This is a genomic window from Nonomuraea rosea, from assembly GCF_039539705.1.
In the GTDB taxonomy this organism is placed as follows: domain Bacteria; phylum Actinomycetota; class Actinomycetes; order Streptosporangiales; family Streptosporangiaceae; genus Nonomuraea; species Nonomuraea rosea.
Genome location: NZ_BAABDQ010000037.1, coordinates 1 through 115,343, shown reverse-complemented (window position 1 = coordinate 115,343; position 115,343 = coordinate 1). Strand labels below are relative to the sequence as shown.

The following is a 115,343-nucleotide window of genomic DNA, read 5'->3' as shown; positions in this document are numbered from 1 at the left end:
CCGAGGCACAGGCGCTGACCGAGGTGTTCGGCGGGCGGAAGGTCCCGGTCACGGTCCCCAAGACCATGACCGGCCGGCTGAACTCCGGCGCCGCCGCACTCGACGTGGCCTGGGCAGCGCTCGCGCTGCACCACGGCGTGCTGCCGCCCACGATCAACGCCGGAGATCTCGCCCACGACCTCGACCTGGTCACCCAGGCCAGGGAGCTGCCCGGGCTGCGCACCGTGCTCGTCGTGGCGCGGGGGACCGGCGGGTTCAACGCGGCGGCGGTGCTGCGCGCCCCTGACAGATGACGACCGGCCGCGGTCACAGGAATAAGTCAGCCAGACGTCAGCGCGGTGGCAGGTAGCGGCCCGACTGTGGCACTACACGCCATGTCAGGGAGGCCGCATTGTCGACCAAGGGCCGCGAGGGCGGCATCGTGTACACGTACTATCCCGGAAGGGGATCGTGGCAGGTGGAACCGCCGGAACCACCGGAACCGCCGCCTCCGCCGCCCCGCCGCGGCCGTCTCACCGCCGCGGTCGCTGGGATCGTCGCGGGCTCGCTGCTGGCCTGGCTGCTCGGCGGCCTGCTGCCGGGACGCCACAGGGAGCGGGAACGCGCCTCGGCCGTGATCGCGCCGGCTCCCGTCCCCGGCACCACCACGCCCGCTCCCCGGCATGGTGACGAGCCTGCCGACATCGCCGGCGCCGTGCTGCCCAGCGTCGTCTTGGTGACCGCGCCGGGCGGCACGGGCTCGGGAGTGGTGTACGACGCCGAGGGCACCGTGCTGACCGACGCGCACGTGGTCGCGGCGACGACGGGCGAGGTCACGCTGCGCCTGACGGATGGTGCCGCGCTCCAGGCCGCCGTCGTGGGCGCCGACCCCGTCTCCGGCCTCGCGGTGCTCAAGGCCGTGGACGCGGCGGGCCTGCGGCCGGCCAGGCTGGGCGACAGCGACGAGACCAGGGTCGGTGAGGAGGTGCTGGCCATCGGCAGCCCCTTCGGCCTGGAGGGCACGGTCACCGCCGGGATCGTCAGCGCACTGAACCGCACGCCGGCCGGCGAGGCCGGCCCGCTGGCGCTCGCCGACGCCATCCAGACCGACGCCGCCATCAATCCGGGCAACTCAGGCGGCGCGCTCGTCGACATGGACGGGGAAGTGATCGGCATCAACACGGCCCTCGCGGGCACCGGGACCGGCAGCGCCGGCATCGGCTTCGCCATCCCGGTGAACGAGGCCAAGCGGGTCGCCGACCGGCTGCTGGCAACGGGCCGGGTCGAGCACGCCCGCCTCGGCGTCTCGGCCCTCGACTCCCCGAGCCGGCCGGGCGCCCTGGTCGGCGACCTGACCGGGGGCGGCCCCGCGGACGAGGCGGGACTGCGCCAGAACGACGTGATCACGGCCCTCGCCGGCACGGCCGTCACCTCGGCTGCCGGCCTCATCGCCGCCGTACGTGCCCACCGCCCCGGCGAGCGCGTCAGCGTGACGTACGAACGCCAGGGCACGCAGCGTACGACGGAGGTGGTCCTCACCGGACCCTGAAGCCTCGCGTCCCGTCAGGAGCGGCGGCGACCCTGAAACGGACCTCGTCCCCCGGCCGCAGTTGGGCAGCGATCGGCAGGTCGGCGGTGCGGACCACGGCGACGACCGGATAACCCCCGGTGGGCGGATGGTCGGCGAGGAAGACGATCGGCTGCCCGCTCGGCGGCACCTGCACCGCACCGACGACCACGCCCTCGCTCGGCAGCTCGCCCTCCTTGGCCCTGGCCAGCTCGGGCCCGCTCAGGCGGACGCCCACGCGGTTGCTGTCCTGGCTCACCGTGTACGGGCGCGCGCACAGCTCGGCCAGCGCGTCCGCCGTGAACCAGTCGTCGCGCGGCCCCGGCAGCACCCTCAGGACCGGCGGGCGCGGCCCCGGCAGCGGCGCCTGATCGACCGAGATGACGCCTTCCGGCCGGCCGACGGGCAGCAGCGTGCCCGCCCGCAGCGGCTCGGGCCCGAGCCCGGACAGCGAGTCGGTGGAGCGGCTGCCGAGCACCGGCTCGACCGCGATCCCGCCGCGTACGGCCAGATAGGTCCGCAACCCGCGCACCGGCGCGCCGAGCCGTAGCTCGCCGCCCGGCGGCACCCAGAAGGGCACCGCCATCCCCGCGCCGCGCACGTCCCCGGCCGGCACGGGCGCGCCCGCCAGCGCCACCCACGCCCCGTCCGCGAACCGCAGCCGCGCCAGCCCGAACGTCAGCTCGACCCCCGCCAGCCCCTCCGCGTTGCCCACCAGCCGGTTGGCCAGCCGCAGGCTCGCCGTGTCCGCCGCGCCCGACCTGGGCACCCCCAGGTGGGCGTAACCGGGCCGGCCGAGATCCTGGACGGTCGCGTAAGGACCGGGCGCCAGCACCTCGATCATGCGGGCTCGAAACGGACGCGCACGCCCGGCCTGAACAGCGAGGGCGGATCGGCCGCCACGTCCCACACCTGGAGCGACGTGCGCCCGAGCAACCGCCAGCCGCCGGGCGAGGCGGTCGGGTAGACGGCGGAGTAGGGGCCCGCGATCGCCACGGAACCGGCGGGCACCGAGGTGCGCGGCGTGTCCAGCCTGGGCAGCTCCAGCACCGGATCGAGCCCCGTGAGGTAGGCGAAACCGGGAGCGAACCCCAGCCACCCCACCACCAGCTCGCGCCCCGAGTGCCGGGAGATCACCTCGTCCACCGAGATCCCGGCCGATTCGGCCACGGAATCGAGATCGGCCCCGTCATAGACCACCGGAATCGTCACGACCGGCTCCTCGGCCGCTCCCGCGCCGGTCCTGCCGCGCTCCTGCTCGACGACCGCCGTCAGCCGCGCCCGCAGCCGGTCCTGATCCGCCTCGGGAGCCACGACGAGCACGCTCTCCGGCCCCGGCACGATCTCGACGACCTCGGCGGGCCGGTCGGCCCGCAGCGCCGCGTCCAGCCGGTGCGACAGCGCCAGCGAGCCCGTCTCCACGAGCAGCCCGTGCTCCCCGGCGGCCCTGATCACGTGAACGCCTGAAGGACCACGCCGGCCCCCAGCAACTCGTCGCGCACCGCCTGCGCCAGCCGGACGGCGTCAGGCGTGTCTCCGTGGACGCAGATGGAACGGGCAGAAATCGGTACGGAACTGCCGTCAGCGGCCGTCACAGAGCCTTCCACGGCCATCTGGAGGGCACGGGCGGACACCACGGCGGCGTCGTGGACCACCGCGCCGGGCTCCCGCCGCGGGACCAGCGTCCCGGCCACGGTGTAGGCCCGGTCGGCGAACGCCTCGCAGACCGTCGGAACGCCCTCCGCCGCGGCCACCGCGTGCACCGCGGAGCCGGGCAGCGTGAGCACCGGCAGCGAGGGGTCGTAGTCGGACACGGCGTCGATCACCGCCGCCGCCTGGACCGCGTCGCGGCAGATCCGGTTGTAGAGGGCGCCGTGGGGCTTGACGTAGGACACCCGGCCGCCCATCGCCCTGGCGATGCCGTCCACGGCCGCGAGCTGGTAGAGCACCTCGGCGCACAGCTCCTCCGGCTCGACGTCCATGTCCCTGCGGCCGAAGTGCGCCAGGTCGCGATAGGACACCTGCGCCCCGATCGCCACGCCCCGGTCGACGGCCGCCGCGCAGGTGCGCCTGATGGTCACGGGGTCGCCGGCGTGGAAGCCGCAGGCCACGTTGGCGCTCGTGACGATGTCGAGCAGCGCGAGGTCGTCGCCGAGCCGCCAGATGCCGAAGCCCTCACCCAGGTCAGCGTTGAGGTCGATCACCATGACCCCATCATGGCGGTAGCGGCTACCTCGGCGCGACGAACAACGTCTGCGTCGCCGTGCCGACCTCGCCGCCTTCGTCGTACAGGGTCGAGCGGGTCAGCCCTCTGCCCGACGGGCCGAGGACCGTGCGCGCGTCCATGCAGATCCACTCGCTGGCCGGGGCGCGGAACAGGGAGATGGTCAGGTCCACGTTCACGAACACGTGGGTGTCGAAGCCGACGGCGAAGCTGATGCCGTTGCCGCTGTCGGCGAACGCCGCCAGGCGCTCCAGCGGAGTGATCTCCTCGCCCTCGACCAGCGGCACGGTGAGCCTGCCCCAGACCGTGGCCGGGCCCACCTCCATGGGGCCGCCGGTGACGAAACGCCAGTCGAGCGCCCTGCCGTACCCGAAGCCTGAGCCCAGCCACGAGCGGGCGTGCTCCTCCGAAGGCGGCGGCACGGGCGCCGGCGGCCCTGAGACCGGCGTCGGCGGCGTCTCGGCCGTGCGGACGCGCCACGCGCTCGCCCTGACGTGCTCGCGGCCGCCGGAGGCGACGCTCGCCGTCAGGCACTGCACGCGCTTGCCGTCGCGGGCCACGTCGGTCGTGATCTCCAGCTCGCCCACGGGCACCGGCCCGAACACGTCCACCACCAGCCGGGACAGCTCCAGCCCCGGCCGCGGCGCGGTCTGGGCGAGCTCGTGAACGATCAGGGCGGTGACGGGTCCCATGTGCTGAGCGGCCGGATCCCATGGGCCCTGCGTGTGCTCCGACGCCAGGTAGGCGCCCCTGGCAAGGCGGGTGTACATCGCCATAGAACAAGATTCTACGGGCGGCTCGCGCCTAGATCTCGTCGGGGATGTCGGCGATGTCGTCGAGCGCCGCCGCCAGCTCGTCGGGGTCGCCCCCGATCCGCTCGGCGATCTCGATCAGTACGTGGAGCACGTCGTGCCGGTCGTGGCCGAGGTCGAGCAGGCGCTGCGCGGCCTCCCAGAGCTGCGGCGGGTCACCCTCCCACAGCCGGGTGGCGATCTCCTCGTGCCAGGCCAGATGCTCCTGGTCGATCGTGCCGCCGTGGTCGATCTCGAGTAACGTCCGGCGGTCGGCCTCGTCGGCCGGGTTGAGCAGGTCGAGCTCGACCCCGTCGTGCGAGCCCTGCAGGAAAGGGAAGGCGAAGATCCGCCGCGGCAGCGCCGACAGGTCGCCGTCGGGCAGCAGCCGCTCCAGCAGCGCCCGGTCCAGCCCCAGCGACGTCGGGTCGCGATAGGCCTCGGGGAACTTGCCCGTCGCCTCCCACACCGCGTCGAGCGTGGCCTTGAGCCCCTGCTCGGGCAGCCCCGTGCGGTGGGCGGCGAAGCGCACCCAGGCCGACAGCGCGTGCGGCATCGCCTCCTGCTCGGCCACGCTCAGCATCACCTTGCGCGGCAGCCAGCCCAGCAGGAACGTCTCGCACTTGGTCGGGCTGACCCGCAGCGGCCGGTTGAAGTCCTGCTCACAGCCGTAGTCGATGATGTGGTCGGCGCAGCGCGAGGCCGCGGAGGGGTCGGACAGGTGCTCGGCCGCGTCCGAGGCCAGGAACTCCGCCGCCAGCATGGCCCGCCGCTCACGGCTGTAGGGGGCCTCGATGTTCAGCGGCGCGGGCCGCTTGCGCCCGGGCGGCAGCGCCTTGAGCCGGGCGCGGGCGAAGGCGTGGTAGGCGCTGTAGCTGTCGCTCACCGGGGGCGGCGTCTTGGGCTCCCTGGTGGCCTTCATCGCCGACTCCAGCAGCGCCCTGGCCTGCTCGGGCTGGATCTCCTCGAACAGCAGCATCGGATTGCCCGCCGCCTCGGCCCTGGCCTGCTCCAGCAGCTTGTCGACGTGCGAGGACACCCAGGCGTCGCGGGCCATGCCGCTCATGTTGTAGTCGACGACCATGACCAGCGCGTGCCGGTCCATCGGCAGCGCGCCCTCGTTCCAGCGGTAGGCGAACGTGCAGATCACCGTGTCCTGGTCGCCGTAGGCGTCGCGGGAGACGTAGCAGCCGGCCGGCTTGACCGCGCCCACCCGCTCGGCCCAGCCGGGAGTGGCCACGCCCGACTCCATCATCGCCAGCGCCGCGCCCTCGGCCTTGGCGCCCTGACGGGCCGTGCCGAGATAGGCCAGGCAGATCAGCAGGGTCAGCGAGGCTGGCGTGCCCGCCTTGGCGGCGTAGTCGACCAGGCCCTCACCGAGCACCTGCTCCACGTCACCGCCCCTGACCCGCTTGCCCCACCAGGCGCCGATCATGTCGGAGACCATCAGCTCGGCGTCCAGAGGAGTGCGTACGGCGAGCAGCTCTCGGGCCGCCTGCACCATCTCCTTGAACACGTCGTCTGGCGGGGTGCTCTCCCGGGGATCTCGTCGGTGTCGGCGCACGCCCTCACTCTCTCGTATTCCAGGCGCAAACGGTGCGTAGAACTCGGCCTGGTGACCCCGATGTTATCGGGCGCTTCGGGGCGGCGGCGCGGAGTTGACGATCGCGAGCAAGTGCTCGCGAGCGATGCGTTCCACGATCTCGGGCGTCGCCGAGATGCCCAGATGATGCGCACACGCACACACGTCGGCGACACAGCGATCGATCGTGTCCACGGGTACGGTCAGGAACTCTTCGGCCAGCCTGAGACTGACCGGTTCCCGTAGGAACCGTGTGGCCAGAGCGAGCATAGATGTGAGATTCCTCTGGAGACCCGGGGGCAAACCCCCAGGAATGTCTACAGGGCGACTTGCGCTCTCATTTCATCTTTTCAGCGGCGTGTGTCAAGCCTCTACGACGCCTGTGTTCACTTCACAGCGTGCCCTTTCGTGCAAAGCTGTCTCCATGCGCATCCAGCTCGCCCAGCGGAGCGAGGCAGACGAGCTCCTCGGCCGCAGCCCGCTCGCCCTGCTCGTCGGCATGCTGCTCGACCAGCAGGTCCCCATGGAGTGGGCGTTCACGGGGCCCTTCACCATCTCCGAACGGCTGGGGCACGACCTCACCGCGGCGGAGATCGCCTCCTATGATCCTGAGGCGTTCGCCGCGCTGCTGGCCGAGAAGCCGGCCGTGCACCGCTATCCCAAGTCTATGGCGGCCCGGGTGCAGCAGCTCGCCGCCTACCTGGTCGAGGAGTACGACGGGCGGCCCGAGAGGATCTGGGCCGAGGCGGCGGACGGCAAAGACTTGCTGAAACGACTGATGGCCCTGCCGGGATACGGAAAGCAGAAGGCCCAGATTTTTTTGGCATTGCTGGGGAAGCAGCTGGGGGTCCAGCATTCAGGCTGGCGTGAGGCAGCCGGACTCTACGGCGAGGAGGGGTCACACCGATCGGTCGCCGACGTGGTCGACGCCGACAGCCTGGCCCGCGTGCGCGCCACGAAGCAGGAGGCCAAGCGCGCGGCCACGACCTGATCGCCATGGGAGAAATCCCTCCGGCAATCGGGCGCTGTAACCTGATCTTGCTGCGCAACGTGGAGCGACTTTGACAGGATGCGTAGACCCTAAAGGCGACCGGGCCACGGCGGGGGCTTCCGTCCACGCATGCCCATCGCCGATGATGTACTGCAGAATCCGGTCGCCCGGAGCTGCGCTACGCCGATACACAGTTATGGAGATGTGCCGCGTGGGAGACCCTGGCACGCGACGGAGGTGCCGACCATGAGCGCCGAGACCTCCGTTCCCCGTCCCCGGGAGTCGGATGTGGACATCTCAGACTCCGCCCTCTTCAAGGGCATGCTGTCGGAGGCCGAGTTCGCCTTCGCGTTCTTCGACGGCGATGGCCGCGTTCAGCGGGTCAACGACGTGTTCAGCGATGTCGTCAACGTGCCCGCCGACCGCATGATCGGCCGGCCGCCCGTCGAGGTGCTCGCCGCCGACCTCAGCCAGATCATCACCCACGCCGTGCAGGCCGTCATCGAGAGCGACGGGCCGGTCACCGAGGGGCGCGTACGCGTGCGCTCCGCCGAGGGCGACACCAGGCACTGGTCGCTGTCCTTCTCGCCGGTCCACGACGATCAGGGCGAGCTGCGGGCGATCGCCCTGGTCGGGCTCGACGTGACCGAGAGCCGCCAGACCGAGGAGGCGCTGCGCCGCAGCGAGGAGCGCTACCGCTCGCTGGTCGAGGCGCAGTCGCAGCTCGTCTGGATCACCTCGCCCACCGGCGCCGTCGTCGAGGACGCGCCGCAGTGGCGCGCCATCACCGGCCAGGGCCTGGAGGAATACCTCGCCAGCGGCTGGCTCGACGTCGTGCATCCCGAGGAGCGCCAGCAGACCGAGGAGGCGTGGCGCGAGGCGCTGCGCGGCCGCACCATGTTCGAGTGGAACTACCGGGTGCGCACCCGGGCCAGCGGCTTCCGCCACTTCGAGGTCCGCGCGGTGCCGATCATCCGCCACGGCAGAGTGGTGGAGTGGGTCGGCGCCAACACCGACGTGACCCCGCAGCGCGAGGCCGAGGAGATGCGCGGCAGGCTGACCGACCAGCTCGGCGCCGCCGCCCTGCGCACCGCGCGGCTCCAGGGCGCCACCGCCATGCTCGCCGAGGCCCTGACGGTCGAGCAGGTCGTGCAGGTCATCATCGACGTGGGCCGCACCGCCCTGGCCGCCGACCGCTCGGCGGTCGCGCTGCTCGACCCCGATCGCGCCGCGCTCAAGCTGATCAACGGCGAGGGCATCCTCGAGGCGTCCGGCGTGACCGGCGACGAGATCCCGCTGTCCCACTCCAACGTCATGACCATGGCGGTCAACAGCCGCAGGCCGGTCTTCGCCGAGTCCCCGGAGTCGCTGCGGGCCCAGCTGCTGGAGGCCGGCGGCGACGAGGAGGTCCTGGCCGGGTTCCTCGCCCACGGCGACGAGCGGGCCTGGGTGGGCCTGCCGCTGCTCGCGGCGGGACGTGCGCTGGGAGCGCTCCGATTCTCCTTCACCCGGCCGCAGAAGATCTCTCAGGAGGACGGCGTCTTCCTGGAGGCGCTGGCCGGCCAGTGCGCGCTGGCGGTCGAGCGGGCCACGCTGTTCGAGCGCGAGCACCGCACCGCCGAGACGCTGCAGCGCAGCCTGCTGCCCGATCGCCTGCCGGTGATCAAGGGCCTGGAGCTGGCCCAGCGCTTCCGCTCGGGCAGCCGCCACGTCCAGGTGGGCGGCGACTGGTACGACGCCTTCGTGCTGCAGGACGGGCGCGTGGCGGCCGTGGTGGGCGACGTCATGGGCAAGGGCGTCAAGGCCGCGGCCGGAATGGGCCGCATCCGCAACGCCATGCGGGCGCTCGCGCTGACCAACCCGCCGCCCGCGGCCGTGCTCACCGGCCTCGACCGGGTCTTCGAGGCCACGGAAGAGGAAGAGCAGGTCACGACCCTGGCCTACATGGTCGTCGAGCCCGGGACGGGCGAGGGCACGCTGGCTCTGGCCGGCCACCCGCCACCCGTGCTGGTCTCGCCGCAGGGCACCGCGATTCTGTGCGATGCCGAGCCGGGCACTCCGCTAGGCTGGCCGACCAGCCGCAGGCAGTTCCGGTTCGTGGTGCCGCCCGGCCATACCGCTGTGCTCTACTCCGACGGGCTCGTGGAGAACAGGAAACGCGGGTTGGACGCCGGACTCGCAGAGATTTGCAGTGTTGTGACCGAAGCGCCGCCTGAGGTCGTCAGTAGTCCGCACATGTTGCTGGACTTCCTGGTTGACCGGATGTTGTCTGGATATGAACAGGATGATGACGTTACCGCCCTGGCAATTCACGTGCCGCCCGCCACGAAGAGTGACTGAATGAAACAGTCATAACGGTTGCTTTCGGGTATCAGTGCCTCGCTTACGTACGCACTACTGTCTGGGTCGGCCTAGGGTGGAGGTCAACCGCCGGGAGGTGGCCGTATGGAGTGCGGGGTCGTGCCAGAATGCTGTGCAGGTCCGTCGCAGTCCAGACGGCCTCACCGATCTCCGAGAGAGGCAACAGCCCCCCAGCGGGCATCTGGGTCCATTGTCGCCACGCGTTCGTTCGAGAGGTGTTCGTGTCGCCTGCAAGTTCGACTCGCTCGAAGCCACAAGAGCTGAACGAGCCCGTCATTCAGCGACTGCTCGAGCGTGGGCGCTCGCAGGGTTTCCTCGAGTCTGAGGATGTCCGTCAGGCCTTCGAGGAGGCGGACATCCCCATGTCGCACGCCGCCGCATTCTTGCGGAACCTCAGTAAAGAGGGCGTGACCGTGGTGGTGACCGCCGCGGATTCGGCTGCGCCGAAAAAGTCTCGTGGTCCAGCAAAGCGCCGCACCGCCGCCCCCGTCAAGACCAAGACGGCGGCGGCCGCCAAAGAGCAGCAGCCCGAGACCGTGACAGCGGTCGTGGGCACGACTGAAGCCGAGCCGGCCGCCAAGAAGGCGGCCCCTGCAAAGAAGGCCGCTCCGGCGGCGAAGAAGGCCGCGGCTCCCGCCGCCGCCAAGAAGGCCGAGCAGAAGAGCGCTGGGCCTGCCGAGAGCAAGCAGAAGGCGTCCGACGCCCCCAAGGCCGGCTCGGACGACGACGAGGACATCGAGCTCGACGGCGACGTGGAGCTGGAGGACCTCGAAGACATCGAAGTCGACGACGAGGAGATCGTCGCCGAGGCCGATACCGAGTCCGAGGGCGACTCCGAGGAGACCGAGGAGGAGCCCAAGGCCGCCGTCGAGGTCGTGGTGGAGAAGACCGAGGACGAGGTCCTCATCCTCTCCGACGACGACGATGACGCCCCGGTCGCGCAGGTCGCCGCCGCCGGCGCCACCGCCGACCCGGTCAAGGACTACCTCAAGCAGATCGGCAAGGTCCCCCTGCTCAACGCCGAGCAGGAGGTCGAGCTCGCCAAGCGCATCGAGGCGGGCCTGTTCGCCGAGGAGCAGCTGGGCGGGGGAGAGACCGACGGGCTGCCCGTGGACGTCCGGGCCGAGCTGGAGTGGATCGCCGAAGACGGCCGCCGCGCCAAGAACCACCTGCTGGAGGCCAACCTCCGGCTCGTGGTCTCGCTGGCCAAGCGCTACACCGGGCGCGGCATGCTGTTCCTCGACCTGATCCAGGAAGGCAACCTGGGCCTGATCAGGGCCGTCGAGAAGTTCGACTACACCAAGGGCTACAAGTTCTCCACCTACGCCACGTGGTGGATCCGGCAGGCGATCACGCGTGCCATGGCCGACCAGGCGCGGACCATCCGCATCCCGGTCCACATGGTCGAAGTGATCAACAAGCTGGCCCGCGTCCAGCGGCAGATGCTGCAGGACCTGGGCCGCGAGCCCACGCCGGAAGAGCTCGCCCGTGAGCTGGACATGACGCCTGAGAAGGTCGTCGAGGTCCAGAAGTACGGGCGCGAGCCCATCTCTCTCCACACCCCGCTGGGTGAGGAGGGCGACAGCGAGTTCGGCGACCTCATCGAGGACTCCGAGGCCATCGTCCCGGCCGACGCCGTCAGCTTCACGCTGCTGCAGGAGCAGCTGCACTCCGTTCTCGACACATTGTCGGAGCGAGAGGCGGGCGTCGTCTCGATGCGCTTCGGGCTCACCGACGGTCAGCCGAAGACGCTGGACGAGATCGGCAAGGTCTACGGGGTGACGCGCGAGCGCATCCGGCAGATCGAGTCCAAGACCATGTCCAAGCTGCGTCACCCGTCGCGCTCCCAGGTGCTGCGCGACTACTTGGACTGACCTGCTCCGAACGCCGCCGCCCCGACCGGGTCTCTTCCGGTCGGGGCGGCGGCGTTTCTGGCCTTGGCTTCCGGTCAGCGTCTCCCGCCCGAGTATCCGGCCGTTGCCGCTTCCTGCCCGGCTCGATGCTTCCTGCTCCAGCTCAGGGACGGGCTGCTCGTTGCATTTGTGTGGGCCCGCTCCTGCAGCTTCCGGGCCGACCCGCTCCTGCAGCTTCCGGGCGGGACACGGTCGTGGCCCGTCTTCCGGGTGCCCGCTCTTCCGTTCGGTCCGTTCGCGGCTGGTTTCGGCCGGCCCTTTTGGCTCAGGTCGTCTGGTGGGACGCGTCGGTGACGTGCACGTCCAGGGTCCATGGGCGGTTGGCGCGTGCGGGCTCGGCCAGCTCGACGGTGTAGCCCAGGGCGTCGAGGGTCTTGGCCAGCTCGCCGGGGGTCGTCGGGGCGGTGTCCTGGTGCAGCAGCGCCCGGGCGATCTCGCCGCGAGTCGCCTTGGCCATGTGGCTGACGACCTTGCCATCCCTGAACACCCGGACCGTGACCGAGCGGTCGCCGGGCTGCCACGCGCCCGCGTACGTGGCCGATCGGAGATCCACCACCAGCCCGGGGATCCGGTCCAGCTCCTTCGTGATCTTGGGCCGCCAGAACGCGGCCAGCCCGCCGAGGGGCGGCAGGTTGACGCCCATCGAGAGGCGGTAGGGCGGGATGTGATCTGTGATCTTCACCACACCCCAGAGGCCGGAGAAGATCAACACCGACTCCTCAGCCCGGCTCCTGGCCTCGTCCGTCAAGGTGCTCAGGCCGAGGTTGTCGTAGAGGACGCCGGTGTAGAGATCGGCGGCGGGGAGGGTGGCGGCGGTGCCGAGCACGGCGTTCTTGGCCAGCTCGCCTGCCAGCCCGGGCGTCAGGCCGAGCACGTCGAGGGCGTCGCGGCGCTTGGAGGCCCGGACGAGCGCGGTGAGCACTCGTTTGCGGGCTCTGCCGAGGGTGGGGAAGGACAGCTCGCCGACGGGCGGACCGCCGCACTCGGACGCCTTGCCTTCTGACGGCGGCAACAGGATCAGCACAACGCCCTACCCTATTAGTCCTGGCCAGCGGGTCATTTCCGCGGCCGCCGGTTTCCGCGGCCGCCGGTTGCGGTTGCTGTCCTCTTCAGGCCCAAGTCTCTTTTACGGCGGGCCAAGTGGGCGCCGGCCGCCGCCCGGGCCGGGCCCCGTCCAGGGGGACGCTTACCGAGCCCCCCGGCCGGCCGCCGATACGCCGTCTTGTGGGACGAGGGATCGGCGTGCATACCCAATCGGTATCGATCCAAAATCGGCATGCTTCTCCGCGGAGTGGGCCCGTAAGCGCTGAGTGACCGGGGCGGGCGCTCGCCGTCCTGGGGGGTTGCGACACGCCCGGGCGGTCCGCAGTCGCCGGTTAATGGGGGCGGCGCTGTGGGCTGTCGCAGGTCAGCTAGGCTGCGCGGGTGAATTTCGACCTACTTGTCCACGAAGCCTGGCCCGCCTATGAGCAGCGTTCCCATGAGGGATGGGTTCTTCGTTACGCGGGTGGCGTGACCAAGCGGGCGAACTCGGTGCTGCCCCTGGGTGGTCCCGCCGACCTCGGCGGGGCGATCGAGGTGGCGGAGGCGTTCTACGGGGAACGGGGGGAGCGCTGTGTCTTCTCGATGGGCCCGAACGCCACGCCGGGGTTGGATGAGGAGCTGGCGCGACGAGGGTATGAGGTGGTCGATCCCACTCTCATCATGGCCGGGTCGCCCGATTTTCCGCCCGCTCACGAGATCAGGGTCGAAGATCGGCCCTGGCAGGGCTGGCTCGAAACGTGGTGGGCCGTGGACGGCCGCTACGGCATCGGGTTCGAGGAGGCTGAGCGCATCTGCACCGGGGTGCCGGCTTGGTACGGGGCGTATGAGGAGGACGGGGTGGCGCTCGCGGTGGGGCGGGGCGTGCCCCAGGGCGACACGCTGGGGATCTTCTGCATGGCCACCTTGCCCGAGGCGCGCCGTCGCGGGCTCGCCCGTACGGTGCTGCGGGCTCTCGTCCGGCATTCGGGCGCGAAGTCCGCCTATCTGGTGACGACTGCTCCCAACCAGGCGGCGCAGGGTTTGTATCGGAGCGAGGGCTTCGAGATCGCGGGCCGCTACCACTACCGGGTCCGCTGATCGCTCGCCATCCGGTCCGCCGGCTGTTCACCGTTGTCCCGTGAGGTCCCGGCTTGTGGTGGGCGCGAGGTTCACGAGCGTGCTGTCTGGGCTCTTGTTCCGGCTGTTCCGGGCTGGTTCGGGGCGCGACACGCCCGGCCGGTGTTCGTTCCGTACTCGGTGAGTCCTAGGGTTTTGGCGGTCTGTGGCGGGGGCGGAAGCGCAGAACGGCGGCCCCGGGAGTGCCGGGGTCGCCGTTCTGGTTACGCAATATGTGGTTATCTCATCACGACGAGTGCCAGAATCAGCGCTCGCCGTTGGGGGCAATAGAAGTGGTTTCGCTGAGGCGAGCCGACTCGTCCAGGATGTCGGCGCCCTTTTCGCGCAGCACTGCCACGTGCTGACGCCCGTGGTGGGCGCAGAACAGCAGTTCCCCACCTATCGGCAGGGTTGCGCGAATGTAGGCCTGGGCACCGCAGCGGTCGCAGCGGTCGAGGGCCGTCAGCGGCTTAACGGGGGCGAGAGCTCCAGTCACGTATCGCCTTTCGGGTCACCCCCGCCGAAGCGAGGATCTGGCGTCAGTCACTTGGAACAACATCTAACCGGACGTGGACGTTCCCAACCGCCCCCTCTCTACGCCCAGAGCAGAATGTGTCCGAAAGTAATGATGATCAGCCGGTTGGTAACGGCAAACGTCCCGCCATGGCAAGCTTGTACGCGCGCGTGTGGGAAGAACGGTAAGCTGCGCACACGTGTTCGATGCCTAAACCAGGGGAGCTGGAGTGACGCTAGTGGAGGCGGGTTACACGGCTCGTCACCTGTCGGTGCTTGAGGGCCTCGAGGCCGTTCGCAAGCGGCCAGGCATGTACATCGGGTCCACCGACAGTCGCGGGCTCATGCACTGCCTCTGGGAGATCGTGGACAACGGCGTCGACGAGGCGCTGGCAGGGCACTGTGACCGTATCGAGGTCGAGCTCTACGCCGACGGCTCCATCGAGGTCCGTGACAACGGCCGGGGCATCCCCGTGGACATCGAGCCCAAGTCCGGCTTGCCCGGGGTCGAGCTCGTCTACACGAAGCTGCACGCGGGCGGCAAGTTCGGCGGTGGCTCCTACGGCGCCTCCGGCGGCCTGCACGGCGTGGGCGCCTCGGTGGTCAACGCCCTGTCATCACGCCTGGACGTCGAGGTCGACCGCGACGGAATCGTGCACGAGATCAGCTTCCGGCGCGGTGTCCCCGGCATCTTCGACGGCGACGGGCCGACGGCCAAGTTCAAGAAGAAGTCCGGCCTGCGCGACGGCGGCAAGGTGCTGAAGAAGGTCACGGGCACCCGTGTGCGCTTCTGGGCCGACACGCAGATCTTCCTGCCCGACGCCGAGGTCTCGCTCGACGAGATCCACGTGCGCCTGCGGCAGACCGCGTTCCTGGTGCCGGGGCTGACCCTGGCCGTCTGCGACAGCCGGCACGAGGAGCGCATCGAGGAGGAGTTCCGCTTCGACGGCGGCATCTCCGAGTTCACCGAGTTCCTGGCCCGCGACGAGCCGGTCTGCGACGTGCTGCGCCTGCAGGGCGTGGGTCACTTCCACGAGACCGTGCCCGTGCTCGACGACCAGGGCCACATGACGGCCACCGAGGTGCAGCGCGAGCTCACCGTCGACGTGGCGGTCCGGTGGGGCAAGGGTTACGAGTCGACCGTGCGCTCGTTCGTCAACGTGATCGCCACGCCCAAGGGCGGCACTCACCTGACCGGGTTCGAGCGCGGCCTGGCCCGCACGATCAACGAGCTGCTGCGCGAGACCCGGCTGCTGAAGAACGGCGACGACCCGGTCAACAAGGAGGACATCTCCGAGGGCCTGACCGGGGTCGTCACGGTCAGGGTGCCCGAGCCGCAGTTCGAGGGCCAGACCAAGGAGGTCCTCGGCACCTCCGCGGCCACCCGCATCGTCTCCCACGTGGTCTCGCGCGAGCTCAAGGAGCTGTTCACCAACCCGCCGCGCGGCTACAAGCAGCCGCTGCGGGCCGTGCTGGAGAAGATCGTGGCCGCGGCCAAGGCGCGCATCGCGGCCCGGGAGCATCGCGACAACCAGCGGCGCAAGAGCGCGCTCGAGAGCTCCGCGCTGCCCGCCAAGCTGGTCGACTGCCGCAGCGACGGAGTCGATCGCAGCGAGCTGTTCATCGTCGAGGGAGACTCGGCGCTGGGCACGGCCAAGCTGGCCCGCGACTCGGAGTTCCAGGCTCTGCTGCCCATTCGAGGCAAGATCCTCAACGTGCAGAAGGCGTCCGTGAGCGACATGCTCAAAAACGCCGAGTGCGCCAGCATCATCCAGGTCGTGGGAGCGGGCTCCGGGCGCTCGTTCGACATCGAGGCCGCCCGCTACGGCAAGGTCATCCTCATGGCCGACGCCGACGTGGACGGCGCCCACATCCGCTGCCTGCTCCTGACGCTCTTCCACCGCTACATGCGGCCGATGGTGGAGGCGGGCCGCGTGTTCGCCGCCGTGCCGCCGCTGCACCGCATCGAGCTGACCAACCCCGGCCGGGGCAAGGACAAGTACATCTACTGCTACTCCGACGCCGAGCTGCAGAAGGTGCTCCGGGATCTGGAGCGGCGCGGCAAGCGGTGGAAGGACCCGGTGCAGCGCTACAAGGGTCTGGGCGAGATGGACGCCGACCAGCTGGCCGAGACGACGATGGATCCGCGGCACCGGATCCTGCGGCGGGTCAGGATCGAGGACGCCGAGGGGGCTGAGAAGATCTTCAGCCTGCTGATGGGCAGCGACGTGGCGCCGCGGCGGGAGTTCATCGTCAGCAGCGCCGCCGAGGTCGATCGCGACCACATCGACGCCTGACGCTCGCTTCGGCGCATTCAGGGTCTTCTCCAGATTCCTACGGAGAGGGCCCTGTAGGCGTTTCTGGGGCTAGGAAGGGGTGTGCCTGACACCCTGGGGTTTCTGAGGCCTTTCGTGGCTCAGCGGTCTATGTGGGGCTTCTGGTGCCGCCCCGGATCGCCGCCGCCCCGTTGGGCGATTGCCCAGGCCGGCGGCGCTTCCCGGCGTCGGGCGAGTTTGCCCGCCCGACGGTGCCAGGGATGTCTCGTAGGCGCCTGCCCGACCTGCGGGTTCGGAGGTGTCTCCTGCCCCCGCGCTGCGGGTCCGGAGGCGTCTCCAATCCCGCCCTGCGGATTCGGAGGCGTCTCCAATCCCGCCCTGCGGATTCGGAGGCGTCTTGGAACCTGCCTGCCGGGGCACGCGTGGCGTCCAGCGCTTTCATGCGCGCCTGACCGTCCTGCGGTGCCTGGAGCCGTTTCGTCACGGGCCTGCCTGGCCTCGCGGCGTCCGGAAGCGCCGCCGTTGGAAAGGCTCGTGCGTGCTCAGTGCGGGCTGGAGGACAGGCGGCCTGTACGGACGTCGTAGATGGCCCCGGCCACCGGCATGCCCTCCGGCAGGAACGGGCTCGTCCTGATGCGCACCAGATCGTGGCGGAGGGCCTCGTTCTGATCCGGCACCGTGCGGAACTCCAGGCTGCGCGTGTCCACCCCGCGTTCCTGCGTGAGCGCGTGCACGTCCGAGTCCGTCACCTTGGTCATGCCGCAGTCCGTGTGCGGCATGACGAACACCCGCTCCACCCCCAGCAGGTAGACGGCGAGCACCAGAGTGCGCAGCACGTCGTCCGTCACGCGTGCCCCGGCGTTACGGAGGATCTTGGCGTCGCCCGCCTTGAGGCCCAGCAGGCCCAGCGGGTCGATGCGGGAGTCCATGCAGGTCACAACGGCCAACCCGCGGGCGGCCCGGCCGGTCAGCCCCGAATTGCCAAACTTCTTGGCGAACTTCGCGTTACCGGCGTAGAGGTCGTCGAACGCACTCATGCCACAAATGATTCACCACGTCCCAAAGCTGGTGGCTGCCGGGGTGGCGACAGGCTGGAGTTGGCAAACGTCCCACAGAAACCCATCACCTTGCGTGATGATGTCGTAGCCGTTCGTACGTATCGAAGAAGGTTAGCCGTGAGTAGGTCGGAATCGCTCGCCGCATATCTCCGCGCTCAAGCCCGGGGCCGGCTGGACCGTGTGGAGTCCAACGACGACGGGCGCAACGCGCGATGTGCGCTGGCCCTGCTTGACACGGCGGCCTACGCGGCCAGCCTGCCCGACGACGATCCGCTCATCCTCCTGCTGGATCAGGCGGGCTGCTACGGGCCGCTGGGGTGTGAGAGCTTCGATCCCGGCGAGGCGGGGACCCGGCTGATCCGGCTCTGGCAGGGCGGCGAGCCGCACGAACTGCTGCTCGCCCTGCCCTCCGCCATCGCCGCCGCGAACTCGTAGCGCCCGTGCCGAGGGCGCGGTCCCGGCGCGTCGTTCAGGGCTTGTGGCCGACGCCGACATACCACCACTCGCTGCCCGCCAGCTCGGTCTCCCAAGCCTCGTCGGGCCGCCAGTCCGCCACGTGGGTCACCCCGGGATCCAGCAGGTCGAAGCCGTCGAACATGTGCTCCACCTGCGACTGGCTGCGGTGGATCAGCGGCGCGTCCGCGTCCTCGTACACCTCGCGGGCCGCCACCCCCACCTCCGGGTGGGCGTCGTCGGTGAGGTGCGAGATGACCAGCGCGCTCCCGGACGCCATGCGCTCGCGGAACGCGGCCACCACGCCCCACGGGTCGTCCCGGTCGGTCAGGCAGTGCAGCACGCCCAGGAACACCACCCCGACCGGCTTGCTGAAGTCGATCAGCCGCTGGGTCTCCGGATCGTCCAGGATCGCCGCGGGCTCGCGCACGTCCGCGTGCACGATCGTGATGTTCGAGTCGGTCCCGGCCAGCAGGGCGCGGGCGTGGACGATCACCACGGGGTCGTAGTCCACGTAGACCACGTTCGCGGCGGGGTGCACCTGGCGGGCGACCTCGTGGATGTTGTTCTGGTTGGGGAGCCCGGTGCCCAGGTCGAGGAACTGATCGATGCCCTGCTTGGCGACATACCGTACGGCTCTGCCCAGGAAACGCCGGTTGGCCAGGCAGATCTCCCTGCTGGGACCCAGCGCCATGATCTTTTTCGCGGCCTCGCGATCCGCCGCGAAATTGTCCTTGCCGCCGAGGTAGTAGTCGTACATGCGCGCCGAGTTGGGAATGCTGGGATTGATCCCCTTCGGGACGCGCGAGGGGTTGGTCATCTCGGCCTTTCAGATCCGCACCGCTGACTGACTACAGCAGATCGTAACGCTCATGTGACACAGTTTGGATCTTTCCGGTCAATCCCTGTGATGTCTGAGCGCGTAGTCGATGCTCACGGCGGTCAGGATGAGCAGGCCCTCCACGATCGGGCGGTAGGTGGAGTTCCAGCCGAGCAGGTTGAAGCCGTTGCCGATGAGCGTGAGGATCAGCACGCCGACCATGCCCCGCCAGACGGCGCCCTGGCCGCCCAGGATGCTGGTCCCGCCGATCACGGCCGCCGCGATGGCCGTGAGCTCCAGCAGTGTGCCCATGTCCGGCTGGGCCGAGCCGCCGCGCGCGGCCAGCACCAGCCCGGCCAGCGCCGCGCAGGTCCCGCTGACGGCGAACACCGCGACCTTGATCGAGCGCACCCCGATCCCGGCCAGCCAGGCGGCCGTGGGATTGCCGCCGACCGCGTAGACCCGCCGCCCGAACGTGGTCCGCGCCAGCAGCACCGACGTGAGCACGGCGGCGGCGACCAGCAGCCAGGACGATCCCGTGACGCCTCCGAGCACCGTGGGCCAGCTCAGCGACTGGAAGCCGGCCAGGTGGGCGGCCCCCGGGTAGACGATCGCGCCGCCGGTGATGACCAGGGCCAGCCCGCGGTGCACGATGCTGAGCGCCAGCGTGGCGATGAACGAGTTGACCCTGGTGAGCACCACGACCAGCCCGTTGAACGTGCCGAGCAGGGCGCCGGTCGCCACGCCCGCCGCGTACCCGGCGGGGACCCCGGCCCGGTCGGTGACGAGCACCGCCACGATGGCGCTCACGGCCAGCACCGCGCTCGCCGACAGGTCGAACACCCCGCAGATCACGCACAGCGTCATGCCGCACGTGAGCAGCCCGACGACGACCGCCTGGTCCAGCAGGTTGACCAGGTTGGGGGCGGTCAGGAACGTGTCCGTGGACAGCGACAGCGCCACCACGAGCGCGGCCACCACCAGGACGATCCCGTAGTCACGCAGCGCCGGGTAGCGAAGCGTCATTCGTCGTATTCGCCGGTCACCTGGGCGAGCGCGTCCTTGGTCCCCATGCTCTTGCCGGGGTCGACGTCGGTCATGATGTTCGTGGCGGGCACCTGCTTGCCGAGCGCCTTGCTCAGGCCCAGCTCCGCGGCCTTGGCGCCGAGGGTCTTGACCGGCAGGTAGTACGCGGCGTACCAGCGGCCCGCCCGTACGGCCTCGACCGTCTGGCGGGAGGCGCCGTTGGCGACGTACAGGATGTCCTTGTCCTTGGCGACCGCCTCCGCGCCCAGGATGGCCTGGGACGCCCCGATGACCACGTCGATGCCCGGATCCTTCTGCAGCACGTCCTGCATGGCCTTGCGGCCGCTCTCCTGCGTGTATCCGCCTTCGAGCTGGGCCTTCAGCTCCACGCCCGGCGCGGACTTCAGCACGCCGACGGCCGCCTGGGTGCGGGCGTTGTCCAGCGGCAGCGCCTTCAGGCCCTCCAGATAGCCGACCTGGCAGGGGTTCAGCTTCTTGCTCTCGCACGCCTGGACGGCCAGTTTGCCGAGCCCCTCGCCGTTGAGCGTGGGCACGTCCACGAGGGTGATCGTGCCATCCACCTGCGGGTCGGCGGTGTCGTACCGGGTGCCGACGGGCGTGAAGTGGACCACGACCGAGATCCCGGCCTGTACGGCGGAGCGGATCGCGGGCACCACGGCCGCGCCGTCGTTGGCCTGGACCACGAACACGTCGAACCGCTTGGCCGTCACCGCGTCCTGGAGCTGCTGGACTTGGGCTTGGGCGTCGAAGTTCGGGTCGAGGAACTCGGCCGTGGCGTTGTTGGCCTTGGCGTACTCCTCGACCCCGGCGAACGTCGCCGCCGCGAAGGAGTTGGCCTTGGCGAAGCCGAAGAACCCGATGCGTTTGGCGCCGCCAGAGCCGGTGGATGGTGCCGCGGTGGTGGTGCCGCCCGTGCCCGGATTGACGCAGGCGGTGGCGAGCAGGGCCACCGCGGCCAGGGCGGGTAACGCGGTCCAACGTGGGACCATCTGCGGTCTCCTTCGCATCGTCGGCGGCGAACGCAGGTCAACGCGCAAATGACCCGCTATGTGGGGGCATGCCGGGACTTCGTGCCTGTGATCATAGAGAAGCCGGAGGGGCCGCGGAGGCTTCTCCGACCGACGAGGCGAAGGAGACGCGCGTTTCTCAGGCGCCTGGGCCAGAGGGGGCGTTGCCGGGCTTCCACTTGATGCCGCAGCCGAGCGCCGGGTTCTGCTCCTCGGGCACCGGGTCGCCTGCGAGCAGGGCCTCGATGGCCGCCCGCAGGGACGATCCGGTCACCGGCACGGAGTTGCCCGGCCTGGCGCCGTCGAACTCGCCCCGGTAGACGAGCCGGAGCTGGGCGTCGTACAGGAAGAAGTCGGGTGTGCACGCGGCCTGGTAGGCCTTGGCCACCTCCTGGGTGTCGTCGAGAAGGTACGGGAAGGTGAATCGGGCGCGAGCGGCCTGCTCCGCGAGGTGTGTGGGGTCGTCGTCGGGGTAGTTCACGCTGTCGTTGCTGCAGATGGCCACGATCGACAGCCTGGCTCCGTAGCCGGCGGCCAGGGCCCCGAGACCGTTTTCGATGTGCCGCGCGTACGGGCAGTGGTTGGACAGGAAGACCACGAGAGTGGCGGGCGAGCCCTTGAGATCCGCGAGGGAGACGCTGCCGCCGTTGATGGCGGTCAGGTCGAAGGCGGGCGCGGGGGTGCCGAGAGGGACCATGAACGAGTTGGCAGCCATGGCATTCATTCTTGTCTGCGGGCGAGCCGGCAAAACGAGACTGAAAGGTGAATTGATGGGCGGCATCGCGGAGTTCAGGACCGTCGTCTTCGACTGCCCCGACCCCAGGAAGCTGGCGGAGTTCTACTCGAACCTGCTCGGGTGGCCCGTCACGTCCGTCGAGGACGACTGGGTGGTCGTCTCCGACGGCGGGTCGCCCAGACGGCTGGCCTTCCAGCTCGCCCCCGACCACCAGCCGCCGCAGTGGCCCGACCCCGGGCACCCGCAGCAGATCCACCTCGACCTCACGGCAAATGACCTGGACGAGGCCGAGGCGCAGGCGATCAAGATCGGCGCGGTCAAGCACGAGCACCAGCCGAGCGAGGAGGACAGCTTCAGGGTCTTCCTCGACCCGGCCGGGCACACGTTCTGCCTCTGCCGCGACTGAACCGCCTGAGAAGACTCCCGGCCGGCGGCCCGGGCCCGGGCAAAGGGGACTGCTCCCGGGCCCGCCGTTCACGGCCGGGATGGGGACTGGCCTCGCCCACGCGAGGTCAGTCCCCGAAGCTTCCTAAAGCGAGGTCCCGGAAGGCTTAGCGGACGGACCGGGCCAGGAGGTCCACCGCCTTCCTGAGGTTGCCCGCCGCCAGCTCGTGATCGGCCGACGCCTGCAGGTCGAGCCGCTTGCCGCCGCGCTGCGCGACGTCCCTGGCCACCGAGACGACGGCGTCGTCCAGGGCGTACGTGTCGGACTTCGAGCGTTCGAGCAGCGCCGCCGCCGCGCCCAGCGCGCCCAGGACGGCGCGGGAGTCGCGCACGGAGCCGTCGGCGGTCCAGTTGCGGCCGGACAGGGCGAGCGTCAGCGTCGCGGCGGCGGCCCTGGACAGGCCGTCTCCGGCGGCGAGCCGGTCCCGTGCGGCCTTGAGCCGGTCACGGCCCCGGTCGGTACGCAGCCCCCACCCATACGGGAACAGCGGGTCGTACGCCGCGTCGCCCACGTTGATCGGGACCTGGTCGGCCGAGCGGAACCAGGTGAACGGCAGCCGCCCGGTGTACGGGAGCGCGCCGAACAGCGGATCGGCCACCCCGTCGCCCTCGGTGCCGGGCAGCCAGGCGGCCACCACGGCCTCGGCCTGCGACAGGTCGCCGAGCACGAGGGGACGCCCGGAGACGACCAGCACGACGCACTTCATCGCCCCGCAGACCTTGTCGATCGCGGCCCGGTCGGCGGCGGACAGGTCGAGCGTGCGGCCCGCGCGGCCGACGTCGCCCTGGCCCTCGGCGTACGGCGTCTCGCCCACCACCACGACGCCCACGTCGTGCCCGGCCAGGCCGGCCGAGGCGTCACGGGAGTAGGTCACGGAGGCGGCGCGGGAGCGGACGGCCTGGAGGATCGTGGTCCCCGGAGTGATCGGGCCGGACGAGCCCTGCCAGCTGATCGTCCAGCCGCCGGTCTGGTTGCCGATGTCGTCGGCGTTCGACCCGGCCACGTAGACCTTGGCGTCGCGGCGCAGGGGGAGCAGGCCGCCGTCGTTCTTCAGCAGCACCTGGGACTTGGCCGCCGCCGTGCGGGCGACCGCGCGATGCGCCGCCGAGCCGACGTCGCCGAGGTGGGTGCGGTCGGCGTACGGGCGTTCGAACAGCCCGAGCCCGAACTTCTGCGTCAGGATCCTGGAGACCGCGTCGTCCACTCGCGACATCGGCACCCGGCCGGCCTCGACCTCGGCCTTGAGCGTGCCGGTGAACGCCGGGTACGCGTACGGCACCATGATCATGTCGAGTCCGGCGTTGATCGACGTGCGCACGTCGCTCGGGTAGTCGCCGGGGATCTGGTCGATGGCCTGCCAGTCGCTGATCACGAAGCCCTTGAAGCCGAGCCGGCCCTTGAGCGTGCCGGTGATCAGCTCCTTGTGCGCGTGCATCTTGAGCGGTCCGTCGCCGAAGTCCACGCTGGAGAACGACGGCATGACGGTGGCCACGCCGCGCTCGACCGCCTCGGCGAACGGCGCGAGGTGGACCGCCTCCAGCTCCTGCCGGCTGACCTTGGTGACGCCCTGGTCGATCGTGTAGTCGCCGCTCGTGGAGGAGCCGTACTCGGTGCCGCCGTCGCCGATGTAGTGCTTGGCCGTCGCCAGCACCCCGTTGTCCTGCAGGCCGTCGACGATCGTCGCCATCCTGGACACCAGCGCCGGATCCTCGCCGAACGACTCGTACGTCCGGCCCCACCGGTCGTCGCGCGACACGCACAGGCACGGCGCGAAGTCCCAGGGGATGCCGGTGGCCTTGACCTCGCGGGCCGTGATCTTGCCTTCCTGCTCGACCAGCGCGGGGTCGCGGGTGGCGCCCATGCCGATGTTGTGGGGGAAGATCGTCGCGCCGACCAGGTTGTTGTGCCCGTGCACCGCGTCCACGCCGTAGATCAGCGGCACCTGGAGGCGCGTCTGCCGGGAGCGGAGCTGGTAGGCGTCGACCATGTCGGCCCACGCCTGCGGGGTGTTCTGGGCGGGGGCTGAGCCGCCGCCGGACAGCAGGGAGCCGAGCAGGTAGGTGGCGATGTCGCTCTGCTTGGCCAGCGCGCCGCGTTCGGCCTGCGTCATCTGGCCGATCTTCTCGTCGAGGGTCATCCGGCCCAGCAGGTCGGCGACCCGCTCCTTGACGGGCTTCCTGGCGTTCAGATAGGGGAGGCCGTGCGCGTTGACGACGATGACCGGCTGCTCGGCCGGAGGCCTGGTGCCGGCGCCGGACAGTTCGATCGGGATGGTCTCGGCGACCTCGTTCTGGGCGTCGCGCGCGATCTTGACGGTGAACGACCTGGCCGAGCCGGACGCGGTGCCCGCCGGGAAGGCCAGGGTGCCCTGGGCGGCGGTGTAGTCGGCGCCGGGGGTCGCGGTGCCGGCGCCCGTCCGGTAGTCCACGCTCAGGCCGGCGGGGAGCGGCGTGCCGGCGGCCGTGGTGACCGTGACGCTGACGCGCACCTGGCCCTGCTCATTCACGGGCTCATTCACGGGCTCATTCACGGGCTCATTCACGGGCTCATTCACGGGCTCATTCACGGGCTCATTCACGGGCCCGTTCACGGGCTCGTTCACGGGGTAGACCGGGCGGTCGGTGGAGAGCCGCACGGGGCGCGGGGGCCCGGTGCCGTAGACCTGGACGTCGTCCCAGGTCAGCGTGCCCGCGGCGGTGGGCAGGCGCATCGAGTAGCCCCACATGGCGAGCAGGTCGAGCTCACCGTCCGTGGGGGCGCCGCCCGGCTGGTAGTCGGTGCGGCGGGTGAAGCTCGCGAACGGCACCTGTACCTGCCGCCAGCCCGCCGTGTCGTCGGTGAAGGAGGACTCGAACAGCTCGGCGTTGCCCGCCCCGCCGCCGCCGTCCTTGACCTCGAAGAAGATCTTCTGCCCTGAGGCGGCGCCGTTCACCCAGAAGGAGAAGCCCTCGTAGGCGGACCAGTCCTGGGTGGCGGGCAGGTCGTGGGACCAGCCGCCCCATTGGCTCACGTTGTAGACGGACTTGAGCGCCCGGTTCGCCGCCGGCGCGCCTGGGCGGTCGGTGGCGGGCTCGGTGGTGAGTGCGGGGGTCGAGGCCGCGTCGTTGCCCCAGGCGTACACGCCTGCGGGGACGCCGTCCGACTGGAAGTCGGTGATCGTGAGCGGCTCGGCGGCCGCGGCGGCGGGCGTCGAGGGTGCGGCGACGACGAACGATGCGATCAGGGCGAGTGCCGCCCATAACGGGGGTCTGGATCGGGACACGGTACCTCCAGCTGGGAGAGAGCGCTCTCTCAGATGAGATCGGCCCGAGTCCGCATTTCATAACAGCCGCGCGGGCCCTCATGTGCGCGGCCGTGCCCGTTCAGGCTTTCTATCTCGTACGGCAAGCCACGGTGGGCCGCCACCCACCGCACCTCGGCCGAGGACCTCCAGGAAAACGGCCGCTGACCCGCACCCACGTCCCGCCGTCACGTGCGCCCCCAGACCCGGGAGAGCGCTATCACGACGACGATGGCCGGCCCACCCCCGCAGGGCGGACCGGCCAGGACGTCAGAGCGACTGATCCTCGTCAGGCGCCTCGGCAGTCGTCTCCGCAGGCAGCAGGGCCTCGGGGGTGGCGGCGAGGGCGCCGCCGACCGCGCCGATGGTGTGCGTCAGGCGGACGCCCGACCCGTCCCTGCGCCCGACCTCCTCCGGCAGCGGCACCGGCTTGCCCACCGCCGAGACCGCCTTGGCCGGCGAAGGCCCCGCCCAGGCCAGGAGCAGCTCGTCCTCGCCCTTCAGGAACCGCTGGGCCCGCACGCCGCCCGTGGCCCGCCCCTTGGCGGGGAACTCGGCGTAGTCGGAGACCTTGCCGCCCCCGACCTGCGTGCCGGGCAGCGCCGTCGAGGACCCGGCGACCGTGACGACCTGCCCGGGCTGCTCGGGATCGACGACGCCGAACCAGATCACCCTGGCGCCCTCCTCCAGGCGGATGCCCGCCATGCCGCCCGCCGGACGGCCCTGGGGCCGCACCAGCGCGGCGGAGAAGCGCAGAAGCTGGGCGTCGGAGGAGATGAACACCAGGTCGTGCGCCTCGGACACCAGCTCGGTGGCGCCCACCACGCTGTCGCCGTCCTTCAACGTGATCACTTCGAAGTCGTCGCGGTTGGCCGGATAGTCGGGCACCACCCGTTTGACCACGCCCTGCGCCGTGCCCAGCGCCAGGCCGGGGCCGTCGGGATCGAGCGAGCCCAGGCCGACCACCTTCTCGTCGGGCTGCAGCGACACGTATTCGGCGACCGGGTGGCCGCCGGAAAGGGACGGCGGGTTCGCCGAGGGCGGCAGCGTCGGCAGATCCACGACCTGGACGCGGATGAGCCGGCCCAGCGAGGTCACCACGCCGACCTCACCGCGTACGGAGGTGCGGGCGACCGAGACCAGCACGTCGTGCGCCGTGCGGTCGCCGTCGCCGGCCAGCGGCGTGGCGTCGGAGGTGCGGGCCAGCAGGCCGGTCGAGGACAGCAGCGCCAGGCACGGGTCGTCGGCCACCTGCAGGTCCACCACGGCGGTGCGGGTCACGCCGGGCGCCTCCAGCAGGATCGTGCGGCGCGGCGTGGCGTACTTCTTGGCCACCTCGGCCAGCTCGCCCGAGACGACCTGGCGCAGCTTGGTCTCCGAGGAGAGGATCTCGGTGAGCGCGGCGATCTCCTCGCTCAGCGTCTCCTTCTCGCGGTCGAGCTCCAGCTTGTCGTACCTGGTCAGGCGGCGCAGCGGGGTGTCGAGGATGTACGCGGCCTGGATGTCGGTCAGCTCGAACACGTCCATCAACCGCGCCCGCGCCTGCGACGAGTCGTCGGAGGAGCGGATGACCTGGATGACCTCGTCGATGTTCAGCAGCGCGATGATCAGGCCGTCGACCAGGTGCAGGCGCTCCTCGCGCTTGCGGCGCCGGTATTCGGACCTGCGGCGGACGACCTCGATGCGGTGGCCGACGTAGACCTGGAGCAGCTCGCGCAGCCCGAGCGTGCGCGGCTCGCCCTCGACCAGGGCCACGTTGTTGATGCCGAAGGTCTCCTCCATCGGCGTCAGCCGGTAGAGCTCCTCCAGGACGGCCTCGGGGATGAACCCGTTCTTGATCTCGATGACCAGGCGCAGGCCCTTGTGCCGGTCGGTGAGGTCCTTGAGGTCGGCGATGCCCTGGAGCTTCTTGCTGTTGACCAGCTCTTTGATCTTGGCGACCACGCGCTCGGCGCCGACGTTGTAGGGCAGCTCGGTGACGACGATGCCCTTGCGCCGCGGCGTGATCTGCTCGACCGCGCACTTGGCCCGCATGCGGAACGTGCCACGCCCGGTCTCGTACGCGTCGCGCACGCCCTGCAGGCCGATGATCGAGCCGCCCGTCGGCAGGTCGGGGCCCGGCACGTAGCGCATCAGCTCGTCGAGCGTCGCGTCCGGCTTCTTGATCAGGTGGCGGGCGGCGGCCACGACCTCGGCGAGGTTGTGCGGGGCCATGTTGGTGGCCATGCCGACCGCGATGCCGCTCGTGCCGTTGACCAGCAGATTGGGGAACGCCGACGGCATGACCGTGGGCTCGGTCTCCTGGCCGTCGTAGTTGGGCTTGAAGTTGACGGTGTCCTCGTCGAGCGACTCGACCAGGAGCATCGCCGCCGGGGCCAGCCTGGCCTCGGTGTATCGCATGGCGGCCGGCAGGTCGTCGGGGGAGCCGAAGTTGCCGTGGCCGTCGGCGAGTGGCAGACGCATGGAGAACGGCTGCGCCAGGCGTACGAGGGCGTCGTAGATGGCGGTGTCGCCATGAGGATGCAGCTTGCCCATGACGTCACCGACCACACGCGAGCACTTGACGTGGCCGCGGTCGGGGCGCAGGCCCATCTCGCTCATCGAGTAGAGGATGCGCCGCTGCACCGGCTTGAGGCCGTCACGGGCATCGGGCAGGGCGCGCTGATAGATCACCGAGTAGGCGTACTCGAGATAGCTCGTGCGCATCTCGGAGGAGACGTCGATGTCGACGATCCGCTCCTCGAAATCCTCGGGCGGGGGTGCAGTCGTGCGTCGGGCCATGTCGAACATTGTGCCGAAGGTAATTGGGTGCCCGCGACTCGTTGCCCTGACGAGTCCCGCCTGAGGCCCGTTTGAGCCCCGTTCGCGGCGACATGGGATGCTTGACCAAGCAATTGCTTGGGAGCTACGTTCGGAGCATCGTTCACCCCGTCTCCGGAGGCGTCATGATCGAGTTTCATCCCGTGACCAAGCACATCGGCGCCGAGGTCACCGGGGTCGATCTGCGCAAGCCGCTGTCGCAGGAAGAGGTCGAGACCCTGCGGGCGGGCTGGCTCAAGCACCTCGTGCTGTTCTTCCGTGACACGCAGCTCGACGACGAGACGCACCTGCAGTTCGCCCTGAACTTCGGCTCCCTCAACCATCCCGCTTTCAAGAAGGACTCCGACAGCCCCATCCACGTGCTCGACCAGACCTCGCCGAAGGGTGAGGGCGGGGACGAGTGGCACAGCGACAACACCTTCGAGCCCACGCCGCCGATGGGCTCGCTGCTGCGCTGCGTCCAGCTGCCCAGCGTGGGCGGGGACACGTGCTGGGCGAACACGTACCTGGCGTACGAGACGCTCTCGCCGTGGCTGCAGCGGCTGTGCGACGACCTGACGGCCACGCACGACATCACGATGTCGATGCGGAAGGCGATCTCGAAGGGGCACCCGTTCGACCTGGCCGAGGTCCAGGCGAAGTGGCCGCCGATCGAGCGTCCCGTGGTGCGCGTGCACGCCGAGACCGGGCGTAAGGCCCTCTTCGTCAACCGCTCGTCCACGACCCGCCTCGTGGGGCTCACCGACCGGGAGAACGAGGCGCTGCTGCCCATGCTGATCGACCACATCAGATCCCCGGAGTACCAGCTCAGGCTGCGGTGGCGGCCCGGCACGCTGGCCTTCTGGGACAACCGCCCGACGCAGCACTACGCGGTCGCCGACTACACCGAACGCCGCCGCATGCACCGCGTCACCATCAACGCCTTCCCCGAGCACGCGGACCACTGACGCACCTCTGCTCGCCGTACCGGATGGGTGTTTGACGGGCTTTGACGGCGGTCGCGCGCGCATGCGTGCGTTTTTCGTCGGAGAAAGCTGATAACAAGGAGGGCATGATTGAAGCCCCCGATGTGGCGATGCTGCGCGAAGAGGCCGAGAAGCGGTTGCGGGCGCTGGCGGGCGACCACGCCAAGCTCCGTGACGACCAGTGGGCCGCCATTGAGGCGCTCGTCGTCGACCGCCGCCGAGTGCTCGTCGTGCAGCGCACCGGCTGGGGCAAGTCGGCCGTCTACTTCGTGGCCACCGCCCTGCTCCGCGAGCTGGGCGAGGGCCCCACGGTCATCGTCTCGCCGCTGCTGGCGCTCATGCGCAACCAGATCGCCGCCGCCGAGCGCGCGGGCATCAGGGCCGTCACGATCAACTCCGCCAACCCCGAGGCGTGGGAAGAGGTCTACGGCCAGGTCGCCGACGGCATGGTCGACGTGCTGCTCGTCAGCCCCGAGCGCCTGAACAACCCCGACTTCCGCGACAACGTGCTGCCCGAGCTGGCCGAGAGCGCCGGGCTCGTCGTGGTGGACGAGGCCCACTGCATCTCCGACTGGGGTCACGACTTCAGGCCCGACTACCGCAGGCTGGCCACGCTGTTCGAGGACCTGCCCCCGGGCATCCCGGTCCTCGCCACCACCGCCACCGCCAACGCCCGCGTCACCCGCGACGTGGCCGAGCAGATGCGCCTGCCCGGCCAGGCCGCCCCGGTCGGGGGCGAGCCAGCCCCCGGTGACACGCTCGTCCTGCGCGGGCCGCTGGAGCGCGAGAGCCTGCACCTCAGCGTCGTCCGCCTGCCGTCGGCCGAGGAGCGGCTGGCCTGGCTGGCCCAGACGCTGCGCGAGCTGCCCGGCTCCGGCATCGTCTACACCCTCACCGTGGCCGCCGCCCACGAGATCGCCGGCTACCTGCGCGAGCAGGGGCTGGAAGTGGCCGCCTACTCCGGTCAGACCGACCCGGCCGAGCGGCTGGCGGCCGAGGAGGCGCTGCTCAACAACAAGATCAAGGCGCTGGTGGCGACGAGCGCGCTGGGGATGGGGTTCGACAAGCCCGACCTGGGGTTCGTGGTCCACGTGGGGGCGCCGCAGTCGCCCGTGGCCTACTACCAGCAGGTCGGCCGGGCCGGGCGCGGGGTCGAACGGGCCGAGGTGATCCTGTTGCCCGGCACCGAGGATCGCGATATCTGGGCTTATTTCGCTTCGCTGGCGTTCCCGCCGGAGGCCGTCGTACGCACCACGCTCCAGACCCTCGAGGAGCGCGGCCTGATGTCCACCCCCGCGCTGGAGACCGCCGTCGACCTCAGCCGCAGCCGCCTGGAGATGATGCTCAAGGTCCTCGACGTGGACGGCGCGGTCAGGCGGGTCAAGGGCGGCTGGGAGGCCACCGGCGAGCCCTGGGCCTACGACACCGACCGCTACACCCGCATCGCGGCCGAGCGCAGGTCCGAGCAGGAGGCCATGCTCGGCTACCTGACGACCTCCGAGTGCAGGGAGCAATACCTGCGCCGGCATCTCGACGACGACACCGCCACGCCGTGCGGCCGCTGCGACAACTGCACCGGCCGGCACCGCTCCGCGGACATCGGCGCCCAGGCGGTCGAGACCGCCCGCGAGCGGCTGAGCAGGCCCGGCGTCGAGATCGAGGCCCGCAAGCAGTGGCCGACCGGGCTGTCCGACCTGTCCGGGCGGATCAAGGCCGAGCTGGGCGCCGAGCCGGGCAAGGCGCTCGGCCGGCTGACCGACATCGGGTGGGGCAACCGGCTGCGCGAGCTGTTCGGCGCGGCCGACGGGCCGATGGCCGACGACATGTTCAAGGCCGTGGTGCAGGTGCTGTCGGCCTGGGACTGGCGCGAGCGGCCGGTCGCCGTGGTCAACGTGCCGTCGGCGACGCGGCCACAGCTCGTACGCGGGTTCGCGGAGCGGCTCGCCCAGGTCGGGCGGCTGACCTACCTGGGCGAGCTGGGCTATCGGGCGGGGCCGCCCGGGCAGCAGTTCAACAGCGCCAAGCGGGTGCAGGCGATCAGGGGCACGCTGGCCATGCCCAAGGACCTGGGCGTCGCGATCGCCGAGTGCGGCGGGCCCGTCCTGCTCATCGACGACCGCGTCGACACGGGGTGGACGATGACGCTGGCGGCGGCGCTGGTGCGCCACGCGGGCGCCCCGGCCGTGCTGCCCCTGGCCCTGGCCACCACCTCGTGACGCCCGCTACGGTGTGACGCCCATCGTGAGCAGGTCGTAGGTGCCGAAGATCGGGCTCACGTGGACGTTCGTGACCCTCTGGCCGCGGAGCAGGAGGGGGCTCTGCCAGGCCAGCGGGACCAGCACGGCCTCCTCCGCCACCATCGACTCCACCTCCGACCACTTGCCGGCCCGCCGGGTAGGGTCGAGCTCAGCCTTGGCCTGGTCGATGAGCGCGTCGATCCGCGGGTCGCGCACGCTCACGTTGATCGAATATTCCTTCTCGTTGATCTGCCTGCTGTCCACGAGCGACGACAGGAACGACTCAGGATCGGGCCAGTCCGGCGCCCAGCTCTTGGCGATCAAGCCCACCTTGTGCTCTTTGAGGTAGTCCGGGCTGCCGCCGTAGCTCCGGTGGAACTCGACGATCGGGACGCGTTCGAGCTTGATCTCGATGCCCACCTTGTGGAGAGAGTCCTGCACGATCTCGGCCGCGCGGGTCTCGGCCGCCAGGTCACGATAGACGTAGGTGGCGGCGAACCCGTTCGGGTGCCCGCACGCCTGCAGCGACTTCCTGGCGAGCGCCGGGTCGCCGCCGGGCTTGAGGTTCGGGTCGGGCTCGTGCCGGCCGGTGATCGTGGGCGGCAGGAGCGACGTGGGGGCCTGCTGCCGGTCGGTCCCGTAGGCTGCGCGCAGGGCGTTCAGGTCGAGGGCCTGGACGACGGCGCGGCGGCAGTCGGCGTTGTCGAACGGCGGCACCTCGGGGTTGATCGCCAGCATCCGCACGGTGGTGGTCAGCGGCTCGTCCGCCCGCTTCCTGAGCGCCGGGTCGCCGAGCACCGAGGGGGTCTCCTCCGGCAGGAGGCTGGGGCCGACGTCGGCCGTGCTGCCCGTGAGCCGCTTGGTGGCCTCGGCCGCGGGCACCCCGTACTCGACCTCGTAGCGGTCGGGGAGCGGCTTGCGGTTGGGGTCGGTCGCGACGTCCCACTGGTCGTTGCGCACGAGCATGACCTTCGTGTCGGTCACGCTCTCCAACTTGTACGGGCCGGAGGAGACGACGTCGCCGCCGTACTTGTCGCCGGTGTCCTTCGCCGCCGGCACCGGGACGGTCTCGGGGAGCTGGACGACCTGGTCGAACGCGGCGTAGGGCGCCTTCAGGTGGAACACGATCGTGCGGTCGTCGGGCGTCGTGATGGCCGAGTCGGTGTTCGCGTTCGGGGACTTGTGGGCGCCCTTGTAGCCGGTGGGCAGGTCGAGCAGGAGGTCGAAGTAGCTGGAGCCGTTGGCGAGGCCTTCGTCCATGCTGCGGAGGACGGCGTGCTTGACGTCCTTGGAGCTGATCGACGTCCCATCCTGATATTTCACGCCTTGTCGCAGTTTGTAGGTCCAGGTCTTGCCGCCGTCGCCCGGGACCCCCAGTGCCTCGGCCAGATCCGGTACGACCTTCGTGCCTTCGGCTCCCGGAGCCGGCTTGAACATCGTCAGCGAACGTCCGTACAGCCTGACGAGGTTCACGGAGACGGGCAGGTACATGTTCCCCGGGTCGGTGGACTCCAGGGAGGCCGTGGAGACCATGCGCAGGGTCCCACCCCGCTTCGCGGACGGGTTCGCGACGGCGGCCACCGCCGCGCCGAACCCGCCCGCCGCCTGGGTTGCGGTGGAGGTCGGCTTCGGGGACGGGACGAACGGCGGATCGGCCTGGAGGACCAGCCAGATCGCGGCCCCCACGGTCAGGGCGGTGACCGCCGCGCCGACCGGGACCAATGCCTTCCGCAGCCGCTTGACCGGCGGAACGGTGGCCACCCCGACCGGCCCAGGCGTCCCCATCCCAGCGGGCGCCCATGGGCGGGAGCCGGCGCCCGCATGCGGACTGGGGCCGTTGCCCGCCTGTGGGCTGGGCGCGCTGCCCGGCCACGGTGTCCGGGCGCGGTCGTGCGTGCGCGGGTGCGCCCCGGCCCGCTCGGCGGAGTGGCCTTGGGCGCCGCCTCCCGCCGGATGCGGACCACTCCCGGAGCCGCTTCTCGCTGGATGCGGGCCGCTCCCGGCACCGTCTCCCGCCGGGTGCGGGCCGCTCCCAGCACCGCTTCTCGCTGGGTGCGCGCCGCTCCCGCCAGCCGGTCCCGGAGCGGGCGGTGGTGGGGCGGTGCCGGCTCGGATCAGGTCCCGGATCAGCTGCTCAGCCGTGGGCCGATAGCGATGATCCTTGGCCAGCGAGGCCCACAGCAGCGGCGCCAGCTCCCCGGGCACGCCCGACAAATCGGGATCGAGGTTGAGGATCCGATGCATCACCACAGGAAGCGCCCCCTGCCCGAACGCCCCCCGTCCCGTGGCCGCGAACACCATGGTCCCCGCCCAGGCGAACACATCGCTGGCCGGCGACGCCTCCCCGAGAAACTGCTCGGGAGCCATGAACGCCGGCGTCCCCACGATCCCGGTCGTCATGCTCTGGCTGAGATCGAGCGCCCGCGCGATCCCGAAGTCGATCACCCTGGGCCCGTCCGGCCCCAGCAGCACGTTGTTGGGCTTGAAGTCCCGATGCACCACCCCGGCCCCGTGGATGGCGACCAGTGCCGTCGCCGTGGTGATCGCCAGCCGCATCAACGACGCGCCACGCACCGGACCGTCCTTGGCGACGTGGTCCTGCAAGGAGGGCCCGTCCACGTACTCGCCCACGATGTAGGGCTGATCGTGCACGGTCCCGACTTCGAGCACCCGCGCCGTACAGAACTCCGCCACCCGCCGCGCCGCCTCGGCCTCGCGGCGGAAGCGGCGTACGGCCTGCTCGTCCTCGGCGAACCGGGCGTGCAGCAGCTTGATCGCGACCTGCTCGCCGGAGGGGGAGACGCCCAGATAGACGCTGCCCTGACCGCCCTCGCCGAGAAAGCCGACGACCTCGTAGGGGCCAACCGACGCAGGGTCGCCTGGCCTCAAGGGACGCACGCCCTGCATCCGGCTCCTCATTCAGGCTTATCCGGCGCGCCATTTCATGACATGTCCCACGATAGCGCCGCACGTTCCGCTCGGAAGGTCACTAGCCGAGGAGAGCGGCGGCTTCGGCGCCGGCCGCCGCCGCATCGTCGAGGCGGCCGGCCTGTCGCAGGCAGGCGCTCAGGGCGAGCAGGGCGTCGTACAGGTCCTGCTCGGCTCGACGCACCTCCTTCCGCGAGGATCTCAGCTCCTCGCGCCGCCGCTTGAGCAGGTACGCCTCGGAGTAGCGGTGATCGTCGTCCCAGTCGTCCTCCGCCCGCAGCTCCCGGTGCCGCTCCCGATGGGCGCACGCCCTGTCGCGATAGAGCCGCACCGCCTCCTCCCCGGCGGTCAGCGCCGCCTCCGCCGCCCCCAGCGCGAGCAGGCGGACGCCGAGGTTGTGCCAGACCCTGGCGTGGGACGTGTCACGCTCGCGGCGAAGCAGCTTTGTCATCGCTTCGACGATGCACGCGCGCGCCTGTTCGGGCCGGCCGCTCCGGACGAGCCGTTCGCTGCACAGGTCCAGCGCATGGAGGAACTGAATCGTCGAGCCGGCCTGTTTCCACCAAGCCGCCATGACCTCGGCGCTCATTTCGGCGGCTTCGGCGACGCGGCCCACCTGGTCCAGCCGATCCGCGTGGGCGGTCAGCGCGTGGATGAGCTCGAAGCCCACCGACGTGGCCCCGGCGCGCCGCAGCCGTTCGCGGAGCTCTGCCACCGCCTCGGCCGCGGACTCCACCGCCTCCTGGTCGCGGCCGAGTCTCGCGAGGAGCAGCGTCCGCCAGTAGCGCGCGTCCGGGGCCTCCGCCTGCGCGGCCCGGCCGGTTTCCGTCAGCCGTAGGAGCTCCTCGACCACTTCGAGTGCTTCCTCATGCCGCCCGCACTCCATGAGGCTGCCGCGTAACGCGATCAAGGCGCGGACGATCCGGCCGGTGAACGGGCCAGGCCCCGGCAACGTCCGATAGACCGCCAGCTCTTCCCTGCGCGCCAGACAGGCGAGATCGTCCCAGCCCAGCTCGGTCAGCCACCCGGCGAGCCGGTCCAGCGACTCGGGCAGGGCGGCCGACGTCGGCCACGCGTCCGGAGGTCGCCCACGCAGCTGTCTGACCTGATCGAGCTCGTCCGCCGCCCACCGCACGGTCTTGTCCGGCCGGACCACGCCCCCGTAACGGGCAGGATCCACGGGACGCCGGAGCATCGCAGGCTGAACCACGTCAGCGGCCGGCTCGTTCATCACCCGTATCTACCACCTGAGCACGTTCAGGGGTCGCCAGATCATCGCGAAAGCGGATCACCCGAGTGATCCACTTTCGCGGCGGTCCTTAGAACGGAGGACGGGCACCCAGGTGCATGATCGCCTTCGCGGCCAGCCGGCAACCGGAGGCCAGCGCCTCGGCCGGCGGCTTGCCTTCGAGCCACGGCGGCAGGAACCCGGCGGAGAACGCGTCACCCGCGCCCGTCCCGTCCACGATCTTGTCAACCGGCTCGGCGGCCACGTGCACAGGCTCGGGCCGGCCGTTGCTGAACCACAGCGCGCCCTCGGCGGTCATCTTGATCACGACCTGCGGGAACCACGCCGTCAGCACCTTCGCGGCGGCCTCGGCGTCATCGCGCCCGGTCAGCACCTTCGCCTGATCGATGTTGGCGAACAGCAGCTTGACCCCGTTGGTCCACTCCAGGAACGGCTCCGCTCCCGTGCGGTCCAGCGGCGCGGACGACGCGCAGTCGACGGAGATCGACATCCCGTTGTGGCGTGCCATCTCCAGTGCCGCGAGACCCGCGTCACGCGAGCCCTCGTTGATCAGTGTGTAACCCGACAGGTGCAGATGCGTGCCGGACGTGAACAGGTCACGCGGCAGGTCCTCCGGCGACAGCGCCGCGTTGGCGCCCGGGTCGGAGAGCATCGTGCGCTCACCCTTGTGCGTGACGAGCACCACGCAGGTGCCGGTCGGCCGCTCGGGATCCATGACGAGCCGGGCGTCCACGCCGTAGCCCATCAGCTCCATGTCGCGGTTGCGCCCCGTGATGTCGGCGCCTCTGCGGCCGATGAAGGCCACCTCGGCACCCTCGACGGCGAGCCACGAGGCGATGTTCGCCCCGGAACCGCCGCCGTGCATGGTCACGATCGCCGGGGTGTCGCTCGCCCTGGCGAGTGCATAACGGGCGCGAGCGACCGCGTCGGTCATGAGATCGCCCACCACGACGACCCGCGTCATGATGTCACCACCTTGCTGCCTTCAGAACGAGCCTGGCCACGGCAAAACTAACAGCTTCCGGGCTGCCCGTGGGGCGGACCCATCACACCGGGCAGCAGTCGATGCACAAGCGTTGCCCAACAGGCCCCCTGGGTCTTGGCATTTGGGATGCGGGTTTACGCTCAACACTGTGGAGGCACAATATCCGGCCCACTGGGAGGCCGATGTCGTCCTGGCCGACGGTGGCACCGCGCACGTCCGCCCGATCAGGCCCGCCGACGCGGATCGCCTCCGTTCGTTCTACTCGCGCCTGTCCGACGAGTCGATCTATTTCCGGTTCTTCGGGCCGCGGCCCCGGCTGTCCGACAAGGAAGTCACGCGGTTCACGAACGTCGACTACGTCAACAGGGTCGCGCTGATCGCCACCCTCGGCACCGAGATGGTGGCGGTGATCCGCTACGACCGCACCGGGCCCGGCGAGGCCGAGGTGGCCTTCCTCGTCGAGGACGCGCACCAGGGCAGGGGAGTGGCCTCCGTGCTCCTGGAGCACCTGGCGGCCACGGCCCGCGAGCGCGGCATCGAACGCTTCATCGCCGACGTCCTGCCCGCCAACATGCGGATGACGGGCCTGCTGCGCCAGGCCGGTTACACGGCCCAGAGCCAGTTCGAGGACGGCGTCGTACGCATGACGCTCGACCTCACCCCCACCGACACCTCCGCCGAGGTGACGGCCGCCCGCGAGCACCGGGCCGAGTCCAGATCCATCGCCAGGCTGCTCGCCCCCGGCTCGGTCGCGGTCGTCGGCGCCTCGCGCGAGCCGGGCGGCGTCGGCCAGACCGTCCTCCGCAACCTGCTGGCCGCCGACTTCACCGGCCCCGTCTACCCGGTGCACCGCGAGGTGCGGGCGGTGGCGGGCGTGCGGGCCTACCCGAGCGTGACCGCGATCGACGGTGACGTGGACCTGGCCGTGGTCGCCGTGCCCGCCGAGAGCGTGATCGACGTGGTCAAGGAATGCGCGGAGAAGGGCGTCCACGGGCTGATCGTGGTCTCCTCCGGGTTCCGCGAGACCGGCGCGCAGGGCCGGGCCAGGCAGGACGAGCTGGCCCGCCTCGCCCGCTCCTACGGCCTGCGCGTCGTGGGCCCCAACTGCCTCGGCATCGCCAACACCGATCCGGCCGTCAAGCTCAACGCCACCCTCGCCGCCACCGTGCCGGGCAGGGGCAAGGTGGGCTTCTTCAGCCAGTCGGGCGCGCTCGGCACCGCGCTGCTGCAGCGGGTCGCCCAGCGCGGCATGGGCATCTCGTCGTTCGTCTCCGCGGGCAACAGGGCCGACGTGTCGGGCAACGACCTGCTCCAATACTGGGAGGAGGACGACTCGACCGAGGTGATCCTGCTCTACCTGGAGTCCTTGGGCAATCCGCGCAAGTTCACCCGGCTGGCCAGGCGCACCGCGCGCAGCAAGCCCATCGTGGTGGTCAAGAGCGGCGGCACCCCGGCCGGGCACTCGGCGGAGGAGCTCGGGCTGCCCGACTCGGCGATCAGCTCGCTCTTCGCGCAGGCGGGCCTGATCAGGGTCGACGACCTCATCCAGCTCTTCGACGTGGGCCAGCTCCTGGCCTACCAGCCGCTGCCGGCCGGCCCCCGGGTCGCGGTCGTGACGAACTCCGACGCGCTCGGCCTGCTCGCCGCCGACGCCTGCCTCGCCGCGGGGCTGGAGCCCCGGCCGCCCGTCAACCTGGGCGCGGCCGCCGGGCCCGCCGAATACGGTACGGCGCTGGCCGGCGAGCTGTCCTCCGCCGACGTGGACGCCGCCGTCGTGATCTACATGCCGCCGATCCCCGGCAAGACGGACGAGGTGGCCGCCGAGCTGCTGCGCGCCTCGATGGACGCCGACAAGCCGGTGCTCACGACGTTCCGCGGGCATCTGGGCATGCACCCGGCCCTGCGCGTCCGATCGACGTCCACCGCCACCTCGGGCGCGACGCCGTCGCGCGGCTCCATCCCGTCGTACGCGGCGCCGGAGGAAGCGGTACGAGCCCTCGCCCACGTGGTCCGCTACGCGACGTGGCGCGCACACCCGGCGGTGCCGCCGCCCGAGCTCGACGACCTCGACACCGACCGCGCCCGGGCCCTGGTCCACACCACCTTGTCCAGTGCCCCCGCCGCCCAGGCAACGACGCCCGCCGACCCCCAGGACACCTCCGCACACCCGTCACCCGGCCCTGCGGACCCCTCACCCGCGCCCGCCGCCTCCACACCCGACCCCAGCAACCCGCCGACCGCCTCTGCGCCGACCTCAGCCTCCGCCCAGGCGCCCGCCTCGACCCCAGCCTCCGGTCCAGCGGCTGCCTCCGACCCCGCCACCAACGGGGTGTCGAGTGTGTTCGCGGAGCCGGGGCCGCCGGTCGAGATCGACGCCACCGAGCTCCTGTCCTGCTACGGCCTGACCGTCTGGCCGTCCGAGGTGGTGCGCTCACCCGACGAGGCCGTCGCCGCCGCCGAACGGCTCGGCTGGCCCGTGGTGCTCAAGGTGGCCGGCCCGGGAGCCTCGCGCCGCGCGGGCACCGTCCGGCTGGGGCTGACCGGCCCGGAGATGGTGTGCCACGCGTACGCCGGGTTCGCCGACCAGCTCGGGGAGGAGGTCGAGCTGGCGGTCCAGCGCATGGCGCCGCAGCCGGCCGTGCCGACCGTGGTGGGCGTGATCGAGGACCCGGCGTTCGGTCCGGTGGTCTCGTTCGGGCTCGGCGAGGTGACCGCGCGCCTCCTGCTCGACCAGGGTTTCCGCCTCGCGCCGCTGACCGGGGAGGACGCCGCCGCCCTGGTGCGTTCCGTACGGGCGGCTCCGCTGCTCTTCGGCGAGTACGGCTACCCGCCCGTGGCGGTGGACGCGTTGGAAGACCTCCTCGTACGCGTCGGCCGCCTCGCGAACGACCTGCCGGAGCTGGCCCGCCTCGACCTGGACCAGGTCCTCGTGGGCGAGTCGAGCGTCATCGTCCTCGGCGCCAGGGCCACCCTGCGCACTCCGGCGGGACCCCGGCTGGACGGCGGACCACGCAGGCTTTCCTGATTCGCTCTCAGCGAATGAAGTGAACCTATGTGCACCGTGATGAGCGAATAAAAGACGTTATAGAGCGTTATATCCGGCGGGTGAGTGCACTGCCCGGTCCTGGCAGGATGGAGCCATGAGGGAAACCCGAATCTCAGCCGCGGGCCTGCGTGAAGCGATCGAGCGCAGCGGCTACTACCCCGACCTCGTCACCGATGCGGTCGAATCCGCGCTGGGTAAGGAGGCTGTGACCGCGTTCGTGGTCCATCACGAGGCCACCTTCGATCCTGCCATGGAGGTCCGCAGGCACGTCACAGTCCTGGTGCTGTCGACGACGCGGCTGCTGGTCTGCCACACCGACGAGCATCCCGCGGTGGAGGGCGTCTCGACGTCTCACGCCTCCACGACCACGGAGGCCGTGCGCCTGAGCCGTGTCCAGTCGGTCGCCGTCACCCGCGTGGTGCCCGATCCCGCCTCCTACGTCCCCGGCGTCCCTCCCACGGAGGCGACGCTCACGATCGGCTGGGGCGCCATCTCCCACGTGGACCTGGAGCCGGCCACGTGCGGCGACGAAAACTGCGAGGCCGACCACGGCTACACCGGCGCGATCACCGCCGACGACCTGTCACTCAGGGTCAGCGAGGCGGCCGACGGTCCTGAGGCGGTCACCCACGTCCTGTCCTTCGCCAAGGCCCTCTCCGAAGCCACGGCCCGCGCCACCTCCTGACCTCAGCCGGCAGCCCTCCCGCACGTGCCACCAGGAGACCGACCCCGGCCGCCACGATCAGCACGTCGCCGCCCTCCGCATCCCTCCCACGCGGCCGCCCGGGGCCGCCAAGGCGCGTCACGAAGCCCTCCAGGGTCCAACGCCCTGAGCCGCTGAAGCACGCGGCGAAGGCGAGAAGGCCTGCTCCCAGGACACAACCCCCACACCGACACCCCCTCTGCGCAGGTGCGGGTTCGGGTGCGAAGCCGATGGTCCACAAGTCGGCGAAGAACCCGCTCAACTGTGCGCTCGTAACGGCGCGCACCCCGTGAGCCTTCACGACCGGCCATGACAGAGGGAGACCAGCGACGGCGAGTGCGGGTAACCGGGCGCAGCCGTAACGGAAGAAAGGGGTAACCAGGCGCGGAAGAAGGGGGGTGAACAGGCGCGGGAGGATGGGGTAAACAGGCGGCCGTGACGCAAGGATGGGGCGGTTGATCGGCGGCTAGGATGAGGGCATGCTGGTGCCTGGGTATGGCGGCGGGACGCTGGCGGATCTCCCCGGTTCGCTGCTGGCGGCGCTGGGCCTGCGCGAGCCCAACCCGCTCGCCCTGCGACCCGCCGAGCGCGTCTGCCTGTTCCTGGTCGACGGCCTCGGCGCCGAGCTGCTGCGCGCCCATGCCGATGCCGCCCCCTTCCTGGCCGGGCTGGCCGGCCGGACGCTCACCGCCGGGTTCCCCTCCACCACCGTCACGAGCCTGTGCTCGCTGGGCACGGGCCTGACGCCGGGCGAGCACGGCATGGTGGGGCTGATGCTGGCCGTGCCGGGCACCGGGCACCTGTTCAACTGCCTGCGCTGGCGGCTCCCCGACGGCCTGGCGGCGATGGACCCCGACGAGTGGCAGCCCGCCACCACCGTCTACCAGCGCGCCGCCCAGGCCGGGATCGACTCCGTCTACGTCGCCCCCGCCGAGTTCGAGGGCAGCGGGCTGACCAGGGCCGTCTACCGGGGCGTGCGCTACGCGGCCGCGGAGACCGTGGACGAGCGCGTCGCCCGGGTTCACGAGTCGATGCGGGCGCCCCGTGCGCACGTCACCGTCTACTACGGGGACCTGGACGCGGCCGGCCACATGGTCGGCTGGGGCAGCGACGAGTGGCTGCGGCACCTCGGCATCGTGGACGACATGGCGCAGCGGCTCGCCGAGGGGCTGCCTCCGGGCGCCGCCCTCTACGTCACCGCCGATCACGGCATGGTCAACGCCACCGAGAAGATCGACGCCGAGAGCGTTCCCGAGCTGGTCGAAGGGGTGGCGCTGCTCGGCGGTGAGGCCCGGGCCAGGCACGTCTACACCCAGCCGGGAGCCGCGAAGCAGGTCCTTGAGGCGTGGCGCGCGACCCTGCACGGGAAGGCCTGGGTAGTGTCCAGGCAGGAGGCGGTCGAGTCGGGCTGGTTCGGGCCCCGGGTGCACGACGCCTGGCTCGAACGCATCGGCGACGTCGTCGCCGTCCCCTACGCCGACCTTGCCATCACCGCGCCCAAGGCCCATCGGATCGAGGCTCTGTTCACCGGATATCACGGTTCGCTGACGGAGGCCGAGCAGAACGTCCCGCTCCTGGAGGTACACACGTGACGAGCCCGCTGATCACCCCGGCCGAGCTGGCCGCCCTGGAGGACGTGCGGGTGCTCGACATCCGTCAGCGGCTCGGCGGGCCGCCTGGGGTGGAGCTCTATCGCGAGGGGCACATCGAGGGCGCCGTCTACTGCGACGTGGACGCCGACCTCGCGGCCCCGCCCGGCGCGGGCGGGCGGCATCCGCTGCCGGCGGCGGACGCGTTCGAGAGCGCGATGCGGCGGCTGGGGGTGTCGGACGGGCAGCCCGTGGTGGTCTATGACGACACCGGGTCCACGATCGCCGCCCGGGCCTGGTGGGCGCTGCGCTACTTCGGCCACCAGGACGTACGCGTGCTCGACGGCGGGCTGGCCGCGTGGACGGAGGCGGGGCTGCCGACGACGAAGGGCTCACCCGACGCGCCCCCGCAGGAGGGCGACTTCACCGCGCGACCGGGCGGGATGCCGGTGCTCACGGCCGACGAGGCGGCGGCGCTGCCGTCCCACGGCGTGCTGCTCGACGCCAGGGCCGCCGCGCGCTACCGGGGCGAGGTGGAGCCGATCGATCCGGTCGCCGGGCACGTTCCCGGGGCCGTCAGCGCACCGACGACGGAGAACGTCGGCCCCGACGGCCGGTTCCTCGACCCGGCCGCGCTCCGGGCCCGGTTCGCGGCGCTGGGCGTCGGCGAAGGGGTCCGGACCGGCGCCTACTGCGGCTCCGGCGTGACGGCCGCCCACCAGGTGCTGGCGCTGGAGCTGGCGGGCCGGCCCGCCGCACTCTACGTGGGCTCCTGGTCCCACTGGGTCGCCGACCCCACAAGACCCGTCGCCACCGGCTGAGCACCGGCCCCGCACCACACAAGCGCCGGTACGACATCAGCCCGCATCACGCGAGCACCCGTACAACATCAGCCCCGCATCAAGCGAGCGCCGGTACGACCACGCCGTCTAGTAGAGGGGCAGGTTGCCGGCGCCGAAGCAGGTGAACTCGATCACGCCCGTCTTGGCCGCGGCGCACGCCAGCGCCGCGTCCGGCGGCTGACCCGCCGCGATGAGCTCGTGGAACATGCCCATCACCACCCGGGCCGCCTCATCCCGCACCGGCACCATGCCCGCGACCACGCACGACGTCCCCTTGGACAGGAACGTCCCCGGCAGCCCCAGCGGCGCCCCCTCCATCGGTGTCCTGGACATCCCGGAGTTGCACGCGGACAGCACCACCAGCCCGGCCGAGCGCGACACGTTCAGCAGGTCGTACGCCATCAGAGACCGGTCCTCCAGCGTGATCCCGGACACCAGCGGGCTACGGGCGTGGAACACCCCGTGCGCCGCCAGATGCAGCACGTCGGCCACCTCCAGCGCCTCCAGCACCGCCTCCGTCCGCCCGGGCGCCTCCCGCCCGCCCGGATGGCAGGCCAGCACGTGCGCGACCTCCGCGTGCGCGTGCGACAGCCCGGGACCGGCGGCGGCCACCACCAGGGGCGTCCGCCGCCCGCGGCCCCCGCGTTCCCTGGCCCGCACCCAGGCGGCCGCGCTGGCGGTCACGCTCACCGGGCGTTCGCGCAGGCACGGCAGCGCCCCCCACGGCAGCGTGTGGAGCGCTCCCACGGGCACCACGACGAGCGGCCGGTCACCGAGATGGGACAGCAGCGGGCGCAACAGCAGGCGTTCGAGCTCGGCGGCCGCCGCCTCGATCCCCGCCGCGTCGCCCTGCCTGCGCAGCGAGTAACGCAGCCGGATGATCGCCTCCTTGACCGGGACCAGGTCGCCGAGGTGCCGTACCAGGAGCCGTTCCGCCGTGATCAGCACGGCCAGCAGCGTGCCCTCGCCCGCCACGAACTCCACCAGAGCCCCCCGCCCCAGCTCGGCCCGCATCCGTTCGGGCTCAACGGGCGCGCAGGCGTGCGCGGGCGCCGCGACCGCACGCCACCGCTCAGCCCACTCGAACACCTCTCCCGCGCACCCGTCCCGCACCGCCAGCCCCAGCCCGAACGCCGCCAGCCGCTCGCCGGCCCTGGCCGCATGGGCGCGCAACGACGGGTCGTCGAACGTCTCCACCCGCTTGCCCACGTCCGCCAGCCCGTCGTTGACCGCGCGGAACGCGCCTGTGACGTCCTCCTGGAGCGCCGCCTCCAGCGCCAGCGCGTGCTGCCGCACCGGCACGGGGATCTGCGTGGTCCGCGCCAGCTTCCTGGCCTGCAGCTCCGAGGCCAGGGAGGTGAGCCGGGTACCGGCCGGCATCCACCGCTCCGACCGCTGCGCGTGCCGGGTCAGCCTGGCGAGCTGCGCGGAGGCCGTCGGGTGGTCGTCCACGGCGAGCGCCGCCTCGGCCGCCGCCAGCCGCAGGGCCGCCGCCCCCGCCAGGTTCGCGACGCCGTCCTCCAGCTCGTCGGCGCACGCGATCAGCTCGGTGATCAGCGCCGGCGTCGTCGGTTCGAGCGCCAGGCGGGAGCGCAGCAGCACCTCCCTGGCCAGCGGCAGCCACGACGCACGGTCCTGCGCGGCCAGTTCGGCCGCCGCCTGCTCGGCCACCTGGCGGGCCCGGTGCGGGTCGCCGGTGAGCAGCTCCACCTGGGCCAGCTTCAGGCGCGCCTCCGCCAGCGCCACGTGCGCGCCCGACGCCTCCAGATCGGGTACGGCCAGGCTCAACATGACCCTGGCCTCGCCGGGGAGGTGGGCGGCCAGCAGCGCGCCGGCGAAGTCGGCCCGCATCGTGGCCATCCGCTCCGGGTAGCCGAACAGCGTGTCCTCGGCCTCCCGGTAGTGCTTGAACGCTCCCGCGATGTCGCCGCGCCGGACCGCGAGGAAGGGCAGGTTGGCGGCGGCCAGGCGGGCCAGGTGCCGCAGCCCGGCGTGCCCGGCGATCTGCAGGCAGGCCGTCAGGTCGCGCATGGCGGCGTCCCAGTCGCCGCGGTAGGAGTGGACGAGCCCGCGGTTGAGCAGCCCGCCCGCCAGGAACCTGCGGTCGTCGATGGTGCCGGGCGCGGACACCAGGGCCCGCAGCGCCCGGTCGCAGGAGGCGATGGCCTCCTGGTGGCGGCCGAGATGGGCCAGGGCGACGGCGCGCTGGGTGTCGAGCTTGGCGCGGTCGAGCGGGGGCAGGTAGGCCCAGGCCAGGGCGGCCACGCGCAGGGCCTGCAGGGGATGGCCGCGCTCGGTGCGTACGGTGACGAGGGAGAGCCGCGCCTGGGCCAGCCGGTGCGGGGGCGCGCCCACGGTGCCGATGGCCTCGCGGAGCAGGCGTTCCGCGCCGTGCAGATCGCCCAGCTCGCGGGCGGCCAGCGCCATCGCTCTGAGCGACATGACCTCGGCTTCCGGGGCGCGGGCGCGGCGGGCCGCCGCGAGCACGACGCGGCCGGCGTGCAGGGCCTGGTCGGGGTCGACCAAGGCGCGGATCATGGCGGCCTCGGCTGCTGCGATGAGCGGGTCGAGGTCCCAGGACGATGACGATGTTGCGCTCATGGAGGGCCTTGGTGGAGACGGCAGGGGGGAGGGCGCGGCTCCCCCAGCCGGTCGGTGACAGAGTCGGGGCCGGATGCGCGCCCACCGGTCCGGGAGGGCGCACGAGGTGGAAGCTGAACCGGTGCGCGCGGTCAGGGCCGGATGCGTACCCATCTGGTCTGTACGGGCGCGTGACCCGGGCGGTGGCACACGACGCTGAGCCAGCCAGGAGGCAGGCCGGTCGCGGCGAAGTGGCCGGTGTGGGCGATGCGCCTGGTGAGGGTCAGATGAGGGGTGCGCACATCGACGAGGGCGCCTTCTCCCGGGTAGGGGAAGACCTGTCCCGCGACGTCGATGAGCCCGTCGCCCACCGTCACCTCCAGGTCGAAGGTGAGGCCGGCGGCGATGAACCGCACCAGGTGGGACCCGTCGTCGTCACGCACGCCGCGGATCGCGGCGCACTCGGCCGGGTTGGCCGTGACCGCCCGTGGAACCCGGAGCCCGTAGACGTCACGTGCGGCGGCGGACACGTGACTGGGCATCGGATCGTTCCCCGCGGCGAGCCGGAGGGCCGCCAGGAAGTATTCGTCGTTGATCATTGCGCCGTCTCCTGTATTGAGATCAGAGTGCGCAGTTTTTCCAGACAGCGTGCCCGGGTCGGGCCGACGCTGCCGATGGGCAATCCGAGCCGCGTCGCCATCTGCTGACTCCCGAGATCGATCGCGACCAGCTGAAGGAGTGTGCGGCACGGCTCGTGCAGGGTGGAGACCGTCTTCCAGAGCAGGCGCCGGTCGTCGGCCTCCAGGACGGCAGACGCGGGGTCGGGCTCCTCGACGACCTCGGACGAGACGATTCCGCCGCGCTCCTTGCGCAGGAGCAGAAGAGCCTCGTGGCGCACGGTGGTCGCGAGCCAGCCGCCCACTCTCGCCGGCTCCCTGATGCTGCGGAGATGCTGGAGCAGGCGCAGCCAGGAGCCCTGGACGGCGTCGGCCGCGTCGGAGTGGCTCAGGCCGCACGCGCGGGCCACGGCCCACATGCGCGGCCCGAACCTGGCCTCGAGTGTCTCCCAGGCCGATCGGTCGCCGTCGGCCGCGGCTACGAGCAGCTCCGCTGGATCACGTGGATCGAGCAATGCGGCCTCCCTTCGTCCGGCACGGGAAGGCGATCATGCCTCCTCGTGATTGCCTGAGGACTGAGCGTAAACTCTACAGACTCGCCGGGACGAGAACTCCCAGATCGGGAATTTGCCGGGTCTCCTCCGAGTCAAGGAGCCGCTTGGCCGCCTCCTTGGCCGGCTCGTGCCTGGCCGCGTCGGCGATGGTCCCGGCCACCAGCGCGGTGGCGAACGACGTGCCGCTCCACGTCGCGTAGCCGGCGAACTCGCCTGAGTCCAGGAAGCTGCTGGCCAGCCAGTCGCCGCGGGCGCAGGCGTCCACCCAGGTGCCGTATCCGGAGAAGGGCGCCCTGCGCCGCTCGGTGGAGTCGACGGCCGCCACGCCCACGGCGCAGGGGAGGGCCGCGGGCCAGAACGGGCGGTCGGAGGCGGTGTTGCCGGCGCAGGCCACCGCCACCGTGCCGGTCAGCCCGGCGATGGCGTCGGACAGCAGCGGGGGCGGCCGGTCGTCGAAGGAGTGGCCGCCGAAGGACAGGTTGAGCACGTCCGGGGGACGTTCGCGCATGCGGTGGAGCGCGCGCACCACGGTCGCCTCGTCGGTCAGCCCGTCGCCGTCGAGCACCCGGCTCACGCGCAGCGTCGCGCCGGGCGCCCGGCGCGCCAGCAGGCCCGCGATGAACGTCCCGTGGCCCGCCTGGGCCCCCTCCTGCGCGTCGGCCTGCTCGGGGCCGAGGCGGGCGTACCAGTCGGTGCCCGACCACCACGGGTGCTTGGCGACGCCCGTGTCGAGGAGCCCCACGACCACGTCCGTGCGGGACCTGCCCGGTTTGAAGCCGACGGGCGGCGTGGGGAAGGGCCTGGACGCCGGCCCGCCGAAGAACAGCGGCTGGCCGCGGAGCACGTGGTTGGGCGACGCCCTGAGACCTTGCTCACGCAGCTCCGCCGTGACCGCGCAGGGGTCGGCGTCGGCCGACAGGTGGACGACGCAGACGCCGTCCGCCTCCGAGACCGCCTGGGTCCAGCGTGACACGGCGGAGAGCGCCGACCGGTCGGTCAGGACCTGACCTGGCCGGATGAAGGCGTCGCCGACTGATTGGAGTTCCATGAGCGGGTATCTTTCCCCGCTCGCCGAACTGTCACGTGCCACTTCCGCACCAACTTGGTATGGGCCCCCTCTGGTGCCGGGTGGCGACCGACGGTAGTCTCTCCCTAGTCACTTGTGATCATCCCAGGACGAGGCCGTTGGGGAAGGCGCACCTCGTACCGAAACGGGAGGTCCGGTGTCTGCTCGTGGCGTCCTTTACGTCCACTCGGCTCAGCCCGCGCTGTGCCCTCACATCGAATGGGCAGTCGCGGGTGTCCTTGGCGTGCCCGTAGATCTGACGTGGACTCCGCAACCCGCCGCGCCCAACGTTGTGCGCGCACAGGCGGAGTGGGAGGGCCGGGCGGGCATCGCCGCGGCCATCGCCTCGTCACTCATGGGCTGGCAGCGCCTCAGGTTCGAGATCACCGAGGACGCATCGCCGGGCGTCGACGGCTCCCGGCACGCCTATACACCGACGCTCGGCGCCTACACCGCGGTCATCGGCGTCGCCGGCGACATCATGATCCCGGAAGACCGGCTGCGCACCTCCATGATGATGGCCGCCCAAGGGCGCTGTGTGCTGGAGGACGAGCTGGACAAGCTGCTCGGCAGACCGTGGGACGAGGAGCTGGAGCCGTTCAGGTACGCGGGCGACGGCGCGCCCGTCCGCTGGCTGCACGCGGCCGTCTGAGCCTCCCGGAAAGCCGTCCAGGGCCGCCTGAGGCTCCCGCAGGCCCCAAGACGTCCAGAGGGCATGGAAAGGCGTGGAAACGCCCAGAGGCCCCGCACCGGTGCAGGTGCGGGGCCTCTGGGCATTAGGCAGAGTTACAGCGGGATGTTGCCGTGCGCGCCCCTGGCCGGGGTGGCCTGGGCGAGGACCTTGGCGATCGCGCCGCGGGTCTCCTCCGGCTTGATCACCTCGTCGATGACGCCCAGCTCCTGCGCCCTGGACAGGCCGCCGGCGAGCTTCTCGTGCTCATCGGCCAGGCGCTGCTCCAGCTCGGCGCGCTCCTCCTCGGGCGCGGCCGCCAGCTCGCGCCGCTTGAGAATGCGCACCGCGGCCACCGGGCCCATGACCGCGACCTCGGTCGTCGGCCAGGCGAACACCTTGGTGGCGCCCAGCGCGCGGGAGTTCATGGCGATGTAGGCCCCGCCGTACGCCTTGCGCGTGACCAGCGTGATCCGCGGCACCGACGCCTCGGCGAAGGCGTGCAGCAGCTTGGCCCCGCGCCGGACCACGCCGTCGTGCTCCTGCCCGACGCCCGGCAGATAACCGGGAACGTCCACGAGGACAACCAATGGCACTCCGAAAGCGTCACACATACGTACGAAGCGGGCAGCTTTCTCGGCGGACGTGGCGTCGAGGCAGCCGCCCAGCCGCATCGGGTTGTTGGCGATCACACCGACCGTCCGGCCACCGAGGCGGCCGAGCGACGTGACGATGTTCGGTGCCCACTTGGGGTGCAGCTCGATGCCAGGCTCGTCGAGCAGGCCGTTGACCAGCGGCTTGACGTCGTATGCGCGGCGCGCGGACTCGGGCAGCAGCGTGGAGAAGTCGACTTCCTCGATCTCTCCTGTGCGCACCCTGCCCTGGTGGCCGAGCAGCGTGGCGAGCTGGCGCGCCTTGACGTAGGCGTCCGTCTCGGACTTGGTGATGACGTGCACGACGCCGCTGCGCTTGCTGTGCGGCTCGGGGCCGCCCAGGGCGGCGCTGTCGACGTTCTCGCCGGTGACGCTGCGGACCACGTCGGGGCCCGTGACGAAGATGCGGCCGGTGTCGGCCAGGATGACCAGGTCGGTGAGCGCGGGACCGTACGCGGCGCCGCCGGCGGCGGGGCCGACGACCACGGAGATCTGCGGCACGACGCCGGACGCCTTCGTCATGGCGGCGAACACCCGGCCGACGGCGTGCAGCGACTCGACGCCTTCGGCGAGTCGCGCACCGCCGGAGTGCCAGATTCCGATCACCGGCACCCGTTCGCGGACGGCCACGTCGTAGGCGTGCACGATGTGCTCGCAGCCCTCGCTGCCCATCGCGCCGCCCTGGAAGCGGGCGTCACTGCAGAAGGCGACGACGGGAACACCCTCGACGCGGCCCATGGCGGCGAGTACGCCGCTCTTGTCTTCGGAGGTGAGGAACCGCAGCGAGCCCTCGTCGAGCAGCGCGTTCAGACGGACGACTGGATCACGGGGATCCGCGGGCTCCTCATCGGAGCCCTCGGTCACCACCCTGTTGTCCAGTACGGTCATTTAAGCCCCCTTGAACACGACGGTCACGTTGTGTCCGCCGAACCCGAACGAGTTGTTGACGGCGGCGATGTCACCTTGCGGCAGGGCGCGGTTGCCGCCGTAGACGACGTCCACCTCGATGCCGTCGTCAAGGTTGTCGAGGTTGATCGTGGCGGGGACGATCCGCTCCTGCAGCGCCTTGATCACGAAGACGGACTCGATGCCGCCGGCGCCGCCGAGCAGGTGCCCGGTCATGGACTTGGTGGAGGTGACGAGCGGGTGGGTGCCGATGGCCTTGGCCACCGCCTGCACCTCGCCGACGTCCCCCGCGGGGGTGGAGGTGGCGTGCGCGTTGACGTGCTTGACGTCCTGGCCGGACAGGCCCGCGTCGGTCAGCGCCTGCGTCATCGCCATGATGATGCCCCGGCCCTCGGGCTCGGGCTGGGTGATGTGGTGGGAGTCGGCGGAGTAGCCGACGCCCGCGGCGACGGCGTAGATCCGCGCGCCGCGCGCCTTGGCGTGCTCCTCGGACTCCAGCACCACGATGCCGGCGCCCTCGCCGAGCACGAACCCGTCACGGTCGCGGTCCCACGGCCTGGAGGCGCCCTGCGGGTCGTCGTTGCGGGTGGACATGGCCCTGGCGGCGGCGAAGGCGGCGATGTTGAGCCCGTGGATGGCGGCCTCGGTGCCACCGGCGATCACCACGTCGGCCCGGCCGGCCCTGATCATGTCCATCGCGTAGCCGATCGCCTCGGCGCCCGACGCGCAGGCGGAGACGGTGGCGTGCACGCCGGCCTGGGCGCCCCGGTCGAGGCCGATCCAGGCGGCGGGCCCGTTGGGCATGAGCATCGGCACCGTGAAGGGCGACAGCCGGTTCCAGCCGCGCTCCTTCCAGGTGTCGTACGCGGCCAGCGTCGTCGTGATGCCGCCGATGCCGCTGGAGACCACGACGCCGAGGCGCTCGGGCGCCACCTCGGGCGAACCGGCGTCCTGCCAGGCCTCCCTCGCCGCGACCATCGCGAACTGCTCGCTACGGTCGAGGCGGCGGCTCTCGGGCCGCGGCAGCACATCGGTGGGATCGACCGCCGCCGTCCCCGCGAACTTCACGGGGACGGCGTCGATCCAATCCGTGGTCAGGGTCTCGACACCCGACTGACCGGCGAGGAGCGCCGTCCAGGTCGAGGTGACGTCTCCACCGACGGGCGTCGTCGCGCCAAGCCCGGTGACGACGACACGTACCCGGTTCGCACTCACTTTTTCGGTCTCCTAACTGGTCAGCTGGGGGTGTCTTCAGCTCTGGATGAAGGTGAGGACGTCCTTGACCGTCTTCAGGTTCTTGAGCTGGTCGTCGGGGATCTCGACGCCGAACTCGTCCTGGGCGGCCACGGCGATCTCGACCATGGACAGGGAGTCGATGTCGAGGTCGTCCACGAAGTTCTTCTCGGGGGTCACCTCAGACGCCGGAATGCCGGTGATCTCGTTGATGATCTTGCCGAGGCCCGCGAGGATGTCCTGCTCGGTGCCAGCCATGTCGGTAGTTCTCCTTTGGATTTCTGGGTTCTGTGCGGCCACGCCGCACAAGCTTGTGACGGGTGTACGGCGTGACGCCGTACGGATCCTACGGAATCTCGATCACTTGGCCCGCATAGGTCAGGCCGGCGCCGAAGCCGAGGATGAGTGCGAGACCGCCTGAGCGGACCTCGCCGCGCTCCAGCATGCGCGAGAGCGCGAGCGGGATGGAGGCGGCGGAGGTGTTGCCCGCGTTGATGATGTCGCGGGCGATGACGGCCTGGCCGGCGCCGAGTTTACGGGCGATGGCCTCGATGATGCGCAGGTTGGCCTGGTGGGGCACGAACGCCGCCAGCTCCGAGGGGTCGACGCCCGCCCGGGAGCAGGCTTCGAGCGCCACCGGGTGCAGCGCGGTGGTGGCCCAGCGGAAGACCGTCTGGCCTTCCTGGTGCAGGAAGTTCGCGCGGTCCTTGACGATGATCGCGTCGGACTTGTCGCCGGCGCTGCCCCACACGACGGGGCCGATGCCCGGCGTCTCGGAGGGGCCGACCACGGCCGCTCCCGCGCCGTCGGCGAAGATCACGGCGGTGGACCTGTCGGTCCAGTCGACCCACTGCGACAGCTTCTCCGCGCCGATGACCAGCACGTGCTTGGCCGATCCCCCGCGGACCGCGGCGCTGGCGGTGGCGAGCGCGTAGCAGAATCCGGCGCAGGCGGCGTTCACGTCGAAGGCGCCGGGAGACTTGATGCCCAGGCGGTGGGCCACGATGGCCGAGGCGTTGGGGATCTGGGACTCGAGCGTGCAGGTGGCCACGATGACCAGGTCGACGTCCTCGGGCGACAGGCCGCTCGCGGCCAGCGCCTTGCCGCCGGCGATGGTGGCCATGTCCTCGACGGACTCGCCCTCGGGAGCGACCCTGCGCTCCTTGATGCCGACCCTGGACTGGATCCACTCGTCGTTGGTGTCCATGGTGGCGGCCAGGTCGTCGTTGGTGACGACGTTGGCCGGCTGGTAGTGGCCGAGGGCCAGCACCCTGCCGCCGGGGGCGATGTCGGGGATCTTCACTTGATCAGCTCCCTGGCCGCGTCGAGATCGTCGGGGGTCTTCAGTGCCACGGTCGTGACGCCGCGCAGGCCGCGCCTGGCCAGGCCGGTCAGCGTGCCGCCGGGCAGCAGCTCGATCATCTTGGTGACGCCGAGCTCCGCCATGGTCTCCATGCAGGCGTCCCACCGCACCGGGTTGCTGATCTGCTTGACCAGCCGCTCGACGAACTCGGCGCCGGTGGCCACCGGCTGCCCGTCGGCGTTGGACAGCAGCTTGACCTGGGGATCGGCCGGGACGACGGAGCGGGCGGCCTCGCGCAGGCTCTCCACCGCCGGGCCCATGTGGTGGGTGTGGAAGGCACCCGCCACGGAGAGCGGGATGAGCCGGGCGCGGGCGGGCGCGTCCTCCTTGAACGCGGCCAGCTGCTCCAGCGTGCCGCCGGCCACGATCTGGCCGGCGCCGTTGACGTTGGCGGGCGCGAGCCCGTGCTTCTCGATGGCGGCCAGCACCTCGGCCTCGACGCCGCCGAGCACGGCGGTCATGCCGGTCTCGGTGACGGCGGCGGCCTTGGCCATGGCCTGGGCGCGGTCGCGGATCAGGGAGAGCGCCTGCTCGCTGGTCAGGACCCCGGCCAGGGCGGCGGCGGCGAACTCGCCGACGCTGTGGCCCGCCAGCAGGTCGGGGGCCGCGCCGAGCGCCTCGGCCGAGGCCAGCGCGGCGGCCACGAGCAGGGGCTGCGCGACGGCGGTGTCGCGGATCTCATCGGCCCCGGCGGTCGTCCCGTAGGCGACCAGATCGAGCCCGACGACCTCCGACCAGGCGCCGAGTCTGTCGGCGAGGCCGGGCAGCTCGAGCCAGGGAGTCAGGAAGCCTGGGGTTTGGGCACCTTGGCCCGGAGCGACGAGTACAAGCACAAAATCAACCTTGCCCTGTAGAACTCCGACACGCGGATGGAGATCCGTACGAACTTTGTCCGGGGGGTTTTGTAGGAACCCTACAGTAGGGATTTCGGGTTCATTACGTTAGGGCCCTCCAGGTTACGGCGCTTTCCGAGAGCCTGCCGAGGATGAGGCCCACCTGCAAAGTGAAGGCGGACCTGCCCTCCGTCGGCTGGTAGCCCGTCAGCTCCGTGATCTTCTTGAGGCGGTAGCGGACGGTGTTCGGGTGGACGAACAGGAGCCGGGCGGTCGCCTCCAGCGAAGTGCCCTGCTCCAGATATGTGGCCAGGGTGTCGAGCAGCGGCGTGCCGGCGAGCGGCAGGTAGACGTTCTCGATGAGTTGCCCCCTGGCGTCGGCGTCGCCGTCGAGCGCCCGCTCGGCCAGCAGATCCTCGGCGTGCACCGGGCGCGGCGCGTCGGGCCAGCCGGAGGACGCCTTCAGCCCGGCCAGCGCCGCCCTGGCGGATCTGGCGGCGGCGTGCAGGTCGGGGACCTCGGGGCCGATGACGATCGGGCCGACGCCGAAGCGGGCCACGACCTGCTTGGCCGCGTCGGTCACGCTCTCCGCGCCGCCGACGATCACGATCAGCCGGTCGGCCTGCACCCCGGCCAGCAGATCCATGCCGATGCGGCGGCCCTTCTCGCGCAGGCCGTCGATGACCGCCCGCGGATCGCCGTCGGGGGCGTGTCCGGCGATGACGACCACGGGGGCGGAGGTCCAGCCGAGCGCGGCGGCCCAGGAGTGCAGGCCGTCGTCCACCTCACCGCGTACGAGGGCGTCCACGATCAGGGCCTCCAGCCTGGCGTCCCACGAGCCCCTGGCCTCGGCCTCCCTGGCGTAGACGTGGGCGGCGGCGAAGGCCACGTCGCGGGTGTAGCGCAGCATGGCCTGCTGGAGCTGGTCCTCGCCGCCTGGCGAGGCCAGCTCGTGGGCCTGCGCCTCGACGACCTCGACCACGACCCTGACGATGTCGACGGTCTGCTGCAGCGAGATCGACCGCTTGAGCTCGCGCGGCGCCGTGCCGAAGAACTCGATGCTGGGCGTGGGCCGGTCTTCCCCCGCGTGCTGGAACCACTCGACGAACGCGGCGATGCCGGCCTGGGCCACGAGCCCCACCCACGAACGGTCCTCGGCGCTGAGCGCGCGGAACCAGGGGAGCTGGTCGTCCATGCGGGCCATCGCCGCCGTGCCGAGCGCGCCCATGGCCCGTTCGAGCCTGCGAGTGGTGTCCTCCCGGGTCCGGTCTGTCACGCCTCCTAGAGTGCCAGGTCCGTCCGGCTGACCGCGACGGCGGTAGGGGGACGGGGCACTCCAGGAGGCGGTACGGGGACGGCCGTCCGCCTGGCGGCAGGGGGACGGGTGCTCAGATGACGGCGACCGCCGTGATCAGGCCGATCGCGAGGTGGGTGACCGAGAGCAGGCGCGCGCCCGGCTGCAGCTCGCTCTCCTTCACCAGGTCGCGCACCGAGATGCCGACGACCTTGTCGAACACGAGCATCGCCACGGTCTGCACGACGATGCCGACCAGGCCGAACACCGCCGTGCCCGCCAGGCCCTCCGCCAGCCTGCCGCCGGAGGCCCAGATGGAGGCGGCCACGATCAGGCCCACGGCGGCCAGCGCCGAGGTGGTCAGCAGGGTGGCGTTCGGGTTGCGCTCGGTGCGGATGACCTCGCTGAGCTTGCCGGGCGTGGCCCAGTCGATCACGTAGAAGCCGACGATCATCAGGATCACGCCGACGGCGGCGTAGGCGGCGATGGCGCCCGCGCCGCGGGCGAGGGTTTCGAGAAGAGTCACGTCAGTTCCAATCACGGGGAGTGGCCCACGCTCGAAAAGGGACGACGGGGCGGGTGCGGGTGCGGGTGCGATGTCAGTCTCGGATGCGGTGCGGGACGAAGGAGGAGGTGTCGTCGGTGATGAGGCCGGTCGTCTCCCTGATGCCCAGGCCGGCCGCCTCGTCGGCGACGACCCAGGCGCCGAGCACCGGCCGCTGCCCCTCGAACACCGGCAGCGCCTCGAAGCCCTGGAAGACGTAGCCCTCGGAGCCGTACGAGCCGGGCGTCTCCTGGGTGCCCTCGGGTGTGACGATGCGCATCGAGGCGCCCTCCCTGCCGAGCAGCGGCTTGGCGATGTAGGAGGTCAGCTCTCTGGGACCGTCGAGGTAGGCGGGCAGCAGGCTGGGATGGCCGGGATAGAGCTCCCACAGCACCGCCAGCAGCGCCTTGTTGGACAGCAGTGTCTTCCACAGTGGCTCGATCCAGGTGGCGTGCCGTACGGCGTGCCGCCCGAAGTCGTCGGCCAGCATCCACTCCCACGGGTAGAGCTTGAACGCCGAGCGGATCACCTGGTCGCCGGCGTCGACGAAGCGGCGGTTGAGCGCGTCCCAGCCGATGTCCTCCATGGCGACGGCCATCGTCGCCAGCCCGGCCTGCTCGGCCGTCTCCTGCAGGTAGGCCACCGTCATGGCCTCTTCGCCCGTCTCGTCCGTGTTCGTGAACGCGAAGTGGGTGGGCCCCGGCGGCAGCCGCAGCTCGCGCCAGTGCTCGATGAGCCGCTCGTGCACGGAGTTCCACTGGTCGTCGTCCGGATGGACGTCCTGCAGCCAGAACCACTGCACCACCGAGGACTCCACCAGCGAGGTCGGCGTGTCGGCGTTGTACTCCAGCAACTTGGCCGGGCCGGTGCCGTCGTAGCGCAGGTCGAAGCGGGCGTACAGGTAGGGGTCGCGGCGCTCCCAGGAGCTCGTCACGTCCTCCCATGCCCACTCGGGGATGGCGAAGTCGGCGAAGCGCCCGCTCGACACCACGTGCTCGACCGTGCGCAGGCACATGGCGTGGAGCTCCTCGACCTGCTCCTCCAGCGCCTCGACCTCGTCCATCGAGAAGACGTAGTGGACGGACTCGTCCCAGTAGGGCCTGCTCAGACCCTCAGGGTGGGCGGCCCGGTGGTAGGCCAGGCCCTGGCCCTCGATCGTCTTCTCCCAGCCGTCCCTGGGTGTGCCGTGCTCGCGCCGCATCAGTCAGCTCCCGCTGCTCCACCGGTTGCCGAAGCCACCGCGCTGGATCTCTTTGCCCGTGCGGCTGCTGATGTTCACGTCGGAGGGCCGGTAGGTGGTGCCGCCGCGCACGCGGGTGCCGACCCTCGTGCCGCCGTAGTACCACAGGTACGCCCCGCGCGAATAGCCGCTGCTGTAGTAGTGGCTCGACGTGCCGTCGTCGTCGCAGTAGGAGTCGTCCACGACCTCGTAGGTGCCGTCCTCGGGGACCGGCGTCGCGGTGTCGCCGGGGAGGGGCGTGGGGCTGCTGCTCGGCTGCGGGGTGGCGCTGCTGTCGACGACCATGACGCAGTCGGCGGTGACCTCGTCATCGTCGTCGCCCGACTCCGCGATCGCCCAGATGCCGACCAGCGTCAGCGACAGGACGCCGAGCACGGCCAGCGGAACGGCCTTGGACGACTTGCGCGCCGGCTCTTGGGGATGGGGCGGTGGTGCCATCTAGCTCCTGCTTTCATCGGCCGAACAGCCTATCGGTGGCGCTGGCTCACGTTCAATCAGTAACGGCTGCCTGTTGCTATCGGTTTGGGTATGAATCAACGCATGGATCCCGTTGATGCCCTGCGCGAAATCGCCTTCCTGCTGGAGCGGGCCGGGGAGCCCACGTACCGCGTACGAGCCTTCCGCCGCGCCGCCTCGGTCGTCGCCGACCTGCCCGAGGGCGAGCTGGACCGGCTGGCCCGCGGCGGCGGGCTCGGCGATCTGCCCGGTATCGGCAAGGTCACCGCATTGGTGGTCAACGAAGCGCTTTCCGGTCAGGTTCCGACATATCTCCGCAGAATGCGCGCCACCGAGGGGATGGAGCTGGACGACGAGACCGCGGCGCTGCGGTCGGCGTTGAAAGGGGATCTGCACAGCCATTCCGACTGGTCGGACGGCGGCTCGCCGATCGAGGAGATGGCGGAGGCGGCCATCGGGCTCGGACACGCATACTGGGCGCTGACCGACCACTCGCCGCGCCTGACGGTGGCCAAGGGGCTGTCGGCCGAGCGGCTGGAGCGCCAGCTCGACGTGGTGGCCGAGCTGAACGAGCGGCTGGCGCCGTTCAGGATCCTGACCGGGATCGAGGTCGACATCAACCTGGACGGCTCGCTCGACCAGGAGCCGAAGCTGCTGGAGCGGCTGGACGTGGTGGTGGCCAGCGTGCACTCGAAGCTGCGCATGGGCTCGGAGGACATGACGCGCAGGATGGTCACGGCCATCGCCGACCCGCTGGTGAACGTGCTGGGGCACTGCACGGGCCGGGTGGTGCAGGCGGGCGGGAAGCGGGGGGTGAAGCGGCCGGAGTCGGAGTTCGAGGCGGAGCTGGTCTTCGAGGCGTGCCGGCGGTTCGGGGTGGCGGTCGAGATCAACTCGCGGCCCGACCGGCTCGACCCGCCGAAGCGGCTGATGCGGCTGGCGTACGAGATGGGGTGCGTGTTCGCGATCGACTCCGACGCGCACGCGCCGGGGCAGCTCGACTGGCAGCGGTACGGATGCGAGCGCGCCGCCCGGTGCGGGATCGAGGCCGGGCGGATCGTCAACACGTGGCCGCTGGACCGGCTCCTCGAATGGACCGGGGCCTGAGCCCGAGCAGGGCCGGTCAGCCGGTGCCTGCGTCCGGCGCGAGACACCTCCGGGACGTGAGACCCCTGTAGCCGGTTGGTGAGGCGCGGGTTGCGGAGGCGGCGCAGGCGGCGTGATTGTCGGTGGCGCCGCGTAGCGTCTCGGCTGTGAACCGTACCGATCGGCTCTACGCGCTCGTCGAGGACCTGCGCGCCATCTCGCCGCGCTGCCGCTCCGCCCGCGAGCTGGCCGAGCGGTTCGAGGTGAGCGCGCGCACGATCGAGCGCGACATCACCGCCTTGCAGGAGTCGGGGGTGCCGATCTACGCCGAGACGGGGCGCAAGGGCGGTTACGCCATCGACAAGAAGATGTCCTTGCCGCCGCTCAACTTCGCCCCCGCCGAGGCCGTGGCCATCGCGGTGGCGCTGAGCCGGGCCGGCGACCAGCCGTTCGGCAGGCAGGCGCGCAGCGCGTTACGCAAGGTGGTGGCCGCGATGCCGGGCACCGAGGGCGAGCTGGCCAGGGAGCTGGCCAGGCGGGTGCAGCTCGTCCAGGAGCCGCCGCAGCCGGGCGCGGTGCTCCAGCCGCTCGGCGCGGAGGGCATCTCCCGGGCCATCGAGGAGGCGCTGCTGCGCCGTCGCGTGCTCAGGCTCGACTACGCCGACGCCAAGGGCGCGCTGACCTCGCGCGACGTCGAGCCGGGGGTGTTCCTGGGCGGGCGGGGCGGTTTCTGGTATCTCGTGGCGTGGTGCCGGTTACGCGATGACGTACGCGTCTTCCGGCTCGACCGCATCGCCGCCGCCGCCGTCACCGCCGAGCGCTGCCCCGAACGGCCGCTCGAAGGCTTCGCCACCGATGTGCCCGAGCTGCTCGTGCACGGCACCGTCCTCGACTAACCCTTCTCACTCGAAAAATCAATCGAAAACACCGACATAGGGTTGTCGCCTCAGCATTAGATCGTTGTCCTGTTCGAGAAAGGGAGACAACGATGGACAACACGGTGACCTGGTTCGAGGTTGCGACCGACGATCCCGAAGGCGCCCAGCAGTTCTACGGCGGGTTGTTCGGCTGGACGTTCGCGCGTGAGAAGGGCCCGATCGACTACCGCATGATCGGCTATCCGGAGGGTGCGCAGCCGGCGGGCGGTCTCTACAACACCAAGGGCGAGTTCCCCGCGCACGCCATCTTCCACGTGCAGGTGGCCGACGTCGAGGAGACCTGTGCCAGGAGCGAGTCGCTCGGGGGCAAGGTGGTCATGAAGGTGATCGACGACGGCGCGGGCACCGATTTCGCCTATGTCCGCGACGCGTCGGGCAGCCTCTTCGGCGTCTTCCACCGCAGGTGACGCCGGGCGTGCGCCGCCTGCGGCGAGCTTTTCCTGGCGCGCGATGCCCGCGGGGGCTTTTCTCCCGCAGGTGACGCGTGCCCGGCCGCGACGCCCGCCAGGACCTTTTCCCCGCAGGTGATGACCTGCTCGCGAAGCCGGGGAGAGCACCTTCCCCGCCGACTCCGGCAGGCGAGCGGGCCGCTTCTGAGAGGCGGTTCACCCCTCGCCCTGGACACGCCGCCGATCGCCGAGCGGCGGCGCGTCCAGGGCCAAGCGCTCCCGCGACGGCCCAGCAGGATCAGAAGGCGGCTGCGGCGAGCCAGCGGGTGAGGAGGTCGCGGTCGCCGTACACGGTGAGCGTGTCGGGTGAGCGCCGGCCGTACAGCAGGAGCAGCAGGTCGCTCGCCGTCCCCTGGACGGCGGCGTCGCCCTTGGCGTGGCCGGGCGCCCAGGAGATCGTCCCGGCGGGCCCCTGGGTGATGGTCCACTCCCCGTCGGCGTCGTTCGCGTGGAGGTGGATCGTGGCCCCCTCCACGCCGAGCTCGGCCAGCGGCCGGGTGACCCAGGAGGCGTGCGGCAGGTTGTGCAGAAACTCCTCCACGCCGTCGATCGCGACCTCCGCCGGGATGACCGGGTCGATGCCGAGCGCGAGCTCGGCGTCGGCCCGGTGGATCACCAGCTCGAAGAGCATCCGCCGGGGCCACCAGGAGGCCCGCTTGTCCGGGCCCCAGGTCCAGACCGCCAGCTCCGGGTCGGTCGTGCGCAGCGTGTCGAGCAGCTCGGCGGCCCCGGCCATGAGCCAGTCCGCGTCGCCGCTCCTGCCCTCCGGCAGGTCGCTGGGCACCTGCCGCGACCAGATCCGCTCCTGGACCCGGCCGCGCAGGACGTGCACCGTCCAGCGGTGCGTCCGGCCGACGTGCGTGATGAGCTCGGCGAGCGTCCATCCCGGGCACGTGGGCACCGGGATGGACAGGTCGTCCGCCAGGGCCGCCAGCCGGGCGGTCTCCGTCTCGATACGGGAGATCATCGCCTTCGCGTCGTGATCCGTCATGCGCTCAGACTAGGCCGCCGGGCAGCTCGCGTTCTTCTCGGGCAGCTTGCCCTCGATCAGGAAGCCGTCCACGAGCCCCTGGATGCACTTGCTGCCCGACAGGTACGCGCCGTGCCCCTCACCCTGGTAGGTGACCAGCGTGGCCGTCTTGAGCTGGGCCGTCAGCTTCGGCGCCCACTCGTACGGCGTGGCCGGGTCGCCCTTGCCGCCCACCACCACGATCGGCGCGGACCCGGTGGCGTTCACGTGCCGCGCCTGGTCGCTGCCCTTGGCCGGCCAGACCCGGCACAGCCCGCCCGAGCCCTCGCTGCCGAACAGCGGCGAGATCTTCAGCGCGGCCGCCTCCGTGCGCTTCAGCTCGGCCTCGGAAGGCCGCTCGGCGGTGTCCACGCAGGTGATGGCCGGGAAGCTGGTCATCTGGGTGGAGTAGCTGCCGTCCTCGTTGCGCCCGGTGTAGGAGTCGGCCAGGTACATCAGCGCGTCGCCGTTGCCCCTGAGCGCCTCGCCGAGCGCCTGCTCCAGGAACGGCCAGGTCAGCTCCGAGTAGAGCGCGGCGGCCACCCCGGTGGCGCCCAGGCCCTGCGTGAGCTGGCGGTTGCCGACCTGCAGCGGCTTCTGGGAGAGCTGGGTCATCAGCTTCTCGACGTTCGCGTTGGCGATGGCCTGGTCCCTGCCGACGTCGCAGCCGCCCTTGACGCACGAGCGCAGGAAGCTCTCGTACGCCTTCTGGAACCCGCGCGTCTGCGCCAGCGTGCGCTGCTCGAACGTGACCGTCGGGTCGAGCGGCGCGTCGAGCACCATGCGGCCCACGTTCTTGGGGAACTCGGTGGCGTAGACCCCGCCGAGTTGCGTGCCGTACGACATGCCGACGTAGTTGAGCTTGGCGTCGCCCACCGCGGCGCGGATGCGATCCATGTCGCGGGCGGCGTTCACGGTGCCGATGTGGGGGAGGATCTTGCCGGAGTTCTGCTGGCAGAGGGCGGCGAACTGCTTGTTGGCCGCCGCGATCTGCCGGTCGGTCTCGTCGTCGGCGGGCAGCGTGTCCAGCGAGGTGAACTTGTCCATCTCCGCCCCGTTGCCGCAGCGCACGCCCGCGCTGCGCTCGACGCCGCGCGGGTCGAAGCTGACCAGGTCGTAGTGGGCCCGCAGCGTCGTGAGCGCCTTGGCGGCCTGGTCGAGCGTGTCGACGCCGGAGGCGCCGGGGCCGCCGAAGTTGAACACCACCGAGCCGAGCGGCTTGCTCTTGCCGGTGGCGGGCAGCTTGATGAGCGCGAGGTCGATCTTGTCGCCGTCGGGCTTGGCGTAGTCGAGCGGCACGGCCAGCTTCCCGCAGCGTACGGAGGAGTCCTGCTTGGCCGGCGGCTCGCCGTCGGGACGCTTGATGTCGGTGCACGGTCCCCACGCGATCTTGTCGGGGTCGGCCGTGGACTGGGTGGCCGGCTCCGCGGGTGCGGTGGAACAGCCGGCGGCCGTCACCAGCAGGGCGGCGGCAAGAACGCGTCGCATAACGAAACTTCCCCTCATCTCTCAGGGGGAAGTAGTGCCCACAATACGTGACCCCGCACCAAACCTGGGTGAGGCGGCACGTACCCCTCCTGAACGTGCCGCCTCACCGACCAAACGGCGCGAGCGGCCGAATATGACGGCGCTCCCGCGAAAAACATTTCGCGGGAGCGCCGTCGCCGGATCACTCGGATCCAGATTTTTCTCAGACGCCCATCGACTGGGTGTCGTTGCTCTCCGCCCCACCGGCCTCGGTGACGCCGTTCTTGAGGTGGTAGCGGGCGATGGCCTCGCGCAGCACCTCGCCGTCGAGCTCGCCCCGCTTGACCAGGCTGGTCAGCACGGCCAGGGTGATCGAGGCGGCGTCCACGTGGAAGTGGCGGCGCAGCGCCGAGCGGGTGTCGGACAGGCCGAAGCCGTCGGTGCCCAGCGAGGACCAGTCACCCGGCACCCACTGCGCGATCTGGTCCTGGACGGCCTTCATGTAGTCGCTGACGCCCACGAACGGCCCCTGCGCCTGCGACAGCGCCTGGGTCACGTAGGGGACGCGCCGTTCCGCGTCGGGGTTGAGGAGGTTGTACTCCTCGCACGCCAGCGCGTCGCGGCGCAGCTCGGTCCACGACGTCGCCGACCACACGTCGGCCGACACGCCCCAGTCTTCGGCCAGCAGCCGCTGCGCCTCCACGGCCCACGGGCCGGCCACGCCGGAGGACAGGATGTTGGCCTTCGGGCCCTGCGTCTGCGGCCCGGCCGCGAACCTGTACAGGCCCTTCAGCAGCCCCTGCACGTCCAGGTCCGCGGGCTGCGCGGGCTGCAGGTAGGGCTCGTTGTAGACGGTCAGGTAGTAGAAGACGTCCTCGGGCTGGTCGCCGTACATCCTGCGCAGGCCGTCCTTGACGATGTGCGCGACCTCGAAGGCCCAGGACGGGTCGTAGGAGATCGCGGCCGGGTTCGTCGAGGCGATGAGCGGCGTGTGGCCGTCCTCGTGCTGCAGGCCCTCGCCGTTGAGCGTGGTGCGGCCCGCGGTGGCGCCGAGCAGGAACCCGCGGGTCATCTGGTCGGCCATCTGCCACATCTGGTCGCCGGTGCGCTGCCACCCGAACATCGAATAGAAGATGTAGATCGGGATCATGTGCTCGCCGTGCGTGGCGTAGGCGGTGCCGGCCGCGATGGCCGAGGCCATCGAGCCCGACTCGCTGATGCCCTCGTGCAGGATCTGCCCCTGCACGGACTCCTTGTACGACAGCAGCAGCTCCCTGTCGACGGCCTCGTAGGTCTGGCCGTGCGGGGAGTAGATCTTCGCCGTCGGGAACATGGCGTCGAGACCGAATGTACGGGCCTCGTCGGGAATGATCGGCACGAACCTGTGGCCGATCTCCTTGTCGCGCATGAGGTCCTTGAGCAGCCGCACGAACGCCATCGTGGTGGCCACCTGCTGCTTGCCCGAGCCCTTGCCGAACTGGCCGTAGATGTCGTCGGCCGGCAGCTTGACCGGCTTGGCGCGCATGACCCGCTTGGGCAGCACGCCGCCGAGCGCGGCGCGGCGCTCCATCATGTACTCGATCTCGGGGTCGTGCTCGCCCGGGTGGAAGTAGGGCGGCAGGTCGCCTTCGAGGGCCGAGTCGGGGATCGGCAGGTAGAGCCTGTCCCGGAACTCCTTGAGCTCGGCCTTGGTGAGCTTCTTCATCTGGTGCGTGGCGTTGCGCGCCTCGAAGTCCTTGCCCAGCGTCCAGCCCTTGATGGTCTGGGCGAGGATCACGGTCGGCTGGCCGACGTGCTCGCGGGCCGCCTTGAACGCCGCGTAGACCTTGCGGTAGTCGTGGCCGCCGCGCGACAGCTTGCGGATGTCGTCGTCGGTCAGGTGCTCGGCCATCTTCCGCAGGCGGGGGTCGCCGCCGAAGAAGTGGTCGCGGATGTAGCCGCCGGACTCGACCGAGTAGGTCTGGAACTGGCCGTCGGGCGTCGTGTTCATCTGGTTGACCAGCACGCCGTCGACGTCGGCCGCGAGCAGCGGGTCCCAGTCGCGGCCCCAGACGACCTTGATCACGTTCCAGCCGGCGCCGCGGAAGTAGGACTCCAGCTCCTGGATGATCTTGCCGTTGCCGCGCACGGGGCCGTCGAGCCGCTGCAGGTTGCAGTTGATCACGAACGTGAGGTTGTCGAGCTCTTCACGCGCGGCCAGGCCGATCGCGCCGAGCGACTCGGGCTCGTCCATCTCGCCGTCGCCGAGGAAGGCCCATACGTGGCTGCGGCTGGTGTCCTTGATCTGGCGGTTGAGCAGGTAGCGGTTGAACCGCGCCTGGTAGATCGCGCCGATCGGCCCCAACCCCATGGAGACGGTCGGGAACTCCCAGAAATCGGGCATGAGCCGCGGGTGCGGGTAGGAGGGCAGCCCGTGGAAGCCGTGCGACAGCTCCTGGCGGAACGCGTCGAGCTGGGCCTCGTTGAGGCGCCCCTCAAGGAAGGCGCGGGCGTAGATGCCGGGCGCCGCGTGCCCCTGGAAGAAGACCTGGTCGCCCGACTCGCCATGGTCCTTGCCGCGGAAGAAGTGGTTGAAGCCCACTTCGTAGAGCGAGGCGGCCGAGGCGTAGGTCGCGATGTGGCCGCCGACGTTGGTGCGGGCGTTGGCCCTGGACACCATGATGGCCGCGTTCCAGCGGATGTAGGCGCGGATGCGGCGCTCGACGTGCTCGTCACCCGGGAACCAGGGCTCGCGCTCCGGCGGGATCGTGTTGATGTAGTCGGTGCTGCGCAGGCCCGGCACGCCGACCTGGTGCTCGCGGGCCCGCTCCAGCATGCGCAGCATGAGGTAGCGGGCTCTGGTGCGGCCCTCGGCCTTGACGACGTTGTCGAGAGATTCGAGCCACTCGTTGGTCTCGCTGGGGTCGACATCAGGCAGTTGGCTGGGTAGGCCGTCGCTGATGATCGAGAATCGCTGGCGTCCGGAAGCCACTGGGTCTCGCCTTCCGAGATGGACTGATGTCTGGTCTGGGTCGCCTTCCATCCTGGTCGCTAGTCGTAGAAAACGCATCTCTACTGGCCGGTAACCAGGGTGTCCCTGCTGGCAGGGCCGTGCACGATGGCCTAGACCACCGATGGTAGGACGAATCGCCACCAAAGGTTACATCCCGGGAGCAATTTAACAAGACCGGAAAACGAACGAAATTTCGCACGAATGTCGGCCCTAGTGGAACGCGGGCTCCCGTGGTCGGTGTCGTACCATTGAGCCTCCCCAGAAGCGGGCAGGTTCTCACCCCGCGAGCGCCCCCTAGGCGCCGGGCGAGTCTAGCCGCCATGCCCCAGCGGGTTGGCCATGACCCGCTCAAAGGGCCTCGTCCAGCGGTACGACGCCCTGCTGGAGCGCGTAGATGGCGGCCTGGGTGCGATCGGCCACCCCGAGCTTGCCCAGGATGCTGGAGACGTGTGACTTGACCGTCTCCCTGCCCATGCGCAGGTCCTTGGCGATCTCGGCGTTGGACCGGCCCCTGGCGAGCGCGGACAGCACGTCGCGTTCTCTCGGGGTGAGGGTGTCGAGCGGCTGGGGGCGTTCGCCGCGGCGTACCTGCCTGACCAGGAGCGCGGCGATGCCCGGCGCGAGCACGCTGCCGCCGCGGGCGGCCGCGCGCACGGCCTCGACCATGCGGTCGATCGCGGTCGTCTTCGACAGGTACGACAGCGCGCCGAGCCGCACCGCCTCGACCACCCTGTCGTCGTCCTGGAACGAGCTCAGCACGATCACGGCGGGCTGCCCGCCCGGGTCGTCGCGCAGCTTCTCCAGGACCTGGAGGCCGTCCAGGACGGGCATGACCAGGTCGAGGAGCAGCACGTCGGGGCGCAGCGCCCGGACGGCCCGCAGCGCCTCGGCTCCGTCGGCGCTCTCGCCGGCGACCTCGATGCCGTCCTCCTGATCGAGGACGAACCGCAGGCCCTGACGGACCACCTCGTGGTCGTCCGCGATGAGGACGCGAATGGGCGTCATGGGCGTCCTCATAGGCATCGTCATGCGGGTCCCGCCGTCCCTGTGCTTTGGCCGGGCGCCGGTGCGCTGAAGGTGGCCGTCACCGTGGTGCCGCCGGCGCCGCTGCGGACGTCGAGGCGGCCGCCGAGCTCCGTCACGCGCTCGCGCATCAGCGTCAGGCCCATGCCGTGCCTGGCGGTGACGTCGTCCGGGTCGAATCCGGCTCCGTCGTCCGAGACCGCGACGGTGGTCACGTCGCCGCGGGCGCTCAGCCGTACCTCGATCGTGGCGGGGTTCGCGTGCTTGATCGCGTTCCCGAGCGCTTCCTGCACCAGGCGCAGGACCGCGTGCTCGGCCGCGGGGGCCAGCGCGACCTCCGCCAGCACCGCTTCGACCTTGACCCCGAGCCGCGTCTCATAGGCGCGGCAGAGTCCCTCCAGCGCGGGCAGCAGGCCCGCGTCCTCCAGCGCGACCGGCCGCAGCTCCAGCAGCAGCGCCTGCATCTCGCGCATCGCGCGGGCGGCCGTCCGCTCCATCGCGTCGGCCTGCCCGCGCAGCTGCTGCGGCGCGGCCCTGCGCATGCCCGCGGCCAGCAGGCTCAGCGAGAACAGGTCCTGGGAGATCGAATCGTGCAGCTCCCTGGCGATCCGGCCGCGCTCGGCCTGGCGGGCCTCGGTCCGCGCGGTCAGCCGCGCCGACTCCACGGCCGCGCCGAGCTTGTCGGTCATGACGTTGAACGAGCGCTCCAGCGTGCTCACCTCGTCGGCGCCCGACACCGTCACCCTGGGACGGAAGTCGCCGGCCGCCACCGCCGTCGTGACGCCGGCCAGCCTGCGCACCCTGCTCGTCAGCCTGCGGGTGGAGAGCAGGCCGAACACCAGCCCGACCGGCACCACCAGCGCGAGCACCAGCGCTCCTGGAACGATCAGCGCCAGCGCCTCCCCGGACTGCAGCCCTCTGGGCGCGGCGTCGTCGGGTGCCTGGACGTAGACGTAGCCGAGAGTGTCGAAGCCGTTCGCCGATCTCATGAGCACGGGGCTGAAGTGCCAGGTCGACGGCCCCACCCTGGTCGTGCTCGCGCCGCCGCCCTCGTGGCCGGGCAGGGGGACGTCCAGCGTGCCGCCGGGCTGGTAGATGCCGAGGGCGGAGCTGGCGACGATCTCCCCGCCGGTGCCGATCACCAGCTCCAGCATGGCGTAGCCCGGCTCGGGCGGCCTGCCGCCGCCCACGATCGTCCGACCGCCCGACTCCTCCACCGCCAGCTCCAGGAGCTCCCCGGCGGGCAGGCCGGGGTCGGCCGCCGACAGCCTGGCCGCCTCCAGGCTGAGCACCTTCGTGTCGCCGCCCGCCTGCTCCTGCAGCACGGACGCCAGGTCCGAGGCCTTGGACTGCGGGATCAGCACCAGGGCGACGATCACGGCCTCGACCAGGAGCACCGCGGTGGCGGTGACGAGCACGTACGAGGCCGCCATCCTGCCTCGGAGGCCGAAACGCCACATCTGCGCAGCGTAACGTTTTGGTCATCTTTTCTCCTCCCCCTGAGGAGGGAGCAAAAAATCACCCTTCTTGGCAATCGCTCTTTTCCTGGGGCTTTCGCCGTACCAATGTGGAAGGTATGAATGCGACGGTAGGCGACCGGCTCCTGGTGCACGGGAATACCGTTGGCGAAAGGGACAGGAGCGGCGAAATCACGGAGGTCCAGGGCTTGGACGGCGGGCCTCCCTACATGGTGCGGTTCGACGACGGGCACACGGGGCTGGTGTTTCCTGGCCCGGATGCGGTCGTCGTACCTCAGTAAGATTCGCTTGTGAGATCTGAACTCATCTCTGTGGCCACCGGTTCCAGGGAGACGGTGCACGACATCACGGCCGCGTGCGCGGACTTCGTGCGCGCGCAGGGCGAAGACGGGCTGCTGCACGTCTTCGTGCCGCACGCGACGGCCGGCGTCGCGCTGCTCGAGCTGGGCTCGGGGAGCGACGACGACCTGCTGGCCGCGTTGCGCGAGCTGTTGCCGGCCGACGACCGCTGGCGTCACGCGCACGGTTCGCGGGGTCACGGCAGGTCACATGTCATGCCCGCGCTGGTGCCGCCGTACGCCACGATTCCCGTGCTGGGCGGGCGAATGGCGCTGGGAACGTGGCAGTCTGTGGCACTCGTCGACCTGAACGTCGACAACACGCAACGTCAGGTTCGCCTGTCGTTTTTGTCTGATTGATTCTGGCCGACTACGGCCGTACCCGTGGCGACCGTTGACGACTGAGGGTCACAGCGTGTGGACTGTGCCGAAGCGATAAACCGCATAAGCGGGGCCACTCAAGCAGGAGGGATAAACGTGAGCGCGACCGCGGGTCAGGCGCAGGGCGAGCGCGGCCTGGCCGAACGACTCGGCCTCAAGGCGGGTCAGGTGGTGCAGGAGATCGGTTGGGACGAGGATGTCGACGACGAGCTTCGCGACTCCATCGAGAACCTGACCGGCAACGAGCTGCTGGACGAGGAGAGCGACGACGTCGTCGACGTGGTGCTGCTTTGGTGGCGCGACGAGGACGGGGATCTCTTCGACGCTCTCACCAACGCCATGCGAGCACTCGCCGAAGGCGGCCAGATCTGGTTGCTGACTCCCAAGGCCGGACGCAGCGGCCACGTGGAGCCGAGCGACATCGGGGAGGATGCCACGACCGCGGGTCTCTCGCAGACCAGCAGCGTCTCAGCCGCACCCGACTGGTCCGGGACCAGGCTCGTCACGCCCAAGGGCCGACGGTAGGGAGCCCGAGCGCCTGCCATGCGGCAGGATGATGCCTGTGAACGCACATCCTGCCGAGGTCGGCGCCCTGGCTCCGGATTTCGAGCTGCAGGACCAGCACGGCACCCCGGTGAGCCTGGCTCAGTTCCGGGGTACGAAGGTCGTGCTGGTCTTCTATCCGCTTGCCTTCAGCGGGATCTGTCACGGTGAGCTGTCCGCGCTGCGCGATCAGCCGCTCGACGCGGAGGTGCTGACCGTCTCGGTCGACTCCGTCTTCACGCATCGTGCGTGGGCGGATCGGGAGGGTTACACGTTCGCGCTGCTCTCTGATTTCTGGCCACACGGACAGGTCGCGCGGGCGTACGGTGTGTTCGATGAAGCGAAGGGGCTCGCTTTGCGGGGGACCTTCGTCATCGACGGCGCGGGCGTGATCCGGTGGTCGGTGATCAATCCGATCTCCTCGGCACGTGACGTCGCCGACTACATCAAGGCACTCGCCGACATTTCATAACTTCGGAGGGAACGATGCCCTGCTACCGATGCGGGGCCCGGCAGACCGACCCGGTGCGCGGCGCCAGCCCGTGGCAGCGCGGGGTGCGCGACGAGTCTCAGGTGCTGATCTGCCCGGACTGTCAACGGATGCACGACCTCGACCTGGACACATGCTCCACCTGCGGATCCACTGCGCTGATCTGCCGGCTGGGCGAGGTGGAGTGCCGGTCCTGCGGGGACGTGCGGATGGCGCGCTCCGAGGCGCTCACGGCGGCCGTGGCGCCGCCGCCCGGGCTCTCCGCGGAGGTGGAGGCGGCGCTCAACCGGGTGCTCGGACGGGCCTGAGAGGGCTCTGGGGGCTGGTCGGGGGCTTCGGGCGATGTCGATGTGCGTGCCGGAGTTGCGGCGGTGTGGGGGCCGCTGAGACTTGCGTACCGCGCGCGGCCATAGGGCCGTCGGAGCTTGCGTAGTGGGCGCGGTCGCAGGGTCGTCGGGGCTTCGCGTGCCGCGCGGTCGCGGGGCCGTCGGGGCTTTGTGTGCCGCGCGGCCGCGGGGCCGTCGGGGCTTTGCGTGGCGCGCGGGCGCGGGGCCGTCGGGGCAGGCCGGGTCGCTGAGACATTCCTCAGCCCGCTTATCCAGACATTTGCTGAGCTGCGCTATCGTCTCCTTTCGTGTCCGCTATGAGTTCGTTCGTCGTCGCGCTCGACGTCGGTGGCACGTCCATGAAGGGCGGCCTGGTCAGCGAGTCCGGCGCCGTCCTGTTGAGCGAACGGCGCCCGACGCCCAGAGCGGAGGGCCCGGAGGCGGTGGTGGCCGCCATTTCCGACTTCATCAGCCACCTGGCCGCCTCGGGCGACGGCGTACCGGCGGGCGTGGGCCTGGCCGTACCCGGTCTGGTGTCCGAGAGCTCCGCCATCTACGCCACGAACCTGGGCTGGCGCGACGTTCCCGCCACGGACTTCACCACGCTGGACATCCCGGTGATGCTGGGGCACGACGTACGCACCGGTGGGCTCGCGGAGAGCATCCTCGGCGCGGGCAGGGGGCTCAGCGACTTCCTGTTCCTGCCGATCGGCACCGGCATCGCGGGCGCCTCGATCATCGGCGGCGAGCCGTACGGCGGCTCCTCCGGCTGGGCGGGCGAGATCGGCCACACCCCTGTCTTCCCCGACGGGGAGCAGTGCGCGTGCGGCCAGTTCGGCTGCCTGGAGACGTACGCGTCGGCCGCCTCGGTGGGCCGCCGCTACAGCCTGCGGACGGGCGTGGAGGGCGTCAAGGCGGAGCAGGTGGTCTCCTCGGACGACCCGATCGCCATAGAGATCTGGGACGAGGCGGTGGAGGCGCTGTCGCTGGCGCTGGCCACGTACACGCTGCTGCTGGACCCCTCGGTGATCGTCCTCGGCGGCGGCCTGGCGGAAGCGGGCCCGGCCCTCTTCGACCCGGTACGCACCCGGCTGGTCAAGCGGCTGGCCTTCCGCGACGCGCCCCCGCTCATCCCGGCGGCGCTGGGCGTGGACGCCGGCATGCTCGGTGCCTCCCTCCTGGGCTGGCGCGCGGTCGGCCGGCCTGAGCTGGGGCCCGGGTGGGCAATGGATGTGCGATCGGCCCCGCTGGTGTCGTAAGGTGTAGTGCCGATCAGGGGCGGTTAGCTCAGCGGTAGAGCACTCGCCTTACAAGCGAGGGGTCACTGGTTCGAACCCAGTACCGCCCACCTGCGAAAACACTTGTTCTTCGATCTTGAAAACGGCGTCTGAGGGACTAACTGGGGGACTAACTCCCGAAGATCTTGTCCATCGCCGCAACTCCTTGCATGATCACGGGCCTGATCTGGTGTTGGTAGACGATCGCATCACCTTGGACCGGCTGTCGGTCATCAAGTCGTTGGCGAACGCGTTGGACGTGTCTCTCGGTGATCTGCTGGCTGAGCCGCACCTGTTCGAGTGGACGGATGAAAGCGGTGATCGCACGATTCCCGCGCTGCGGGCGGCGATCACCGATTATCGGCAGCTTTCGCCAATGGCCGAGCTGATCGTGAACACGGAGCCGTCGAGCCTGGCCTCGATGAAGAGCGCCATTGACGAAGTGTGGCGGGCGTACCAGGGAGCCAGGTACAGCTATGTCATTCGGGTTCTTCCGGCGTTGGTCGGCGAAGCTCACCACGCCGCACGTATCGGCGACGGCGATGCGCGCCTGTCGTCACTGGGTGTGCTCGGGCAGGTCTATCACGCTGCCGCCAGCATCCTGACCAAGGTGGGCGAGGCAGATCTCGCATGGATTGCTGCCGAGCGGGGCCTGACCTTCGCGCGGGAATCCGGCGATCAGCTCATCACGGCCTCATTGCTTCGCTGTGTCACGCACGCACTGCTGGCCAACGGTCGGCACGGCAGCCAAGCAGCTCACCGTGGACGCCGCTGAACTGCTGTCTCCCGGCCTTTCGCTCGCCACACCTGAACTGCTGTCGGTGTACGGGACGCTGTACCTCGCCGGGTCGATGGCGGCAGCGCGCGACGATGACCGGGATGCGACGCGTGCGTTCCTTGCCGAAGCGAGGAAGTCGGCGGTGCGGCTGGGCAGGGATGCCAACTACGTGTGGACGGCCTTCGGGCCGACGAACGTCCGCATTCACGAGGTAGCGACGGCGATCGAACTGGGAGACATCCAAGTCGCAGTGGACGTCGGGCCAAGGTTGGACACCAGCGGGCTTCCGATCGAACGTCGCGCTCGCCATGGTCTCGCCGTGGCACACGCCTATAGCCTGCGGAATCGTACCGATGATGCTCTAACGGCACTCTTGGAGGCTGAGACCATCGCTCCCGAGCAGGTACGCCATCACTATCTCAGCCGCCAGCTCACGATGTCCTGGATCAGGAGGCAGAAAGGCAAGCCCGGCTTTCAACTCGCCGCGCTCGCCCGGCGTCTGAACATCGTGTGAGAGCTGGCCTTGTGGCGTAAGGTCGAGGCCGTGAACGATCAGGAGGCCGCGCGGTTCGCTCAGGCCCGCGCTGCCGCTGGAGTGCTGTTCTTCGATGACGGCGGGCGTGTGCTGCTCGTCCGGCCCACGTACAAGCCGTACCTGGACATCCCCGGTGGGTACGTCGAGCCGGGGGAGACCCCATATGAGGCGTGTGTCCGAGAAGTAGGCGAAGAGCTGAGCATCCAGCCGACCATCGGCCGTCTCCTCGTGGTCGATTGGGCGCCTCTCCCGCAGGAGGGCGACAAGGTGCTGTTCGTGTTCGACGGCGGCACCCTCGACGACGAGGTGATCAAGCACATCAGGTTCGCCGACAACGAGCTGGGCGCGTACGAGTTCCGTCGCGTTGATGAGCTGGACGGCCTGATGATCGAGCGTCTTGCCCTTCGCCTCAAGGCTGCTGCCATCGCCCGTGAGCAGGGTGAGACCGTCTATCTGGAGTACGGCCGGACCGTTCCCGCTGAGTGACTATCTGAGTGACAACGGTCCGGGACGAGCGTGAACGACGGGGGATCCGGGTGGAACGTTCGCCGAGGTGAGGCCCCGAATCACCCAGCTCGTGGTTCTTGTCGTCCCGGAAGGTCGCGGCCACGATCGGGCCCGGTGTCGACTACGATCACGCTTCGTGACCGTAGTCCTCCGCAAGGTTTTCTTCCACTTGTTCCGAAGCGTCGCTTCGACCCGCTTCGAAAGCGCCGAAGAGGGTCGGCACGCCGTTAGGGCCGAGTCCCGGTTCCTCGGCCTGCGAGTGGACTAGCCGCGGACTAGCCGGAGGAGCCGCGCACGCTCTTCACGCACTTGATCTGACCGGAGCTGGTCGACCAGCCGGTGAAGATCGTCGTACTCTTCCTGCGGTGCCGTCATACTGCCGAGTTCACGACGCGATCAGTGCAGGAGGCGCGCACCTATCGCGTCGTGTAGCGAGTCGACACGAGCAAGATCCGGAATATGCACGGAATGGTCTCCGGCGAGGGAGCAGCGGCACTGGGCGAATGCTAAGGCGGACGGACATTCGCGCGCCTGAGCCCGTGCCACAACATGCCGGCCAACTTGATCGAATCGCAAGCGGCCGGCTCCCGAAGATCTTGTCCATCGCCGCAGCTCGCGAGGTGACGTCCGCAAGGCCATCTACACCATCCTCATGATCGATCGCGACCAGCCCGGCCTCGCTGTCCCCGGCAACTTTCCCGACGTCCAAGCGCCACCGGTCACGCCGAGGTCCCCGAGCAGACCTCACCCACAGGAGTTGAGCGACGACAGCATCGACCCGGTGGTTTAGGCGCGGCCGTAAAACTCGCGGATGAACCGATAACTTCGAGGCACCCTGCGGGCCGCCTGCTCATCGTCCCCCGGGTCCCAATCCTCGTCAGTGGGATGAGGCATTCCGTAGAGGACATGGCCACGAGCCTCAAGAGCGTCGAACAAGGCGGCGCTCTCTGTGCCCGTCACTTTCTCCCAAGCTTTGGGAGCCACGTAGGAAAGGAATTCCAGCTCTGGCCAGTCGTCGTCAGTTCGGGTGATCCGATCTCGCTGCATAGTGAGAAAGCGCTGGACCTCTGGCACGTCCGCAAGCGTGTCCGGGTCGGCGGCGACCCGTTCAAAGGTCTCGCGGCCGAGGCCGACCAGCCACATCTGGAAATACCAGAAGCTGTCGCTGCCGCCTACCAGGTATAAGACGATGGCTGCGCCCCACATCAAGTGGGTGTCAACCTTACGCCGAGCCTCCAGAATCCATGACTGGAAGTCGATGATCTCCTCGGCGGAACGTCGCACCAGCTGCTGTTCGAGCCACCTCAGGCGCGCTTCGTTCGGGCGGTGTCGTGCCGAGTGCTCGATCAGATGCCAGAACTCGTCGATGTCCACGGGTGGCGATCCTGGCATGGAGCGACGACAGAAACCGACCATGGTTGCATTCCGATTCGCTCCGGAGTTTCTCCTGGTTCAGGGCGATGGTGATCCGCACCGTGCGCACGGCTCCGCGTCTGCCTGCCTCATTGATCCATCGGATGCAGCGTGCGTTGCCGACTGAGCCCGCCGTTCGGAGGCTCGAAATCGCGGTCGGCCATTCAGCCGGACGGCATGTGGGCGTTCTGCCGAAGGGTTTGTGCGCGTTCTGCCGGAACCAGCTGGGCGTGTGAACGGCTATGTCGGGGGTCAGCGGGGGCGGGGGCCCTTCTTCTTGCGGCCGGTCGGTACGGTGCGGCGGCCGGGGCTCTTCTTGGCGGGCTTTTGTGGCTGCCGTTGTGCCGGCTTCTCCGCGGGGGTGGCGGGGGTGCGGCCGCGTGAGCTGTTCGCTGTCCGGCCGCGGACGATGCCGATGAAATCTTCCACCAGGTCCGTGGTCGCCGCCGTGGGCCAGGCCAGCGCTACCTGGGACTGCGGCGCGTCCGGCACCGGCCGGTACGTGAGGTCCTTGCGGTGGTGGAGGCGGGCCAGCGACTGCGGGACCAGGAGGAGGCCGGTGCCGGCCGCCACCAGCTCGACGGCGTTCGACGTGGTGTCCGGGCGGGTGAACGCGGGCAGCCCCGGGCGTACCGGCCACTCGATGGTGTCGTCCAGAGGATGGAGCACCTCGTCGTCCGCCAGGTCGGCGAGGGCCGCCTCGTCGGCGGCGGCCACCGCGTGGTCCTTGGGCACCATGACCACGGTGGTCTCCACGTAGAGCGGGATCACGCTGAGCTCGTCGCGGTCGATCGGCAGCCTGACGAACCCGGCGTCGGCGCCGCCGTCCCGCAGGAGGCCCACCACCTCGGCGGCGGGCACCGCGATGAGGGTGAGCGGCACGCCGGGCATCCTCTCGGCCCAGACGCTGACCCATTTCGCGGGCGTCACCCCGGGTACGTACGCCAGCCGGAACACCCTGCCGGTCTCTCCACCACTCACTTCTTCAGGCACTTGCTCAGGGTACCGATGTCCGGGGAACCCGTTCCGACTGACTACGCTTGGCGTCATGACCTCGTCCAAATCGAAGACCACCCAGACGATGAAGCCCGAGACCGCGGCCAAGAAGCTGGGTGTGCTCCTCGCGGCCACTCCCGCCGAGTTCCAGGCGGGCGTCGTCTCCAGGGACGAGCTGAACACGCTGCAGGCGACGCCCCCGGCCTGGCTCGCCGACCTGCGCCGCAACGGCCCGCATCCGAAGCAGGTCGTCGCCGCGAAGCTCGGGGTCTCCATTTCCGGTCTGGCCAGAGGCGGGATCACCGAGCCGCTCACCACCGCTGAGATCGATGCGCTGAAGGCGGAGAACCCGGACTGGCTGGAGCACGAGCGGTCCGTCCAGGCCGAGGCCCGTAAGGAAGCGCTCCGCCTCAAGCAGCGCTAGCGACAACCCCCTTTCTGTGGGGCGAAGCCGGTGGTCTGTCTTGTTGGAAGTAAATGGCCTCTGTACGATCGCTTTTGTCGAGCCCTGGCGGCACCAGGGTCGCCCGGGGGTTTCGTATACGGAGGTGTCCCGTGGCTTCGAAGATCAGGGCAAGGGCAATTCTCGTCACCGCGGCTGTTTTCGCCGCAGGCCTCGCACTTTCGAGTCCGGCTTACGCCGATGGCGAATCGCCCGGTAGCGGCCAGGTTTCTACCAACGGTTACACCTGGTCGGATTAGCGTCCCGGGCTGACCGTCCGGTTTGAGCAGGATGAGGCGGCGGTCGGGGCTCCATCGGCCCGTTCGCCTGATGCCAGACCTCCCACGGGCTGGTCCGGAGGATGCGTAGCTCCCTGCGCCGCGCGGCGTGCCACAAGAGGACGGCGGCGAGGGGAGAAGCGGAGCGGTTCACCTTGTTGGGATTTGATGGCCTATGTACGATCATTTCTGTCGAGCCCTGGCGGCATCAGGATCGCCAGGGATTTCGTATGCGGAGGTGTCCCGTGGCTTCGAAGATCAGGGCAAGGGCAATTCTCGTCACCGCGGCGTTTTTCGCCGCCGGCCTCGCACTTTCGAGCCCGGCTTACGCCGACGGCGAATCGCCCGGTAGCGGCCAGGTTTCTACCAACGGTTATACCTGGTCCAATTAACGCCACGATTCGGCCGTGAATTTGTGAACCAATAGCGGGTCTTCCGGTATGCGTGACGTAGCGGATCGGGAGCCCCCGCGAACCCGGCCTCCCACGGGCCGGCCCGGAACCAGGCGTGCCGGCCCGGTCCTCGCGACGAGGACCGGGCCGGCCAAGGCTTACCGCGCCCGGAGAGCGAACGCCCGGAGGCTGGTCATCTTGATCCGGTTGCCCGCTTCGTCCCAGGCCTCGGCCTTGAGACTCACCGCGCCCTTGGTGTCCTTCATCGCCGGATACCGCGTACTGGCGGTGTAGACGCCGCCCGCGCCGCGCTTGAGCGTGACGGGCTTCCACGTGGCGCCGTCATCCGTGCTCGCCCACAGCTTCAGCCCAGCGATCTTCGGCATCCTGGCCGCCGACGGCGAGTGGTACGGCTCCACCTCGAAGGTGTGGCCGCGACCGGCCGGGACGGTGTTGTCCATGGACAGGCTCGTGCCGAGGTCGTAGCTCACGAACACGGCGGGGACCGGCTTGCAGTGCTCGCCGTACCCCTGGAGGAACCACGAGTTGCAGTAGACGCCCCGCTGACCTTGCGCCGCCCCGGGCGGGGCGGTGAACGTCCACTCGACGTCATTGACGGCGTTCTTCGCGGTCAGCCGGTACGCGCCGGTGGTGGAGGGCAGCGTGTAGCGCGGGGCCTTGGGGAACGGCTCCGCGCCGACCAGCGGGATCTCGCTCCCGTCGCGGTAGAGGTGCTGCTCGTACACCGGGGTGAACGGCTCGTACAGTGACCAGAACCCCGTGCTGTCGTCACGGGCGTCCCCGACGCCGGACACCTCGGAGAAATCGGTCCAGAGCTGGTCGCCCTGCATGCAGATCGCGCAATAGACGCCCAGGCCCTGCTGCTCCAGGACTCCGCCGTCCGGGTCCGCGAGCGCGGCCACATTGCCCGGCACCGTCGCCGCGCCCGGCGTGCTGGGCGTGGCCCGCCACTGCTGCCGGACCCGGCCGGGGCGGTCGTACACGTCCATCCGGTACCGGCTGTGCTCCGGCTGGCCGATGGCCTCGATGCCGCGGTTGTGGATGATGGTCCGGTCCGTGGGCCAGACCCAGTCGGTACGCGACTTCGGCGCGACGATGGTGGTGTCCGCGTCGGCGGGAGTGGTGAGCCAGCGGATCTGGTCGTCCTGCTTGTAGACGTAACGGAAGTCGTGCAGCGCCTTCGGCTGGTCGGCGTGGACGTCCATGTCGACCTGGGCCAGGTCCCGCTCGCGCACGGAGATGCGCAGGGAGTCCGGGATCCGGCCCTCGTAGTAGGGCGTGAACACGTACGTGTACGGGGTCTCGGGCGTGCCTGTCACGCGGATGGTGACCGCGTCACGAGCGAGCTGTGCGCGCAGCGCCAGCCCCTCCTTCGTGGACAGGTGCGCGAGGGCGATCCCGATGGGCTTCTCGGGGCCGGTGAACGGCTTCTGCGCGATGCCGAGCGGGACCGGGCAGCCGGAGCCCTCCACCGGGAAGACCGCGATGCCGGCGGCTCCCGCGTCCCTGATCGGGCCGATGCGCTCGATCTGGGCGCCGCAGATCGGATTGCCCAGCATGTCCTGGGCATGCTCCGCGGCCATCAGGACGAGCTTGCCGCGCAGGTCACGGCCGGCGATCTCCTCGGGCGTGCCCAGCCCGACGTCGACGACCCGCAGATCCTGCGTGCCCTTGAACGGAGTCCATTCAGGATGGTGGTTGACCTCACCGAACCAGTGCACGTTGGCGGTCGGGTGCAGCGCCAGCTTCGCCGGACGGCGTACGCTCATGGCGATCTCCGGCTGCCCGAGCGTCCAGAAGGTGGAGAAGCGGAAGGCGCCCTTGGTGACCTTCTTGGTGGGCGTCGCCCACAGCTTGGCCCACGAGCCGATGGGCACGTGATGCTCCACGCCGGCGGCGTAGACCTTGCCGTTGGCGACGGTGCGCTGGTACTGGGCGGAGTAGGTGTTGTTCAGCGGTTCGGCCGGTTTCGGGGTGTCGAAGCTCACCTGGGTGGTCCGCCGCGCGTCCAGCGTGATCTCGGTGTCCGCGGTGATGGTGAGCTCGGGTTCGAACAGCCAGGCCCGGTTCGCCCGGCTGTCGTCGTCCACCCAGTCCATCACCTGCAGCAGGCTGATGGTCCCCGACGGGACCCGGGTGACGACCGTGCCCTCCTCGGTGATCCAGTGCGGGCCGGGCATCAGGCCCTTGTTGCCCTCGACGTCGATGACGTCCATGGCCCACGGGCTGCGGGGCTTCCCGTCCCGGCCCAGGCTGTGGATGGTGAGCTCGAACGTCGGGGCCTCGCGTACGACGCCCACCGGGATCGTCAGCAGGACCTCACCCGCCTCCGCGGTCACGGCGCCGCTGTACGTGCCGAGCGCCAGACCTTCGGTGACCAGCGTGACGGTCGTGGTGGCCGTGCCCTTCGCCGGCACGGTGAGCGTCGCGTCGGCCGTGCTGAGCCGGTCCGCCACGGCGTCCCCGCCGGAGACGGCCAGGACGGGCTTCAGGGTGAGGGTGACCGGCTGGTCGCCCAGGTTGGTGTAGCCGATCTCGCGCGTCTGCGGCTTGCCGGTGTCGTCGAGCCGGCCGAAGTCGACGTGCGCGGTCGAGGCGAAGACCTGCTGGGCGTGCGCGCGGGCCACGTCGAGCCGCCCCGCGCCCCGCTGGTAGACGTGCTGGCCGACGTCCTTGGCGGTGGACATCAGGGCGGCCTTCAGCTGCCCGGACTTCCAGTCGGGGTGCACCTGCGCCATGATCGCCGCGGCCCCCGCGACGTGCGGGGTGGCCATCGAGGTGCCGGACGCCTGGGTGTAGTGATCGTCGACCGGCGTGCCCATCGTGGTGCCCGAGGCGCGGGCCGCCGCGATGTCCACGCCGGGGGCGGTGATGTCCGGCTTGAGCGCGCCGTCGATGCGGGGCCCCATGCTGGAGAAGCTCGCCCGGCCGTCGCTCTTGTCGACGGCGGCGACGGTCAGCGCCGCGTCGGCCGTGCCGGGGGTGGACACCGTCTCCGCGGCGCCCGCGTTGCCCGCGGCGATCACGAACAGCGCGCCGGTGGCGGCGGTGAGGTCGTTGACCGCCTGGCTCATCGGGTCGGTGCCGTCGGTGGCGTTCGCGCCGAGGCTCATGCTGACGACCTTGGCGCCGCCGGCGGTCGCCCATTCCATCGCCTCGATGATGCCGGATTCGTCGCCCGAGCCGGCGTTGCTGAGCACCTTGCCGATCAGCAGCTGCGCGCCGGGCGCCACGCCCTTGTTCCGGCCGCCGGACGCGGCTCCGCTGCCGGCGATGGTGGAGGCCACGTGGGTGCCGTGCCCGTGACCGTCCTGGACCTCCTCGCCGGGGATGAACGAGCGGGAGCCGGCGATCTTCCCGGCGAGATCGGGGTGCCCGGCGTCGACGCCGGTGTCCAGCACCGCGACCCGTACGCCCGCGCCGTCGTGGCCGGCGGCCCACGCCTGCGGGGCGCCGATCATCGGTACGCTCTCCGCCAGGTCCGCCTTGACCTTGCGATCGAGCCACACCTTCGAGATCCCGCCGCGTAGCGCCTGCCTGTTCGAGGTGCGCACGGCGGCCCAGAAGGCGCCCGCCTCGGCCTTGGAGACGTCGAGGGCGGCGGCGTTGATGCTTTCCAGCGTCGTGGTGGGCGCGCTGGCGGGGATGGCGCCGGCCGCGCTCTTGACCTTGGCCGCGGTCTCGCCCTCCGGGTACTGGACGATGACGGGCAGCTGCTTGGTCAGCTCGTCGGTGTAGCCGTTCTCGGCCAGGTACTTGACGTTGAACAGCTCCCGGTCCAGCCGTCCGGCCTGGATGGCGGGCAGGGCGTCGTCGGGCAGGGCGTAGACGCCCTTCGGGCTCGACTGGACGAACAACGAGGCCGCCCGGCCGCCCTGGCTCTGGACCGCGTAACGGCCGCCGCCGGTGTCGGTCAGCTTGACCTTGTCGCCGGTGATCAGCGTGATGGTGTGCGGTCCCTTGCCGAGCCCTTCGAGCACGAACGGCTGCGCCGATGCGCTCGCCGGATCGCTCGTGGCGGGCGGCTCCTGCTGGGCCTGCGCCGGCGTGGACTGCGCGGCCAGCGTGCCGGCGACCAGCGCGAACGCCGAGGTGAGCGCGGCCGGGCCGCGCCGCAGCCGGCTCACGCGCCCGCCCGGGGCAGTAATCCTTGCACGTTCATGAGGGGTGCTTCGCCTTTCGATGGGGGGTCAGATCGGCTCGAAGCCTTCGGGAGGCCGGGGCGCCTCCGTGACGGCGTCGTCCGGCGGCTTTGTTCCGTCCGGCAGGTCGTCTTCCGGGTCCCGGGACGGTTCTGGGTCGGGTGCGCTGTCGTGGCGCACGGGCTCGTTCGCGGGCATGGATCAAGAGTCGCCGTGCCGGCGGTGGCGGAGGTATGGGGTGGGACTGGGGTGAACACCCCATTTCCCGGCCGCTGGGGTCAGGTGTCCGTACGGCCCGGCAGGCGGTGGGCCAGCTCGGTGCGTGATCGCGCCCCGAGCTTGCGCATGGCCATGCCGAGATGTTTGTCGACGGTCTTCGGCGACAGGAACATCTGCCGGGCGATCTCCTGGTTGGTCAGCCCGGCCGCGGCCAGCCGGGCGACCTGGAGCTGCCTGGCCGACAGGCCCGGCGGATGCTCGTGGCCGCTCTCGGCGGGACGTACCCGGGCGACGGGCCGCAGACCCCAGCGCCGCCCGAGCCGCGTGGCCCGGTCCAGGTCCCAGCGGGCATCCAGCCGCGTGTACGCGGTGATCGCCCGGTCCAGGGTGCTCCCGGCCGCCGGGTCGCCCAGCTCGAACAGGCACGCCGCCGCCTGCTCCACGGCCTGGGCCTCCTCGTACGCGGCCGGCAGCCGCCCATAGGCGTCGGCCGCGGCGGCGAATCGCCCGGCCGCCCCCGCCCACTGCCCGGCGGACATGTCGAACAGCCCGCGGGCGTACGCGAGCGCCGGCCCGGCCAGCGGCGCGTCCAGCCCGCTCAGCCGGGCCTCGTACCGGCCGGCCAGCGCGGCCGCCTCGTCCGGCCGTCGCGCCGACAGCATCGCCTCGGCCAGCGCGGGAACGGCTCGCACGCCGACCGGCCAGAGATCCTTGGCCTCCCAGGCCAGGACCGCTGCCGCCGTCTCCGCGAGCGCGGATTCCGCCGCGCCGCGGGCGGCGGCCAGCCTCAGCAGCATGGTCACGGGAAGGGGCAGCAGGTCGATGTCTCCCCGGGCGTGCGCCTCGTGGATCACGTCGAGCAGCTGGTCGTGCGCGGCATCGAGCCGGCCGGGGGCGGCGGCCAGGCAGGCGGCGACGCTGCTCACCTGGATGCGTTCGGCCGGCCGGTCGGCGTACTCGTCGCGCAGCGTGCCGATCTCCTGAGTCAGGGCGGTGTCCCAGGAGCCGCTGAGGTAGCGCACCATGGCGATGTCCAGCCTGAACCGGAACTCGTCGGCGCGTGAGGCGCGCGAGCTCCTGCCCCGGTCGAGGGCCGCCTCCAGCAGGCGTTCGGCCGTACGGTGGTGGCCGGTCAGCATGGCCGTGCCGCCGACGGACTTGTAGGCGACGGCCTCCTGCCGGCTGGCGGCGCGGCCGCCCGTCTCCTCGACGATGCGGTCGGTCAGCTCGGTCCAGCGGGGGTCGCCGACCACGACGAACACCATCGCGATCTTGCCCAGCACCAGCAGGCGGGTGTCCTTGTCGCCGTCGGGCGGCAGGGTGGCCAGGGCGCGGTCGAGCCAGGCCATCCGCTCGTCGAGCGGGCGGTCCGTGATGGTCGGGACGCCCAGTCCCACCATGGCCCAGGCCGCGTACTCGGGCAGCTCCTCCAGGTCGTCGATCGCGTCCACGAACACCTGGCGGATCCGCAGCTGGTCGACCCGGGTCACGTCGATGTTCAGGCCCTGCAAAAGGCGCAGCTCGCCGCGTACGCGCTTGGGCAGGTCCTGATGGATCGCCTCGGCGAGCAGCTCGGCGATCGCGGGCACGCGCAGCACGTTGAGCGCCACCCAGCCGAGACGGATGGTCAGCTCCGCGCGCCGTACCGGCTCCAGGTCGGCATGCCTGAGCACGTCCTCCAGCAGGCGGGCCGCCTCGGCGTCGTTGCCCAGCGCGGTCGCGTGCCCGGCGGCCGTGACGGCGGCCGCCACCCACTCCGCCGACCGGCCCGCGTGCCGCAGGTGGTGCGCCACCTGCCCGAGCGGCACCGGGCGCAGCGCGCGCACCGCCCGCGCGGCGCCCGCGTGCAGAGACTGGCGGCGGCCCAGCGGGACGCCCTCGTAGACGGCCTGCGCCGCCAGCACGTGGCGGAAGCCCACCGTCCCGTCGCGCTCGGTGAGCAGCCCCGAGTCGAGCGCCGCGTCCAGCCCTTCGAGGTCGGGCAGTCCGGCCACCTCGGCGAGCAGCGCGGCCGGCACCGGGAGCTGGAGCACGGCCGCCGCCTGGATCACCGCCCGCGCCCGGTCCGGCAGCCCCGCCACCCGTTCCTGAACGGAGGCCAGGACCCCGGCGGGCACGTCCAGCTCGTCCAGCGCGCGGCGGGCCCAGCCGCCCTCCCACCTGATCAGCGCGCCGCGTGAGCGCAGCAACGCCAGCAGCTCCTGGATCGCCAGCGGCAGCCCGGACGACCGGGCGCACAGATGCGTGGCGAACTCGGCCGACACCTCCTCCGCGTCGAGGATGGCCGAGGCCAGCGCCCGGGTGGCCGCCACGTCCAGGGGCCGCAGCACGAGATGCTCGCGCCCGACCGGGTCGGGCGGGCGCGCCGTCACCGCCCTCAGCGCGGCGTCGGCCTCCTCGCCCCGGTACGTGAGCACCACGCTGAGCGCGTCAGGGAGCGCGCCCACCAGGTAGCCGAGGAACTCGACCGTCTGCTCGTCACCCCAGTGCAGATCCTCGACCACGAGGACGGCCGGTCCCAGCGCGGCCAGCACGTCGGCCAGCCCGCGGAACAGCCGGTGCCGCTCGGCGGCCCGATCCTCCAGCGGCGGCAGCGGGTCGGGCAGCACCGTGCCGAGCTCGGGCAGCAGCGCCCGTAACGAGCCCGCCACCGGGGACAACGTCAGACCCTCCAGGTCGGCGGCGCGACCGCGTAACGCCTCCACGATCGGCCCCAGCGGGAACGGCTCCCTGACCTGGCCGCAGCCGCCCTTGAGCAACCGCAGTCCGGCCAGCTCGGGGCGGGCCGCCAGCTCGGCGACCAGGCGGGACTTGCCGATGCCCGCCTCGCCCTCGACCACGGTGACCGACGGCGCGGCCACCGCCGCCGCGACCAGCCGCTCCAGCTCCGCCGCACGGCCGATCAGGACGGGGGAGACCACCCGGCCAGCCGCGTGCTTCATCCACCGCTCCCGCCCTTTGCCTGATCACCGGACATTTAACTGGAACGAAGGTCAAATGTCACTGAATGCGCCGAACGTCCTGGGCGCAGGGGCGGCGGGCGGGACGACGGTGCGGCCGGCGCACAAGGTGTATCCCCTGGAGTGCGGCACCGCCCGGGAGCGGGCCCGGGGTCAGCCGCGGGTCTCCACCCAGATGCTGATCGTGGTGTGCGGCGTGATTCCGGTGTAGGAGATGGTGCCGACCGGCTGCCACGGGCCCTCGATCGGGATCAGGCCCACTTCCGGCAGGAAGTGCTTCTGCAGGACGCGGATCCGGTGCTCGCCGGTGCCGGTGGTGCACTGGCTGAAGGCCCCGCGTTGCTGGGTGTCGAGCTGGTAGCTGCAGTTCGCAGGGGTGGCGAGGGCGCTGGGGGCGGCGCCGACGAGCGCGGTGGCGGTCAGGAAGGTCGTCGCGGCGGCGGCCGCCCATTTTCTCGCGTTCATGGAGGCTCCTTGGGAAGGGGGGAGCGGGCGAGAATGCTTAGGAAAGTTTCCTAAAGGTAAAGGCGATGGGCGGCCGCGTCAATGGGCCGCTACCAGCGGTCGTGGACCTGCGGGCGGATGAGCTCGTCGTACGTGGCGCGGACCGCGTCCAGGGACTCGGCGCCGAGCGGGGGCAGGGCGGCGGCGGAGGCGTTGGCGGTCGCCTGGGCGGGGTTGCGGGCGCCGGGGATGACGACCGAGACCCCCTCCTGGCCGAGGATCCAACGCAACGCGAACTGCGCCATGGTCGCCCCCTCGGGCACCAGGGGAGTCAGGCGGCGGACCGCCTCCAGGCCGGTGGCGAAGTCCACGCCCGAGAACGTCTCGCCGACGTCGAACGCCTCCCCGTGCCGGTTGTAGCTGCGATGGTCGTCGGCCCCGAACGTGGTGTGCTCGTCGTACCGGCCCGACAGCAGGCCGCTGGCCAGCGGGACCCGCGCGACGATGCCCACTCCGGCGGCCCGCGCGGCGGGCAGCACCTGCTCCAGGGGCTTGAGGCGGAAGGCGTTCAGGATGATCTGGACGCTCGCCACGCCGGGCCTGGCGATCGCGGTCAGCGCCTCCTCGCACGTCTCCACGCTGACCCCGTACGCGGCGATCTTCTTCTCGGACACCAGCGTGTCCAGCGCGTCGAACACCTCGTCCGACGAGTAGACGGGCGTCGGCGGGCAGTGGAGCTGGACCAGGTCGATGGTGTCGACGCCCAGGTTCCGTCGTGAGCGCTCGTTCCAGGCGCGGAAGTTGGACATGACGTAGTTCGCCGGGACCTGCTCCAGGCGGCGGCCCATCTTGGTGGCCACGGTCAGCCCGGGACGGTCCTTGGCGAAGCGGCCGACGATCTGCTCGCTGCGACCGTCGCCGTAGACGTCGGCGGTGTCGATGAAGGTGACGCCCGCGTCCACGGCCGCCTCCAGGGTGGCGACGGCCTCCGCCTCGGTCACCTGGCCCCAGTCGGCACCGAGCTGCCAGGCGCCGAGGCCGACGACGCCGACCTGGCGTCCTGTACGTCCCAACACGCGGTGTTCCATGGGGTGGATCTCCTGTTCGTGGCAGATGTCTGGGACCCAGTCTCCCGGATGGCGGCAGGTCACCGTGCAGGCGGTGCCGTCCGGCCCGCCCGATATTCGGTCGTGCCGGGATGCCGTTGTGAGTACCGTTCTTGAAGGGGCGCGGGTCGAAGCCCGCCGGTTATCTTGGATCAGCGGGTTGCGGGTTCGAATCCCGTCGCGCGGCGAGTCGATCGCCGGGTGTAGCTCAGCCTGGCAGAGCAGCTGAATAACCCGGTGGGCATCCCCACATCCGCGCCCCCTCTCACCAGCCTTCGGCGAAGGAGGTCCCCATGGCTCGTGATCCGCTCGCGTCCGTATCGGCCCTCGACACCCCGCAGTCGCGGCGCCTGCCCGGACGGCCCGAGCAAGTGCGCAACGACGGCGGCGGGTTCGTGTTCGCCAAGGACCTGTGGACCAAGCTGGAGGACTTCCTGATCCTCGGCACCACGGGCGGCACCTACTACGTGCGGGAGAGCGAGCTCACCGCCAGGAACACCGGCGTCCTGTTCGACGCGATCCGCGAGGACGGGCCGCGGGTGGTCGCGCTGCTCACGGCCATCTCCACCGCGCGCCCGCCGCGCGCTCCGAAGCCGCGCCCGGCGCTGTTCGCGCTGGCCGCCGCCTACGCCACGGGCGACCAGGCGACGCGCCAGGCCGCGAAGCTCGCCCTGCCGAAGGTGGCCCGCACCACCGACCATCTCGCCCAGTTCTTCGGCTACTTCAAGAACCTCGGCGGCAAGCCGACCGCGCGCGGCGCCTCGCCGGTGACCGGGCGGTCGGTGCGCTCGGCGCTCGGGTCCTGGCTCCTGGAGGGGACGCCGGACGACGTGGCGTTCAAGGCGTGCAAGGCCGCGCAGCGCAGGACGCCGCAGGGCGAGGCGTTCAGCCTGCGCGACGTGCTGCGCATCGCGCACCCCGTCGCCGAGAGCGAGCAGCGCAAGGTGCTGTTCGGGTGGATCGCCGGGAACGTCCCCGACGAGCGGGCGCGTGAGGTGCTGCCCGCCGTCGACAGGTTCCTGACCGCGAAGGCCGTCACCGGCGTCGCCGAGGCGGTGCGCGTGGTGAGCGAACGCAACGTGCCGTGGGAGTTCCTGCCCGACGCGATGCTGGCCGAGCCCGCCGTCTGGGAGGCCCTCGTCGGCACCGTCGGGATGACGGCGCTGCTGCGCAACTTGGCGCGGATGACGCGCATCGGCGCGCTCAAGCCGCGCGGCGACGCGACGCGACGCGTCGCCGCGCGCCTGACCAGCGGCGACGCGCTGGCCAAGGCCCGGATCCACCCGATGGACGTCTTCCTCGCGCTGCGCGTGTACGGCTCGGGCCAGGCCCGGCCGCACCCGCAGGCCGAGGTCCAGCGGTGGCAGCCGGTCCCGGCCGTCAGGGACGCGCTGGAGGAGGCTTACGAGCTTTCCTTCGGGTACGTCGAGCCGACCGGCAAGCGGCTGCTCGTCGCCGTCGACTCCTCGGGCTCCATGACGAACGGCGTCAGCCTGGGCGGCTCGCCCCTGGGCACGGTGTACGAGCTCGCGTGCGCCATGGCCGTCATGCTGGCCAGGATCGAACGCGGCGGCGTGCACGTCATCGACGTCGACACCGCTGTGCACGCGTCGAAGGTGACACCCCGGACGAACCTGCGGGAGATCGCCGCCTGGCGGCCCTCCGGCGGGGGCACCGATCTGTCGCTGCCGTTCACCTGGGCGGTTCGTGAGCGGATGGCGGCCGACGGGATCGTGGTCCTCACCGACAACGAGACCTGGGCCGGGCGGTCGCATCCGGTCCAGGCGCTGGCGAGATACCGGCGAGCGCTGAACCCGCGGGTCAGCGTGGTGGTCGCGGCGATGACGGCGGCCGGATACTCGATCGGCGATCCGGAGGACGAGCGGGTGCTCAACGTCGTCGGGCTGGACGCGTCGCTGCCGATGATCGTCAACGGCTTCGTCCGCGGCGGCGACGACCAGGCGTCGTGAGCCGGCTGGGGTCCTGGGCCGGCCTGGGGTCCTGAGCCCGATCAGGACCTCAGGGTCCGGCGGTGGTCAGGGGGTCCAGATGTAGGGCGTGGTGGTGGTGATCGCGTGGAGGCCGAGCCGCTGGAGGATCGGCCGGCTGTCCTCCGAGGCGTCCACCTGGAGATATTCCACGCCCGCCGCCACCGCCAGCCTGGCCCGGTACGCCACGAGGGCGCGGTAGATGCCGCGTCCTCGCCACTCCCGCAGCGTCGAGCCGCCCCACAGCCCGGCGAAGGCGGTGCCGGGCTTCAGCACGAGCCAGGCGGCCGACACGATCTGCCCCTCGGCCTCCGCCACCAGCACCGCGATGGCGTCCGGGCCGTCGCTGACGCGCCTGATCAGGTCGTCGCCCAGCCAGCTCCAGTCCTCGCCCCAGACGACGGACTCCATGGCGGCGATCGCCCGCAGGTCCTCAGGAGCGGTGACCCGCCGGATCGTCACCCCCGCGGGCAGCGGCGGCTCGTCCTGGAGCTTCGCGGCCAGGCCGACGAGGACCGTCTCTGGCTCCTCCGCGACGAACCCGTGGCGCACGAGCCGCTCCGGCAGGTCGGCGGGCAGGTCGTGGGACCGGGTCTTCCACTCGAAGCCCTCGCCGCGAGCCGCGAAAAAGGCGCACTGGCGGGCGATCAGGTCGTCGAGCCCTGCGGACTCGATCACGGGCGGCCCTTCGACGAATCCCCGGAACATGCCGGTGATCCGCAGCAGGGGGCCGTCCAGCTCATAGACGAGCCCGCCGGGGATCCACTCGGGGATCCACCGGCGGGTGCGGTCATAGGCTTCGAGCAGCGATTCGGTCACGAACGAGCACTTTAGCCGAGGAAGAGATAGTCGGCGTTGTAGATCACGGATGCCTTCTTGCCCAGCGTGCAGGTGCCCGTGGGAGCCACGCCGCCCTTGGTGTTCAGGCGCAGGATCTGCGTGGCCTGAGCGAGCAGACCGGTGCCCGCGCCCGCCTGGGTGGCGTCGAGTACGAGCTCGGGGATGTTGCCCGCGCCGTTCGGCGTCCTGGTGACGACCGTGCCGCGCACGGCGCTGTGGTCGGGCGCGACCCACTGCGGCGGGCCGGCGACGGGCTGGACGAAGCTGTGGTCGATGCTGCGGCGCAGCTTCGCGGACACGTCGAACTGGGTGAACGCGGTCGTCCCGCCCTGCTGGGTGCAGGCGTAGATCTGCGCCCCGAGCAGCACGTCAGCGGTCAGCGCCCGCGGATGCACGGGTGCCTTGGGCGACAGCCGCTCGCTCACGACGCCGCCTTCGAGGCTGCGCAGGACGCCCGCGAAGTTCTGCGGTGCGGCCAGGATGCCACGCAGCAGCACCGGGTCGACCGGGGCCTCGCCGGCGATCCCGGTCAGGTTCGGCTGCAGGCCGTCGGGGTCCTCGAACAGCTCGGCCTGCGGGGAGACGCGCTCGATGCTGCCGCTGACCGGTGGCAGGATGCCCGACCAGGTGGCGGTGTAGGCCATCGACGACGCGCTCGCGGGCCGCAGCCACCAGCCGTCGTTCGAGGAGGAGATCGTGGCCTGGTCCGCGCCGTGCAGCACGCCGCGCAGGTCGATCTTCCTGTTGAGCCGGTGGAACTGCCCGCGCACAGCGCCGTCCCCGAACGCGGCGTTGTGCAGGTCCGCGTAGAAGCCGTTCGGGTTGGCCACGAGCGCGGCGACGACGGCGGGGTCGGCCTTGGTCGTCCCGGCCACGCCCAGCGCGGTCCTCGGCAACTGGCCGTCGATCAGGTCGAGCTGGATGGCGCCGTTCGTGCCCTTGGCGCCGATGTGGAGGTGCGCGGACTTCGGCACGTCCACCTTGTCCCACCGGATGGCGAACGAGACCTCGGTGCCGGAGATCTTGAGCGCGACCGTGGACAGGCCGTCCGGGTCTCCGGGCGTACCCACCTGGTTCGCGCCGCGTAAGCCGGCGACGAGGTAGACGTCGTCCGCGGCCGAGCTGGAAGCAGCAGCCGCCGAGCTGGAAGCCGCAGCCGCAGCCGCAGCCGCGGCGGCGGGGAGCAGGGCCGTCAGGGCCACGGCTCCGATGGCGAGGGTGCGGAACAGCATGCTTGTCACCTTTTCGCTGGAAAACCGCACCCCGCCCCCAGGGTGGTGGAGGGGCGAGGTGCGAGCCGCGTCGGCGCGGCCACCTCCATCACCTTGCGTCGCGGCGGGGGAGTGGGCACAGATCCAGAGAACGGTCGTTCCCCACCGGTAGTGGACCGGTCGCACGGCATGCGGCAGCGCGCCTCGCCCGCCGAATAACCGCAGGTCAGGCGAGTGCAGCCGACCGCTCGGCGTGGGCAGGCCCCGACGCGCGAGCAGGCTTCCGACGTGCCAGGGGCTGATCGCTCAGCGTGGGCAGGCTCCGACGTGGGTCGGGCCTGAGCGCAGCAGCAGCTTCCTGTCGAGCACCTCGGCCGCGACGTCCCTGCCCATGGCCAGCCCGTCGAGGTTGCTGAAGGAGAAGTGCAGCCCGCCGAGCACGCGCGAGCGCCCCGCGTCGGCCGCCGCCGCCGAGAAGCTCGCGAACCGCCGCCGCCACGGCTGTCCCGTCGCCGGATCGACCGGCGCCGAGTCGGTGACCAGCGTGAAGGGGATCCGGTCGGCGCAGAAGAAGCCCGCCAGGACGGCCGCGCCCGCGCCGCTGAACGAGCTGTGGCCCGAGATGTACTCGGGCGAGCTGCCCGCGCTGCCCGCCCGTGCCCGCCAGGTCTCGTCCTGCTCGGTGTACGGGTTCCCGTCCGCCCCCGCCTGCTGGATCGCCGCCTGCGGCCGCCAGTGGCGGAAGGTGAACTTGGTCAGGACCGTCGGGATCGACGTGTCGGCCAGCGCCATCCCGAGCAGGGCGAACAGCCGCGCCTTGTCCGGCAGGGTCAGCGGCCGGTCCACGCCCAGCGCGATCTTGATCCACTCGCCGGGCGGCTGGTCGCTGCCCGCGGGCAGCGACCAGTACTGGAACACGGCCGACTTGTCCGCGTCCGGGATGGCGGCGTCACCGAGCAGATCGACCTCGGCGAAGGCCGCCGCGTAGTCCAGGCTCGTCAGCGCGGGCGGGCCGCCGCCGGTGTACGGGGCCGCCGCGGCGATCCCGAACGGGGTCATGTTCCGGTACTGGACCCCGGACCAGGCCTGGGCGAACACGCCGGGCCCCGAGCCCGCGGGCTGGCTCTCCACCGGGGACGATCCGTCGCCCTGCCTGGCCGCGAACACGTCCGCGCCCACGGTCTGCCCCCAGGCGCGCCCGGCGGTGACGCGCGGCCCCGTCCCTAATCGGGCCAGGTCGGCCGTCAGCCGGTCGGAGAGCCGCTGCGCCTGGCCCGGATAGAGGCGGCTGAGCACGGCGTGGCCCGCCGCCAGGGCCGCGGCCTGCTGGTCGCCCTGCGCGGGGGCGCCCTTCTGGTCGCGTAACGCGTGCGCCCTGGCCCGGTCCCGGCGCGCCGAGGCGATGCCGTTGACGGCGTCGTACATGCCGATGTTGACCATCGCGTACGTCCGCGCGGCATCGGAGTCGGTGGCCCGCTCCAGGCGTACGACCTCCAGGGCCGCGTCGTTCCAGGACCGGACGGCGTCCACGTCCGGCGGCCCCGCCGGTTGGCCGGAGAGCGGGCCCGCCAGCGGGACGAGGACGAGCAGCGCAAGGAGCTTGTTCATGAGATCTCCCGTTCAGTGGGATAGTGAGCCCCGATTCCTCATGGACGGTGCGCCCCTTCAGCCGCTCGTGTCACTAGCCCGGCAGGCTAGGCGGCCGTGCGGCGGGCCAGGCGGTGGTCGTCGAGCGTCCTGGTGATCGTGTGCAGCGTCCTGCGCAGGGTGACCGCGTCCAGATGGCCGAAGCCGAAGACGAAGCCGTTCTTCGGGACGCTGCGCGGATGGTGGAAGTCCGCCAGCCCGGCCACCTGGATCCGGCGTTCGAGCAGCCCCGCGACCACCGACTCCGCCTTGACGTGCACCGGCAGCAGCAGCGTGGCGCCGGCGCCGGTGTCCGCGCCGAGCAGCCGGGTCTCGGGATAGGCCCCGAGCGTCTGGCGTACGAGCGCCCGCTTGGCCTCGTACAGGGCCGACAGCCGCTCCACGCGCCTGGACACGCAGCCGGACGACAGCAGGTCGGTCACCGCGAGCTGGCACGTGAACGACGGCTGGCCGTGCCCGGCCGACATGCCCTCCTCGATCTCCGCCGCCAGATGGCGCGGCACGACCGCGTACGACAGGCGCAGCGTCGGCGTCAGGACATCGCAGAACGACCCCACCATGGCCGTCGACCAGGTCTCTCCCACGGCCAGGACACTGGGCCGCGGGCTGAGCGCGGCGTTGAACAGGCCGTCGAACGCGGGCTCCAGCACCAGCCCGCCGCTCTCGCGCGCCCACGCGGCCAGGGCGCGGCGCCGTTCGATCGGCATGCGGGCGCCGAGCGGGTTCCCGCGTTCCGGCAGGACGGCCACCACGTCGCAGGCGGCGGGGATCAGGTCGGGCCGCGCGCCCGAGCCGTCGGTGCGCAGCGGCAGCACGGTGCCGAGCCGGCCGAGGGCGATCCTGAGGTGCGGCGGCGCGGGATCCTCCAGGGCGATGACCGGGGCGGGCCGGCCCTGCGCCCGCAGCAGGAGCTCCAGCGCGTCGGCGTACCCGGCCGTGACGACCACCTCGTGGCCGTCGAGCACCAGGCCGCGGGACTCGCGCAGGTGCGCGGTGATCGCCGCGCGCAGCTCGGGCAGCCCGGCCGCGGGCGGCTCCTCCAGCGGCGGCGCCTGGTGGCTGGCCCGCCGCCATGCCGCCCGCCACGCGGCCAGCGGGAACGCCTGCCCGCTCGGCCGGTCGGAGCGCAGGTCGACGACCGTCGCGCCCGAGACGGGCGCGCGGGCGGGTGCGCGGGCGGGCGCCGGCGGGCCGGCCGCCGCCGTGGGAGCCCGGCCCGAAACGTACGTGCCGGAGCCGCGCCGGCCGGCGATGTACCCCTCGGCCAGCAGCGTCTCGTAGGCCGCCAGCGCGACCCCGCGTGAGATCCCGAGCACCTCGGACAGGGTGCGGGTGGACGGCATCCGGGTGCGGGCCGTGAGCTGCCCGCGCAGGATGGCCCGCCGGAGCTGGGCGGTGAGCTGGTCCTGCAGCGGTTCGGGCAGATCCCGTTCGAGATGGATCGGCACGTTGAGTCTTTGCGGATTGCGCATAAAAGATCCCCCAGGTGAAAAGTGCTATGTGGCCCCCTCACCTGAGGGCGTGACATTCCGTTCCATGTGCCTATCTGGGCCGGTAACAGCAGCGCAGCCCCGTCTGTACGGTCGCCCGCAGCTCCTCGCCGATCGCCATGTCCACCGCGACGATGCGTGACAGCGCCCGCCTGATGGCCTTGCCGACCGCGATCCTGGCCCGCTCCTCGCTCCCCGTGAACGGCCGCGGCCGTCCCCCGATGCCCGTCGCGGCGGTCAGCTCGGACACCAGCCACTCGCGCTCCAGCCGCAGCGCCGCCGCCCGTTCCAGGTCGTGCATCGACTCCAGCTCGTCGATCTCGTCCTGCAACTGGGCCAGCCGTTGTCGGTAGGTGTCCCTGGCCAGGTCGTCGAGCAGCGGCTGGACGGGAGAGGTGCTCTCCGCCTCCCGCGTCCACGTTCCCGCGGCCAGGTCGGCGGCCAGGATCTCCTGTCCGGGGTTGGCGATCAGCGTGGCCAGGTGCGTCATGCCCACGCTGTGGTCGACCAGCACCAGCCGCCCGCCCAGCTCGACCTGCCAGTGCCGGCCGTGCCTGCGGATGCGGCAGGCCTCGCGCACCGTGGTCGCCCTGCCGACCACGGCGGGCAGCACCATGCCCAGGTCGCGCGCCTCCTGCGCGGCGGTGGCCTGCTCCACGCGCGCCGCCTTGTGCTGCGGCCCGCTGCGCAGCGCCATCGCCTGCCCGAGCCGGCAGCGCGACAGCGTGGCCGCCGGCCAGTGGCCCAGCGCGAGGTTCGCGCGCACGGCGGCCCGCAGGTGCTCGACGGCCCGGTCCAGGTCGCCGGTGGTGAGCGCGGCCATGCCCAGCGAGTGCTGCACGGAGCCGAGGCAGGCCACGCCGAGGCTGGCGATCACCGGCAGCCCCGCGTACGGCGTCAGCAACGCGTACGCGGCCGCCGCCGTGTCCGCGTCCTGCAGCAGGTGGGCGGTCTCCACGATGCAGTACATCGAGGTCAGCCACGTGCTCGACCTGGGCAGGTCCGCCAGATCCCGCCCGCGCAGCCTGGCCAGGTGGCCGGCCGCCAGCCGGCGCTCGCCCGCCGTGGCCGCGCACAGCGCCACTGCGGCCAGATAGGAGTTGTCGATCGGGCTGAGCGTGGGCGAGCTGACCAGGTCCGTGAGCAGCGGCAGGAGCTCGGCGGTGCGGCCCTGGTACCAGCGGATGGCGCCGAGCTGGCCGCCGTACCAGCCGGTCGCGTCCATGTCGCCGGCCGTGACGCCGCGCTCGAAGCACTCGCCCGCGTGCTTCTCCGCCTCGTCGAAGCGGCCGGCGCGGATGGTCAGCATGACGTCGATCGCGTTGAGCACGTACCCGACCGCGAGGTGGGCGTGGTCGGACAGGAGGCCGCGCAGCTCCTCCAGGGCACGTTCCGCGTGCGGGTCCGCGGCCAGGTAGAGGTCCACCGTCCGCCACAGCAGGCCCATCAGCAGGTCGCCCCTGCGCTCGGTGACGGCGGCCTGGCCGATCAGCTCCCTGGCCAGCTCCAGCCTGAGGGCCGCGTGCTCGGGGCCGAGCAGGCAGTGGTGCGCCAGGCTCAGCGCCTCCGCCAGCGCCAGCGCGTCGCCCGAGCCGCGCGCCTGCGCCAGCAGCCGGAGCATCGCGGCGTGCTCGCCGGCGCGGTAGTCCTCCTCACCACGCATCCGGACGCGTAATCGCAGCGCCACCGGCGAGCAGGGGTCGATCAGTGACAGCGCGTGCCGCTGCCGGGCGCGCACCGTCTCCGTCTCGGCGGACGTGCGGTGCTCGTGCACCCACACCCCGCCGAGCCCGAGTGCCGCCCGCGCCAGCGCCGGCGGATCCCCGCACTGCTCGGCCTGGCGGTAGGCCAGGTCGAACCAGCGCCGCGCGGTCTGAAGATCGCCGTTCACGAAGAGGGCGCGCTCGCCCAGCACGAGCGCCAGTCTGAGATGTGAGCTCGAAGGCGCGAGCACCCCAAGCTCTTGTGCAACGCCCACAGTTTCCGCTCCCCTGTCGGTCATCTGGGCTGAGCGTTCCGACGGTTCCCCGAATACCGTTCTAGGAGTAGGACGTCCGGCACCCCGCATTGGGTTCAATCCGGAAAGAGTTCGGGCCGGAAAAGATTGAAGCGGTATACCAGTCGCGCCGCCCGCCCGGCGCTGACCAGCTCTCACCTGCCCGTACGCTGAATGCCATGATTCGTCCCGCCACCCCCGCCGATGTCCCCGAGATCGTCAGTATGATCCGTGAACTCGCCGAATACGAGAAGGCCGCGCACGAGGTGCGCGCGACCGAGGAGGGGCTGCGCGCCACGCTCTTCTGCGACAAGCCCGCCGCCTTCGTGCACATCGCCGAGCACGACGGCGAGGTGGCCGGCTTCACACTGTGGTTCCTGACGTTCTCCACCTGGCGGGGCGTGCACGGCGTCTACATGGAAGACCTCTACGTACGTCCCCAGCACCGCGGCGGCGGCCACGGCCTGGCCCTGATGGGCGAACTGGCCGGGATCTGCGCCGAACGCGGATATCAGCGACTCGAATGGGCGGTCCTCGACTGGAACGAGCCGAGCATCGGGTTCTACGACAAGCTCGGCGCGGTGCGCCAGGACGAGTGGCTGAAGTACCGGCTCACCGACGAGCCGCTCCAGCGGCTGGCCTCCCGGTAAGGGCACGCAGGTCACGCACAGTGACGTGACCTGCGTGACATATTAGGTCACACGCCGGCATGCGACCTGGATCGCGTGCCTTCGGCGCTGTCGAACATCCCCATCTCCTGCTCTTCGAGGTCGTGGTGCGTCTCCTCCATGCGGAGCGCCACCCCGAGCGCGAAGAACGTCGGCGCCCAGTGGCCGATGAAGATCCCCCAGCGGTCGGCCCGGTCGAGGCCGGCCCGCTCGACATTCCTCGACATGAGCCACGTCGCGAAGGACAGGCCGATCGAGCAGAAGCCCGCGGTGTACGCGTGACCTGACTTGATGCCCATTTCATGGAGCTTTTTGATCATGTTCCCCCCTTGCTCTGAGTGCTGTTACCCGGGCGGGGGCCAGGTAACCGATCATTACGGGCAGGTTTCCTCCGTGACACTTGTGCGTGGCTTGTTACCGAGGTGAATCACACGTAACGAGCGCACAGCCACGGATTGTCAGAGTGCGTAACGCGAGCTTCCTACGTTGGGGATCCCCGGACGACGAACGTAGGAGAGCTCCATGGCGCGCTGGATCGCCGAGTGGCACCCCGATGACCCAGCCTTCTGGGAGAGATCAGGCAAGTCCGTCGCACGACGCAACCTGATCTTCTCCATCGCTGCCGAGCATCTCGGCTTCACCGTGTGGACGTTGTGGAGCATCGTCGCCACGAAGATGGGGGCGTACGAGTTCACCACCGACCAGCTCTTCTGGCTGGTCGCGCTGCCGAACCTGATCGGCTCGGTGCTGCGGGTCCCGTACACGTTCGGCCCCGCCAGGTTCGGCGGGCGCAACTTCACCGTGGTCAGCGCGCTGCTGCTGCTGATTCCCGCCGTGCTCCTCGGCGTGGCGGTGAACAACCCGGGCACGCCGTACTGGCTGTTCCTCGTGATCGCGGCCCTGGCCGGGGTCGGCGGCGGGAACTTCGCCTCCAGCATGGCCAACATCACCTACTTCTACCCGCGCACCAAGCAGGGCGTGGCGCTGGGGCTGAACGCGGCGGGCGGCAACGTCGGCGTCAGCTCGGTCCAGCTCGTCATGCCGCTGGTGATCGGCTCGCTCGGACTGGCCGCCGCCGGCTGGTTCTGGATCCCGTTCATCGTCGTGGCCGCCGCCTGCGCCTGGTTCTTCATGGACAACCTGACCAGCGCCAAGGCCGACCCGCGCGAGCAGCTCGCGGTGGCGGGCAAGGCCCAGACGTGGATCATGTCGTTCCTGTACATCGGGACGTTCGGCTCATTCATCGGCTACTCCACGGCCTTCCCGCTGCTGAGCAAGAGCCTCTTCCCGGAGGCGCCGTTCGCCGCGGTGGCCTTCGCCGGGCCGCTGGTCGGCTCGCTGATCAGGCCGGTGGGCGGCTGGCTGGCCGACAGGCTCGGCGGCGCCCCGGTCACGCTGTGGAACTTCGCCGGGATGGGCGGCGGCGTGCTGCTGGTCTGGGCGGCCAGCACCTCGGGCAACTTCTGGCTGTTCTTCCTGTCCTTCCAGCTCCTGTTCCTCACCTCGGGCATCGGCAACGGCTCCACGTACCGGATGATCCCGGCCATCTTCCAGGCCAAGGCGGTGGCCGAGCGGGGTGAGGGTGAAGAGGCCCTGATGTACGGCAAGCGCCAGGCGTCGGCCGCCATCGGCATCATCTCGGCGGTCGGGGCGCTCGGCGGGTTCCTCATCAACCGGGCGTTCGGCATGGCGTTCGCCGCGACCGGCAGCCCCGCGCCCGCCTTCCTCGCCTTCGGCGTCTTCTACCTGGCCTGCCTGTCCCTGACCTGGTGGTGCTACACCCGCAAGGTCGGCGTCAAGGTCGTGGAGAGCCTCGCTCATGCCAGGGTCTGATCCCGTGGGTGCGCCCGTGAAGACGCACTGCCCGTACTGCGCCCTGCAGTGCGGTATGGAGATCGGTCCCGGGCTGGCCATCCAGCCCAGGACCGACATCCCCGCCAATGCTTCCGGCGCACTGTGCCAGAAGGGCTGGACGGCGGGCGAGCTGCTCACGAACGGCGAGCGCCTGACCACCCCGCTCCTGCACGGCGAGCCCGTGGAATGGGACGTGGCGCTCGACTACGTGGCCTATCGCCTGTCCGCCATCCGCGCCGAGCACGGCCCCGACGCCGTGGCCGTGTTCGGCGGCGGCGGCCTGACCAACGAGAAGGCCTACCACCTGGGCAAGTTCGCCAGGGTCGTGCTCGGGACCAGCCAGATCGACTACAACGGCCGGTTCTGCATGTCGTCGGCCGCCGCGGCCTCGTCCAAGGCGTTCGGCATGGACCGCGGGATGCCCTTCCCGATCACCGACCTGGCCGACGCCGACGTCGTCCTCCTGGCCGGCGGGAACGTCGCGGAGACCATGCCCCCGTTCGTCCGGCACCTGTCGGGGCCCCGCATGATCGTCATCGATCCCCGGCGTACGCAGACGGCCAAGCTGGCCTGGCTGCACCTGCAGCCCACGCCCGGCACCGACCTGGCGCTCGCGCTCGGGCTGCTGCACCTGGCCATCGCGGACGACCTCGTGGACGAGGCGTACGTCGCCGCCAGGACCACCGGGTTCGACGAGGTCCGCACGTCGCTGGCCGGCTGGTGGCCGGAGCGGGTCGAGCGGATCACCGGGGTGCCCGTCTACCGGATGCGGCAGGCGGTCAGGGCGCTGGCCTCGGCCGGCAACGCCTACATCCTGACCGGGCGCGGCGCCGAGCAGCACGCCAAGGGGACCGACACGGTCAGCGCGTTCATCAACCTCGCGCTCGCGCTCGGCCTGCCCGGCAACTACGGCTCCGGCTACGGCTGCGTGACCGGGCAGGGCAACGGCCAGGGCGGCAGGGAGCACGGCCAGAAGGCCGACCAGCTCCCCGGCTACCGCAAGATCGACGATCCGGCGGCCCGCGAGCACGTGGCGGGCGTCTGGGGAGTGCGGCCCGAGGACATTCCCGGGCCCGGGCGGTCGGCGTACGAGCTGCTCGACGCCCTCGGCACCCCGGACGGGCCGCGGGCGATGCTGCTGTTCGGCTCCAACCCGGTCATCTCCGCCCCGGCCGCCGAGCACGTCGCCGAGCGCATCGGCGCCCTCGACCTGCTGGTGACCTGCGACTTCGTGATGTCGGAGACCGCCGTCCTGGCCGACGTGGTCTTTCCCGTCACGCAGTGGGCCGAGGAGAGCGGCACCATGACGAACCTCGAAGGCCGCGTCCTGCTCCGCCGCCAGGCCGTCGCGCCGCCCGAGGGCGTCAGGAGCGACCTGGAGGTGCTCGCGGGCCTGGCGGAACGGCTCGGCCACACGCTCGCGACCGAGCCGGCCGAGGTGTTCGACGAGCTGCGCAGGGCCAGCGCGGGCGGCTTGGCCGACTACTCGGGCATCACCTACGAGCGCATCGCCGCGGAGGCCGGCGTGTTCTGGCCCTGCCCGGAGCCCGGTCACCCCGGCACCCCGCGCCCCTTCCTCGACTCCTTCGCCACCCCGGACGGCCTGGCCAGGTTCGTGCCCGTCCAGCACCGGCCCCCGGCCGAGGAGATCGACGACGACTATCCCGTCTACCTGACCACCGGCCGGGTGCTCGCCCACTACCAGAGCGGCGCGCAGACGCGCAGGATCGCCGCCCTGGTCAAGGCCGCGCCCGAGCCGTTCGTCGAGCTGCATCCCGACCTCGCCGAGCAGCTCGGCATCACCGCGGGCGACGTCGTACGCGTCACCAGCAGGCGGGGCGAGGCCAAGGCGGTCGCCAGGATCAGCGACGCCATCAGGCGCGACACCGTGTTCATGCCCTTCCACTGGGAGGGCGCCAACCGGCTGACCAACCCGGCGCTCGACCCGACGTCGAAGATGCCGGAGTTCAAGGTGTGCGCCGTCAGGGTGGAGAGGGACTCATGAGGCTCGTCGTCGTGGGCAACGGAATGGCCGGATCACGGCTCGTCAGCGAGGTGCGCGCCAGGGACCCGCACATGAGGATCACCGTGCTGGGCGCGGAGACGTGCCAGCCGTACAACCGGGTGCTGCTGTCCAACGTGCTGGCCGGCAGCTCACGTCCCGACCAGGTGCGCCTGCTCGACGCCTCCTGGTACGACGCCCACAACGTGAACGCCGCCTTCGGCAGCCCGGTCGCCCACGTCGACAGGGAGACCAGGCACGTCGTGACCGAGGACGGGCGGCGCGAGCCGTACGACCTGCTGGTCCTGGCCACCGGCAGCCAGGCCATCGTGCCGCCGCTCCCGGGCGTGGAGCGGGCCATCCCGTTCCGCACGCTGGACGACTGCGAGCGCATCATGCAAGCCGCGAACCAGGCCCGCAGGGCCGTGGTCGTCGGCGGCGGGCTGCTCGGCATCGAGGCCGCCCGCGGCCTGGCCGGGCGCGGCCTGCCCGTGACGCTGCTGCACCTCGCCGGGCACCTCATGGAGCGCCAGCTCGACGTCGAGGCGGGCGAGGTGCTGGGGGAGACGCTGGCCGGGCTCGGCGTGGAGATCCGCACCGGCGTCAGCGCGGACTCCGTGCAGGCGGACGGCGTCCGGCTGGCCGGCGGCGAGCTGGTCGAGGCCGACCTCGTCGTGCTCGCCTGCGGCGTGCGGCCCGTGACGGGGCTGGCCGCCGAGGCGGGGCTGGAGGTGCGGCGCGGCGTCGTCGTGGACGACGAGCTGCGCACCGACGACCCGTCGATCTTCGCGATCGGCGAGTGCGCCGAGCACGACGGGACCGTGTACGGCCTGGTCGCCCCCGCCTGGGAGCAGGCCGCCGTGGCCGCGGACGTCATCACCGGGGGCAAGGCCCTCTACCGCGGCTCCCGGCTGGTCACCAGGCTCAAGGCCAGGAGCGTCGAGCTGGCCGCGATGGGCGAGACGCAGCTCACCGAGGAGCACGCCGAGGTGGTGCGCTTCAGCCACCGGGCCCGCGGCACCTACCGCAAGCTCGTCATCCGCGACGGCCGGCTGGTCGGCGCGATCCTGCTGGGCGAGAGCGACGCCGTCGGCACGCTCACCCAGCTCTTCGACCGTGGCGGGCCGGTGCCGGGCGACCGGGCCGGGCTGCTGTTCCCCGGGCTGGCGTCGGCTCCCGTGGCCGACAGCCCGGTGCTCATGCCCGACGCGGCCAAGGTCTGCCAGTGCAACAACGTGACCAAGGGCCAGATCAGGGCGTGCTGGGAGGCCGGGGCTCGGGACGTGGCCGGAGTCGCGGCCGCGACCAGGGCCACGACCGGATGCGGTACTTGCCGCGACGCCGTGGAGGGCATCGTCGGCTGGCTGTGCGAGCAGGAAGGGATCTCCGTATGAACAGGATCGTCGTCGTCGGATACGGTCCGACGGCCCACCGGCTCGTCGAGACCCTGGTGAGCAAGGGCTTCGACGGCCGGATCACCGTGATCGGGGAGGAGCCGCGCCCGGCCTACGACCGGGTGGCGCTGACCTCCTACCTGTCGGGCACCACCGTGGAGGATCTCACCTACCCGGTGCCCGAGGGCACGGTGACGCGGCTGAGCACGCGTGTCACCGGGATCGACAGGGACGCGCGCACGGTCACCACCGCGGACGGCGTGAGCGAGCCGTACGACGTGCTGGTGCTGGCCACCGGGTCCGCGCCGTTCGTGCCGCCGGTCCCCGGGGCCGAGCACGCCTACGTCTACCGGACGATCGACGACCTCGACGCGATCAGGGTGGCCGCCAAGGACGCGGTCGAGGGCGTCGTGGTCGGCGGTGGGCTGCTCGGCCTGGAGGCCGCCGACGCGCTGCGCTCCCTCGGGCTCAAGGCGCACATCATCGAGATGAGCCCCTGGCTGATGCCGCGGCAGGTGGACGAGGGCGGCGGCTCGGTGCTGAAGTCCCACATCGAGGGGCTCGGGCTGAGCGTGCACGCGGGCACCGGCGTCCAGGAGATCGTCACCGGCCCCGACGGGGAGGTCAAGGGCCTGCTCAAGCCCGACGGGACGCTCGTCGAGTCGCAGGTCGTGGTGTTCTCCGCGGGCATCAGGCCGCGTGACGAGCTGGCCAGGTCGTCCGGGCTGGACGTGGGCGAGCGCGGCGGCATCGTGGTGGACTCCGCGATGCGCACCTCCGATCCGTTCATCTACGCGGTCGGCGAGTGCGCGCTGGCCGGAGGCATGATCTACGGGCTGGTCGGGCCGTGCAACTCGATGGCCGAGGTGGTGGCCGACCGGATCACCGGCGGTCATTCGACCTTCGACGGCGCGGACATGTCCACCAAACTGAAGCTGCTCGGTGTGGAGGTGGCCCAGTTCGGGGCGATGTCGGGGGCGCTCGACGTCACCTACATGGACCCGGTGGGCGGCGTCTACAAGCGCCTGTTCATCAGCGACGACGCCCAGACGCTGCTCGGCGGCATCTGCGTGGGCGACGCCTCGCCGTACACGACGCTGCGGCCCTTCGTCGGCAAGCCGTTGCCCGCCGCGCCGTCCGACCTGCTGTTCAGCGGCTCGGGCGCGGCGAACCTGGACCTGCCCGACGACGCGCAGGTCTGCTCCTGCAACAACGTGTGCGCGGGCGACATCCGTACGGCCATCGGCGACAAGGGCGTCACCGACGTGCCCGGGATCAAGGCCTGCACCCGGGCCGGGACCACCTGCGGCAGCTGCGTGCCGATGCTCAAGCAGCTGCTGGAGAAGTCGGGCGTCGAGGTGAGCAAGGCGCTGTGCGAGCACTTCACGTACTCGCGGGCCGAGCTGTTCGACATCGTACGGGTCCGTAAGATCGCCACGTTCTCCCAGCTCATCTCCGAGCACGGGCAGGGCAGGGGCTGCGACATCTGCAAGCCGGCCGTGGCCTCGATCCTGGCCTCGCTGCACAACGGGCACGTGCTCGAAGGCGAGCGGGCCGCGCTGCAGGACACCAACGACGCCTTCCTCGCCAACATCCAGAAGAACGGCACCTACTCGGTCGTCCCGCGCATCCCCGGCGGCGAGATCACGCCCGACAAGCTGATCGTGATCGGCGAGGTGGCCCGCGACTTCGGCCTCTACACCAAGATCACCGGTGGGCAGCGGATCGACCTGTTCGGCGCCCGGGTCGAGCAGCTCCCGGAGATCTGGCAGCGGCTCGTGGACGCCGGTTTCGAGTCAGGGCACGCCTACGGCAAGGCGCTGCGCACGGTGAAGTCGTGCGTGGGCTCCACCTGGTGCCGCTACGGCGTGCAGGACTCGGTGGGCATGGCCATCGCGCTGGAGCTGCGCTACCGCGGCCTGCGCTCGCCGCACAAGCTCAAGTCGGCCGTCTCCGGCTGCGCCCGCGAGTGCGCGGAGGCCAGGTCGAAGGACTTCGGGATCATCGCCACCGAGCAGGGCTGGAACCTCTACGTCGGCGGCAACGGCGGCTTCAAGCCCCGCCACGCCGACCTCCTGGCGAACGACCTGACCACCGACGAGCTGATCAGGACCATCGACCGGTTCCTGATGTTCTACATCCGCACCGCCGACCGGCTGCAACGCACCGCCGCCTGGATCGAGTCGCTCGACGGCGGGCTCGGCTACCTCCGTGAGGTGATCATGGAAGACTCGCTCGGCATCTGCGCCGACCTGGACGCGCAGATGGACAACCACATCGCCACGTACGCCGACGAGTGGCAGGCGACGCTGGACGACCCGGAGAAGCTGAGCCGGTTCGTCAGCTTCGTCAACGCGCCCGGCGTCCCCGACCCGTCGATCGTGTTCGGCAGCGAGCGCGGCCAGATCAAGCCGGTGATGGCGTGATGAGCTGGACGCCGGTCTGCGACTTCTCGGCCATGCTGCCCGAACGCGGTGTCTGTGCCCTCGTGCAGGGCCTGCAGGTGGCCGTCTTCCGCACCCACGACGGCGCGGTGCACGCACTGGGCAACCTGGACCCGTTCAGCGGGGCGTACGTGCTCTCGCGCGGCATCGTGGGCACCAGGAAGGGCGAGCCGACCGTGGCCTCGCCGCTGCACAAGCAGGTGTTCTCACTGGTGTCCGGGATGTGCCTGGACGAGGACAAGGTGTCGGTGCCCGTCTATGCCGTGCGGGTGGCGGACGGGTACGTGGAGGTGAGCGTCTGACGCCCGCATGACCCCGTACACGACACAACCGCCGCTGCGTGCGGCGGTTGTGTCGTTGGGGGCTGCGCGCGGGGCGTCCTGCGGCTATGCTCTGCCCTCTATCGGTGGGTACACGTGTGAGCTCCGGTGTGCCACTGGTAACACACAGCGACGGTCGGAGTCCACGCTGTCGCAGCGTTCGGCGTCCTCGCGGTGAGGCAGGGGCTCGGGTTTCGCCTGGGTTCGCGGCACTGGACGGACGTTATAGGCGGTTCCTGCCGGGCTGGTCTCGGTGCGGCAACGATCGCAGCTCTGAACGGTCTCTCCAATTCCAGTGAACCGTTACCGTGAGTAATACCGGGACCAGGTAAAGGCGTCGTGCGAAGTGCATAAACCGCGCATTCGCTCTGGTCCGGCGGGGGCATCAAAGCGGCCATGAGCAAGATTTCTCAGCGCAGGGCACTCCTGCTGGCCGCGATCGTCCCCGTCATCCTCGTCGGGGGCTGCTCCGCGGGAGGCGGCAACACTCAGGCGATGAAGGGGGCGGCGAGCCCGGGCACGCCCACGGACACGGGCTCCATGTCGCCCGAGGAGACGGACTCCGGCTCCGCCTCTCCGACGGACACGGGCATGGACTCCGCCTCCCCGTCGGCGACGGACACCGGCGGCGGCGGGGGCGCCGGCGGCCAGGCGCGGGCGGTGGTGCAGGGCTACTTCAGCGCGCTCAAGTCGGGCAACGTGGACCAGGTCGTCAGCGCGTTCGCCGACGACGCGGTGGTCGCCGTGGACGGGGAGGCCACGGCGGAGGGCACCCAGGCGATCCGCACGCTGTTCCAGGGGCAGCTTCAGGGGTCGAACGACCAGGCGCAGGCCACTCACACCATCGACGAGGCCCGTACGGCCGGCAGTGAGGACGCCATCGTCAGGTCGACGAGCAAGCAGGGGGACGAGACGCGCCGCGAGCTGTTCATCCTGTCGAAGGACGGCGAGTGGAAGATCTCGCAGTTCATGAACAACCAGGCTTCCTGATCTAGCAGGCTCTCTGAACTCATGAACTCGTGAGCGAGCAGGCTTTCTGAACGACCTGACAACCCAGGCGGAGCCGGGGCGGAGGCCGAGGCCGGAGGGGCGGCCGATGCCCGGCTCGTGGGTTGTCCAGCGGTTCGCCCGAGCCGGGCCCTGGCGACCTAGTCTGGGGTCATGCCGGATTTGTCGCAGTTCCAGAATCCACGTTTCGCGCGGATGTACGAGCGGGTCAGCGTGGAGTCCGATCGCTTCGGGGCGTCCGAGCACCGGCGGAGGCTGCTGGCCGGGCTGTCCGGCCGGGTGGTGGAGATCGGCGCGGGCAACGGCCTGAACTTCGCCCATTACCCTCCCGCGGTGCGCGAGGTCGTCGCGATCGAGCCGGAGGACCGGCTGCGGGCGCTGGCGGAGCGGGAGGCGGGCAGGGTGGCTGGCAGGGTGGCTGGCAGGGCGGCGCTGCCCGTACGCGTGCTCGCCGGTCATGGCGAGGAGCTGCCCGTGGAGGACGACGGGTTCGACGCGGCCGTGGTGTCCCTGGTGCTGTGCTCCGTGCCCCACCAGGCCGTGGCGCTGGCCGAGGTGCGCAGGGTGCTCAGGGCGGGCGGGGAGCTGCGGTTCTTCGAGCACGTGCGGTCGGCCCATCGGGGAGTCGCGCTGGTGCAGCATGTCGTCACGCCGTTGTGGCGGCGGTTCGGGGGCGGGTGCCGGCTCAACCGGGACACCGGGCGGGCCATCGCGGCGAGCGGGCTGGTGGTCGAGGAGATGGAACGCTTCTCCTTCAAAGCCCTTCCGTCGTCACCGGCATTGCCGCACATTTTGGGACGCGCTCGAAACCCGGCCGCGTAACTGGGCGTTTAGCGCGCTGGTAAAGGCGCGACATATCGAGAAATGTCGGGCTTAGTGTGATGTGTGGCCTGGGTGGGCCGTGCCGGGCCTAATTCTGGGTGGTGTCGCCGGGGATGCGCGGCCTGATGCGGCGCTGGTCGACTAGCGCGAGATAGACGGCGAACGCGCCCCGCGCCCACATCTCGGCCTGCTGCGTGGACAGGCTGATCTCCTCGCCCTCGTGCGAGACGATCATGTATTCGCCCAGAGGCATTCGTCGCCACGCAACCAATACGTTCTCGTAAACGAGCACGTCGAGCATCGCAGTCAGATATTCGCGTCCGGCGGCGGACACGGCGCAAGCCTCCTCGCTCCTCGCCGAATTGTCGCCATGACTCCATTGTGCGCGCCGCACCGGAAAATGTCGCACCCTCCTGGCACATTATCGGCATGCCGGCGAACATTCCCGTTTCCCGATGGCCGTCCCGTGGATCGGTCGCGTCGTCTGGTGGAACCTGGCGCGCGCACCCGGTGTATCAACATCGGAGGTGGTCCCATGAAGACGATTCGAGCCGGGCTGGGCGCGGCGTTCATGACCGCGCTCGTGGCCGTGGTGGCGCTGGTCCTCGGGGGTGTCCCGGCCGCCGCTGCGAAGGGTGCGTGGGCGGTGACCTACCTGGATCCGCCGCCGTCCCGGTTCGCGGGCGGGACGTCGTACGCGCTGGGGTTCTGGGTGCTGCAGCACGGCACCCATCCGTTCGGGGGGCAGCTGGGGCCCGTCGGGCTGCGGCTGACGGGGGAGGGCGGGAAGAGCCTGCTGTTCAACGGCACGGCCCTGCCCGAGGCGGGGCATTACGTCACGTCGATGGTCGTTCCCGAGGGCGTGTGGAAGGTGGAGGGCATGCAGGGCATGTTCCAGCCGCACGTCGTGGGGACGCTGACCGTTCCCGGCGCGCTCAAGGTCGACCCGCTGCGTCCTGAGCTGGTCGCGGAGATCAAGGCGAGCGAGCAGACCTACTGGGGCGCCGTACGCCCGCCGGGCTTCCCACCCGGTGCGGCGGCCGCCACGGCTTCGCCGCCGGGTGCGGTGGCGCAGGGGCTCGGGCAAGCGCAGTCCGGCTCCGAGGCCGGGACCGGTGTCGATGCCGGGACCGAGACTGGGACCGGGGTCGATGCTGGGGTCGGGGCTGCGCTTGAAGGTGCCGGGAAGGCTGGGAATGTGGTTGGCGGGGATGGGCAGGGCGTCGGCGGGATCCCGGCGTACGCGCTGTTGCTCGCCGCCTTCGGTGGTGCGCTGCTCGCGGTGGCGGCGCTGCGGCTGCCGGTCCTGGCGCGGCAGCGGATCCTTCCGGAGCTGCGGGCCCTTCGGGAGCCGCAGGCCCTTCCGGGGTTGCCGGTCCTGGCACGGGTCTCGCGCCTGGTCCGGCCGTCGCGTCGCCGGGAGGACGAGCCAGAGCCACCACCGGATTCTGTGGCGGACTCCGCGCCGGATTCTGTGGCGGATTCGACGGCGCACTCTGCGACAGGCCCTGTGAGGGACTCTGCGGAGGACTCTGTGACGGGCACTGCGGCGGGCACTGTGACGGGCACTGCATCGGGCCCTGTGACGGAGACGATCGTCATTTCGGGTAGGTGATCGGGGGGTGAGCACCGGGGTGTGCCTGCGACGCTGTTCGTCCCGAGCGGCCCTCGTCGCAGGCCACCCCGGCTTTACCGCACCTGTCAGCTGACCGGATCTGCGGGGAATCGCTGATTTCGGTCGATCTGTCGAGGTGGCGATTGTTGCGGTGGAGCCTGGGCACTACTGGCGTCAGTAGCTGGGTTTGGCGGTGAGTGGTGTGGGTGCTGTGCTGGGGCTCGTCGGCCTGCTCGCCGTCGGCGTGGCCGGAATCTACGCGGTTTCGGCCTTCCTGGGGCTTCGCGGGGTGGTCGAGGTGGGGCCGTTCCTGTCGGGGGCACGGCCCCAGGAGCACGCGCTGTCCCGGTTCCACGTGCGGTGGTACGCGGTGACGCTGATCTTTCTCGCCTTCGACATGGAGATGGTCTTCATGTATCCGTGGGCGCTCGTCGTGGCCGAGGTGGGGGTCGTGGCGGTGGTGGAGATGTTCGTCTTCCTGGGGTTGTTGCTGGTGGGGGTGCTCTATGCCTGGCGGGAGGGGGCGTTCCGGTGGGTTTGAGCGGGTGGCTGCTCCGGCAGGCGGCCCACCGGCCTCGGGTGCTCGTCGTCGGGTGCCCGTACGGCACGCGGGCCCGGCTGCTCGTCGAGGCGGAAATTGATCGGCGGGGATGGGCGGTTGCACTGTCGCCTGCTGAGGCTGGGGTGCTGGTGGTGTGCGGTACGCCGGGGGAAGGGCTTCGGGAGGCCGTTCACGTGGTCTGGGGGGAGATGCCGGAGCCTCGGGCGCTGGTTGAGCTGCCGTCGGATGTCTCGGCTGGTGGGGTGGGGGCTGCCTTGGACGGGGCGGTCGAGGTGCTGAGGGATCCGGGGGCCTGGTCCGGTGCTGATGACCTACGGGGGCGAGGGGAGGAGACGGCCGGCTGGCATCAGGGGGAGCAGGGCGTCCATGGCGGTCGTGCAGGCGGTGAAAGTCGTGCGGGCCGTGGCGATGAGGGCTCGCGTGGCGGGCATGAGGGGCACATGGGGATGCCTGGTGGGGTGGCCATGGCGGAGCGGGGGGCGGATCGGGATGGGCTGAGGCTCGATCGGCTGCATGTCCCGCTCGGACCCGTACTCGCTGACTGGCCTGCGGGGCTGATCGTGGAGATGGTGCTGCAGGGGGATGTGATCCAGGAGGCTGCGGTGCGTGTCGCCCCCGCCGGTGAGCTCGGGGTGACCTTCTGGGGTGGGCCTTGGCGGCGCGACGGCGGAGTGCGCCGGGGTGAGGTGGAGCGGCGGAGGGCGGCGGCGCATCTGGACAGTCTCGGGAGGTTGCTCGGCGTGGCCGGGTGGGCTGCGGCGGCCAGGGAGGCCCGGGGGCTGCGCGACCGGCTGCTCGCCGGTGCCGCCGAGGTCGCCGGTGCCGACGGTGCCGCCGAGGTCGCCGGGGTCACCGAGGGCTTCGGGGCCTGCGGGGGCTCCCAGGCTTCCCAGAGCTCCCAGGGCTCCGCGGGATCCCAGGGCTCCGGGGGGTTCGCGGGCCTCGGGGGCTCCGAGGGCGAGGTGGCTCGGGATTATGCGAGGTTCGCACGGCGGGTACGCAGGTCCAAGGTCTTGCGGTGGACGCTGCGTGGGGCGGGCGTGATCGAGCCTGGCCCCGGCGTGCCGGGCTGGATGCGCGGGGATGCGCTCGAACGGTGCTATCGATGGATCGAGCGGGCTGCTGTCGCGATCGACGAGCTGGGCGATTCGGAGCCGGGGGCCAGGTCAGGGGACATGAGCCCCGGACCGGAAGCGGGAGCGGGCGCGCAAGCCGAAGAGGGCGCGGAAGCGAGGTCCGGGTTCGGGGCCAGGGCGAGGGCCGGGGCGGGGGCCGGGGCGGGGGCGGCTGGGCCGGGGGTGGCTGGGGTTGAACCGGTGGCAGGGGCTGGGCCGGGGACGGCTGGGGCTGAATCGGTGGCAGGGGCTGGGTCGGAGGGGGCTGGGTGGCGGGGGTCGGCGGTTGCGGTGGCGATGCTGCCGGGGCTGCTGGTCGGGGTTGAGCTGGGCGTGGGGCGGTTGATCGTGGCGAGTCTCGATCCGGACGTTGACGAGGTGCTGGACGGGACGGTGGTGCCAGGTGAGTGAGGCGTTGGTGCCGGGGCTGTTGGTCGGGATTGAGTGGGGGCGGTTGGTCGTGGTGAGTCTCGGCCCGGAGCTTGACGAGGTGCTGGACGCGGCGGTGGTGCCGGGTGGGTGAGGCGGTGGTGCTGGTTCTGGCGATGGCCGTGCTCGTGTGGGGGGTGGCGGCCGTTGACGGGCTGCTGGGCGGGGTCCCGGCTCGGGCGGCTGTGGGGGCGCCGCTCCGGGAGGCGGCGCGGCTCGTCGTTCAGCGCAGGCGGCGCACGGTGGTGCCCGACACCCTGCTCGTCCGTGCCGGCATCGTGACCCTGTTGCTCGCCGCCCTGCTCGCCGCCGTCGCGTTGCCGCTCGGCAGCACGCCCGTGATCGACATGAGCGTGGGGATTGTCTGGTTCAACGCCATGGAGGTCTGCGTCTGGGCGGCGTTGTGGCTCATCGGGTGGGGCGTCAACTCCGTCTACCCGCTGATCGGCGGGTATCGGTTCGTCGCCCAGGGGATGGGGTACGAGCTGCCGCACATGTTCGCGCTGATCACCGTCGCGCTGGGAGCCGGGTCGTTGCGGATCGGCGACGTGGTGGCGGCGCAGCAGGGGCTGTGGTTCGTGGTGTGGATGCCGGTCGCCTTCGTCGTCTACCTGATCTCGGCGCTGGCGATGGCGTTCTGGGGTCCGATGGGGCAACCGCTCGGCCGGGACGTCGCCGGCGGCGTGCCGGGGGAGCTGGCGGGGGCGGACCGGTTGCTGTTCCTGATCGGCCGGTACGCGGTGCTCGTCGTGGCGGCCGCCGCCGCGGTGCCGATGTTCCTGGGCGGCGGCGCCGGGCCCTGGCTGCCCGGCTGGGGGTGGGTGGTGGTCAAGACCGTGGCCGTGCTGGGGGTGCTGGTGCTGGTCAAGCATCGGGTGCCCGTTGTGCGGATCGAGCGGTTCGTGGAGTTCGCGTGGGTGGTGCTGATCCCGCTCATGCTGGTGCAACTGCTCGTCGCCGGAATCGTGGTGGTCTCATGACCATCGCCTTCTGGGCGCTCGCCGTGATCGCCGTGGCGGGCGGGATCAGCGTGTTCATGGTCGACTCGATGGCGCGGGCCACGTTCGGGCTGCTGACCTCGCTGCTGGCCGCGGGCGGGACGTTGCTGCTCATCGATCTGCACTACCTGGGCATGCTGATCATCTTGATGATGGTCATGGAGATGCTCGTCATGGCCGTGTTCATGATCATGTACATGATGAACCCGGCCGGCCTCATGCCCATGAAGATGGTGCACAACAAGCGCGGCGCGGCGATCATCGCGGGCGCGGTCTTCGTCCTGCTCTGCGCAGGGATCCTGCTGGGCTCCTGGCCAGAGCGGAAAGGGCGGCCGCCCGTCGATCCGGCGCACGCGCTCGGCCTGTCCATCATGGGGCCGAAGATGCTGGTGATGATGGTCATCGGGGTCGCCATCCTGGCGACCATGATCTCCACGGTGGTGCTCGCCACGCAGCGGGGGAGATACGACCGATGACTCTGCAGGCCTTTCTGCTGCTGGCCGCCGCGCTGTTCTCCGCCGGCCTGTACGGCGCTCTCTCCCAGCAGTCGATCGTCATGCTCATGATGGGCCTGGAGCTGATGATCAACGGGCTGATCGTGGCCGGGGGCGCCTTCTGGTACCACGTCGCCCCTCAGACCGCCGACGGCCAGGTCCTCGTGCTGGTCGCCGTCACCGTGATGGCGCTGGAGATGGCGATGGGGTTCGCGGTCACCACCGCCATCTTCCGCGCCCGCGACGTGGACATGGCCGACGACGCGGGAGACCTCAAGGGGTGAACGCTCTCCTGTGGCTCCTGCCCGGCCTCCCCGCCTGCGCGGGCGGCCTGCTGCTCATCGTGCGGCGGGCCGGCAGGGCGGTGGCCATCACTGTGGCCATACTGACGCTGGGTTTGGCCTGGTACGCGGCCGTGACCAGGCCCGCCGTGACGACCCGGCTGTTCTTCCGCGAAGGGCTGGCCGTGGACGGGCTGTCCGCGGTCATGGTGGTCACCGTGGCGGCGGTGGCGCTGGCCGTGCTGGTGTTCGCGGCCGGTGAGCTCCGGGAGGCCAGGTTCTACGGGCTCATGCTGATCTTCGTCGGCGCGATGCTGACGACGGTGACGGCGGCCGACCTCGTCCTGCTGCTGATGGGGTGGGAGGTCATGGGCGCCATGTCGTACGCGCTGATCGGCTACTGGTGGCACGACCCCGGACGCGTGTGGTCCGGCACCATCGCCTTCCTCACCACCCGCGCCGGGGACCTGGGCCTGTACGTGGCCGCCGGAGCGGCGCTCGCCGGCGCGGGCGGCGTACCGGGGGCTTTGTCGCTGGACCTGCTGGCAGGGGCGGACGGACGGGACCTGATCGCGGCCGGGATCGTGCTCGCCGCGCTGGGGAAGTCGGCGCAGCTGCCGTTCTCGTTCTGGCTGTCGCGGGCGATGGACGGGCCGAGCCCGGTGTCGGCGTTGCTGCATTCGGCCACCATGGTCGCGGCGGGGGCGTACCTGCTGCTGCGGACGCAGCCGCTGCTCGCCGCGACCGGGTGGGCGGCGGTGGTCGTGGCGTGGGCGGGCGCGCTGACGGCGGTGCTGCTCGGCGGCGTGGCGGTCACCCAGCGGGATCTCAAGCAGCTGCTCGCGGCCTCCACGTGCGCGCAGATCGGGTTCATGGTGGCGGCGGCGGGGGTCGCGGCGGTGGCCGGCGGGGTCGCTCAGCTCGTCGCGCACGCGGCGGTGAAGTGCCTGCTCTTTCTCGGGGCGGGGGCCTGGCTGTCGGCCCTCGGGACCAAGGACCTGGGTGAGCTGGGCGCGGCCGGGCGGAGGTTCCCGCTGGTCGGGGTCTCGTTCGGGGTGGGCGCGCTGGCGCTGGCCGGGGTGCCGCCGCTGGCGCTGTGGGTGACGAAGGACGCGATCCTGGCGGCGGTGCCGGCGCCGCTGTATGTCGCCCTGCTCGCCGCCGGGCTGCTGGCCGCGGCCTACTCGGCCAAGGCGCTGGCTGCGGTGTGGCGGCGGCGGCCGGTCGGCGAGGTCGCGGGGAGAGCGGTCTCCGTGTGGGAGAAGGCGCCGATGCCGGTGCTCGCCTTGGGGGCGGCCGGGCTCGGGGTGGTGGGGGTGCCTGCGGTGTTCGGGTGGTGGGCTCGTCTGGTGGGCGATCCCCAGGCTGCCGGTCCGGCGCTCGGTGAGCTGGTCCTGTCCGGGGCGCTCGCCGCCGTGGTGGTGCTGGTCGTGATGGCGGTACGGCTTCGCGCCCCCGCGCCGGCGGCCGGGCGGCTGGAAAGGGGGCTACCTCGTGGGGTGGGCGGTGCTTCTGGGGTACGGGCCGGTGAGCTGGGCGGTTCTTCAAGGGCGCGAGCCGGTGGGATCTTCGGGGAGTGGTTGTGGTTGGAGCGGGGGGCGCTCCTTCTTGTGTGGCGGCCCGTCATGGCGTTGGCCGGGGCGGTCGCGTGGTTCGACGACCGCGTCCTGGACGCTGCGGTCAATGCCGTGCCCCGCCTGGGGCTGGCCGCAGCCCGCGTCGCCAGGAGTCCGTTCGAGGCGGGCGTGGACGGGGTCGTACGAGCCGTCGCCGCGGCGGCCGGGCGGCTCGGCGCGCTGGCCAGACGGCCGCAGACCGGGCAGGTGCACACCTACTTCGCCCAGGCCGCCGTGGCCCTCATCGTGCTGGCCGTCGCATTCGCGATCTTGAGGTGAGCGTGCTCTCCATAGTGATCTTCCTGCCTCTGGCGGCGGCCGCGTCGCTGGCCCTGCCCGGTATCGGCCGGGCTCCGGCGCGGGTGGCCACCTGGATCTGGATCGCCGCGACCGCCGCCGATCTCGTCCTGGTCGTCGTCATGTGGGCCGGATACCGGGGCGGGATCGCGTACGAGACCAGGCTGCGGTGGATGCCGTCCGTCGGCGCGGGCTACCACGTCGGCGTGGACGGCCTGTCGCTGCCGCTGATCGCCATGACCGCGCTGCTCTTCCTCCTCTGCGCCGTCTACTCGCTCCGTGAGACCCGCCGGCCGCGGGCGTACGCGGCGCTGTTCCTGTTCCTGCAGACCGTCTGCCTCGGGCTGTTCGCGGCGCTGGACCTGCTGCTGTTCTTCGTGTTCTTCGACCTGTCGATCGTCGGCATGTACTTCGTGATCGTCGGCTGGGGGCACGGGGACCGGGCGCGGTCGGGGCTGAAGTTCTTCCTCTACACGTTCCTGGGGTCGCTGGCGCTGCTGCTCGGGTTCATCGGCCTTTACCTGGCCGCGGAGCCGCACACGTTCGACCTGGCGGACCTCGCCGCGAGCCCGCCGCCGGCCGGTGCGCTGGTGCTGCTCGCGGTCGGAATCGGGCTCGCGGTCAAGACGCCGGTGGTGCCCGTGCACACGTGGCTGCCGCCCGCGCACACCGACGCGCCCGCCGCGGGCTCGGCGATCCTGGCCGGGGTGCTGCTCAAGATGGGCACGTACGGCTTCGCGCGCATCGCCATGCCCCTGCTCCCCGGTCCCTGGCAGGCGTACGCGTGGCCGATCATCGTGGTCGGCGTCGTCAGCGTCCTGTACGGCGCCCTCGTCGCCCTGGCCCAGACGAACCTGAAACGCCTCGTCGCCTACACCTCCGTCAACCACATGGGCTACATCGTGCTGGCGCTCGGCGCAGCCGGGCTGGCGGGCGGGCACGCGCAGGCCAAGGAGCTGGCGGTCAGCGGGGCGGTCACGCAGATGGTCAGCCATGGGCTGGTCACCGGTGCGCTGTTCCTGATCACCGGCGTGCTGTGGGACCGGGCGGGGAGCTACGAGATCGGGAAATATGGCGGCATAGCGGGCAGGGCTCCGGTTTTGACGGGGTTGATGGCGGTGGCGGTGTTCGCGTCGCTGGGGTTGCCCGGGTTGTCGGGGTTCATCGCGGAGTTCCAGATCTTCACCGGGGTCATCGGCGCGGGCGCGGTGGTCGCCGGCGCGCTGTCCGTCGTGGGCATCCTGATCACGGCCGCCCTCCTCCTGCGGGTCCTGCAACACGCCTTCCTGGGCCGCCCGGCCGGCCCCGGTCCGCCTGAGCCGGCCGGTCCCGATCCGGCCGGCCCGGGTCGGCGCGAGCCGGTCGACCACGGTCCGCGTGCGCCTGGCGACCGGGTCGCCGGCCTTCGCCCCCACGGCCTGACCGGGCTGGTCACCGATGCTCGGCCGCATGAGCTGGCCGCGATCGCTCCCCTGCTGGTCCTGTCGCTCGTCATCGGGATCGCGCCCCGCTGGCTGCTCGACCTGATCGAGCCCGCCGCCCAGGCCGTCGTCACCCTGGTCGGCCGATGACGGCGATGAACCCCCTCGACCTCCTGCCCGAGCTGCTGATCCTGGCGGGTGCGGTGGCCGGGCTGGTCACCGGGCTCTTCGTCCCGCGCGACCGCCAGCGCGTGGTGGCCTGGATCAACGCCGTGGCGCTGGCCGGATCGGCCGTCGCCACCGCTGCGGTCATGACAAATCAGGACAAGATGGCATTCGAGGCGTACGCCATCGACCTCGTCACGAACGTCACCCGCCTCACCGTCGCCCTCGCCACCCTCCTCGTCATCCCCCTGGCGGCGGCCTGGGCCGCAGGGACCAAGCGGGAGAGCGAGCTGTACACGCTGCTCGCCCTGGCCGCACTCGGCACGATCGTCCTCGCGGGGGCCGACGACCTGCTCGTGCTCGTGGCGGCGTACCTCCTGGCGAGCATCCCCGCTTACACGCTGGCCGGGTTCGCCAAGGACGCGCCCGGCACCGAGGCGGCGCTCAAGTACTACCTGATGGGCGCGTTCCTCGGCGTGCTCATGCTGGCGGGCGTCACCCTCGCGTACGGCCTCGCGGGCGCCACCGCCTACCCGCAGGCCCGCGTACCGGCCGTGGCCGCCGTCCTGCTGCTGGCCGGGCTGCTGTTCAAGGCGGGTGCGGCGCCCGCGCACTTCTGGGTGCCCGACGTGGCCGAGGGGGCGTCGCGGCCGGTGGCGGCGTTCGTGACGACGGTGCCGAAGATCGGGGCGTTCGCGGCGCTGTACCGGCTGGCGGTGGAGGTGCTCAACGAGCCCGCCCTGCTCGCCGTCGTCGCGGTGGTCACGATGACGCTGGGCAACCTGGCCGCGTTCCACCAGGCGAACGTGCGCCGCCTGCTCGCGTACTCGACCATCAGCCAGGCCGGCTACCTGCTGGTGCCCGTGGTGGTGGCCGGGCGGAGCGAGCTGGCCGAGCCGGCGCTGCTGTACTACCTGGCCGCGTACGCGATCACGAACCTGGGCGCGTTCGCCGTCGTGGCCGGCGTCGGCAAGGACGCGCTGGCCGACTACGCGGGCCTGGCCAGACGTGCGCCGTGGACGGCGGCGGCGCTGGTCGTGTGCCTGCTGGGGCTGATCGGGACGCCGCCGACGGCCGTGTTCGCCGGCAAACTGCTGATGTTCGCGGCGGCGTGGGACGGCGGCTACGGCTGGCTCGCGGTGGTGGCCGCCGCGAACACGGTGGCCAGCGTCTTCTACTACCTGCGCTGGATCCGGCCCGTGTTCGCCCAGGAAGGGGCGGGGGAGGGCCGGGCGGGGCCGGTCGCGCTGCTCGCCGCCGCCTGCTCCATCGCGCTGGGACTGGCCGGAGGGATCATCCTCCTCATCTAACGCATCCTGACGATCAGCCGGCGGATCTTGCGCAGGTCACGCAGCCTGTGTTCGTACGTCGCGCCCGTGAACAGCAGGAACGCGCCCGCCAGCGCGATCGGCAGCCAGCGCGGCCCCTCGCCCACCAGCTCGGCCAGGGCCGGCGCGAACTCGTGCGCCGCCGTCACCACCAGCACCGCCCCGCCGAGGAGCAACGGCGCCTGCAGCCGCGCCCGCGCGCCGGCCAGGGTGGCGGCGAACGCGGCCACCCCCAGCAGCAGCGGCCTGACCAGGCCGGGGTCGTTCCAGGCGGCGTACGCGCTGGGCAGGAACGTCAGCGCCAGCGCCGTGCCGTAGCCCAGCCACGAGGACACGCCCGGATCGCGCCGCCTGGCCAGCCACGCCACGACCAGCCCGGCCACCGACAGCGGCACGGTGTACGCCTCGGGCGCCGTGACGTCCCACACCGCCAGCCGGATCCAGAGGGCGACCTGCAGCAGGCCCAGCCCGAGCCACGCGGCCCACCGCCGATCCCGCCGCAGCGCGACGGCCAGGGCGAGCACGCCGGAGCAGGCCAGCGCCAGGCACAGCAGTCCGGCGTCCCTGACGGTCATGACGATTGCCGCCCAGGCCAGGCACCACCCGGGCACCTCGACCCCCAGCGACACCGCGCCGCCGGCGGGACGTAACGTGTCGGGCGCGGCGGCCACGAGGAAGGCCGTCGCCACGACCACGAGCACCGCGAACGCCGCCTGCTCCACCGGGAGCCCGGCCGCCAGCGCGCCCGCCGCG

98 protein-coding genes and 1 tRNA gene (1 of these 99 running past the window's edge) are annotated in these 115,343 nt (G+C 71.1%); 48 read left to right on the top strand and 51 right to left on the bottom strand.

The window, feature by feature from the left end; all coding sequences use genetic code 11:
- Positions 1–293 carry the final stretch of a beta-ketoacyl synthase N-terminal-like domain-containing protein gene (locus ABEA43_RS51235; RefSeq protein WP_345573516.1) on the top strand. Its footprint begins 928 nt before the window's first position, so only the last 293 of its 1,221 coding nucleotides appear in the window; its start codon lies beyond the left edge, outside the window; its stop codon occupies positions 291–293.
- Between the two features lie 98 nt (positions 294–391).
- The gene (locus ABEA43_RS51230) at positions 392–1,528 is read left to right on the top strand and encodes a S1C family serine protease (protein ID WP_345573514.1); all 1,137 of its coding nucleotides are present in this window, start codon (positions 392–394) and stop codon (positions 1,526–1,528) included.
- On the opposite strand, the gene ABEA43_RS51225 is transcribed toward ABEA43_RS51230, so the two are convergent.
- The 6 genes from ABEA43_RS51225 to ABEA43_RS51200 form a co-directional block, all read right to left on the bottom strand.
- Positions 1,515–2,390, bottom strand: a complete 876-nt coding sequence (locus ABEA43_RS51225) for a 5-oxoprolinase subunit C family protein (protein ID WP_345573512.1) — start codon at positions 2,388–2,390, stop codon at positions 1,515–1,517. The two genes, ABEA43_RS51230 and ABEA43_RS51225, sit on opposite strands and share 14 nt — an antisense overlap.
- Positions 2,387–3,001 (bottom strand): 5-oxoprolinase subunit B family protein, encoded by a 615-nt coding sequence (locus ABEA43_RS51220; protein ID WP_345573510.1) that lies wholly within the window; start codon positions 2,999–3,001, stop codon positions 2,387–2,389. Before ABEA43_RS51220 ends, ABEA43_RS51225 begins: the two co-directional genes overlap by 4 nt.
- Positions 2,998–3,753 carry a LamB/YcsF family protein gene (locus tag ABEA43_RS51215; protein ID WP_345573508.1) on the bottom strand — a complete coding sequence of 252 codons (756 nt, stop codon included), beginning with the start codon at positions 3,751–3,753 and terminating at the stop codon, positions 2,998–3,000. The genes ABEA43_RS51220 and ABEA43_RS51215 overlap by 4 nt, the downstream gene beginning before the upstream one ends.
- A gap of 22 nt (positions 3,754–3,775) precedes the next feature.
- Positions 3,776–4,546: a thioesterase family protein gene (locus ABEA43_RS51210; RefSeq protein WP_345573506.1), complete on the bottom strand. Its 771-nt coding sequence runs from the start codon at positions 4,544–4,546 to the stop codon at positions 3,776–3,778.
- A 28-nt stretch (positions 4,547–4,574) separates the two neighbouring features.
- Positions 4,575–6,065, bottom strand: coding sequence for a hypothetical protein (locus ABEA43_RS51205; protein WP_345573581.1), 1,491 nt, complete (start codon positions 6,063–6,065; stop codon positions 4,575–4,577).
- 123 nt (positions 6,066–6,188) lie between these two features.
- Entirely contained in the window at positions 6,189–6,413 is a 225-nt protein-coding gene (locus ABEA43_RS51200; protein ID WP_138694562.1) for a hypothetical protein, read from the bottom strand.
- Between the two features lie 154 nt (positions 6,414–6,567).
- Between ABEA43_RS51200 and ABEA43_RS51195 the strand changes: the two genes are divergently transcribed.
- The 3 genes from ABEA43_RS51195 to ABEA43_RS51185 all read left to right on the top strand — a co-directional run bounded on the left by ABEA43_RS51195 (position 6,568) and on the right by ABEA43_RS51185 (position 11,369).
- A complete protein-coding gene (locus tag ABEA43_RS51195; protein ID WP_345573501.1) occupies positions 6,568–7,134 on the top strand; it encodes an HhH-GPD-type base excision DNA repair protein in 567 nt (188 codons plus the stop codon).
- 246 nt (positions 7,135–7,380) lie between these two features.
- Complete coding sequence (locus ABEA43_RS51190) at positions 7,381–9,474, top strand: SpoIIE family protein phosphatase (protein ID WP_345573499.1); 2,094 nt, start codon at positions 7,381–7,383, stop codon at positions 9,472–9,474.
- A 242-nt stretch (positions 9,475–9,716) separates the two neighbouring features.
- The gene (locus ABEA43_RS51185; RefSeq protein WP_345573497.1) at positions 9,717–11,369 is read left to right on the top strand and encodes an RNA polymerase sigma factor; all 1,653 of its coding nucleotides are present in this window, start codon (positions 9,717–9,719) and stop codon (positions 11,367–11,369) included.
- Between the two features lie 304 nt (positions 11,370–11,673).
- Here ABEA43_RS51185 and ABEA43_RS51180 read toward each other — a convergent pair whose 3' ends face one another.
- Positions 11,674–12,432 (bottom strand): YaaA family protein, encoded by a 759-nt coding sequence (locus ABEA43_RS51180; RefSeq protein WP_345573495.1) that lies wholly within the window; start codon positions 12,430–12,432, stop codon positions 11,674–11,676.
- A gap of 401 nt (positions 12,433–12,833) precedes the next feature.
- Between ABEA43_RS51180 and ABEA43_RS51175 the strand changes: the two genes are divergently transcribed.
- On the top strand, positions 12,834–13,529 hold the full coding sequence (locus ABEA43_RS51175) for a GNAT family N-acetyltransferase (protein ID WP_425570571.1): 696 nt from the start codon (positions 12,834–12,836) through the stop codon (positions 13,527–13,529).
- Between the two features lie 283 nt (positions 13,530–13,812).
- Here the strand turns inward: ABEA43_RS51175 and ABEA43_RS51170 are convergent, their stop codons facing one another.
- Positions 13,813–14,043: a DUF7455 domain-containing protein gene (locus tag ABEA43_RS51170; RefSeq protein ID WP_345573491.1), complete on the bottom strand. Its 231-nt coding sequence runs from the start codon at positions 14,041–14,043 to the stop codon at positions 13,813–13,815.
- A gap of 247 nt (positions 14,044–14,290) precedes the next feature.
- Between ABEA43_RS51170 and ABEA43_RS51165 the strand changes: the two genes are divergently transcribed.
- Positions 14,291–16,357, top strand: coding sequence for a DNA gyrase/topoisomerase IV subunit B (locus ABEA43_RS51165; protein WP_345573489.1), 2,067 nt, complete (start codon positions 14,291–14,293; stop codon positions 16,355–16,357).
- Between the two features lie 521 nt (positions 16,358–16,878).
- On the opposite strand, the gene ABEA43_RS51160 is transcribed toward ABEA43_RS51165, so the two are convergent.
- Positions 16,879–17,373 (bottom strand): beta-class carbonic anhydrase, encoded by a 495-nt coding sequence (locus ABEA43_RS51160; RefSeq protein ID WP_345573487.1) that lies wholly within the window; start codon positions 17,371–17,373, stop codon positions 16,879–16,881.
- A 138-nt stretch (positions 17,374–17,511) separates the two neighbouring features.
- Here ABEA43_RS51160 and ABEA43_RS51155 point away from each other — a divergent pair, with 138 nt between their 5' ends.
- Positions 17,512–17,829, top strand: a complete 318-nt coding sequence (locus ABEA43_RS51155; RefSeq protein ID WP_345573485.1) for a hypothetical protein — start codon at positions 17,512–17,514, stop codon at positions 17,827–17,829.
- A 34-nt stretch (positions 17,830–17,863) separates the two neighbouring features.
- Here the strand turns inward: ABEA43_RS51155 and ABEA43_RS51150 are convergent, their stop codons facing one another.
- The 4 genes from ABEA43_RS51150 to ABEA43_RS51135 all read right to left on the bottom strand — a co-directional run bounded on the left by ABEA43_RS51150 (position 17,864) and on the right by ABEA43_RS51135 (position 21,436).
- Positions 17,864–18,667: an SAM-dependent methyltransferase gene (locus ABEA43_RS51150; RefSeq protein WP_345573483.1), complete on the bottom strand. Its 804-nt coding sequence runs from the start codon at positions 18,665–18,667 to the stop codon at positions 17,864–17,866.
- Between the two features lie 78 nt (positions 18,668–18,745).
- Positions 18,746–19,693 (bottom strand): ABC transporter permease, encoded by a 948-nt coding sequence (locus ABEA43_RS51145; protein WP_345573481.1) that lies wholly within the window; start codon positions 19,691–19,693, stop codon positions 18,746–18,748.
- A complete protein-coding gene (locus tag ABEA43_RS51140; protein ID WP_345573479.1) occupies positions 19,690–20,703 on the bottom strand; it encodes a sugar ABC transporter substrate-binding protein in 1,014 nt (337 codons plus the stop codon). Before ABEA43_RS51140 ends, ABEA43_RS51145 begins: the two co-directional genes overlap by 4 nt.
- A gap of 157 nt (positions 20,704–20,860) precedes the next feature.
- On the bottom strand, positions 20,861–21,436 hold the full coding sequence (locus ABEA43_RS51135; RefSeq protein WP_345573477.1) for a thioredoxin family protein: 576 nt from the start codon (positions 21,434–21,436) through the stop codon (positions 20,861–20,863).
- 55 nt (positions 21,437–21,491) lie between these two features.
- On the opposite strand from ABEA43_RS51135, the gene ABEA43_RS51130 reads away from it, so the two are divergent.
- Positions 21,492–21,863 carry a VOC family protein gene (locus ABEA43_RS51130; protein WP_345573475.1) on the top strand — a complete coding sequence of 124 codons (372 nt, stop codon included), beginning with the start codon at positions 21,492–21,494 and terminating at the stop codon, positions 21,861–21,863.
- Positions 21,864–22,008: 145 nt separating this feature from the next.
- Here ABEA43_RS51130 and ABEA43_RS51125 read toward each other — a convergent pair whose 3' ends face one another.
- Positions 22,009–25,164 (bottom strand): glycoside hydrolase family 3 N-terminal domain-containing protein, encoded by a 3,156-nt coding sequence (locus ABEA43_RS51125; protein WP_345573473.1) that lies wholly within the window; start codon positions 25,162–25,164, stop codon positions 22,009–22,011.
- Between the two features lie 288 nt (positions 25,165–25,452).
- Positions 25,453–27,972, bottom strand: a complete 2,520-nt coding sequence (locus ABEA43_RS51120) for a DNA gyrase/topoisomerase IV subunit A (protein WP_345573471.1) — start codon at positions 27,970–27,972, stop codon at positions 25,453–25,455.
- A gap of 155 nt (positions 27,973–28,127) precedes the next feature.
- Between ABEA43_RS51120 and ABEA43_RS51115 the strand changes: the two genes are divergently transcribed.
- Complete coding sequence (locus tag ABEA43_RS51115; RefSeq protein WP_345573469.1) at positions 28,128–28,949, top strand: TauD/TfdA dioxygenase family protein; 822 nt, start codon at positions 28,128–28,130, stop codon at positions 28,947–28,949.
- 104 nt (positions 28,950–29,053) lie between these two features.
- Complete coding sequence (locus ABEA43_RS51110) at positions 29,054–31,183, top strand: RecQ family ATP-dependent DNA helicase (RefSeq protein WP_345573467.1); 2,130 nt, start codon at positions 29,054–29,056, stop codon at positions 31,181–31,183.
- 6 nt (positions 31,184–31,189) lie between these two features.
- On the opposite strand, the gene ABEA43_RS51105 is transcribed toward ABEA43_RS51110, so the two are convergent.
- The 3 genes from ABEA43_RS51105 to ABEA43_RS51095 form a co-directional block, all read right to left on the bottom strand.
- Complete coding sequence (locus tag ABEA43_RS51105; RefSeq protein WP_345573465.1) at positions 31,190–34,102, bottom strand: ABC transporter substrate-binding protein; 2,913 nt, start codon at positions 34,100–34,102, stop codon at positions 31,190–31,192.
- Positions 34,103–34,193: 91 nt separating this feature from the next.
- Positions 34,194–35,312 carry a hypothetical protein gene (locus ABEA43_RS51100; RefSeq protein ID WP_345573463.1) on the bottom strand — a complete coding sequence of 373 codons (1,119 nt, stop codon included), beginning with the start codon at positions 35,310–35,312 and terminating at the stop codon, positions 34,194–34,196.
- A gap of 139 nt (positions 35,313–35,451) precedes the next feature.
- The gene (locus ABEA43_RS51095) at positions 35,452–36,345 is read right to left on the bottom strand and encodes a carbohydrate kinase family protein (protein WP_345573461.1); all 894 of its coding nucleotides are present in this window, start codon (positions 36,343–36,345) and stop codon (positions 35,452–35,454) included.
- Positions 36,346–36,514: 169 nt separating this feature from the next.
- On the opposite strand from ABEA43_RS51095, the gene ABEA43_RS51090 reads away from it, so the two are divergent.
- The 4 genes from ABEA43_RS51090 (at position 36,515) to ABEA43_RS51075 (ending at position 42,525) form a co-directional block, all read left to right on the top strand.
- The gene (locus ABEA43_RS51090; RefSeq protein ID WP_345573459.1) at positions 36,515–39,391 is read left to right on the top strand and encodes a bifunctional acetate--CoA ligase family protein/GNAT family N-acetyltransferase; all 2,877 of its coding nucleotides are present in this window, start codon (positions 36,515–36,517) and stop codon (positions 39,389–39,391) included.
- Between the two features lie 115 nt (positions 39,392–39,506).
- The gene (locus ABEA43_RS51085) at positions 39,507–40,097 is read left to right on the top strand and encodes a DUF5998 family protein (protein ID WP_345573457.1); all 591 of its coding nucleotides are present in this window, start codon (positions 39,507–39,509) and stop codon (positions 40,095–40,097) included.
- 497 nt (positions 40,098–40,594) lie between these two features.
- The gene (locus ABEA43_RS51080; RefSeq protein ID WP_345573455.1) at positions 40,595–41,707 is read left to right on the top strand and encodes an alkaline phosphatase family protein; all 1,113 of its coding nucleotides are present in this window, start codon (positions 40,595–40,597) and stop codon (positions 41,705–41,707) included.
- Complete coding sequence (locus ABEA43_RS51075; RefSeq protein ID WP_345573453.1) at positions 41,704–42,525, top strand: sulfurtransferase; 822 nt, start codon at positions 41,704–41,706, stop codon at positions 42,523–42,525. The genes ABEA43_RS51080 and ABEA43_RS51075 overlap by 4 nt, the downstream gene beginning before the upstream one ends.
- 108 nt (positions 42,526–42,633) lie before the next feature.
- Here the strand turns inward: ABEA43_RS51075 and ABEA43_RS51070 are convergent, their stop codons facing one another.
- From ABEA43_RS51070 to ABEA43_RS51055, 4 genes are all read right to left on the bottom strand, one after another.
- A complete protein-coding gene (locus tag ABEA43_RS51070) occupies positions 42,634–45,147 on the bottom strand; it encodes a CHAT domain-containing protein (RefSeq protein ID WP_345573451.1) in 2,514 nt (837 codons plus the stop codon).
- Positions 45,148–45,278: 131 nt separating this feature from the next.
- Positions 45,279–45,725: a hypothetical protein gene (locus tag ABEA43_RS51065; RefSeq protein ID WP_345573449.1), complete on the bottom strand. Its 447-nt coding sequence runs from the start codon at positions 45,723–45,725 to the stop codon at positions 45,279–45,281.
- The gene (locus ABEA43_RS51060) at positions 45,722–46,258 is read right to left on the bottom strand and encodes an RNA polymerase sigma factor (RefSeq protein WP_345573446.1); all 537 of its coding nucleotides are present in this window, start codon (positions 46,256–46,258) and stop codon (positions 45,722–45,724) included. The genes ABEA43_RS51065 and ABEA43_RS51060 overlap by 4 nt, the downstream gene beginning before the upstream one ends.
- A 73-nt stretch (positions 46,259–46,331) precedes the next feature.
- Positions 46,332–47,345 carry a S8 family peptidase gene (locus tag ABEA43_RS51055; RefSeq protein WP_345573443.1) on the bottom strand — a complete coding sequence of 338 codons (1,014 nt, stop codon included), beginning with the start codon at positions 47,343–47,345 and terminating at the stop codon, positions 46,332–46,334.
- 175 nt (positions 47,346–47,520) lie between these two features.
- Between ABEA43_RS51055 and ABEA43_RS51050 the strand changes: the two genes are divergently transcribed.
- Positions 47,521–48,015 (top strand): DUF3145 domain-containing protein, encoded by a 495-nt coding sequence (locus tag ABEA43_RS51050; protein ID WP_345573441.1) that lies wholly within the window; start codon positions 47,521–47,523, stop codon positions 48,013–48,015.
- A gap of 134 nt (positions 48,016–48,149) precedes the next feature.
- On the opposite strand, the gene ABEA43_RS51045 is transcribed toward ABEA43_RS51050, so the two are convergent.
- The 9 genes from ABEA43_RS51045 to ABEA43_RS51005 all read right to left on the bottom strand — a co-directional run bounded on the left by ABEA43_RS51045 (position 48,150) and on the right by ABEA43_RS51005 (position 56,537).
- On the bottom strand, positions 48,150–49,574 hold the full coding sequence (locus ABEA43_RS51045; RefSeq protein WP_345573439.1) for an acyl-CoA carboxylase subunit beta: 1,425 nt from the start codon (positions 49,572–49,574) through the stop codon (positions 48,150–48,152).
- Positions 49,575–50,807, bottom strand: a complete 1,233-nt coding sequence (gene fabF / locus ABEA43_RS51040) for a beta-ketoacyl-ACP synthase II (protein WP_345573437.1) — start codon at positions 50,805–50,807, stop codon at positions 49,575–49,577.
- A 36-nt stretch (positions 50,808–50,843) separates the two neighbouring features.
- Entirely contained in the window at positions 50,844–51,083 is a 240-nt protein-coding gene (locus ABEA43_RS51035) for an acyl carrier protein (RefSeq protein WP_345573435.1), read from the bottom strand.
- A gap of 88 nt (positions 51,084–51,171) precedes the next feature.
- Positions 51,172–52,128 (bottom strand): beta-ketoacyl-ACP synthase III, encoded by a 957-nt coding sequence (locus ABEA43_RS51030; RefSeq protein ID WP_345573433.1) that lies wholly within the window; start codon positions 52,126–52,128, stop codon positions 51,172–51,174.
- Positions 52,125–53,021 (bottom strand): ACP S-malonyltransferase, encoded by an 897-nt coding sequence (locus tag ABEA43_RS51025; RefSeq protein WP_345573431.1) that lies wholly within the window; start codon positions 53,019–53,021, stop codon positions 52,125–52,127. Before ABEA43_RS51025 ends, ABEA43_RS51030 begins: the two co-directional genes overlap by 4 nt.
- Positions 53,022–53,124: 103 nt before the next feature.
- The gene (locus ABEA43_RS51020; RefSeq protein ID WP_345573578.1) at positions 53,125–54,249 is read right to left on the bottom strand and encodes a PucR family transcriptional regulator; all 1,125 of its coding nucleotides are present in this window, start codon (positions 54,247–54,249) and stop codon (positions 53,125–53,127) included.
- A gap of 160 nt (positions 54,250–54,409) precedes the next feature.
- On the bottom strand, positions 54,410–54,841 hold the full coding sequence (locus ABEA43_RS51015) for a DUF350 domain-containing protein (RefSeq protein WP_345573429.1): 432 nt from the start codon (positions 54,839–54,841) through the stop codon (positions 54,410–54,412).
- Between the two features lie 73 nt (positions 54,842–54,914).
- Complete coding sequence (locus tag ABEA43_RS51010; protein WP_345573427.1) at positions 54,915–56,060, bottom strand: glutathionylspermidine synthase family protein; 1,146 nt, start codon at positions 56,058–56,060, stop codon at positions 54,915–54,917.
- 3 nt (positions 56,061–56,063) lie between these two features.
- Positions 56,064–56,537, bottom strand: a complete 474-nt coding sequence (locus ABEA43_RS51005; protein WP_345573425.1) for a hypothetical protein — start codon at positions 56,535–56,537, stop codon at positions 56,064–56,066.
- A gap of 102 nt (positions 56,538–56,639) precedes the next feature.
- Here ABEA43_RS51005 and ABEA43_RS51000 point away from each other — a divergent pair, with 102 nt between their 5' ends.
- From ABEA43_RS51000 to ABEA43_RS50990, 3 genes are all read left to right on the top strand, one after another.
- Positions 56,640–57,662 carry a PHP domain-containing protein gene (locus ABEA43_RS51000; protein WP_345573423.1) on the top strand — a complete coding sequence of 341 codons (1,023 nt, stop codon included), beginning with the start codon at positions 56,640–56,642 and terminating at the stop codon, positions 57,660–57,662.
- 146 nt (positions 57,663–57,808) lie between these two features.
- Positions 57,809–58,537, top strand: coding sequence for a helix-turn-helix transcriptional regulator (locus tag ABEA43_RS50995; RefSeq protein ID WP_345573420.1), 729 nt, complete (start codon positions 57,809–57,811; stop codon positions 58,535–58,537).
- A 92-nt stretch (positions 58,538–58,629) separates the two neighbouring features.
- Positions 58,630–58,986, top strand: a complete 357-nt coding sequence (locus ABEA43_RS50990) for a VOC family protein (protein ID WP_345573418.1) — start codon at positions 58,630–58,632, stop codon at positions 58,984–58,986.
- Positions 58,987–59,266: 280 nt separating this feature from the next.
- Here the strand turns inward: ABEA43_RS50990 and ABEA43_RS50985 are convergent, their stop codons facing one another.
- The 5 genes from ABEA43_RS50985 to ABEA43_RS50965 all read right to left on the bottom strand — a co-directional run bounded on the left by ABEA43_RS50985 (position 59,267) and on the right by ABEA43_RS50965 (position 66,979).
- Positions 59,267–60,019: a maleylpyruvate isomerase family mycothiol-dependent enzyme gene (locus ABEA43_RS50985; protein ID WP_345573416.1), complete on the bottom strand. Its 753-nt coding sequence runs from the start codon at positions 60,017–60,019 to the stop codon at positions 59,267–59,269.
- Between the two features lie 9 nt (positions 60,020–60,028).
- Complete coding sequence (locus ABEA43_RS50980) at positions 60,029–61,525, bottom strand: alpha/beta hydrolase (protein ID WP_345573415.1); 1,497 nt, start codon at positions 61,523–61,525, stop codon at positions 60,029–60,031.
- Between the two features lie 202 nt (positions 61,526–61,727).
- Complete coding sequence (gene aceE, locus ABEA43_RS50975; RefSeq protein WP_345573413.1) at positions 61,728–64,475, bottom strand: pyruvate dehydrogenase (acetyl-transferring), homodimeric type; 2,748 nt, start codon at positions 64,473–64,475, stop codon at positions 61,728–61,730.
- 369 nt (positions 64,476–64,844) lie between these two features.
- A complete protein-coding gene (locus tag ABEA43_RS50970) occupies positions 64,845–65,501 on the bottom strand; it encodes a response regulator (protein WP_345573410.1) in 657 nt (218 codons plus the stop codon).
- Between the two features lie 20 nt (positions 65,502–65,521).
- Entirely contained in the window at positions 65,522–66,979 is a 1,458-nt protein-coding gene (locus ABEA43_RS50965) for a sensor histidine kinase (protein ID WP_345573408.1), read from the bottom strand.
- 116 nt (positions 66,980–67,095) lie between these two features.
- On the opposite strand from ABEA43_RS50965, the gene ABEA43_RS50960 reads away from it, so the two are divergent.
- From ABEA43_RS50960 to ABEA43_RS50915, 10 genes are all read left to right on the top strand, one after another.
- Positions 67,096–67,278 (top strand): DUF1918 domain-containing protein, encoded by a 183-nt coding sequence (locus ABEA43_RS50960; RefSeq protein ID WP_345573406.1) that lies wholly within the window; start codon positions 67,096–67,098, stop codon positions 67,276–67,278.
- Positions 67,279–67,287: 9 nt separating this feature from the next.
- Complete coding sequence (locus ABEA43_RS50955; RefSeq protein WP_345573404.1) at positions 67,288–67,695, top strand: secondary thiamine-phosphate synthase enzyme YjbQ; 408 nt, start codon at positions 67,288–67,290, stop codon at positions 67,693–67,695.
- A 117-nt stretch (positions 67,696–67,812) separates the two neighbouring features.
- On the top strand, positions 67,813–68,241 hold the full coding sequence (locus ABEA43_RS50950; RefSeq protein ID WP_345573402.1) for a DUF3052 domain-containing protein: 429 nt from the start codon (positions 67,813–67,815) through the stop codon (positions 68,239–68,241).
- 31 nt (positions 68,242–68,272) lie between these two features.
- Positions 68,273–68,731 carry a peroxiredoxin gene (locus ABEA43_RS50945; RefSeq protein ID WP_345573576.1) on the top strand — a complete coding sequence of 153 codons (459 nt, stop codon included), beginning with the start codon at positions 68,273–68,275 and terminating at the stop codon, positions 68,729–68,731.
- A 14-nt stretch (positions 68,732–68,745) separates the two neighbouring features.
- Positions 68,746–69,057 carry a hypothetical protein gene (locus ABEA43_RS50940; protein ID WP_345573400.1) on the top strand — a complete coding sequence of 104 codons (312 nt, stop codon included), beginning with the start codon at positions 68,746–68,748 and terminating at the stop codon, positions 69,055–69,057.
- Between the two features lie 335 nt (positions 69,058–69,392).
- On the top strand, positions 69,393–70,334 hold the full coding sequence (locus ABEA43_RS50935) for an ROK family protein (protein WP_345573398.1): 942 nt from the start codon (positions 69,393–69,395) through the stop codon (positions 70,332–70,334).
- Positions 70,335–70,351: 17 nt separating this feature from the next.
- Positions 70,352–70,423: transfer RNA gene (locus ABEA43_RS50930), tRNA-Val, on the top strand.
- Between the two features lie 119 nt (positions 70,424–70,542).
- Complete coding sequence (locus ABEA43_RS50925; protein WP_345573396.1) at positions 70,543–71,127, top strand: hypothetical protein; 585 nt, start codon at positions 70,543–70,545, stop codon at positions 71,125–71,127.
- Positions 71,114–71,644 (top strand): hypothetical protein, encoded by a 531-nt coding sequence (locus tag ABEA43_RS50920; RefSeq protein WP_345573394.1) that lies wholly within the window; start codon positions 71,114–71,116, stop codon positions 71,642–71,644. The genes ABEA43_RS50925 and ABEA43_RS50920 overlap by 14 nt, the downstream gene beginning before the upstream one ends.
- A 30-nt stretch (positions 71,645–71,674) precedes the next feature.
- Positions 71,675–72,151, top strand: coding sequence for an NUDIX domain-containing protein (locus tag ABEA43_RS50915; protein WP_345573392.1), 477 nt, complete (start codon positions 71,675–71,677; stop codon positions 72,149–72,151).
- 807 nt (positions 72,152–72,958) lie between these two features.
- Here the strand turns inward: ABEA43_RS50915 and ABEA43_RS50910 are convergent.
- On the bottom strand, positions 72,959–73,546 hold the full coding sequence (locus ABEA43_RS50910) for a DUF4240 domain-containing protein (protein ID WP_345573390.1): 588 nt from the start codon (positions 73,544–73,546) through the stop codon (positions 72,959–72,961).
- Positions 73,547–73,837: 291 nt separating this feature from the next.
- On the bottom strand, positions 73,838–74,578 hold the full coding sequence (locus tag ABEA43_RS50905; RefSeq protein WP_345573388.1) for a LysR substrate-binding domain-containing protein: 741 nt from the start codon (positions 74,576–74,578) through the stop codon (positions 73,838–73,840).
- A gap of 55 nt (positions 74,579–74,633) precedes the next feature.
- On the opposite strand from ABEA43_RS50905, the gene ABEA43_RS50900 reads away from it, so the two are divergent.
- Positions 74,634–75,005 (top strand): DUF5997 family protein, encoded by a 372-nt coding sequence (locus tag ABEA43_RS50900; RefSeq protein ID WP_345573386.1) that lies wholly within the window; start codon positions 74,634–74,636, stop codon positions 75,003–75,005.
- An 846-nt stretch (positions 75,006–75,851) separates the two neighbouring features.
- On the opposite strand, the gene ABEA43_RS50895 is transcribed toward ABEA43_RS50900, so the two are convergent.
- The 5 genes from ABEA43_RS50895 to ABEA43_RS50875 form a co-directional block, all read right to left on the bottom strand.
- Positions 75,852–79,841, bottom strand: a complete 3,990-nt coding sequence (locus tag ABEA43_RS50895) for a S8 family peptidase (RefSeq protein ID WP_345573384.1) — start codon at positions 79,839–79,841, stop codon at positions 75,852–75,854.
- Positions 79,842–79,904: 63 nt separating this feature from the next.
- Positions 79,905–80,054, bottom strand: coding sequence for a hypothetical protein (locus tag ABEA43_RS50890; RefSeq protein WP_345573382.1), 150 nt, complete (start codon positions 80,052–80,054; stop codon positions 79,905–79,907).
- 80 nt (positions 80,055–80,134) lie between these two features.
- Positions 80,135–83,017, bottom strand: coding sequence for a helix-turn-helix transcriptional regulator (locus tag ABEA43_RS50885; RefSeq protein WP_345573380.1), 2,883 nt, complete (start codon positions 83,015–83,017; stop codon positions 80,135–80,137).
- A 171-nt stretch (positions 83,018–83,188) separates the two neighbouring features.
- On the bottom strand, positions 83,189–83,500 hold the full coding sequence (locus ABEA43_RS50880; RefSeq protein WP_345573378.1) for a hypothetical protein: 312 nt from the start codon (positions 83,498–83,500) through the stop codon (positions 83,189–83,191).
- 89 nt (positions 83,501–83,589) lie between these two features.
- A complete protein-coding gene (locus ABEA43_RS50875; protein ID WP_345573376.1) occupies positions 83,590–84,567 on the bottom strand; it encodes an aldo/keto reductase in 978 nt (325 codons plus the stop codon).
- Between the two features lie 311 nt (positions 84,568–84,878).
- Between ABEA43_RS50875 and ABEA43_RS50870 the strand changes: the two genes are divergently transcribed.
- Positions 84,879–86,555, top strand: coding sequence for a TROVE domain-containing protein (locus tag ABEA43_RS50870; protein WP_345573373.1), 1,677 nt, complete (start codon positions 84,879–84,881; stop codon positions 86,553–86,555).
- 66 nt (positions 86,556–86,621) lie between these two features.
- Here ABEA43_RS50870 and ABEA43_RS50865 read toward each other — a convergent pair whose 3' ends face one another.
- The 5 genes from ABEA43_RS50865 to ABEA43_RS50845 form a co-directional block, all read right to left on the bottom strand.
- A complete protein-coding gene (locus ABEA43_RS50865; protein WP_345573371.1) occupies positions 86,622–87,392 on the bottom strand; it encodes a GNAT family N-acetyltransferase in 771 nt (256 codons plus the stop codon).
- 11 nt (positions 87,393–87,403) lie between these two features.
- Positions 87,404–88,645: a CHRD domain-containing protein gene (locus ABEA43_RS50860; protein WP_345573369.1), complete on the bottom strand. Its 1,242-nt coding sequence runs from the start codon at positions 88,643–88,645 to the stop codon at positions 87,404–87,406.
- A gap of 285 nt (positions 88,646–88,930) precedes the next feature.
- Positions 88,931–90,232: a vanadium-dependent haloperoxidase gene (locus ABEA43_RS50855; protein WP_345573367.1), complete on the bottom strand. Its 1,302-nt coding sequence runs from the start codon at positions 90,230–90,232 to the stop codon at positions 88,931–88,933.
- Positions 90,233–90,318: 86 nt separating this feature from the next.
- Positions 90,319–91,743, bottom strand: coding sequence for an aminotransferase-like domain-containing protein (locus tag ABEA43_RS50850; RefSeq protein WP_345573365.1), 1,425 nt, complete (start codon positions 91,741–91,743; stop codon positions 90,319–90,321).
- A 70-nt stretch (positions 91,744–91,813) separates the two neighbouring features.
- Positions 91,814–93,676, bottom strand: a complete 1,863-nt coding sequence (locus ABEA43_RS50845) for a hypothetical protein (protein ID WP_345573363.1) — start codon at positions 93,674–93,676, stop codon at positions 91,814–91,816.
- A 260-nt stretch (positions 93,677–93,936) separates the two neighbouring features.
- Between ABEA43_RS50845 and ABEA43_RS50840 the strand changes: the two genes are divergently transcribed.
- Complete coding sequence (locus tag ABEA43_RS50840) at positions 93,937–94,407, top strand: GNAT family N-acetyltransferase (protein WP_345573361.1); 471 nt, start codon at positions 93,937–93,939, stop codon at positions 94,405–94,407.
- A 47-nt stretch (positions 94,408–94,454) separates the two neighbouring features.
- On the opposite strand, the gene ABEA43_RS50835 is transcribed toward ABEA43_RS50840, so the two are convergent.
- Positions 94,455–94,745 (bottom strand): hypothetical protein, encoded by a 291-nt coding sequence (locus tag ABEA43_RS50835; RefSeq protein ID WP_345573359.1) that lies wholly within the window; start codon positions 94,743–94,745, stop codon positions 94,455–94,457.
- A 202-nt stretch (positions 94,746–94,947) separates the two neighbouring features.
- Between ABEA43_RS50835 and ABEA43_RS50830 the strand changes: the two genes are divergently transcribed.
- The 7 genes from ABEA43_RS50830 to ABEA43_RS50800 all read left to right on the top strand — a co-directional run bounded on the left by ABEA43_RS50830 (position 94,948) and on the right by ABEA43_RS50800 (position 104,269).
- Positions 94,948–96,258, top strand: a complete 1,311-nt coding sequence (locus tag ABEA43_RS50830; RefSeq protein WP_345573357.1) for an MFS transporter — start codon at positions 94,948–94,950, stop codon at positions 96,256–96,258.
- Positions 96,245–98,284 carry a molybdopterin oxidoreductase family protein gene (locus ABEA43_RS50825; protein WP_345573355.1) on the top strand — a complete coding sequence of 680 codons (2,040 nt, stop codon included), beginning with the start codon at positions 96,245–96,247 and terminating at the stop codon, positions 98,282–98,284. Before ABEA43_RS50830 ends, ABEA43_RS50825 begins: the two co-directional genes overlap by 14 nt.
- Positions 98,281–99,675 (top strand): FAD-dependent oxidoreductase, encoded by a 1,395-nt coding sequence (locus tag ABEA43_RS50820; RefSeq protein WP_345573352.1) that lies wholly within the window; start codon positions 98,281–98,283, stop codon positions 99,673–99,675. The genes ABEA43_RS50825 and ABEA43_RS50820 overlap by 4 nt, the downstream gene beginning before the upstream one ends.
- Positions 99,672–102,101: a nitrite reductase large subunit NirB gene (gene nirB / locus ABEA43_RS50815; RefSeq protein ID WP_345573350.1), complete on the top strand. Its 2,430-nt coding sequence runs from the start codon at positions 99,672–99,674 to the stop codon at positions 102,099–102,101. Before ABEA43_RS50820 ends, nirB begins: the two co-directional genes overlap by 4 nt.
- Positions 102,101–102,421, top strand: a complete 321-nt coding sequence (nirD, locus tag ABEA43_RS50810; RefSeq protein ID WP_345573348.1) for a nitrite reductase small subunit NirD — start codon at positions 102,101–102,103, stop codon at positions 102,419–102,421. The genes nirB and nirD overlap by 1 nt, the downstream gene beginning before the upstream one ends.
- A 414-nt stretch (positions 102,422–102,835) precedes the next feature.
- Positions 102,836–103,429, top strand: a complete 594-nt coding sequence (locus tag ABEA43_RS50805; protein WP_345573346.1) for a YybH family protein — start codon at positions 102,836–102,838, stop codon at positions 103,427–103,429.
- 171 nt (positions 103,430–103,600) lie between these two features.
- Positions 103,601–104,269 (top strand): class I SAM-dependent methyltransferase, encoded by a 669-nt coding sequence (locus ABEA43_RS50800; protein WP_345573344.1) that lies wholly within the window; start codon positions 103,601–103,603, stop codon positions 104,267–104,269.
- An 88-nt stretch (positions 104,270–104,357) separates the two neighbouring features.
- Here ABEA43_RS50800 and ABEA43_RS50795 read toward each other — a convergent pair whose 3' ends face one another.
- The gene (locus ABEA43_RS50795; protein WP_345573342.1) at positions 104,358–104,603 is read right to left on the bottom strand and encodes a hypothetical protein; all 246 of its coding nucleotides are present in this window, start codon (positions 104,601–104,603) and stop codon (positions 104,358–104,360) included.
- 201 nt (positions 104,604–104,804) lie between these two features.
- Between ABEA43_RS50795 and ABEA43_RS50790 the strand changes: the two genes are divergently transcribed.
- The 9 genes from ABEA43_RS50790 to ABEA43_RS50750 all read left to right on the top strand — a co-directional run bounded on the left by ABEA43_RS50790 (position 104,805) and on the right by ABEA43_RS50750 (position 114,572).
- Complete coding sequence (locus ABEA43_RS50790; protein ID WP_345573341.1) at positions 104,805–105,884, top strand: hypothetical protein; 1,080 nt, start codon at positions 104,805–104,807, stop codon at positions 105,882–105,884.
- A 202-nt stretch (positions 105,885–106,086) separates the two neighbouring features.
- Positions 106,087–106,425 (top strand): NADH-quinone oxidoreductase subunit A, encoded by a 339-nt coding sequence (locus tag ABEA43_RS50785; protein ID WP_345573339.1) that lies wholly within the window; start codon positions 106,087–106,089, stop codon positions 106,423–106,425.
- Between the two features lie 623 nt (positions 106,426–107,048).
- Positions 107,049–107,972, top strand: a complete 924-nt coding sequence (locus ABEA43_RS50780; protein WP_345573338.1) for a hypothetical protein — start codon at positions 107,049–107,051, stop codon at positions 107,970–107,972.
- 116 nt (positions 107,973–108,088) lie between these two features.
- Positions 108,089–108,970, top strand: a complete 882-nt coding sequence (locus ABEA43_RS50775) for an NADH-quinone oxidoreductase subunit H (protein ID WP_345573336.1) — start codon at positions 108,089–108,091, stop codon at positions 108,968–108,970.
- A complete protein-coding gene (locus ABEA43_RS50770; RefSeq protein WP_345573334.1) occupies positions 108,967–109,464 on the top strand; it encodes an NADH-quinone oxidoreductase subunit J in 498 nt (165 codons plus the stop codon). The genes ABEA43_RS50775 and ABEA43_RS50770 overlap by 4 nt, the downstream gene beginning before the upstream one ends.
- Positions 109,461–109,766 (top strand): NADH-quinone oxidoreductase subunit NuoK, encoded by a 306-nt coding sequence (gene nuoK / locus ABEA43_RS50765; protein WP_345573332.1) that lies wholly within the window; start codon positions 109,461–109,463, stop codon positions 109,764–109,766. Before ABEA43_RS50770 ends, nuoK begins: the two co-directional genes overlap by 4 nt.
- A complete protein-coding gene (locus ABEA43_RS50760) occupies positions 109,763–111,658 on the top strand; it encodes a proton-conducting transporter transmembrane domain-containing protein (protein ID WP_345573330.1) in 1,896 nt (631 codons plus the stop codon). The genes nuoK and ABEA43_RS50760 overlap by 4 nt, the downstream gene beginning before the upstream one ends.
- Positions 111,659–111,660: 2 nt before the next feature.
- A complete protein-coding gene (locus ABEA43_RS50755; protein WP_345573328.1) occupies positions 111,661–113,247 on the top strand; it encodes a complex I subunit 4 family protein in 1,587 nt (528 codons plus the stop codon).
- A 5-nt stretch (positions 113,248–113,252) separates the two neighbouring features.
- Positions 113,253–114,572 (top strand): NADH-quinone oxidoreductase subunit N, encoded by a 1,320-nt coding sequence (locus tag ABEA43_RS50750; protein WP_345573326.1) that lies wholly within the window; start codon positions 113,253–113,255, stop codon positions 114,570–114,572.
- Here the strand turns inward: ABEA43_RS50750 and ABEA43_RS50745 are convergent.
- Positions 114,569–115,343: SCO7613 C-terminal domain-containing membrane protein (locus ABEA43_RS50745; protein ID WP_425570566.1), on the bottom strand; the 775-nt coding region annotated here is incomplete at its 5' end. The two genes, ABEA43_RS50750 and ABEA43_RS50745, sit on opposite strands and share 4 nt — an antisense overlap.

Excerpts from the sequence above, each read along its gene's own strand:
- ABEA43_RS51225 (WP_345573512.1), bottom strand. The coding sequence starts at position 2,390 with ATGATCGAGGTGCTGGCGCCCGGTCCTTACGCGACCGTCCAGGATCTC.
- ABEA43_RS51215 (WP_345573508.1), bottom strand. The coding sequence starts at position 3,753 with ATGGTGATCGACCTCAACGCTGACCTGGGTGAGGGCTTCGGCATCTGG.
- ABEA43_RS51210 (WP_345573506.1), bottom strand. The coding sequence starts at position 4,546 with ATGGCGATGTACACCCGCCTTGCCAGGGGCGCCTACCTGGCGTCGGAG.
- ABEA43_RS51205 (WP_345573581.1), bottom strand. The coding sequence starts at position 6,065 with ATGGTGCAGGCGGCCCGAGAGCTGCTCGCCGTACGCACTCCTCTGGAC.
- ABEA43_RS51200 (WP_138694562.1), bottom strand. The coding sequence starts at position 6,413 with ATGCTCGCTCTGGCCACACGGTTCCTACGGGAACCGGTCAGTCTCAGG.
- ABEA43_RS51195 (WP_345573501.1), top strand. The coding sequence starts at position 6,568 with ATGCGCATCCAGCTCGCCCAGCGGAGCGAGGCAGACGAGCTCCTCGGC.
- ABEA43_RS51190 (WP_345573499.1), top strand. The coding sequence starts at position 7,381 with ATGAGCGCCGAGACCTCCGTTCCCCGTCCCCGGGAGTCGGATGTGGAC.
- ABEA43_RS51160 (WP_345573487.1), bottom strand. The coding sequence starts at position 17,373 with ATGAGTGCGTTCGACGACCTCTACGCCGGTAACGCGAAGTTCGCCAAG.
- ABEA43_RS51150 (WP_345573483.1), bottom strand. The coding sequence starts at position 18,667 with ATGACCAACCCCTCGCGCGTCCCGAAGGGGATCAATCCCAGCATTCCC.
- ABEA43_RS51145 (WP_345573481.1), bottom strand. The coding sequence starts at position 19,693 with ATGACGCTTCGCTACCCGGCGCTGCGTGACTACGGGATCGTCCTGGTG.
- ABEA43_RS51140 (WP_345573479.1), bottom strand. The coding sequence starts at position 20,703 with ATGGTCCCACGTTGGACCGCGTTACCCGCCCTGGCCGCGGTGGCCCTG.
- ABEA43_RS51135 (WP_345573477.1), bottom strand. The coding sequence starts at position 21,436 with ATGGCTGCCAACTCGTTCATGGTCCCTCTCGGCACCCCCGCGCCCGCC.
- ABEA43_RS51130 (WP_345573475.1), top strand. The coding sequence starts at position 21,492 with ATGGGCGGCATCGCGGAGTTCAGGACCGTCGTCTTCGACTGCCCCGAC.
- ABEA43_RS51120 (WP_345573471.1), bottom strand. The coding sequence starts at position 27,972 with ATGTTCGACATGGCCCGACGCACGACTGCACCCCCGCCCGAGGATTTC.
- ABEA43_RS51115 (WP_345573469.1), top strand. The coding sequence starts at position 28,128 with ATGATCGAGTTTCATCCCGTGACCAAGCACATCGGCGCCGAGGTCACC.
- ABEA43_RS51110 (WP_345573467.1), top strand. The coding sequence starts at position 29,054 with ATGATTGAAGCCCCCGATGTGGCGATGCTGCGCGAAGAGGCCGAGAAG.
- ABEA43_RS51095 (WP_345573461.1), bottom strand. The coding sequence starts at position 36,345 with ATGACGCGGGTCGTCGTGGTGGGCGATCTCATGACCGACGCGGTCGCT.
- ABEA43_RS51085 (WP_345573457.1), top strand. The coding sequence starts at position 39,507 with ATGAGGGAAACCCGAATCTCAGCCGCGGGCCTGCGTGAAGCGATCGAG.
- ABEA43_RS51080 (WP_345573455.1), top strand. The coding sequence starts at position 40,595 with ATGCTGGTGCCTGGGTATGGCGGCGGGACGCTGGCGGATCTCCCCGGT.
- ABEA43_RS51070 (WP_345573451.1), bottom strand. The coding sequence starts at position 45,147 with ATGAGCGCAACATCGTCATCGTCCTGGGACCTCGACCCGCTCATCGCA.
- ABEA43_RS51065 (WP_345573449.1), bottom strand. The coding sequence starts at position 45,725 with ATGATCAACGACGAATACTTCCTGGCGGCCCTCCGGCTCGCCGCGGGG.
- ABEA43_RS51055 (WP_345573443.1), bottom strand. The coding sequence starts at position 47,345 with ATGGAACTCCAATCAGTCGGCGACGCCTTCATCCGGCCAGGTCAGGTC.
- ABEA43_RS51045 (WP_345573439.1), bottom strand. The coding sequence starts at position 49,574 with ATGACCGTACTGGACAACAGGGTGGTGACCGAGGGCTCCGATGAGGAG.
- ABEA43_RS51035 (WP_345573435.1), bottom strand. The coding sequence starts at position 51,083 with ATGGCTGGCACCGAGCAGGACATCCTCGCGGGCCTCGGCAAGATCATC.
- ABEA43_RS51020 (WP_345573578.1), bottom strand. The coding sequence starts at position 54,249 with ATGGGCGCGCTCGGCACGGCGGCGATGGCCCGCATGGACGACCAGCTC.
- ABEA43_RS51010 (WP_345573427.1), bottom strand. The coding sequence starts at position 56,060 with ATGCGGCGCGAGCACGGCACACCCAGGGACGGCTGGGAGAAGACGATC.
- ABEA43_RS51005 (WP_345573425.1), bottom strand. The coding sequence starts at position 56,537 with ATGGCACCACCGCCCCATCCCCAAGAGCCGGCGCGCAAGTCGTCCAAG.
- ABEA43_RS51000 (WP_345573423.1), top strand. The coding sequence starts at position 56,640 with ATGGATCCCGTTGATGCCCTGCGCGAAATCGCCTTCCTGCTGGAGCGG.
- ABEA43_RS50990 (WP_345573418.1), top strand. The coding sequence starts at position 58,630 with ATGGACAACACGGTGACCTGGTTCGAGGTTGCGACCGACGATCCCGAA.
- ABEA43_RS50985 (WP_345573416.1), bottom strand. The coding sequence starts at position 60,019 with ATGACGGATCACGACGCGAAGGCGATGATCTCCCGTATCGAGACGGAG.
- ABEA43_RS50980 (WP_345573415.1), bottom strand. The coding sequence starts at position 61,525 with ATGCGACGCGTTCTTGCCGCCGCCCTGCTGGTGACGGCCGCCGGCTGT.
- ABEA43_RS50970 (WP_345573410.1), bottom strand. The coding sequence starts at position 65,501 with ATGACGCCCATTCGCGTCCTCATCGCGGACGACCACGAGGTGGTCCGT.
- ABEA43_RS50965 (WP_345573408.1), bottom strand. The coding sequence starts at position 66,979 with ATGTGGCGTTTCGGCCTCCGAGGCAGGATGGCGGCCTCGTACGTGCTC.
- ABEA43_RS50960 (WP_345573406.1), top strand. The coding sequence starts at position 67,096 with ATGAATGCGACGGTAGGCGACCGGCTCCTGGTGCACGGGAATACCGTT.
- ABEA43_RS50945 (WP_345573576.1), top strand. The coding sequence starts at position 68,273 with ATGCCTGTGAACGCACATCCTGCCGAGGTCGGCGCCCTGGCTCCGGAT.
- ABEA43_RS50940 (WP_345573400.1), top strand. The coding sequence starts at position 68,746 with ATGCCCTGCTACCGATGCGGGGCCCGGCAGACCGACCCGGTGCGCGGC.
- ABEA43_RS50935 (WP_345573398.1), top strand. The coding sequence starts at position 69,393 with ATGAGTTCGTTCGTCGTCGCGCTCGACGTCGGTGGCACGTCCATGAAG.
- ABEA43_RS50900 (WP_345573386.1), top strand. The coding sequence starts at position 74,634 with ATGACCTCGTCCAAATCGAAGACCACCCAGACGATGAAGCCCGAGACC.
- ABEA43_RS50890 (WP_345573382.1), bottom strand. The coding sequence starts at position 80,054 with ATGCCCGCGAACGAGCCCGTGCGCCACGACAGCGCACCCGACCCAGAA.
- ABEA43_RS50885 (WP_345573380.1), bottom strand. The coding sequence starts at position 83,017 with ATGAAGCACGCGGCTGGCCGGGTGGTCTCCCCCGTCCTGATCGGCCGT.
- ABEA43_RS50880 (WP_345573378.1), bottom strand. The coding sequence starts at position 83,500 with ATGAACGCGAGAAAATGGGCGGCCGCCGCCGCGACGACCTTCCTGACC.
- ABEA43_RS50875 (WP_345573376.1), bottom strand. The coding sequence starts at position 84,567 with ATGGAACACCGCGTGTTGGGACGTACAGGACGCCAGGTCGGCGTCGTC.
- ABEA43_RS50870 (WP_345573373.1), top strand. The coding sequence starts at position 84,879 with ATGGCTCGTGATCCGCTCGCGTCCGTATCGGCCCTCGACACCCCGCAG.
- ABEA43_RS50860 (WP_345573369.1), bottom strand. The coding sequence starts at position 88,645 with ATGCTGTTCCGCACCCTCGCCATCGGAGCCGTGGCCCTGACGGCCCTG.
- ABEA43_RS50855 (WP_345573367.1), bottom strand. The coding sequence starts at position 90,232 with ATGAACAAGCTCCTTGCGCTGCTCGTCCTCGTCCCGCTGGCGGGCCCG.
- ABEA43_RS50850 (WP_345573365.1), bottom strand. The coding sequence starts at position 91,743 with ATGCGCAATCCGCAAAGACTCAACGTGCCGATCCATCTCGAACGGGAT.
- ABEA43_RS50840 (WP_345573361.1), top strand. The coding sequence starts at position 93,937 with ATGATTCGTCCCGCCACCCCCGCCGATGTCCCCGAGATCGTCAGTATG.
- ABEA43_RS50835 (WP_345573359.1), bottom strand. The coding sequence starts at position 94,745 with ATGATCAAAAAGCTCCATGAAATGGGCATCAAGTCAGGTCACGCGTAC.
- ABEA43_RS50830 (WP_345573357.1), top strand. The coding sequence starts at position 94,948 with ATGGCGCGCTGGATCGCCGAGTGGCACCCCGATGACCCAGCCTTCTGG.
- ABEA43_RS50825 (WP_345573355.1), top strand. The coding sequence starts at position 96,245 with ATGCCAGGGTCTGATCCCGTGGGTGCGCCCGTGAAGACGCACTGCCCG.
- ABEA43_RS50820 (WP_345573352.1), top strand. The coding sequence starts at position 98,281 with ATGAGGCTCGTCGTCGTGGGCAACGGAATGGCCGGATCACGGCTCGTC.
- nirB (WP_345573350.1), top strand. The coding sequence starts at position 99,672 with ATGAACAGGATCGTCGTCGTCGGATACGGTCCGACGGCCCACCGGCTC.
- nirD (WP_345573348.1), top strand. The coding sequence starts at position 102,101 with ATGAGCTGGACGCCGGTCTGCGACTTCTCGGCCATGCTGCCCGAACGC.
- ABEA43_RS50805 (WP_345573346.1), top strand. The coding sequence starts at position 102,836 with ATGAGCAAGATTTCTCAGCGCAGGGCACTCCTGCTGGCCGCGATCGTC.
- ABEA43_RS50800 (WP_345573344.1), top strand. The coding sequence starts at position 103,601 with ATGCCGGATTTGTCGCAGTTCCAGAATCCACGTTTCGCGCGGATGTAC.
- ABEA43_RS50790 (WP_345573341.1), top strand. The coding sequence starts at position 104,805 with ATGAAGACGATTCGAGCCGGGCTGGGCGCGGCGTTCATGACCGCGCTC.
- ABEA43_RS50770 (WP_345573334.1), top strand. The coding sequence starts at position 108,967 with ATGACCATCGCCTTCTGGGCGCTCGCCGTGATCGCCGTGGCGGGCGGG.
- nuoK (WP_345573332.1), top strand. The coding sequence starts at position 109,461 with ATGACTCTGCAGGCCTTTCTGCTGCTGGCCGCCGCGCTGTTCTCCGCC.
- ABEA43_RS50750 (WP_345573326.1), top strand. The coding sequence starts at position 113,253 with ATGAACCCCCTCGACCTCCTGCCCGAGCTGCTGATCCTGGCGGGTGCG.